The organism is Anaerococcus sp. Marseille-P9784 (assembly GCF_902500265.1).
Classification (GTDB): domain Bacteria; phylum Bacillota; class Clostridia; order Tissierellales; family Peptoniphilaceae; genus Anaerococcus.
The window spans coordinates 692058-795614 of record NZ_CABVOZ010000001.1 but is presented as its reverse complement, the minus strand read 5'-3'; the positions used below and the strand labels follow the sequence as shown (position 1 = coordinate 795614).

General features: G+C 32.9%; 97 protein-coding genes, 1 tRNA gene and 2 riboswitches (1 of these 100 cut by a window edge). Of the genes, 18 read left to right on the top strand and 80 right to left on the bottom strand.

Features of this window, described 5'->3' with window-relative positions:
- Nucleotides 1–256 precede the first annotated feature (256 nt).
- The 7 genes from manA to GAN53_RS03660 form a co-directional block, all read right to left on the bottom strand.
- Complete coding sequence (gene manA, locus GAN53_RS03690; RefSeq protein ID WP_151409637.1) at nucleotides 257–1195, bottom strand: mannose-6-phosphate isomerase, class I; 939 nt, start codon at nucleotides 1193–1195, stop codon at nucleotides 257–259.
- 8 nt (nucleotides 1196–1203) lie between these two features.
- The gene (locus tag GAN53_RS03685) at nucleotides 1204–2070 is read right to left on the bottom strand and encodes a D-alanyl-D-alanine carboxypeptidase family protein (RefSeq protein ID WP_151409636.1); all 867 of its coding nucleotides are present in this window, start codon (nucleotides 2068–2070) and stop codon (nucleotides 1204–1206) included.
- Nucleotides 2071–2073: 3 nt separating this feature from the next.
- The gene (locus GAN53_RS03680; RefSeq protein WP_151409635.1) at nucleotides 2074–2469 is read right to left on the bottom strand and encodes an HIRAN domain-containing protein; all 396 of its coding nucleotides are present in this window, start codon (nucleotides 2467–2469) and stop codon (nucleotides 2074–2076) included.
- Nucleotides 2462–3268 (bottom strand): hypothetical protein, encoded by an 807-nt coding sequence (locus GAN53_RS03675; RefSeq protein WP_151409634.1) that lies wholly within the window; start codon nucleotides 3266–3268, stop codon nucleotides 2462–2464. The genes GAN53_RS03680 and GAN53_RS03675 overlap by 8 nt, the downstream gene beginning before the upstream one ends.
- A gap of 96 nt (nucleotides 3269–3364) precedes the next feature.
- A complete protein-coding gene (locus GAN53_RS03670; protein ID WP_151409633.1) occupies nucleotides 3365–4891 on the bottom strand; it encodes a hypothetical protein in 1527 nt (508 codons plus the stop codon).
- A gap of 217 nt (nucleotides 4892–5108) precedes the next feature.
- Nucleotides 5109–6470 carry a DNA repair protein RadA gene (gene radA / locus GAN53_RS03665; protein ID WP_151409632.1) on the bottom strand — a complete coding sequence of 454 codons (1362 nt, stop codon included), beginning with the start codon at nucleotides 6468–6470 and terminating at the stop codon, nucleotides 5109–5111.
- Nucleotides 6457–7755 carry a glutamate-cysteine ligase family protein gene (locus GAN53_RS03660; protein ID WP_151409631.1) on the bottom strand — a complete coding sequence of 433 codons (1299 nt, stop codon included), beginning with the start codon at nucleotides 7753–7755 and terminating at the stop codon, nucleotides 6457–6459. Before GAN53_RS03660 ends, radA begins: the two co-directional genes overlap by 14 nt.
- Nucleotides 7756–7875: 120 nt before the next feature.
- On the opposite strand from GAN53_RS03660, the gene GAN53_RS03655 reads away from it, so the two are divergent.
- Nucleotides 7876–8340: a methylated-DNA--[protein]-cysteine S-methyltransferase gene (locus GAN53_RS03655; RefSeq protein ID WP_151409630.1), complete on the top strand. Its 465-nt coding sequence runs from the start codon at nucleotides 7876–7878 to the stop codon at nucleotides 8338–8340.
- A gap of 46 nt (nucleotides 8341–8386) precedes the next feature.
- Here the strand turns inward: GAN53_RS03655 and GAN53_RS03650 are convergent, their stop codons facing one another.
- The 17 genes from GAN53_RS03650 to GAN53_RS03570 form a co-directional block, all read right to left on the bottom strand.
- Nucleotides 8387–9472: an ABC transporter ATP-binding protein gene (locus GAN53_RS03650; protein WP_099321316.1), complete on the bottom strand. Its 1086-nt coding sequence runs from the start codon at nucleotides 9470–9472 to the stop codon at nucleotides 8387–8389.
- 9 nt (nucleotides 9473–9481) lie between these two features.
- Nucleotides 9482–10381: a sugar ABC transporter permease gene (locus tag GAN53_RS03645; RefSeq protein WP_151409629.1), complete on the bottom strand. Its 900-nt coding sequence runs from the start codon at nucleotides 10379–10381 to the stop codon at nucleotides 9482–9484.
- Between the two features lies 1 nt (nucleotide 10382).
- Complete coding sequence (locus tag GAN53_RS03640; RefSeq protein WP_151409628.1) at nucleotides 10383–12398, bottom strand: ABC transporter permease subunit; 2016 nt, start codon at nucleotides 12396–12398, stop codon at nucleotides 10383–10385.
- Between the two features lie 6 nt (nucleotides 12399–12404).
- Complete coding sequence (locus GAN53_RS03635; RefSeq protein ID WP_151409627.1) at nucleotides 12405–12812, bottom strand: hypothetical protein; 408 nt, start codon at nucleotides 12810–12812, stop codon at nucleotides 12405–12407.
- Between the two features lie 42 nt (nucleotides 12813–12854).
- Nucleotides 12855–14210 carry a sugar ABC transporter substrate-binding protein gene (locus GAN53_RS03630; RefSeq protein ID WP_151409626.1) on the bottom strand — a complete coding sequence of 452 codons (1356 nt, stop codon included), beginning with the start codon at nucleotides 14208–14210 and terminating at the stop codon, nucleotides 12855–12857.
- Nucleotides 14211–14385: 175 nt separating this feature from the next.
- Nucleotides 14386–15852, bottom strand: coding sequence for an ATP-binding cassette domain-containing protein (locus tag GAN53_RS03625; protein WP_151409625.1), 1467 nt, complete (start codon nucleotides 15850–15852; stop codon nucleotides 14386–14388).
- 165 nt (nucleotides 15853–16017) lie between these two features.
- Nucleotides 16018–16950, bottom strand: coding sequence for an ABC transporter ATP-binding protein (locus tag GAN53_RS03620; protein ID WP_151409624.1), 933 nt, complete (start codon nucleotides 16948–16950; stop codon nucleotides 16018–16020).
- Complete coding sequence (locus tag GAN53_RS03615; RefSeq protein WP_151409623.1) at nucleotides 16943–17908, bottom strand: ABC transporter ATP-binding protein; 966 nt, start codon at nucleotides 17906–17908, stop codon at nucleotides 16943–16945. The genes GAN53_RS03620 and GAN53_RS03615 overlap by 8 nt, the downstream gene beginning before the upstream one ends.
- On the bottom strand, nucleotides 17905–18744 hold the full coding sequence (locus tag GAN53_RS03610; RefSeq protein ID WP_151409622.1) for an ABC transporter permease: 840 nt from the start codon (nucleotides 18742–18744) through the stop codon (nucleotides 17905–17907). The genes GAN53_RS03615 and GAN53_RS03610 overlap by 4 nt, the downstream gene beginning before the upstream one ends.
- 1 nt (nucleotide 18745) lies before the next feature.
- Nucleotides 18746–19669: an ABC transporter permease gene (locus tag GAN53_RS03605; RefSeq protein WP_151409621.1), complete on the bottom strand. Its 924-nt coding sequence runs from the start codon at nucleotides 19667–19669 to the stop codon at nucleotides 18746–18748.
- Nucleotides 19670–19745: 76 nt separating this feature from the next.
- A complete protein-coding gene (locus GAN53_RS03600) occupies nucleotides 19746–21476 on the bottom strand; it encodes an ABC transporter substrate-binding protein (protein WP_225791808.1) in 1731 nt (576 codons plus the stop codon).
- Between the two features lie 291 nt (nucleotides 21477–21767).
- Complete coding sequence (gene tnpA, locus GAN53_RS03595) at nucleotides 21768–22229, bottom strand: IS200/IS605 family transposase (protein ID WP_151409620.1); 462 nt, start codon at nucleotides 22227–22229, stop codon at nucleotides 21768–21770.
- Between the two features lie 208 nt (nucleotides 22230–22437).
- A complete protein-coding gene (locus GAN53_RS03590) occupies nucleotides 22438–24861 on the bottom strand; it encodes an ATP-dependent Clp protease ATP-binding subunit (protein ID WP_151409619.1) in 2424 nt (807 codons plus the stop codon).
- Entirely contained in the window at nucleotides 24861–25829 is a 969-nt protein-coding gene (locus GAN53_RS03585; RefSeq protein ID WP_225791807.1) for an ATP--guanido phosphotransferase, read from the bottom strand. The genes GAN53_RS03590 and GAN53_RS03585 overlap by 1 nt, the downstream gene beginning before the upstream one ends.
- Nucleotides 25826–26413 carry a UvrB/UvrC motif-containing protein gene (locus GAN53_RS03580; protein WP_151409618.1) on the bottom strand — a complete coding sequence of 196 codons (588 nt, stop codon included), beginning with the start codon at nucleotides 26411–26413 and terminating at the stop codon, nucleotides 25826–25828. The genes GAN53_RS03585 and GAN53_RS03580 overlap by 4 nt, the downstream gene beginning before the upstream one ends.
- 2 nt (nucleotides 26414–26415) lie before the next feature.
- A complete protein-coding gene (locus GAN53_RS03575; RefSeq protein WP_151409617.1) occupies nucleotides 26416–26877 on the bottom strand; it encodes a CtsR family transcriptional regulator in 462 nt (153 codons plus the stop codon).
- Between the two features lie 257 nt (nucleotides 26878–27134).
- Nucleotides 27135–28883, bottom strand: coding sequence for a C69 family dipeptidase (locus tag GAN53_RS03570; RefSeq protein ID WP_151409616.1), 1749 nt, complete (start codon nucleotides 28881–28883; stop codon nucleotides 27135–27137).
- Between the two features lie 217 nt (nucleotides 28884–29100).
- On the opposite strand from GAN53_RS03570, the gene GAN53_RS03565 reads away from it, so the two are divergent.
- Nucleotides 29101–30729 carry a carboxypeptidase regulatory-like domain-containing protein gene (locus tag GAN53_RS03565; RefSeq protein WP_151409615.1) on the top strand — a complete coding sequence of 543 codons (1629 nt, stop codon included), beginning with the start codon at nucleotides 29101–29103 and terminating at the stop codon, nucleotides 30727–30729.
- 179 nt (nucleotides 30730–30908) lie between these two features.
- Here the strand turns inward: GAN53_RS03565 and GAN53_RS03560 are convergent, their stop codons facing one another.
- From GAN53_RS03560 to ulaG, 13 genes are all read right to left on the bottom strand, one after another.
- Complete coding sequence (locus GAN53_RS03560; protein ID WP_151409614.1) at nucleotides 30909–32789, bottom strand: hypothetical protein; 1881 nt, start codon at nucleotides 32787–32789, stop codon at nucleotides 30909–30911.
- 183 nt (nucleotides 32790–32972) lie between these two features.
- Nucleotides 32973–34313 carry an acetyl-CoA hydrolase/transferase C-terminal domain-containing protein gene (locus tag GAN53_RS03555; RefSeq protein WP_151409613.1) on the bottom strand — a complete coding sequence of 447 codons (1341 nt, stop codon included), beginning with the start codon at nucleotides 34311–34313 and terminating at the stop codon, nucleotides 32973–32975.
- A 122-nt stretch (nucleotides 34314–34435) separates the two neighbouring features.
- Nucleotides 34436–34993, bottom strand: coding sequence for a chromate transporter (locus GAN53_RS03550; protein ID WP_151409612.1), 558 nt, complete (start codon nucleotides 34991–34993; stop codon nucleotides 34436–34438).
- Nucleotides 34983–35543, bottom strand: a complete 561-nt coding sequence (locus GAN53_RS03545) for a chromate transporter (protein WP_151409611.1) — start codon at nucleotides 35541–35543, stop codon at nucleotides 34983–34985. The genes GAN53_RS03550 and GAN53_RS03545 overlap by 11 nt, the downstream gene beginning before the upstream one ends.
- Nucleotides 35544–35623: 80 nt before the next feature.
- Nucleotides 35624–37609: a transketolase gene (gene tkt, locus GAN53_RS03540; protein WP_151409610.1), complete on the bottom strand. Its 1986-nt coding sequence runs from the start codon at nucleotides 37607–37609 to the stop codon at nucleotides 35624–35626.
- Between the two features lie 110 nt (nucleotides 37610–37719).
- Entirely contained in the window at nucleotides 37720–38373 is a 654-nt protein-coding gene (fsa, locus tag GAN53_RS03535) for a fructose-6-phosphate aldolase (protein WP_151409609.1), read from the bottom strand.
- Between the two features lie 24 nt (nucleotides 38374–38397).
- Nucleotides 38398–39033, bottom strand: coding sequence for a 3-keto-L-gulonate-6-phosphate decarboxylase UlaD (locus GAN53_RS03530; RefSeq protein WP_151409608.1), 636 nt, complete (start codon nucleotides 39031–39033; stop codon nucleotides 38398–38400).
- A gap of 11 nt (nucleotides 39034–39044) precedes the next feature.
- Nucleotides 39045–39875, bottom strand: coding sequence for an L-ribulose-5-phosphate 3-epimerase (locus tag GAN53_RS03525; protein ID WP_151409607.1), 831 nt, complete (start codon nucleotides 39873–39875; stop codon nucleotides 39045–39047).
- Nucleotides 39862–40554: an L-ribulose-5-phosphate 4-epimerase gene (locus GAN53_RS03520; RefSeq protein ID WP_151409606.1), complete on the bottom strand. Its 693-nt coding sequence runs from the start codon at nucleotides 40552–40554 to the stop codon at nucleotides 39862–39864. The genes GAN53_RS03525 and GAN53_RS03520 overlap by 14 nt, the downstream gene beginning before the upstream one ends.
- Nucleotides 40555–40563: 9 nt before the next feature.
- On the bottom strand, nucleotides 40564–40860 hold the full coding sequence (locus tag GAN53_RS03515; protein ID WP_151409605.1) for a PTS sugar transporter subunit IIB: 297 nt from the start codon (nucleotides 40858–40860) through the stop codon (nucleotides 40564–40566).
- A 9-nt stretch (nucleotides 40861–40869) separates the two neighbouring features.
- Nucleotides 40870–42333, bottom strand: coding sequence for a PTS ascorbate transporter subunit IIC (locus tag GAN53_RS03510; RefSeq protein ID WP_151409604.1), 1464 nt, complete (start codon nucleotides 42331–42333; stop codon nucleotides 40870–40872).
- A gap of 9 nt (nucleotides 42334–42342) precedes the next feature.
- Nucleotides 42343–42798 carry a PTS sugar transporter subunit IIA gene (locus GAN53_RS03505; protein ID WP_151409603.1) on the bottom strand — a complete coding sequence of 152 codons (456 nt, stop codon included), beginning with the start codon at nucleotides 42796–42798 and terminating at the stop codon, nucleotides 42343–42345.
- Between the two features lie 53 nt (nucleotides 42799–42851).
- On the bottom strand, nucleotides 42852–43916 hold the full coding sequence (gene ulaG / locus GAN53_RS03500) for an L-ascorbate 6-phosphate lactonase (RefSeq protein WP_151409602.1): 1065 nt from the start codon (nucleotides 43914–43916) through the stop codon (nucleotides 42852–42854).
- A gap of 203 nt (nucleotides 43917–44119) precedes the next feature.
- Here ulaG and GAN53_RS03495 point away from each other — a divergent pair, with 203 nt between their 5' ends.
- Nucleotides 44120–44875, top strand: a complete 756-nt coding sequence (locus GAN53_RS03495; protein ID WP_151409601.1) for a DeoR/GlpR family DNA-binding transcription regulator — start codon at nucleotides 44120–44122, stop codon at nucleotides 44873–44875.
- A gap of 144 nt (nucleotides 44876–45019) precedes the next feature.
- Here the strand turns inward: GAN53_RS03495 and GAN53_RS03490 are convergent, their stop codons facing one another.
- The 22 genes from GAN53_RS03490 to GAN53_RS03385 form a co-directional block, all read right to left on the bottom strand.
- Nucleotides 45020–45766 (bottom strand): glutamine amidotransferase, encoded by a 747-nt coding sequence (locus GAN53_RS03490; RefSeq protein ID WP_151409600.1) that lies wholly within the window; start codon nucleotides 45764–45766, stop codon nucleotides 45020–45022.
- A gap of 10 nt (nucleotides 45767–45776) precedes the next feature.
- Nucleotides 45777–47057 (bottom strand): M20 family metallopeptidase, encoded by a 1281-nt coding sequence (locus tag GAN53_RS03485; RefSeq protein WP_151409599.1) that lies wholly within the window; start codon nucleotides 47055–47057, stop codon nucleotides 45777–45779.
- Nucleotides 47050–47979, bottom strand: coding sequence for a nucleoside hydrolase (locus GAN53_RS03480; RefSeq protein ID WP_151409598.1), 930 nt, complete (start codon nucleotides 47977–47979; stop codon nucleotides 47050–47052). The genes GAN53_RS03485 and GAN53_RS03480 overlap by 8 nt, the downstream gene beginning before the upstream one ends.
- A gap of 12 nt (nucleotides 47980–47991) precedes the next feature.
- Nucleotides 47992–48936, bottom strand: coding sequence for an ABC transporter permease (locus tag GAN53_RS03475; RefSeq protein ID WP_151409597.1), 945 nt, complete (start codon nucleotides 48934–48936; stop codon nucleotides 47992–47994).
- A complete protein-coding gene (locus GAN53_RS03470) occupies nucleotides 48926–50050 on the bottom strand; it encodes an ABC transporter permease (protein ID WP_151409596.1) in 1125 nt (374 codons plus the stop codon). Before GAN53_RS03470 ends, GAN53_RS03475 begins: the two co-directional genes overlap by 11 nt.
- Nucleotides 50043–51590 (bottom strand): ABC transporter ATP-binding protein, encoded by a 1548-nt coding sequence (locus tag GAN53_RS03465; protein ID WP_151409595.1) that lies wholly within the window; start codon nucleotides 51588–51590, stop codon nucleotides 50043–50045. The genes GAN53_RS03470 and GAN53_RS03465 overlap by 8 nt, the downstream gene beginning before the upstream one ends.
- A gap of 26 nt (nucleotides 51591–51616) precedes the next feature.
- Nucleotides 51617–52771: a BMP family lipoprotein gene (locus GAN53_RS03460; protein WP_151409594.1), complete on the bottom strand. Its 1155-nt coding sequence runs from the start codon at nucleotides 52769–52771 to the stop codon at nucleotides 51617–51619.
- Nucleotides 52768–53664: a ribokinase gene (locus GAN53_RS03455; protein WP_225791812.1), complete on the bottom strand. Its 897-nt coding sequence runs from the start codon at nucleotides 53662–53664 to the stop codon at nucleotides 52768–52770. Before GAN53_RS03455 ends, GAN53_RS03460 begins: the two co-directional genes overlap by 4 nt.
- A 63-nt stretch (nucleotides 53665–53727) precedes the next feature.
- Nucleotides 53728–54714, bottom strand: a complete 987-nt coding sequence (locus GAN53_RS03450) for a LacI family DNA-binding transcriptional regulator (RefSeq protein WP_151409592.1) — start codon at nucleotides 54712–54714, stop codon at nucleotides 53728–53730.
- Between the two features lie 226 nt (nucleotides 54715–54940).
- Nucleotides 54941–56128 (bottom strand): M20 metallopeptidase family protein, encoded by a 1188-nt coding sequence (locus GAN53_RS03445; protein WP_151409591.1) that lies wholly within the window; start codon nucleotides 56126–56128, stop codon nucleotides 54941–54943.
- A gap of 152 nt (nucleotides 56129–56280) precedes the next feature.
- Entirely contained in the window at nucleotides 56281–57459 is a 1179-nt protein-coding gene (locus GAN53_RS03440) for a M20 metallopeptidase family protein (RefSeq protein WP_151409590.1), read from the bottom strand.
- A gap of 18 nt (nucleotides 57460–57477) precedes the next feature.
- Nucleotides 57478–58140, bottom strand: coding sequence for a hypothetical protein (locus GAN53_RS03435; protein ID WP_151409589.1), 663 nt, complete (start codon nucleotides 58138–58140; stop codon nucleotides 57478–57480).
- 10 nt (nucleotides 58141–58150) lie between these two features.
- Nucleotides 58151–58861, bottom strand: coding sequence for a DUF5058 family protein (locus GAN53_RS03430; RefSeq protein ID WP_151409588.1), 711 nt, complete (start codon nucleotides 58859–58861; stop codon nucleotides 58151–58153).
- A gap of 228 nt (nucleotides 58862–59089) precedes the next feature.
- Nucleotides 59090–60460, bottom strand: a complete 1371-nt coding sequence (locus GAN53_RS03425) for an alanine/glycine:cation symporter family protein (protein WP_151409587.1) — start codon at nucleotides 60458–60460, stop codon at nucleotides 59090–59092.
- Nucleotides 60461–60598: 138 nt separating this feature from the next.
- Nucleotides 60599–61738 carry a glycine/sarcosine/betaine reductase complex component C subunit alpha gene (gene grdD / locus GAN53_RS03420; protein WP_151409586.1) on the bottom strand — a complete coding sequence of 380 codons (1140 nt, stop codon included), beginning with the start codon at nucleotides 61736–61738 and terminating at the stop codon, nucleotides 60599–60601.
- Nucleotides 61739–61740: 2 nt separating this feature from the next.
- Entirely contained in the window at nucleotides 61741–63285 is a 1545-nt protein-coding gene (gene grdC / locus GAN53_RS03415) for a glycine/sarcosine/betaine reductase complex component C subunit beta (protein ID WP_151409585.1), read from the bottom strand.
- An 8-nt stretch (nucleotides 63286–63293) separates the two neighbouring features.
- Nucleotides 63294–64598, bottom strand: a complete 1305-nt coding sequence (gene grdB / locus GAN53_RS03410; RefSeq protein ID WP_151409584.1) for a glycine reductase complex selenoprotein B — start codon at nucleotides 64596–64598, stop codon at nucleotides 63294–63296.
- A 12-nt stretch (nucleotides 64599–64610) separates the two neighbouring features.
- Entirely contained in the window at nucleotides 64611–65084 is a 474-nt protein-coding gene (gene grdA / locus GAN53_RS03405) for a glycine/sarcosine/betaine reductase complex selenoprotein A (protein ID WP_099321409.1), read from the bottom strand.
- A gap of 45 nt (nucleotides 65085–65129) precedes the next feature.
- Nucleotides 65130–66416, bottom strand: a complete 1287-nt coding sequence (locus GAN53_RS03400) for a glycine/sarcosine/betaine reductase component B subunit (protein WP_099321410.1) — start codon at nucleotides 66414–66416, stop codon at nucleotides 65130–65132.
- Nucleotides 66417–66447: 31 nt separating this feature from the next.
- On the bottom strand, nucleotides 66448–66768 hold the full coding sequence (gene trxA, locus GAN53_RS03395; RefSeq protein WP_225791806.1) for a thioredoxin TrxA: 321 nt from the start codon (nucleotides 66766–66768) through the stop codon (nucleotides 66448–66450).
- A gap of 14 nt (nucleotides 66769–66782) precedes the next feature.
- A complete protein-coding gene (gene trxB / locus GAN53_RS03390; protein WP_099321411.1) occupies nucleotides 66783–67727 on the bottom strand; it encodes a thioredoxin-disulfide reductase in 945 nt (314 codons plus the stop codon).
- Nucleotides 67720–68103 (bottom strand): GrdX family protein, encoded by a 384-nt coding sequence (locus GAN53_RS03385; RefSeq protein WP_151409583.1) that lies wholly within the window; start codon nucleotides 68101–68103, stop codon nucleotides 67720–67722. The genes trxB and GAN53_RS03385 overlap by 8 nt, the downstream gene beginning before the upstream one ends.
- 65 nt (nucleotides 68104–68168) lie before the next feature.
- A riboswitch (glycine riboswitch) is annotated at nucleotides 68169–68272 on the bottom strand.
- A gap of 117 nt (nucleotides 68273–68389) precedes the next feature.
- On the opposite strand from GAN53_RS03385, the gene selA reads away from it, so the two are divergent.
- The gene (selA, locus tag GAN53_RS03380; protein ID WP_151409582.1) at nucleotides 68390–69745 is read left to right on the top strand and encodes an L-seryl-tRNA(Sec) selenium transferase; all 1356 of its coding nucleotides are present in this window, start codon (nucleotides 68390–68392) and stop codon (nucleotides 69743–69745) included.
- Nucleotides 69735–71597, top strand: a complete 1863-nt coding sequence (gene selB, locus GAN53_RS03375; RefSeq protein ID WP_151409581.1) for a selenocysteine-specific translation elongation factor — start codon at nucleotides 69735–69737, stop codon at nucleotides 71595–71597. Before selA ends, selB begins: the two co-directional genes overlap by 11 nt.
- A gap of 1 nt (nucleotide 71598) precedes the next feature.
- Here selB and GAN53_RS03370 read toward each other — a convergent pair.
- From GAN53_RS03370 to GAN53_RS03345, 6 genes are all read right to left on the bottom strand, one after another.
- Nucleotides 71599–71693, bottom strand: a tRNA-Sec gene (locus GAN53_RS03370).
- Between the two features lie 116 nt (nucleotides 71694–71809).
- The gene (locus tag GAN53_RS03365) at nucleotides 71810–72829 is read right to left on the bottom strand and encodes a M42 family metallopeptidase (protein WP_151409580.1); all 1020 of its coding nucleotides are present in this window, start codon (nucleotides 72827–72829) and stop codon (nucleotides 71810–71812) included.
- A 9-nt stretch (nucleotides 72830–72838) separates the two neighbouring features.
- Nucleotides 72839–73336 (bottom strand): LURP-one-related/scramblase family protein, encoded by a 498-nt coding sequence (locus tag GAN53_RS03360; RefSeq protein WP_151409579.1) that lies wholly within the window; start codon nucleotides 73334–73336, stop codon nucleotides 72839–72841.
- Nucleotides 73337–73345: 9 nt separating this feature from the next.
- On the bottom strand, nucleotides 73346–75079 hold the full coding sequence (locus tag GAN53_RS03355) for a DUF2207 family protein (RefSeq protein ID WP_151409578.1): 1734 nt from the start codon (nucleotides 75077–75079) through the stop codon (nucleotides 73346–73348).
- A gap of 19 nt (nucleotides 75080–75098) precedes the next feature.
- On the bottom strand, nucleotides 75099–76937 hold the full coding sequence (locus GAN53_RS03350) for a DUF2207 family protein (protein WP_151409577.1): 1839 nt from the start codon (nucleotides 76935–76937) through the stop codon (nucleotides 75099–75101).
- 21 nt (nucleotides 76938–76958) lie between these two features.
- Entirely contained in the window at nucleotides 76959–77510 is a 552-nt protein-coding gene (locus GAN53_RS03345; protein ID WP_099321415.1) for a LemA family protein, read from the bottom strand.
- A 280-nt stretch (nucleotides 77511–77790) separates the two neighbouring features.
- Between GAN53_RS03345 and GAN53_RS03340 the strand changes: the two genes are divergently transcribed.
- The 3 genes from GAN53_RS03340 to GAN53_RS03330 all read left to right on the top strand — a co-directional run bounded on the left by GAN53_RS03340 (nucleotide 77791) and on the right by GAN53_RS03330 (nucleotide 80800).
- Nucleotides 77791–79140: a TrkH family potassium uptake protein gene (locus tag GAN53_RS03340; RefSeq protein ID WP_151409576.1), complete on the top strand. Its 1350-nt coding sequence runs from the start codon at nucleotides 77791–77793 to the stop codon at nucleotides 79138–79140.
- 9 nt (nucleotides 79141–79149) lie between these two features.
- On the top strand, nucleotides 79150–79800 hold the full coding sequence (locus GAN53_RS03335) for a potassium channel family protein (RefSeq protein WP_151409575.1): 651 nt from the start codon (nucleotides 79150–79152) through the stop codon (nucleotides 79798–79800).
- A 301-nt stretch (nucleotides 79801–80101) separates the two neighbouring features.
- A complete protein-coding gene (locus GAN53_RS03330) occupies nucleotides 80102–80800 on the top strand; it encodes a zinc metallopeptidase (RefSeq protein WP_151409574.1) in 699 nt (232 codons plus the stop codon).
- 36 nt (nucleotides 80801–80836) lie between these two features.
- Here GAN53_RS03330 and GAN53_RS03325 read toward each other — a convergent pair whose 3' ends face one another.
- Both GAN53_RS03325 and GAN53_RS03320 read right to left on the bottom strand, forming a co-directional pair.
- On the bottom strand, nucleotides 80837–81280 hold the full coding sequence (locus tag GAN53_RS03325) for a DUF3021 family protein (RefSeq protein WP_151409573.1): 444 nt from the start codon (nucleotides 81278–81280) through the stop codon (nucleotides 80837–80839).
- A gap of 9 nt (nucleotides 81281–81289) precedes the next feature.
- Entirely contained in the window at nucleotides 81290–81730 is a 441-nt protein-coding gene (locus tag GAN53_RS03320) for a LytTR family DNA-binding domain-containing protein (protein ID WP_151409572.1), read from the bottom strand.
- Nucleotides 81731–81831: 101 nt separating this feature from the next.
- On the opposite strand from GAN53_RS03320, the gene hemZ reads away from it, so the two are divergent.
- The gene (hemZ, locus tag GAN53_RS03315) at nucleotides 81832–83130 is read left to right on the top strand and encodes a coproporphyrinogen dehydrogenase HemZ (RefSeq protein WP_151409571.1); all 1299 of its coding nucleotides are present in this window, start codon (nucleotides 81832–81834) and stop codon (nucleotides 83128–83130) included.
- A 29-nt stretch (nucleotides 83131–83159) separates the two neighbouring features.
- Here hemZ and GAN53_RS03310 read toward each other — a convergent pair whose 3' ends face one another.
- Together GAN53_RS03310 and GAN53_RS03305 are read right to left on the bottom strand one after the other, a co-directional pair.
- Nucleotides 83160–84386 carry a cation:proton antiporter gene (locus GAN53_RS03310; protein ID WP_151409570.1) on the bottom strand — a complete coding sequence of 409 codons (1227 nt, stop codon included), beginning with the start codon at nucleotides 84384–84386 and terminating at the stop codon, nucleotides 83160–83162.
- Between the two features lie 90 nt (nucleotides 84387–84476).
- Nucleotides 84477–84550: riboswitch (Fluoride riboswitch) on the bottom strand.
- Between the two features lie 81 nt (nucleotides 84551–84631).
- Nucleotides 84632–85501 (bottom strand): C39 family peptidase, encoded by an 870-nt coding sequence (locus GAN53_RS03305; RefSeq protein ID WP_151409569.1) that lies wholly within the window; start codon nucleotides 85499–85501, stop codon nucleotides 84632–84634.
- Between the two features lie 178 nt (nucleotides 85502–85679).
- Here GAN53_RS03305 and GAN53_RS03300 point away from each other — a divergent pair, with 178 nt between their 5' ends.
- Nucleotides 85680–86615, top strand: coding sequence for a glycosyltransferase family 2 protein (locus tag GAN53_RS03300; protein WP_151409568.1), 936 nt, complete (start codon nucleotides 85680–85682; stop codon nucleotides 86613–86615).
- A gap of 21 nt (nucleotides 86616–86636) precedes the next feature.
- Complete coding sequence (gene pepD, locus GAN53_RS03295; protein WP_151409567.1) at nucleotides 86637–88049, top strand: beta-Ala-His dipeptidase; 1413 nt, start codon at nucleotides 86637–86639, stop codon at nucleotides 88047–88049.
- Nucleotides 88050–88100: 51 nt separating this feature from the next.
- On the opposite strand, the gene GAN53_RS03290 is transcribed toward pepD, so the two are convergent.
- Nucleotides 88101–89615, bottom strand: a complete 1515-nt coding sequence (locus GAN53_RS03290; RefSeq protein ID WP_151409566.1) for a CAP domain-containing protein — start codon at nucleotides 89613–89615, stop codon at nucleotides 88101–88103.
- 245 nt (nucleotides 89616–89860) lie between these two features.
- On the opposite strand from GAN53_RS03290, the gene GAN53_RS03285 reads away from it, so the two are divergent.
- The 7 genes from GAN53_RS03285 (at nucleotide 89861) to GAN53_RS09715 (ending at nucleotide 95277) form a co-directional block, all read left to right on the top strand.
- Nucleotides 89861–90124 (top strand): HPr family phosphocarrier protein, encoded by a 264-nt coding sequence (locus tag GAN53_RS03285; RefSeq protein WP_151409565.1) that lies wholly within the window; start codon nucleotides 89861–89863, stop codon nucleotides 90122–90124.
- Between the two features lie 145 nt (nucleotides 90125–90269).
- On the top strand, nucleotides 90270–91001 hold the full coding sequence (sufC, locus tag GAN53_RS03280; protein WP_151409564.1) for a Fe-S cluster assembly ATPase SufC: 732 nt from the start codon (nucleotides 90270–90272) through the stop codon (nucleotides 90999–91001).
- A 3-nt stretch (nucleotides 91002–91004) separates the two neighbouring features.
- Nucleotides 91005–92417 (top strand): Fe-S cluster assembly protein SufB, encoded by a 1413-nt coding sequence (sufB, locus tag GAN53_RS03275; RefSeq protein ID WP_151409563.1) that lies wholly within the window; start codon nucleotides 91005–91007, stop codon nucleotides 92415–92417.
- Nucleotides 92417–93457, top strand: coding sequence for a SufB/SufD family protein (locus GAN53_RS03270; RefSeq protein WP_151409562.1), 1041 nt, complete (start codon nucleotides 92417–92419; stop codon nucleotides 93455–93457). The genes sufB and GAN53_RS03270 overlap by 1 nt, the downstream gene beginning before the upstream one ends.
- Before the next feature lies 1 nt (nucleotide 93458).
- Complete coding sequence (locus GAN53_RS03265; protein ID WP_151409561.1) at nucleotides 93459–94679, top strand: cysteine desulfurase; 1221 nt, start codon at nucleotides 93459–93461, stop codon at nucleotides 94677–94679.
- Nucleotides 94680–95099 carry a Fe-S cluster assembly sulfur transfer protein SufU gene (sufU, locus tag GAN53_RS03260; RefSeq protein ID WP_151409560.1) on the top strand — a complete coding sequence of 140 codons (420 nt, stop codon included), beginning with the start codon at nucleotides 94680–94682 and terminating at the stop codon, nucleotides 95097–95099.
- Between the two features lies 1 nt (nucleotide 95100).
- On the top strand, nucleotides 95101–95277 hold the full coding sequence (locus tag GAN53_RS09715) for a hypothetical protein (RefSeq protein ID WP_192574080.1): 177 nt from the start codon (nucleotides 95101–95103) through the stop codon (nucleotides 95275–95277).
- A gap of 44 nt (nucleotides 95278–95321) precedes the next feature.
- Here GAN53_RS09715 and GAN53_RS03255 read toward each other — a convergent pair whose 3' ends face one another.
- The 10 genes from GAN53_RS03255 to GAN53_RS03210 form a co-directional block, all read right to left on the bottom strand.
- Nucleotides 95322–96305 carry a tagatose 1,6-diphosphate aldolase gene (locus GAN53_RS03255; protein WP_151409559.1) on the bottom strand — a complete coding sequence of 328 codons (984 nt, stop codon included), beginning with the start codon at nucleotides 96303–96305 and terminating at the stop codon, nucleotides 95322–95324.
- Nucleotides 96305–97231, bottom strand: a complete 927-nt coding sequence (locus tag GAN53_RS03250) for a hexose kinase (RefSeq protein ID WP_151409558.1) — start codon at nucleotides 97229–97231, stop codon at nucleotides 96305–96307. Before GAN53_RS03250 ends, GAN53_RS03255 begins: the two co-directional genes overlap by 1 nt.
- A complete protein-coding gene (nagA, locus tag GAN53_RS03245; RefSeq protein ID WP_151409557.1) occupies nucleotides 97228–98355 on the bottom strand; it encodes an N-acetylglucosamine-6-phosphate deacetylase in 1128 nt (375 codons plus the stop codon). The genes GAN53_RS03250 and nagA overlap by 4 nt, the downstream gene beginning before the upstream one ends.
- Before the next feature lie 62 nt (nucleotides 98356–98417).
- Nucleotides 98418–99551, bottom strand: coding sequence for an SIS domain-containing protein (locus GAN53_RS03240; protein ID WP_151409556.1), 1134 nt, complete (start codon nucleotides 99549–99551; stop codon nucleotides 98418–98420).
- A 61-nt stretch (nucleotides 99552–99612) separates the two neighbouring features.
- Entirely contained in the window at nucleotides 99613–100107 is a 495-nt protein-coding gene (locus GAN53_RS03235) for a hypothetical protein (protein WP_151409555.1), read from the bottom strand.
- Between the two features lie 255 nt (nucleotides 100108–100362).
- Nucleotides 100363–100809 (bottom strand): PTS sugar transporter subunit IIA, encoded by a 447-nt coding sequence (locus GAN53_RS03230; protein WP_151409554.1) that lies wholly within the window; start codon nucleotides 100807–100809, stop codon nucleotides 100363–100365.
- A 13-nt stretch (nucleotides 100810–100822) separates the two neighbouring features.
- Complete coding sequence (locus GAN53_RS03225) at nucleotides 100823–102148, bottom strand: PTS ascorbate transporter subunit IIC (protein ID WP_151409553.1); 1326 nt, start codon at nucleotides 102146–102148, stop codon at nucleotides 100823–100825.
- Entirely contained in the window at nucleotides 102148–102420 is a 273-nt protein-coding gene (locus tag GAN53_RS03220; RefSeq protein WP_151409552.1) for a PTS sugar transporter subunit IIB, read from the bottom strand. The genes GAN53_RS03225 and GAN53_RS03220 overlap by 1 nt, the downstream gene beginning before the upstream one ends.
- Nucleotides 102421–102439: 19 nt before the next feature.
- Nucleotides 102440–103174: a sugar isomerase domain-containing protein gene (locus tag GAN53_RS03215; protein WP_151409551.1), complete on the bottom strand. Its 735-nt coding sequence runs from the start codon at nucleotides 103172–103174 to the stop codon at nucleotides 102440–102442.
- Between the two features lie 99 nt (nucleotides 103175–103273).
- A protein-coding gene (locus tag GAN53_RS03210) for a GntR family transcriptional regulator (RefSeq protein WP_151409550.1) crosses the window boundary here: on the bottom strand, nucleotides 103274–103557 show its 3' portion. It continues 439 nt past the right edge of the window; 284 of the gene's 723 nt are visible here — the last part of the coding sequence; its start codon lies off the right edge, out of view; the stop codon is at nucleotides 103274–103276.

The following is a 103557-nucleotide window of genomic DNA, read 5'->3' as shown; positions in this document are numbered from 1 at the left end:
AACAAGGGTAAGGGGGTTTGGGGGAAGGGACGTAGGGGTCTCCGTAACCCCTCGTCCCTACGCCCCAAGAACGGAGGCAATTTATTAATAAAGCGAAAACTTAAAAGATATTAAATCATTTAATAATTTACAATAAAAAAATATTTATATGTTTTTTCTTGATTTTTTTTACTCAATCTTATAGCCGCCCTCCAAAGGCGAAGTCTAAATTTTAAAATTTCAACAAAACATAAAATGTCTTATATTTTTTTAAATCCTAATTACAATTACTCTCAACAACTGTAATCTCTCCATCAAAATAGTAATCGTCAACCTCATTTGTTAATATAAAAAAGTCACCCTTTTTTATTGGGTAGGTTTCATCATCTACTATTAGCTTGCCTGAGCCTTCTATTACTGCTTCTAGGAGATAGGGATTTTCCCTTTTTAATTTTGTTTTGCTTTTGATTTGATATTTTCTTACTTGGAAAAATTCATTTGCTGTTAGTTCTGTTTTTTGATAAGTGTCAAATTTTTCTATTTCTTTTTTATTTTCTAGCTCATTTATTTTTATGGCTTCTTTGGATTTTTCAAGATGAAGCTCTCGCATTTTGCCATTTTTATCTATCCTATCATAATCATAAAGCCTGTAGGTAAGATCTGATGCTTGTTGAATTTCTAATATTAAACAGCCTTTTTTGATGGCATGAACTGTGCCTGCTGGAACGTAGAAAAAATCATCTTTTTTTACTTTTACTTCTTTTAACAGCTCATCCCATTTTTCTTCATCTATTAGTTTTATGGCTTGTTCTTTATTTTTGGCATTTATTCCGTAGATTATTGATGATTCATTTTCATTTAGGATATACCAACATTCGCTTTTGCCGAGAGAATTTTCAATTTTTTCTGCCATTTGATCATCTGGATGAACTTGGATTGACAAGTCGTCTTTGGCATCGATTATTTTTACCAAAAGAGGGAATTCTTTATCATTTGAATTTCCAAATAATTGCCCATGATTTTTGTATATATCTTTAAGATTTTCTCCCTTTAATTTACCATTTGTAACTATTGACGGATAGGATTCCATGGCTGAAATTGCCCAATATTCGCCTATATTTTCCCCTTCTATCTGATAAGCAAATTCACTTTTTAGTCTTTGTCCGCCCCAAATTTTTTCTAAGAATTTACCTTCTAAGATTAAAACTTTTTGCATATTAGCTCCTATAAATCTTCTAAAATACTTAGAGTATCTTTTATTTGTCCATCGCCAGTATTGTTGATATCTGTATATGGTGCACCCATTGTAACTACTATATATTCACAGCCATTTTTATATGCTAGACTTATCCAACAAAGTCCGGCTTTTTCTGTCGTTCCGGATTTGCCACCTATTATTTCAAAGCCATTTTGTTCGTAATTTTCAAGTTTTGTAAAGACTGTGCTTTGCATATAAACTCCCATTGGATGATCAGGGCTTTGACTAGATGTGAAATCTTTTTTGGTGAAAATCGCTCTAAAATCTCCATTTTTCAAAGCTTCTTTTAGAAGCATTGCCATATCTTTGGCTGATGAATAATGACCCGGCTCATCCATTCCATCTGCATTTTGAAAATGAGTGTTGGTTAGTCCTAATTCTTTGGCTTTATCGTTCATAAGGCCTGTAAATTGCAAAATTGAACCTGAGATATTTATGGCAAGACTATCGGCAGCTTCGCCTCCTGATGGCAACATTGCCCCGTAGAGCAAATCTCTGTAAGATACTTCTTCCCCACCATAAAAACCAGCCATTGAAGCATTTTCGTCGATAAGTCTTTGATAGCTTTGGGTATCGACAGTTGTTTTTGCGGAAATATCGGGGATTTTTTCAAGGCTTACAAGAACTGTCATCATTTTGGTAAGAGATGCCATAGGCAATTTTTCGTTTTCATTTACTGCCAAAACTTCCTTATCATCTGTTAGATTGTATACATAAATAGCCTTGGAGTTAAATTTAGCAATTTTTTTCATATTTTGCTGGTTTCTCCATATTACAAATAAAATTATTATTGCTAGTGGCAAAATTAAAATTGCCAGTGATCTTTTTTTCATATTTTATCCTTCTAAGTAAATTTTTATTCCTATTTGCCACCATCTGCCCTTTTTTTCCTTGTGATAAACTTTGCCAAAGAGATATTTGCCACTATCCATAAGTCTTGCAAAAATTTCGTTGTCAACTTGTGGAATGTAGCCGATTTTTTCTCCTGTTGTAAGGCAGATTTTTATAGCATTTTCGTCATATTCATTGTAAATTTCTCTAAAAAATTTTACCTTGGTATCTATTTCGATTTTTTCTTGGAGATTTTCCATATTTTCTATATAACTTGTCCCTGCAACGTAGGTATCAAAAAGAAAAATATCTTCTCCGTAGGGCTTGAATTCTTCGATTCCGCCACCCCTGTGAAAAATATCTATAAAATTTTCCTGGTCAATTTTTTCTATATCAGACATTTTTTGTAATTTCCTCTATTCTTTTTTCTAAGTATTCTATATTTTTTAAAAGAGCCTTGATTATATTTTTTATCGTTTCTTTTTGAATTTCTATTTCTTTTTCATCTTCCAAAAGATCTTTTTTGTCATAGGGAAATGAATCCTTGATTTTTTCTATAGATTCCTTTAATTTTTCAATACTTTCAGATATTCGCTGTATCTCTTGTTCTATTAATTTTTCATCTTTTAAATCCGTTTCTTCTTTGCCAATAATTAGATCGTGGTAAAGCCTTATTAGGTCAATTTGTCCATTTTTGTAAGCGTCAACGACCTTGTAGTATAAGTCTAAATCACTTGCACTAAGATCTTTGTTTAGGTCTGGGTGAAGTTTTTTTACAAGATCTCTATACTTACTTTTAAATTCTAGCATTTCTTCTGGATTCATAAGAGGTTTTTCTGATAAGTCTATGGCCCAGTCAAGGTCTTTTGCTTGTTGATTTAATTTTTCTTTAAATGATGAAAGTTTCTCATCCAAATATTTTTCTATTTCTAGGAGATATTCTTTTGTTATTTTTTCATTTCTGTTTATTTTTATATACAGTAAGTCTAATTTTCTTTTTAGCCTATCTTTTTTCATCGATAATTCGATAAATCTATATTCTAGAGCCCCAAATTCTAAAAGATAACGAACTTTTAGATTCTTACATTCTTGATAAAGCAAATGATCGTGTTCTAATATCAAAGCTTGTAATTTTTCTTTTAGTATTTTCAGCCTATCTGCGGAATTTTTTGCTTGTGGGAAAATAATTATATTAGTCATTTTTTAGCCTTTCTTATATTGAATTTACCACAAGAGCAAAGAAAAAGATAGGATAACCTATCTTTAACTTTTATAAAGAAATTTTACCAATAATTTTTAGCCTCTACCCATTAGATGTAAAATTTGTTCAAATAGAGTGTATGAATAGCCATACTGGTCATTGTCCCAGCCTAAAATATTATCTGCATCAATAATTCCTTCTGGTAGTTCCAAATTTCCGTCTTTTTGACTTATCATTGGAGAAAACTCAATTTTTTCATCCCTATATCTAAGTTTTATCTTAGAATTTGGGACAACTTCACTTGGATTTTGACAAATTAGAGTAGTCGATCTTTGTGAAACTCTATCTAAAAGATAATTCTCAACTTCACTCGTTTTACCATCTTCTGAAGTTTGCAATTCTTTAAGGCTTACTGTTGCCATTTTCCATTTTGGTACTATCAGATAATAATCTGTTCCAGTTAGGTCAATGCTCGCATCGCATGTTGTTTGCAAAATCAATCTAGGATCTGCATACTCATTATATACTGTTTGCCATTGGTATAGTTTTTTCAAAACAACTTCAAGCTCATCTTCTGCTTGGGCGTATCCCATAGGAATTATAAAGGCTTTTATCTTTTTATCATTTGGATCTAAGCCCATTGTTCTTGCCATTTTCACAAATTCATCTGCATATATGCTAGGATTTAGATCTTTTCCCTGAAGTTTTACGACATCTGTAAATTTGCCTTCACATGCATCAGTATAGAAATGATATAGGAACATTATATTTCCAAGTTCATCTACAAAAAATCTATTATCTCCTAGTTCTTTATCATCCCACAAATCATTTAAAGCAAGACCTTCCAACTTGGCGATATTATCAAAATACGCTGTTTCTGTTAGTCTTGAATCATATTGGTCGATAAGTTTTTGATATCTAGAATCAACACTTTTTTCCATCAAGCTTAGCTTATCGTCTTTTCCAATAGCAAAATTTTCCAAAAGTTCATCGTCATTTATTAATTTTCCATCAGCTAGAGAAAAATTATAAATTTTATGCTGGGTATTTCCTACATCCCAGGTATTAGTTATTTGCATATGTAGGCTTAGAATTTTGTCATCTTCATAAGCTTGAAATTCGCTGTAAATTCCTAAGAATTCGTTATCTTCTTCTCTATTTTCCAAGGAAGTTTTGTATTGTTCTTTTATGTATTGGACAATCTTATCTATATCCTCATTAGCTTTTTTAGCATCGGCAGAATCCAGCAAAATTTTTGGTACATGAATGCCATCTACTGGTTGTTGAGCGGATTTTTTATCTTTTTCTTCAATAAAATCATTCCAAACTTCCCTATCAACTACTAAGTTTGACATAGTTCCTGCTTTGCCACCACTTACGACTTTTAAGTCTTTTTTTACTCCAGACTCGTCTTCTTTTGGCAAATCATCCTTGCTTTCTTCTTTGTTCTCAGTTTTTTCTTCAGATTCATTATTTTCTTTGGAAGCTTCTTTTTTTAAATTTTCCTTTGCATTATTTTCTACTATTTTCTTATCTTCTTGATTTGTCTTATCTTCGCCCTTACAAGATATTAAAAATATCGGAAGCAGAAAAACCAATATTTTAAAAAATCTTTTGCCCATAATTTCCTCCTTTTTTATTTTGCTCGCTTAATTTTTTTGCTTAGAAAAATTTTTCTTCTTTATTATATTAAACCACCAACAATGATAAAAATAAACAACTTTCGAATTTTTATTTACATTTTTTCATAAAAACAGGCCTTGACGTGAACTTTTTAATCTATACCCAGATTAAATAGTTACATCAAGACCTATTTTTTTCTTTATTTTTATTTTTTGCTTATCCAAACAAAACTTCTAAGACTTCTCTTATATTTGCAAGTTCGATTACTTTTAAGCTTTTAAATTCGCTAATATCAAGGGAGTTTTTGGCTATAAAACATTTTTCATAACCTAATCTTTCTAATTCTTTTAATCTTTGGCGAATTTGCGGAACTTTTTTTAGCTCGCCTGTTAGACCCACTTCTGCTATGAAGACTGTTTTGTCGGATACGGATTTTTTTAAAAATGATGAGGCAATTGAAACCATGATGGCAAGATTTACTGACGGCTCTGAAAGTTTGAGGCCACCGGTGGTTTTTATTATAACATTGTAGTCAAATAAATTTAGACCTGATCGCTCTTGGAGAATTGAAATTAGAGTATTAAGCTCATCTTTTCTAAGGCTATCTCCTATTCTTTGGGGATATGGCAAGAAAGATTTGCTAACTAATGATTCAATTTCAACTTCTAATAATCTGGAAGCTTCTTTGGTTACTGCAATTGCAGAGCCTTCAACATCATTATCTCTTTGGCTTATGAAATATTGGCTGGGATTTGAAATTTCTAAAAGTCCGTCTTCAGTCATGGAAAATAAACCAATCTCTCCAGTTCTGCCAAATCTATTTTTGCTAGTGGTTAAAACTCTAAGGTCCTCGTCACTTTCTCCATCTAAGATTAAAACTGTATCTACCAAATGCTCAAGTGTTCTAAGTCCAGCCATTTCATTTGCCTTGGTCATGTGGCCAATCATAATAATCGCTCTTTTCTTTTTTGGATCTTTGGCGATTTCTACTGCTTTGTTGGCAACTTCTATGGTTTGGGTTGGGCTTCCTTGTTTGTTGTCAAATTCTCTAAGGCTAAAAGTTTGAATGGAATCCAAAAAAACTATGTCAGCATCGATTTTTTTGATTTCACTTATAGCTTGATCCATAGAATTTGTAGAAAGAATCCAAACATTTTCTGGCAATTTTGCCATAATCCTATCAGCTCTTGATTTTATTTGGCTTTCGCTTTCTTCTCCAGAAACATAAAGAACCTTTAATCCCATATCCGCATAGGATTTGGATAATTGAAGCAAAAGCGTGGATTTTCCAGCTCCAGGTCTTGCGGTAAGAATTGAAACGCTATCTCTGATAAGTCCATCGCCCATAACTCTGTCAAATTCTTTGTATGAAGATTTAATTCTAAGATCTTTATTAACCTCGATTGACTTTAATTTCTTGGCCTTATTTTCTTCAAAAATTATATTTTGATTTTTTTCTTCTTTTACGACAACTTCTACAAGGCTTCCCCATTTTTTGCAAGAAGGGCATTGACCTGCCCAAACTCCTTGGCTGTGGCCACAATTGGTGCACTGGTAAGCCTTTTTAATTTTCGCCATTATTATCCTTTACAAATTTATTTACAGAAAATTCATAAATTGCTCTTTGTGGACTTTCCTTATAAAGTTCTTCGTATAAATCTCTTGGAGTTTTTTGCTCTTCTAGCAAATCTTTAAGTGGATCTATATATTTTCTATCTTCTTTGATTTTGCCTATAATTTCAAGCATCCACTCATAAATTTTCTTATCTTCATACATGGCTTGGATGCCCCTAAGAACTGTGATTTTTTTCAAATCTTGTGCTTTTTGGTAAGTAAAGCCAGCCAAAAGATTGTAAGCGTAATCCAAAACTTCCTTATCATAGAAAATATTTTTTATTAAACTTACCGCTGCAAAGTTGTATGGGAAAGGCAAATTATCAGGCATTCTAATTTCGATATATTTTTTAACTCTTACATCAGGAAATACAATTGATAGGGCATGAAAAACCATCTCATCGCTCATATCCTGATCAAAAATTTCCTCAAAAGTTTTTTCATTGGTTGCAATGTCCTTGCCATCTTTTTTTATAAAAATGGATGGTGTTGCAAGAATTTTTTTGGCGTATTTTTCATAAGATAAGTCATTATCAAAAGAAAACGGATAAATTCCCGTCCTATCCTTATCGCAATTTTCCCAAATAGTCTGGCGAATATTGTGATTTTCGTAAACTTCTCCCTCAAAAATATAAGCATTGTCAAAAATACTATAGAAAAATGGAGTAAGAGCGTTAGCAAGGAAATATTTTTTCCTAAAATCATCTTCATCAGAATAATCTATGGCAACTTGCAAACTTGCAGAACCTTTCATCATATTGTGGGCCATAGGGCCTGCGTATTTTTCAAAATATTCATACATAAATTTGTATCTATCTTTTGGAATTCTTGGGATATCAGCGATTTTATCCTTAACTTGATAGCCAACTTCAACTAGCAATTGTCCCTTTTTATCAAAAATCGGGATAATTTCTGCCATGGTTTTTTTGTAAGTTTCAAATAATTTATCAATAGAATTTTGAGAATCCAAGGAAATTTCAAATTGAGCTGCAGGTTCAATGGAAATAGAAGCTCCATCTTTATGAAGTCCCATGATATATTCACCCTCATAAATTCCCTCATAGCCTAGGTCTTTTAGCTCTTCTAAAGATTGGCGTATACCATTTTCTCCCTCATATCTAACAGTTTCAAGAGAATTTTTATCAACAACAAAGTGTTCAACTTCAAAACCCACTTTGAAATCTTTTTCATCTTTTTCGCCAGATTTTATAAAATCGACAATTTTTTCTACCTTATCTTCGTAGGTCATAATTACCTCCGTAATTTTATATTTATATATATTATACGATAATTTTAAAAATATCTTAGAAAAGAATAAAGTTTATAAGATCTTTGACTTTAGAGAAAATAAACTTATAATTAGCCTATCATGAATAAAAAATTTGCATTTTATACTAGTAAAATTGGAATTATTAAAATTACTTATAATAAGTTTTTGGAAAAAATCGAATTAACTGATAGAATTTCTGAGATTAATGAAAGATCATCTTTATCAGACCAAGTCTTTAGGGACTTAGAAAAATATTTGAAGGGAGAGTTAAAAAGTTTTAAAGCTTTTGATATAGATAAGTTAGAAGGGACTGATTTTCAAAAAATTGTTTGGAAAGAACTTTGTAACATTCCTTATGGAAAGACTAAAACTTATAAGGATATTGCTTATGCCATTAATAGACCAAGGGCCATTCGTCCTGTAGCTACTGCCATTGGCAAAAATCCTCTTATGATTCTTATCCCTTGTCATAGGGTAATTGGCAGTGATGGCAAGCTTTGCGGCTATGCTTATGGGCTTTCTGTCAAAAAATTTCTCATCGATCTTGAGAAAAATAATATATAAGAAAAAACCACTTAAAAGTGGCTTTTCTTATATTAATTTTAGGTTTTTAGTTTATTCTTTCTGTACTTTCACCGTCAAAGAAATGAAGAGCTTCTGGATCTAGGGTGAAATCGTGAGTTTCACCTATTTTGTAATCGTAATATCCAGGTTGGCTTATTACAATATCTACTCCATCTTTTAATTTAGCATAGAGCAATTGTTCTTTGCCTAGCATTTCTATTACATCTATTGTTGCTGTTACAGCGTTGTAATCGCGTTTTTCTGCTATAAATCTTTCGCTTCTTATTCCAAGATAAACTTTTTTGCCTTCATAATTTTTGATTATTTGGCTATCTTTATCGCTTGGTCTAACTTTCATTTCGCCTGAATTGCTTACAAATAGTCCATTTTCAATCTTTCCTTCTATGATGTTCATAGTTGGTGAGCCAATAAATCCTGCTACAAAGAGATTGTTTGGTCTTTGATAAAATTCTGTTGGTGGTCCTACTTGTTGAACAATACCCTTATCTAAAAGAACTATTTTAGTTGCCATGGTCATAGCTTCTGTCTGATCGTGGGTTACATAAATACTTGTTGTATCTAGTTGATTGTGTATTCTTACAATCTCCACTCTCATTGATTCTCTTAGTTTGGCATCAAGGTTACTTAATGGCTCATCCATCAAAAATACTGACGGATTACGAACAATAGCACGACCTAAAGCAACTCTTTGTCTTTGACCACCTGAAATATCTGAAGGTCTGTTGTAAAGATAATCTTCAAGTTGCAAAACTTTTGCAGCACTTTTTACTCTTTGATCGATTATTTCCTTGCTTTCATTTTTCATATTTAAGGAAAAAGCCATATTTTCATAGCAAGTCATATGTGGATATAGGGCATAGGATTGAAATACCATAGCTATATCCCTGTCCTTTGGCTCTACTTTGTTCATTATCTTATCGCCAAAGTACAAAGTTCCCTCTGTTATAGAGTTTAAACCTGCAATCATTCTTATTAGTGTTGATTTTCCACATCCTGATGGTCCTAGTATTACACAAAAATCTTTACTAGCTATATCAAGATTAATATTTCTTATGGTGAAATTTTCGCGGCCTTCGTATTTTTTGCCGACATTATCTAATCTTACTCTCATATTATTCTCCTATCCCTTAACTGCTCCACTTGATAACCCTGATACTAGCTCATCTTGTAGTGCTAAAAACAATAGCATAACTGGTATCGCAGATAAGAATCCTCCTGCTGCAAAGGCTGGTTGATTCATTGTTCTCATATCATTTATCAAGGTAAATAATCCTGTTGCCAAAGTATAATCATTTGGATTTGTCAAAAGTATTTTTGGCATCATGTAGTCCAAAAACGGCCCTATAAAACATTGAAGAGCAATTATTGCAAGCATAGGACGAGCAAGTGGCATAATTATTAATCTATAAACTTGGAAATTGCTACAACCATCAATTCTTGCTGCCTCATCAAGTTCTGGTGAGATTGAATCTAGGTAACCTTTTAGGATAAAGGTGTTAGTTGCAATCGCTCCACCAGCATAAATTAATATTAGCATGGCAGATCTAGAAAATACTGGAATAATTCCAGAAACTATGGAATGAATTGCATAGTAAGCTGTGATTCCTGCAAATGCTGGGATAATTTGAACAAGCATTATTGTCATAAGGCTTGCTTTTTTGCCCTTAAATCTAAATCTTGAGTATGCATAACCTGTAAAAGATACAAATATTAAGGTTAGCAAGGTTGTAATTGTTGCAATCTTTAGGGTGTTTAGGACCCATCTTACAAAGTGTGTTTTTTCAAATAAATATTTGAAATTGTCCAAACCAAATATAAAGTCACTATTTAGCGAAATATATTGGCCTTGATTTGAGTTAAATGAGCTTATAGTCATTATCAATAGTGGAACCAGTATTACTGCTGCCCAGATTATCAATAGTACATAGATAAGTCCTAGGGCAATTTTGCCAGCTGTTGATAAAGGAGTTAGGTCTGATAAATATAAACTATTATCTTTATTTTTCTTTTTCTTTGTCATATTAATACTCCTTAAAAGCAGATGATTTTCTATAGCCTAAGTAAGAAATTATTATTAGGATTATAGAAATAAATATGGTTATAGCTGCTCCTATTGCTTGATACTGACTTTCCATTGTTAGCTTGTAAATATAAGATATCAAAATATCTGATGAACCAGCTAAGTTACCGTAAACTTTCGGATTGAATGGCCCACCTTGGTTATACAAGTAAATTATTGAGAAGTTGTTGAAGTTAAAGGTGTATTGGTTGATTAACATCGGAGCTATTTGGAAAAGCACAAGAGGTATTGTTATCTTAAATGTTTGCTTTAAACCATTTGCTCCATCAATACTTGCAGCCTCATACAAATCTTTTGGAATAGCTTGCAAAACTCCAGTTGTCAAAAGGAATATATATGAATGTCCCAGCCAGCCTTGGATTAAAATTAAGGCAAGTCTAGTTTGGAAAGCGTCATTTTTTATATCAAGACTGGTATTAAAAATACTGCCGAGGGTTTCTGAAAATACTCCGCCACGACTAGTCATGATTGAAAAGAACATTATTGTTATAAATGCAGGAACTGCCCATGGCAATAGATATACAGTTCTAAAGAATTTCTTAGCTTTAATTCTCTCGTTATTTACAAGAAGAGCAAAGATAAAGCCTAGAACAATTGCAAGAGTTGATGCACCTATTGTCCAAATCAATGTCCATCCAAATATTTTCCAGAAAGCTTGGCCTGCAATTCCTTGGCCCTTAGCTATAGTGATATAGTTTTCAAGCCCTATCCAATGGAATTTGTTTTGATTTTTTGGATTCATATCTGTAAAAGATATCAAAATTGCTGTAAATATTGGCACCAAAACTATAAATATAATAACTAATAAAGCTGGTGTAGTTATTAAATATGGGAAACCATCTGTACGCAAAATATTGACAGATTCAAACCAGTTATTAGGTCTAACGCCTAAACTTTCAGCTTTTTCAACTTTTCTAACATCCAAGAAACTTACTATTAGAATAAATAGGGCAATTAGCAAAAATACTATCGCCAAAATACCTTCGATCATAAAAAGTATTGATCTATCAAGTCTTCCACCATTTGCTGCAAGACTTATAAGCCCACTTATTCCCTCGCCTTGATAGTTTCCAAAACCAAGGGCATAAGGAATAGCTATTAGGTAGATAAACAAAGATCCTAGGAAAAATACCAAGGCTTTTTGCCATTGACCGTTTAAAAGTTGTCCCAAACCTGGTAAAGGCAATGAAACGATGGATCTCCAAGGACTGGTTTTTTCAGTTTCTACTGGATTTCTACGTCTAGCTTCTGCAAGATCTGAGGCAAGGATTTTCCTTTGCTCTTTTACATCTTGTTTAACTTTGTATTTTAAACTTTTTATTTCTTCTTCTAAAGAATTTTTTGGATTTAAAAATTCAATGGCTTTATTCGAATCTTCAAATCTTTTTTTGTACTTTTCTTTTTCGCTTTTGTAAGCCTTAGCAGAAATTAGGTTTTTCTCAAAAGATTCTTTCAAATTAGCAAGACTTTTTTGATATTCTTCTTCTAAGAGCTTTTTCTCTTTTGCAATTTTTTCATTTGCATCATTAAGCTCTTTTTCGCTTAATAAGCTAATTTTGTTAGACTTATCGGTTAATTTGTTTTTTAAATCCAAATCATGTTCAATTATTTGAGGTATCTGATTTAGGTAAATTTCTGCTTGTTTAGCTTTTAGGCTTGCATCATAAGTAAGATATGAATTTTCTTCATAAAATTCCACCATAGCCTTTGATATATAAAGCTTTTTATTCAAGTCCTTAAATTCACTTGAGTTTTCAGTACTAGTTTCTAAAGAATCTGCTTCTTTTTTTGCTTTATCAAGTAATTCTTTTTCTTTTTTCTGATATTCGTTAAGTTTTATGATGTATGGGTGGCTATTTCTATCAGGATTTTTGCCATCAATTATGTCTTTGATGTATTCATTTTTCCTAGGATAGGTTTTGCCACGATCATCAACTAGGTCTTTTTGATATTTCATAAGCTCCTAGGTCCTTTCTTTACTTACTATAAAATAAAATAGGATTAGATGTAAGATAATGACTAAGTAATAAAAAATCGATTTTATCCTAAATTGCAAGATAATATTTGCTAAAGATAAAACCGTTGCAAATCCAAAAAACATCTTGTAAATATTGTTTATTCCATATTTTTTTATAGTAAAAAATGTGTATAGTGAAATGATTATGGGATTTAGGACACCCAAAAACATATTCATTATGATTAAATTTAAATAGTCATCGTAGCTTATATCTGATACGTTTTTTCTAAATTCATTGAAATTATTATAATCCTTGGCTAAAATTATCGCCTCTAGCGAGATAAAAAATATTATCAAAGCCGATACTATTAGGATTTTCATCAGGAATTTTTCATCTTTTTTAAACTTATTCATTGTAATTAAAAAGGCCAATTGCTTGGCCCTTTTTTACTTATTTTAGTTAAAGTTTGCCATCATAGAATCAAATGATGCTTTTAGTTCATTATAAGCTTCTTCTTCATTCTTAGGTTCTGTTGAGTTCCAAGAAAGAATTGCATTTTTATAAGTATCCCAAACATCTCCCCATTCTTGGAATAGAGGTCTTGCAGGTGAGTTTTGGTAAGATTCTATTGTTGCTGCTATTACTGCTTTGTCAGAATCAGATAAATCAGATTGTGCATAAGTATCTGCATTTACATTTTCCAAAATTTTACCTGTTGCTTTAAATAAATCTACAGCATATTCAGGATTTACTATTTCTTTTATCATTGCATTTGCTAAAGCAACTTTGTTTTCATCTTCTTCAATTCTTGCATTGATTGCAAGTCCCCAACCACCTTGCCAGTGAGCTAAAGGTTTGCCTGCAAGTGTTAAGTTACCGATTGGTTTGATAGCCAAATTGCCTTCGCCTGCTTGTTTAGAAATTGTTGCAACATCCCATGCACCACCTATACGAGCAACTCCACCTTTGCCAGTGGTAAATGTACCATCTATATAAGCCCAACCAGCATCTGCATCAAATAATGGTGTTTTTGCTTCGTGATGTTTCTTCCAATAATCATATAGACCTTTGATTGTTGCTTGTTTTTCTGGCTCTAAATCTTTCCATTCTTTGGTCATATCAGAAAATAGTGAGCCGTCATCAGCTTTGCCTAATAATTCTATATTTGAAGAGTTTGTAGCTGCTACACCATACCAAGCATCAAATAATGGGAATAATACTGTACTTTCGTCAGCTACATCGTTTATTTCTATTGGTTTTTCAATATCTACATTTTTCTCTTTAGCATTTGCTGTATTAACATATGTTATTAGTGATTCGATATTGTATGGGAAAGCAAAATATTCATCATCTATTTTGAAGTTTCCGCCAATTCCCTTATCAAAGTCATCCCAACCACCGATTTCTTTTTGTAGAGTTTGTGAATCGATAGCTCCTAAAATATCGTTTTTGTGCAAACCATAAAGTCTATCTGCTGGAATTGCAAATAAATCAGCAACGTCTTCGTTTGAAGCATCTGTTTGATCTATGATATCTAGATGATCGAAAGAAGCAATGGTTTTTAATTCAATTTCTGCATCTGGGTATTTATCTTTAACTCTTTTAGCGGCTTCTTCATAATGTGGTAGCCAAGCTTCTTCTACTTGAACTGAAATTTTGCCACTAACGTCTGTTGGTTCTGCAGTTTCGCTAGTTTCTGTTTCTGGTTTTTGATCCTTATCGGTATCTTTGTTTGCGTCTTTGCCACCGCCACAAGCTCCTAATATGAAAGCTAATGACAATGCCATAAGACCTCTAAATGTTTTATTCATTGAATCCTCCTATATATTAACGTAATGAAAACGTTTATTATAGTTCTATTATAATTAATTATTGTTTTAAAGTCAACGAAATATTTCAATAAGTTAACTTTATAAAAATATTTAAAAAATAAAACTAAATCTAGCAAGTAAATTGCTAGTTTTTTTAAACATCTATAAGAAATATTTATATTTTTATTAAATTAATATCATTTTCTTCTAAAAAGATACTGTCATGGCTTATGACTATGACAATTTTTTCATCTGATAGGAGATTTTTTATCAAATTAATGACATCAGATTTTACCGAAAAATCTAAAAAGTTAGTTGGTTCGTCAAAAATATATACTGATTTTTTTGTAAGGATTGCATTTTCTAATTGGCAAAGTTTCTTTTGCCCTGAGGAATTATTGGCTTTTTCTTTTAAAAATCCATACTCACTTATTATTGGATCTGCTGGTATATAAACCATGTCCTCATACAAAATATTTAAGTTTTTGTCTACAATTTTTCCATTAATCGTAATTTCCCCATCATATCTACTAGTTAAATTTAGTATAGCTTCGACTAGTGTCGTTTTCCCTATACCATTATCTCCAACTATTAGGTTGATTTTATTTTTCTCAAATCTAAATGTTTTTGCCTCATGAAGTTTTTGGCCATCTTTGCCAAGACTTACATAATTTTTTATTTCTATATCATTAACTTTTTCATGAAGAAATTCCACTTTTGAAAGATTTAAAAATTCATCATAGCTTTCCATGGCAGGCTTACCGGAAACATATTCTCGTCTTATATTGAAAAGATCTAGCATAGGATCCCAAAGATTGCTTATATATATTGAAACTGCAGCATAAGAACCGGCTGTCATCTGACCTTTAATTATCAAAATTACAGATATGATTGTACTTAAAGTTATGGCAAAGTTTAAAGTTCCATAGACAAAAATATTATAAATTACACTTTCATACTTTATTTTCTTGATCAAGTTATCCTTAAAAGTCTTATAAAAAGTTTTTATATCTGGAAGTTGTCTTTTTTCTAGAAATCTTTCTTCTTTGGACAAATTTTTTTGGCTTATGATGAAACCTTTGATAGTTTTCATATCGTCAAGATGATCTGAGGAAAATTCTGCAATTTTTTCTTCGCTTTTGTAGGAAACAAAGGCTGAAATTGGGATTATTATCAAAAAAGCCAACAAAAGATAGGGCGAAATAAAATAAACTATTATACAAGTTCCTATGAATTTTATGGTGTTTAAAATAATTCTTAGGGTGTTTTTGTAAATAAAAGGTTGAACAATTTCAAAATTTTGTCCCAATTCCTGAGCAATTCTACCATCATCTATATTGTATTTTTTGCTATCGTAAAATTTTACAGCTTGGTTGATCTTTGAAAATTGATTGATATAAGCTTTCATATCGTTTTTGCCAAACAGATAATCTTCTAAAACATAAAAAATATGTATAAAAACATCTAGAAAAACTATGCAAATAATGTATTTTGTAGTAGCTTCGAGGTCTTTTCTAATAGCAGAATCAATAGCCGATGCGATAAGCATGGGACTAAGAAGCATAGACAAGATAACAATAACTCTAACGACAAAAAGCTTAATAAATTCTTTTTTGTCAGTATATTTAAAAAATCTAAGCATAAGGTCTCCTTTAATAAAATACAGCGATCAGCTATTTTAACTAATCATTAACAAACAACTCATTTATTGTAACACATACTTTATAATTTGACAAATTATTATTGTTTTTCCCCAATAAAAAAACCACCCCTAAGGATGGTTTGAAATTTTAATTGTGCAATTTTTCTATTTGCTATTGTGGCAATACCATATATGTTCATTTTCAGTTGAAACTTTCGGAAATTCTTTTGCGCAAATTTCGCTTGCAAGCTCACATCTATTATAAAATGGACAGCCTTTCTCCTTGTATTCTATTTCCATCAAATCATCTGAAATTTCATTTTCTTCTTCAATTTGAATTTTAGGGACTGATTCTAATAAAAATTTGCTGTAAGGGTGCTTAGGATTGTTGAATATGTCATCTTTTGATCCAATTTCACAAACTTTGCCTTTTAGCATTACGCAAACCCTATCGGCTATATAATTTACCACAGAAAGGTCGTGGGAAATAAATATTAAGGATAAGTTTAGGTCTTTTTTTAGATTTTTTAGTAAATTTAAAATTCCCGCTTGAACAGATACATCCAAAGAAGATACCGGCTCATCGCAAATTAAAACTTTTGGTGTTATTGCCAAAGCTCTTGCTATTCCTACTCTTTGCCTTTGACCACCTGACATTTCCTTTGATTTTCTATCTAGAAAATTAATATCTAAATCGATTAGTTTCATAACTTCTAGGATTCTTTTTTCTTTTTCCTCTTTTGAAAGGCCAGCTTTAAGATATTTTAGGGGTTCATTTATGATATTTTTTACGCTCATTGAAGGGTCTAGGGAAAGATAAGGATCTTGAAATACCATTTGGATATTTTCCCTAAGTTTTTTAAGTTCACTATCTTTAGAATAATCTAAATTTTCTCCGTCTAGATAAATATCTCCCTTATCAAATTTTTCAAGTCCTATTATTGCTCGTCCAAGAGTTGATTTCCCACAACCTGACTCGCCAACTAGACCTAGTATTTCGTTTTCTTTAACCTTTAGAGAAAAATCATCCAAAGCTTTTGTGTTGGTATTTTTGTAAGTTAATGATACATTTTCAATTTTTATAATATCTTTATTCATATTTTAAACACCTTATTTTTCCACTTTCTTTAGCATATAAACATGGTTTTTCTTTATCGCATTTTGCAAATTTTTCTTGGCACCTATCTTTGTATTTGCATAAGCTTGGATAGTCTTCTGCTAGAGGAACTGAGCCTTTGATTGCTTGAAGATCTTTTTTGCCAATTTCTGGTATAGCCTTTATCAAATCTTTTGTGTATGGGTGGTAGGGATTTTTAAATATTTCTTTTTTAAGATTTTCTTCCACAATTTGCCCACAGTACATGACGTTTATTCTATTGGCTAGTTGGGATAAAACTGCCAAGTCATGAGAGATAAATATAACTGATGTGCCTGTTGTTTCCTGCAATCTTTTTATTAAATTCAAAACCCTTGCCTGAACTGTTACATCTAAAGCTGTGGTCGGCTCATCAGCTATTAGTAATTTGGGTTGATTGATAATCGCCATTGCTATTACAACTCTTTGGCAAAGACCTCCTGATAATTGGTGAGGATATTGATTGTATCTTTTTTCTGCATCATTGATGCCGACAGATACCATGGTTTCAATAACTCTTTCTTTTATCTCTTTGCTATTTAGATTAGAATGAAGTTTCAAACTTTCGCCAATTTGCTTGCCTACTTTTTTTAGTGGATGTAAGGCTGAAACAGGCTCTTGAAAAATCATATTTATCTGTGATCCTCTTATGGCTTTTAGTTTTTTTGTGGTATCTATTTCTTTGCCATCAAATTTTATACTTCCAGATAGAATTTCAATTTTTCCTGGCAATATTCCCAAAATCGCCTTGCAAAGCATACTTTTACCGCAGCCTGATTCTCCAGCAATGCCTACAATTTCATTTTCTCTTACGTTTAGAGATAGGTCATCTATTATTTTTATATCCTTATTTTTTAATTTTTTGCCAACGCTAAGGTTTTTGATTTCCAAGATCACTTTATTTTCATTATTTGAAATCATTTTAGCTCCTTTCTATCTAAACCAAAATAATCGCTTAATTCATCGCCTAAGAAATTAAAACTTAGTGATAAAATCAAGATAAATATTCCTGGTGCTATGGATAGCCAAGGTGCGTCAAATAAATAAGTTCTACCTCTTGAAACCATCAAACCTAAGCTTGTAAAAGGTGCTTGAGCTCCAAAACCCAAAAAGCTAATTCCTGCTTCGCCAAGGATTGATTGAGGAATGCCCATGGTGTACAAAACTAAAATTGTATGCTTGATATTTGGTAAAATATGCCTAAAAATTAAGCCAAATTTATTTATTCCTGAAGCTTTGGCAGCATCAATATAGGTTAGGCTCATAATTTGTTTAGTTTGTGCTCTAATAATTCTTGCATCTGAGGCCCAGCCAAAGATAGTTAGAGCCAAAACCATAGACAAAATCCCAGATCCCAAGTTATATACTATAGCCATTGCCAAGATCATAAAAGGATAAGATAAGCCAATATCGACAATTCTCATCAAGATATTATCGATGAATTTATTTGAAACTCCAGAAATCATTCCTACGATTAATCCTAAAATAATATTTATTGTTGACGGAACAAAGCCAATAAAAAGTGACATCCTCAAACCGTAGATTATCCTAGAAAAAACATCTCTACCCAATTCGTCAGTTCCTAGCAAATGAGTTCTTGAAGGAGCTGCCAAAATATCAGCGTAGGTTGTTTCTTCTACTGTATATGGAGCAATAATCGGTGCAAACAAGGCTAATAAAATATAAATTACTATAATTGCTAGTGAAATTATTAATAACGGTCTATTTTTAATGTAATTAATAAAGTTTTTTTTCATATCATTCCACTCTTATCCTTGGATCTATCAACGAATATATAATATCAGAAATAAAATTGCCCAAAATTATTACAGAAGTTGCCAGTAAAATCGTTCCTTGGAGCAAAGGCAAATCTCTGTTGGAAAGTGCTGAAATAGACAAGGTTCCAAGACCTGGAATACCAAAAATTGTTTCTGTAATCATAGCTCCTCCTAATAGGGAAGAAAATTGTAGGATCATTATTGTTATTACTGGAAGCATGGAAGATTTCATGGCGTGTTTTATGACAACCGCTGATTTTGATAAGCCTTTTACTCTTGCCGTATCTATGTAGGATTCGTTATTTAAGGCGTTGGTAATATTGGTCTTTAAAACTCTAGTAATTTCTCCTGCATAGCTAAAACCAAGGACTAAAGCAGGCAAAATAATTTCCTTGTAAGTTCCAAAGCCTGAAATTGGTAGTAATTTTAATTTGTAGGCAAAAACATATTGCAAAAAAATCGCCATCCAAAAAGTCGGCATAGAAATTCCCAAAATTGCATTAAACATCAAAAATCTATCGATAAATTTTCCATTATATATTGATGCCAAAATTCCAAAGCCAATACCCAAAGTCCATGATACAAGCATAGCTGCACTTGCAAGTTTTATGGTGTTTGGAAAAGCATTTTTGATAATTTCAGTAACTGGTCTATTCATAATTAACGAATTGCCCAAATCTCCTCTGATTAAATTATTCATATAATCAAGAAATCTTTCCAAAACTGGTTTATCCAAGCCAAGTTCTCTTGCTACTCTTTGGTAAACTTCGGCGTTGGTTTTCTCTCCCATTAGAGCAGTGGCAGCATTTCCCGGAATTATATTCATAAGTATAAAGGTAATAAAAATTACCCCGAAAAAAATTATTAGAGATTGCAGTAATCTTTTTAAAATGAATTTTTTCATATTTTCTCCATTTGTAATTACAAAATAATACCCCTAATTCAAGTGAATTTTGGGGTATTATTAGTAAATTTCAAAATTATTTGTCAGCCATTTCTATTCCGTAAGTTGCACCAGCAACCCAACCTTGCCAGCTTAATTGTAATTTGTTTACTCTTTTGCTTGTGATGAAATAATTTACTTTTGATGCGATTGGTAAATAATCACAGTCTTCTTGAACTATTTCTTCGTCTAATTCGTTTAAAGCTTTGATTCTTTCATCCATATCAACTATAGATCTTGCTTTGTTGATTCTATCAGATAGGTCTTTGTTTGTTACGTTGTAACCGTTTATTCCACTATCTTCCATAGTAAATTGTGAATAGAAATCATCTGGATCTGCTACATCTGCTGTTACAGGACCTATGCACATAGCAAAGCCTTCACCTTTTTCTACAGTATCCCAGAAGCTTGTCATATCCATATTTTTAATTTCAGCTTCGATTCCAATTTCTTTTAGCATTGATTGTAGCATTTCATTCATTGGATGTGTATAATCTGATTCTCCATTTTGTAGGATTACAAATTTTGCACTGTGATCAAAATTAGCTTCTTCTAATAATTTTTTAGCTTCTTCAACATCTGTTTTTATTTCTGGTAATTTATCGTTGTAACCAGGCATTCCTGGAGGAACTACACCATTTAATAAAATTCCCTTATTATCATAGAAAGTTTTGTTAAATACTTCTCTGTTGATAGCTTTGGTGATTGCTTGACGAACTTCTTTTTTAGACATGTTAGGATCTTTTTGGTTGTAAACTATATAATCCATACTTGGTGCAAGGAATTTGATGATGTGACCTTCATAATCTTTGTTATTTTCATAAGATTCAAGGCTTGACTTATCTAATTTCATAAAGTCAATTTCGCCATTTTCAAACATCATTCTTTCTGTTGATTTGTCGATATTCATTAGATATCTAACGCCATCAATTTTTGCTGGACCTTTGAAATAGTCGTCATTTCTTACTAAATTAACTTCCTTATCTTGTGTCCAGTCCTTAAATTTCATGTAGCCAGTACCAACAGTGTATTCTGGGTCAAAACCAAATTTGTCTTTACCTTCTTCAACAGCTTTTCTGTTAAAAATTGATGCTGGAGCTCCACTTAGACCTGCTAAGAATGGGCCTGATGGTTCTTCAAGTGTAAATTCTACAGTATAATCATCTATAACTTTTACACCTTCAACTTTGTCAGCTTTGCCAGCTAATTTGTCTTTTGCACCTTTGATTTTTTCAAAAACTGCACTATTAACTGTTGCCTCAGCTGGATCCATCATTTTTTCTACAGTAAATAATACATCATCTGCCTTTAATTCTTCACCATTGTGGAATTTTACACCTTTTTTTAGGTGGAAAGTATAAACTGTTCCATCTTCAGAAATTTCCCATTTTTCAGCTAGACTTGGTACGATTTCTGGTGTTCCATCTTCACCAACGACAGTTTCTACTAGTCTATCGTAAATTTGGATAGGAATAAAATAATCTGCGTTTGTTTTTTGGATGTCTAAAGTTTTTGGATTTTGAAATAATGTAAGGGTAAATATTTTTTCATTATCTTCTTTAGAATCATCTTTTGTTTCTTCTTTAGCCTTCTCATCTTCACTTGTTTGTTGATCTTCTTTTGCTTGATCAGATGAGTCTTTAGCTTCTGTTGTTTCTTCGCTTTGTTTAGCAGGCTCGTTTTCTTTTGTAGCTTCTTTGTTATTGCCACAAGCTGTTAAAAGTAAACTTGCTACTAACATAAATGATAAAATCTTATGTTTCACCATTCTCCTCCTTGTATTACGTTATTATTATTTGACTACTAATTGTCAAATTACTTTGTGTATTATACCACAATTTTATATAAATTGACAAAAGATTATTTATCTCTAAAATTTATACAAATTTATGTATCTTTATGTGAATGTGATTTTCCAAAATCAAAACTACCAGCTAAGCTGGTAGTTTGCACAGCGCCTATAAGGCGCGAATACCGGCGCGCCCCTATTGGGGCTTCGAGTATTTCATCACATGCACCACTATCCCAACTGCTGCTGAAGCAGTTTTTTTATTTGTTTTTATTTGACTTCCTCTCCCGTAAACGGGTCGTAGTATTCCTTTATACTTATTTGGTCAGTGTAATAGTCTTCTTTTAATTGATTTTGTATATATTCTTTTATTTTCTTTTCATTTCTTCCCACTGTATCTACATAATATCCTCTACACCAAAAGTGTCTGTTTCCATATTTATATTTTAAGTTTGCATGTCTATCGTATATTATCAGCGAACTTTTTCCTTTTAAATATCCCATTATTTCTGATACACTATATTTCGGTGGTATTTCTACCAGCATATGGACATGATCTGGACATAGCTCTGCTTCTATTATATTTATTCCTTTTCTTGAACATAATTCTCGAAGTATGTTTCCTATATCTTTTCTTAGTTGTCTATATATTAATTGTCTTCTGTATTTTGGTGCAAAGACTATATGATATTTGCATCTCCAGCTTGTATGTGATAAAGTATTTTTATCCATGAGTGCCTCCTTACTTAATTGTGCATGTGACTATCACAATTATACTTTAAGGGGGCTTTCTTGGCGCTTGAAGCTAAAGCTAAATCCCTCCACCTGCATAGCAGGTGGTTTTTTGTTTCGCTCTCTTTCGTTCGCTCAACTCACTAAAGTGAAACAAAAAGAAAAACCACCCCTTAGGGGTGGTTTTTACTTATCTTGCTAGATTATCCTATATTTGCTTAACTAATTCTTTTTCTTCGTTTTTTGTATTTTCAAATACCAATTTGTTTCTTTTGACTGATAATTTTATTTTGCTATTTCTATCTAGTTTTCCATCTAGAATATCTTCTGCAAGTCTATCTTCTACCATTTTTGTGATGTGGCGTTCTAATGGTCTTGCTCCGTATTCTTCGTTAAAGCCATCTTTTGCCAATAGTTCTACGCTCTTTTTGTCATAGTCTATGTCTATATCTATGGCTTCTAATCTTTTTTTGGTTTTTTCAAGCATTAGTCTTGTTATTTCCACTATGTCTTTTTTGCTTAGTGGGTTAAACATTATTACTTCATCTAATCTATTTAGAAATTCTGGTGCAAAGACTTCTTTGACAGCTTTTTCTATGATTTCTTTGCTTCTTTCTTTTGATTTTTCTTCGGTATTTCCTGTTTCAAATCCTATGGTCGCTTTTTCATTTAGGCTTGATACTCCAACATTGCTTGTCATTATTATTATGGTGTTTTTAAAGTCCACCGTTCTACCTTGACCATCGGTTAATCTTCCATCATCTAGGATTTGCAATAGTATATTAAAGATATCTGGATGAGCTTTTTCTATTTCGTCAAATAATATTACTGAATATGGGTGATTTCTAACTTTTTCTGTTAGTTGTCCCCCCTCTTCATAACCAACGTATCCTGGAGGTGATCCTACAAGACGGCTTACGGCAAATTTTTCCATGTATTCACTCATGTCCATGCGTATCAAGTGATCACTAGAGCCAAATAAGTTTTCTGCTAGAGTTTTTGCCAAGTAGGTTTTACCTACTCCTGTTGGCCCTACAAAGATAAAGGATCCTATTGGTTTTGATGGATCTTTTAGGCCTACTCTTGCTCTTTTTATAGCGTGAGCCACGGATTTTATCGCCTGATCTTGGCCAATTACAGTTCCTACTAGGTCTTTGTCAAGATTTGCGTATTTTTCTTTTTCATCTTCAGTTAATTTACTTACTGGAACTTTTGACCAGCTTGCTACTATGCTTGCTATGTCATCGTAGCCAATAAATTGATTTGGTTTTTCTTTGCTTTTCTTTTCCTTACAAGCTTCCATGTCAAATTTGGCTTGATTTATCACATCTCTAAGCTCTGCGGCCTTTTCAAAGTCCTGATCTTTTACTGCTTGTTCTTTTTCCTTGATTAATTCCTCTAATTTTTCTTGAGGCTTTTTATCATTTCCTTCTTCTTGGTAGGATTTTATCCTAACCTTGCTCATGGCCTCATCTATTACATCTATGGCCTTATCTGGCAAATATCTATCGTTGATATATCTATCGGTTAGCTCAACTGCAGCATTTATGGCTTCCTCTGTAATTTCAACTTGATGGTGGCTTTCGTATTTGTCTTTTATGCCGTAGATTATTTTTCTTGAGTCCAAAAGGGTCGGTTCTTCTATTAGGATTGGCTGCATACGGCGAGTTAGGGCGGAATCTTTTTCTATATATTTTCTATATTCCGCTGTTGTAGTTGCCCCAATTATTTGTATGTCACCCTTGGCAAGAATTGGCTTTAGGATATTTGCTGCATCCATTGAACCTTCTCCAGCTCCAGCGCCTAAGACCATGTGAAATTCATCTATAAATAAAATCACATCGTCACGATCTTTAATTTCATTAAAGAATTTTTTAAGTCTTTCTTCAAAATCTCCACGATATTTGGTTCCAGCAATTATGCTTGGCAAGTCCAAAGAGAGGATTTGTTTATCGCTTATGATTTTTGGTACATTTCCTTGGACAATATTTTGGGCAAGGCCTTCAGAAATTGCAGTTTTGCCAACTCCAGGCTCGCCAATTAGGATAGGATTATTTTTTCTCCTACGCATTAGAATTTGTATGAGCCTTTCTATTTCCTTATCTCTGCCAATTACTGGGTCTATTTTTCCAGCTTTTGCTTCTTCATTTAGATTTCTTGCGTATTGCAAGACATTTTCTGATAAATTTTCACTTTTGTTAGTTTTATTATTTTCTGTCTTTAATAATTCCAAAAGATTTCTTCTTACCACGTCTTTTTCAAGACCAGATAAGAGAAACATCACATTTGTGATGGAATCTTCATCATCAAGGATTGCAAATAACACATCTTCTTCGCCAGCTGCTAGCGTTCCTCTTTGCCCTGCAATTATTCTTGCTTGTTCAAAAATTTTTCTAACTTTGCCACTTAATTCTGTAGCAGGTCTACTAGCTTCCCCTATTCCTACATTATTTATTATAACTTGCCTAAAAAGTTCGTAGTTAGCTCCGGATTTCTCCAAAGCCCTACTGGCAAGAGAATTTGTTTTCATCAAGGCTAAGAGCAAATGTTCACTACCGATATAATCGTGATTTAAACTGTAGCTTTCACGTCTAGCCTCTTGGGTTAATTTGTTTAATCTGTTAGCTTCCATTATCTCTCCTTCATATATGAGTTTAGAAAACAAGCTCTTTTGGGGTCATTTTTGCCCTCATATTTCTTATTTACAAGCTTATCAATTAAATAATCAATTTCGTCATTGGATAAATCTGTATCACAGTCTAAATTATTGTATTTTTTAAGTTTGTAAAGCTCATTGGCAATAATTTTGTTATTAGATAATTTCCCACTTCTTAGATTATTTAATGACAAGGCTATTTCTTCTTTTACTTCTTCATCGTCAATATTATTTAAAATTTTATAATCTCTTCTAAATCTTCTCTCATTTCTTACAAGCGTATCGACATTTTCTGACATTGATCTTATGAAAGAATCCATATCATCTCTGTAATTTCCAAAGTTTTTGATCAGATAAAGGCAATCTACAAATTCATCATAGTCCAAAGGCAAAAATCTTGTCCCAATCATACCATGACTTGCCAAAGCTTGTTTGAAACCAACATATGTTTCATCCCTATCTACAAGACCAAACAAAAACATCTTTAGTCTTATCTCAACTCCCGAACCAGCATTTCTGGCATCGCTTGTTAGATAACCATATTCTGGAGAAAAAGAAAAGTTTATTTTATCATCCAAAAAACTTTCGATTTCCTTGGCTTTTTTGTAAGATTTTTTAAAATCCATGCCAAAATTTCTAATGTTGATTGAAATATGATCCCTATCGTTGATTATTATCAGATAATCATCTTTGATAATTGCAGCCATTTTAAGGTTTTTTTCATACCAATCTTCTGATAAAATCAAATCGCTAACTAATTTGTCAAGGACTTCTTCATCAAGATCTGATAAAAGAATAAGTTCATCTTTATAAATTTCTCTTAAAATGTCAATTGTTTTTTGGCTATCTTCAAAACTCATGGTCGTTGGATAGTCAAAGTCTTGGATATTTCTTCTTATGGATAAGTTTGAATTTAGAATTATATCTTTAGCATAATCTATCAATTTTGCACCTTCATATTCAAATCATCTATACGCTCTTTAAGAATCTGTGCTTGCTCGTAATCCTCAGTTTCAACAGATTGGTTGAGTTTTTCTTGCAAGGATTTTATCTGTAGAGCAACTTCCTTAAATTCTCTTTCAGCCTTTGGGAAATCTCCCCTGTAAGTATCAAAATTGTTAAAAGATTTTAGAATTTTTTCTGTTAGCTTATGGTTAAGTTTGTAGCATTGATTGCAACCAAATTTGCCAACTTTTATATTTGACTCAGGATTCCCGCACGATGGGCAAGTTTTCTGATTAATACTTTTTAGATAGTCAAAAGTTTTGTTATTCAAATTAAATTTAAAGTCATAGTAACTATCGATCATATTATCCAAAGACGGTATAAAATTCTCAATCAAATCTCCCAAATCTAATTTGTCAAAATCGATTTTATTAACTACTTGATTAGACTTGCCAGCATTGGTCATATCCATATTTGTATATTTTTTTAAGCAATCTTCGCATAGATAAAAATCGTGGACATAACCATTAACAATAGCTCTAACGCTTATATTTGCATCTTTTCCACATTTTTCACACTTCATAATTAACTCCTTGCTAAAATACTTAAAATCATATTTTTTATGATATCTGATCTAACAAAATTTCTCATATCACTTGTTATTTTTGCCAAGGCCTTATCGCTAGTTGCATATTTTGCCAGCAAAAATTCATCCTCGTTTAAGTATTCTCTATTATATAAGTCCTTAAACAAACTATCAGCGTTTGCTTCAGTCATTTGTTCGTTTAAATTTTTTACCAAATAGGATAAATAATTATCCTCCTCAACTATAGTAATGATTTTAATAAAGCCGTTACCGCCCCTCTTACTTTCAATTAGATAACCATTGTGAGGGGTAAACCTTGTTGAAAGCACATAATTTATTTGACTTGGAGCACAATCAAACTTTATAGCCAAATCATTTCGTCCAATTTCAAGCATTCCATCAGTTGATTGGTTAAGCATTGCCTTTAAAAATTCTTCTATATCTGATGTTAGACCCGCCATAAAATCACCATCTTTCTAAATTGTCTTTTTATTTTACATTTATAATAGGAAAGGTCAAGAAAAAACTTTGACCTTCTGACTATCTCTGACCATTTGTTATTAAAAAATAGAATCCATGATTCTTAGGATTATTTTACTATTTACCAATTATTTTTCAACAATTGCCATAAATATAGCAAATTTGGGCAAAAAAACTGACCCTTCATAAAATTGAATTTCAATTTATGGGGTCAGATTTTTATCAACTATTTATTTTCTTATTTTCTTTTTTTGAAAACTACTAAAGCTGAGCTTGCGCCTACTAATGTTAGGGCAACATTTGCTAGATCGTAAACACCTGTTTTAGGATTCTTGTTTTCTGCTACTTTGTTAGCAGCTTTTGGTTGATCTACATTAGCTTTTTTGGTTTTTTCAATTTCTTTTTCGATTTCTTTGTTGATTTGTTCTTCATCGAATTTGTATTCTGGTAGCATTGCTGCTAATTTGTCAGAAACTTTGAATGCTTTTGTATGATCGCCTTTTTCTATATAAGCTTTTACTTCATCTCTGAATATTGACATGATTTTATAAACTTGGTCAGCTAATTTCATTGAGATTCCTGTTGCCTTATCGCGTGCAAGTTCTGGATTTTCTTCAAAATATTTTAGCATATCTTTATCTACTGATTTTTGTTGGTCAATTATTGATTGTTGAACTTTTTCAATGTAAGCTTGCATACCAGAATCAAGGTCTAGTTTGTAGTTATTCATTCCTAAAGTATTTAGTTCGTTAAATAAGCCGTTAAAGCTGTCATCGCCAACTTCAGACACTTCTGGCTTATATTTTTCATGAACATCTTTTATCATAGCTGAGTAATAAGGAACAAATACTGTGTAAGATGCATCTGCAATTCCTAACCATTGTAGAGTTGCTAATTCTTTTGGCATATCTTTGCGGAGTTCTAGAACGTGAACTTCCATTTGGTTTTTGTTGCCAATTGGATAGATTTTTTCATCTTTGGTTGAATCGTATTGTGTACCAATTCCTCTTTGTTTTAAGATATTTAAAACTTCAAGAGTTGTAAGTTTTCTATTAGCTTCTCTAAACATTGAAACATTACCAGAATCGTTAGTAATATCTTCTACTTTCAAGCCTTTTGTGTATTCTGGGTTGATATAATTTAGACCTTGCCAATATCTACTAGCTGAACCTTTGCTAACTTCTCTCGCGTAAGTTCTTGTTATATCAATATTGCCATTTTCATCTCTTTTTATAAATCCATATTCTTCTGGAAGAGAAACTAAGCCTTTTGATGCGATGACATTTTCCTTATCGTTGATATCAACGCCTCTCATTTGGAACATATTTGGTTGAACAACTACCTTATCCTTTGGCATTTTTACTGCTACATATTGATGACCTGATAAGATATCCATATGCCAAACTTCATTTTGATCGCCTATCATAAGTGAGTTATTCTCGCCTGCGCCATATTTATCAAGGATTTTTGCAACAAATTCGATACCTTCTCTAGCAGTTTTTGCATTTCCAAGAGTCAAACTTTCAAGAGAAACTTCTGTCAAACCACCATCTTTAAGTGGATCAACAAGTTTTGCATAATCATTATAATAAGTAGAAACAGTTGCAGTCATACCAACACCGTGCTCGTTAACTCCAACTTCGCCATAAGCTTGACCGACAACGTTTCCATCTTGGTCAACTGGTTGATCTGTAAATTCCTTAGAATCTCTTACATAAGTATATCTGTAAGTCTTATCTGGCATTTCTGTAGAAAAACCATCAGCATCTGTGTAAGTTGTACCTTCTTTATATTCCTTTTGTTCAGAGATACCTAAAATTTTTGTAGAATCATCAGATAAATCCTCACTTCTTCCATAATAAGTACTTCCATTTTCAGATTGTTCTTCACCAACATAAAGACCTGTACAAGCAAGAGATGTTGATGTAGCTGAGAAAACTAGCATAGTAGCAAGAGCTGCACTAAGAATTTTTTTACCTTTTTTCATCTTTCCTCCGAAATAATAAATATTGATATCAACGAAATGATTTCGTTTTCATATCCACTAATACAAGTATATCATCTAGGGTGTTTTTGTCAACATAAAAAAAGAATATAAAAATCAAAGAAATCACACCTATGAAAAAATTGTTGAAAAAATCCGCAAAAAGACTATAGTATAAGTAAATAAGTATATTATTTTACTTATAGAAAAGGAGGCAAAAATGAAAACTAAAAAATTACTAGCTGTAGCACTAGCAGCTGGAATGCTAATTGGGGGGGGTACTAAAGCCCTAGATTTAGCTATTCCTACAGCTTATGCAACAGAAGAAAAATCTCTTGAACAACTAGAAACTGACCTTGAAGCTGCTAAAAAAGAACAAGAAGATCTTCAAAACAAAAAAACTGCTTCAGAAAGTAAATTAAAAGATATTAAAAGACAATTAAGAAGCAAAAGAATATCAAATGAAGAACGTGAAAAACTTAAAAAACAAGAGGAAGAAGAAACCGATAACATAGCTAAATACACTGAAGGCTTAAAGAAAGTTGAAAATCAAATTACCGAACTAGAAAAAAAGATCGAAGAAGCAAAAAGAGCTCCAGTACAAGAATTTACAATCGAAGTAACTACTACAAAACCAGATGGAAGTGTTGCACAATCTACTGTAACAGGTAAAGATGTAAATGAAGCTAAACAAAATGTAACAAATGCAGCAGAAAAAATCGACGGTTATAAGATAAATATTAAATTTAGTGCTGATAATAAAACAGCAACAGTAACTTATGAAAAAGAAGACGAACAAGTAAATACTTGGGATGTTAATGTAAGTTTACAAATTAATTCATTAACAGGTAAACCATGGCAAGATGTTCCAGGAGCTACAATAACTTTAACCAATAATGACACTGGTGCAGTTGTACACACCTATACAACAACCACTGATAATGATGGTTATGCCCACGCTAATGTTCCTGAAGGAAATTACACCCTAACAGTAACAAACCTACCAACAGGTGGAGTATTAGCTGGCAAGACCTACAGATGGCAGGGCCCAAGTAGTGTATCAAAAAAGATAAAAGGTCCTACCTCACAACCATTCTGGTTAGAAGAGCTATTTACTCTAGTATCTAGATATGTAGATACTGAAGGAAATGTAATCGCTCCAGAAGAAACAGCTCAATTCAATAGAACTCAACTATATCGTGGTGAAGCTAATCCAAACCCAAAAGATATTGAAGGTTACAAGTATAAAGAATTTACAAGTGAGGGTGGTCCATCACAAGGAAGAGGCACTTTCACCTATGTTTATGAAGCCTTAATATATACTCGTTTTGTAGATCCATCAGGCAATGATATTGCTCCAAAAGAATATGGCATAAAAGAATTTAAAATCATAAAAGGATACAAATGGATAAAAACAGAAAAAGATGAAAAGGGCAATGTTACCCACATCTATTTACCTGAATATCCAGATGATGACTCAACTACTACAACAACAGAAGAAACTAACAAAGATAATGAAACAAAACCAGAAGACACAAAACCTGAAGATAAACCAGAAGATGGCAAAGATAATTCTGACGAAAATAAGGCTAAAGATTTAATAGATAAATTAAATAAAAATACAGCTGAAATTGAAAAAATTCTAAAGGAAAACGAAGCTAACCAAGACAAAGAACCTGACAAAAAGCCAGATGAAAAACCAGACAAAAAACCTGAAAAGAAACCAGAAAAAGATAACAAGGGCAAAAAATCAAACCCAAAAACTGGTGTAGCAGGAATTTCACTAGTAGCAGGATCTCTAGCACTAGCAAGTGCAGCTTTAGTAGCTACAAAAAAGAAAAATAAATAATAGATACTAAAACAAAAGCATAAGGAAAAACCTTATGCTTTTTTATTGGAGAAAAATGAAAGAGAAGCTAAAAGTAAGCAAAGCCCATCCCCCTTGGCATCCTGAGCGAACGAAGTGAGTCGAAGGATCTCTTATTTTATTTCACATAAAAAGGAGCAGGTTTTTCTGCTCCCATTTTGTTATTTTACAATATATCCTAAGTTATTTAACATATCATTTCTTAATTCTAAGTTTGATAGATAATAATCTATTGTTGGATATTTCTTTTTTGCTTGGTCAACTGTTGATTTTGCTTCAATTTTCTTTAGTGGATCTAGGGTTACTGTTACAACTTTTTCTAAATCCTTGTAGGCTTGTTTTGAAAAGTCATCTAAAAGCATCTTAAAATGTGGACTTACATAAGCTTCTTTTTTGCTTTCTTCTACTTCTTTGCTAGCCTTATCAAGCTTTTCAATTTCCTTTAGTAGGCTTTTTACAACTTCAAGTTCTTTTTCATCAGCAAGAGCTTTTGCAACTTCTTCTCTTAGTTTTACTTGTCTAATTACTTCAGAAATTTCTTCATTTTTCTCATTTATTTGAGCAATTAGGCTTTGAGCTTTCTTTTCGTCAGAATTTTCTGCTTTTTTAGCTTCTTCTATAGAAATTTTCTTAGTTTCTTCTAGGTGTTTTGCGGCTTTTTTGAGTAATTTTTGGTATTCTTCTTTGCCTAAGATTGGCTCAAGTATTGAGTCGATTTGCTTGTTGTAGCCTATTATTTTATCTGCAAGATCATTAGCTTTTTTGTCATCTTCGCTAACCATGATGGTTTTTGGTTCTTCTTCTTTTTTCTCAGGATCTTTTATCAATTGTTCAAATCCTGATTCATTGTCTTTTAGAAGTTTTATTATTTCATCATTTGTTAGTTCTATTTGATCGATTAATTCTTTTGCTTTTTCTTCAGAAGCGTCAGTTTTTAATGATTTTTCTATTTCAGCAGAATTTTCTTCTAATTTGTCTGTTAATTCTTTGTTTTTTTCTTCTGATGACTTTTCGTCTTTTTTGTCTTCTTTCTTATCTTCTTTATCTTCTTTAGGATTTTCTTTCTCAGCTTCATTTGCTAGTAAAATGTCGGTGATTTCTTTACTATTTTCCTCTAAGATTTTTATAGCATCAATAGCTTTTTCTTCGTCACTGGTATTTTCTTTCTTGTCTTCTTTTTTATCTTCTTCTTTTTTTACAAGAACACTAGCATCGTTTATCTTAAATTCTCCAAAATCTTCTAGTGTCTTTGTATTAAATGAGATTTTTACAAGGCTATTAGGCGCAATTTCCAAATCTTTGATGTTTCCAAAGTCCAAAGCCTTGCTATCAGTTAGTTTGTATCCTTCACTTGTCAATGTAAAATATTCTAAGTTTAATTTTTGATTTTCAAATGATTGGTTTTCTGAAATGTTAAAGGTATAGTCGCTTATGGTTTTTTCTTCTGTTTGATTTAATAAATAATCAGTCCAGGATATTGTCTTATCTTGGTTTATTTTGCCAGCTAAAACGTGAGCTAATTCTTCAGCTGTTTTTTCAACTAGCTTATCAGCTTCGATTTGTCCACCTATACGTTTTGTTAGTATTTCATTGTTTTTTGAAATCAATCCTAGGTCAAAGAATAATTTATCAGCCTTTTCTTTTTTGATGTCAGCTGATAATTTTAGGCTTGTTTTTTCACCAGCTTCTAATTTGATTTCCAAGGCTTTGCCAAGATCGGTTGCTAGTTCATTTGCTTTTATATCAGAATTTTCTAGCTTCAAATTTTCAATGTTAGAATTTTCTGGTAAATAAAGAAAAGCGCTTAATTCTTGACTTCGGTTATTTTTATTTGTGATATCGATATCATAAACAATTTGACTTTTATCTTCTGATAAAGACATCTTGCTTTGAATTTCTAATGGATTTTCGTGTTTTTCTTCTGTGACAATTTCTGTTGCTTTTGGGTTTTCATCTATATTAGTTGCATGAGCTATCATTGGGCTTGCTAATGATAAAGCTAATATTAGGGCTGTATATTTTGTTTTAGATCTAGCTTTCATAATTGTATAACTCCTCCATATTAAGTTTATTTTATCAAAAAAAACAGAAAAATTCAACGTTTTATATATATTTGTTAACTTATATAAAGTTCTTTTGATAAAGTTAGTTTTTGACATTTATTTTAGCTAAAATTTTTCAAAATAAAAAAGCGATGGCAAAAATTACCATCAGCTTTTAGATTATTATTTGTTAGAATTTCTCCAAATTCCTAATTTGTCAGCTTCTTTGATTAATTCATCACGATTGTCTGGATGAGCAAGTTCTACTAGAGCTTCTGCTGCTTGCCAGGTTGATAGGCCTTTGAAATTTCTAATTCCTTGTTCTGTTGCTATATAATGAGTGTTGCTTCTTACTGCTGTTGCTTGTGTGCCTGGTAAAAATGTTGGAACGATGTTTGAAATTCTAACACCGTCTTTGTTTACTCTAGAAGATTTTAGGGCAACTATTGAACGTCCTCCCTTTGATCTATAAGCTCCAAGTATGAAATCTAGTGCTCCGCCTGCTCCAGAAATGTGTCTTGTCCCAACTGTTTCTGATGAAATTTGTCCCCAAAGGTCAACTTGCATAGCAGTATTTATGGAAACAAAATTGTCCAAAGATGCGATTACATCGATATCGTTGGCATAATTTACAGGAACTGCCATTAGTTCTTCGTTGCCGTCAATATAATCGTAAAGTTCTTGGCTACCTGCTGCAAAGGCATAAGTTTGACGGCCTGTGTCGTGGTTTTTCTTCATACCGGTGATTTTCCCTGCTTTTGCCATATCTACAAAAGAATCAACATACATCTCAGTATGAACTCCTAGATCTTTTAGGTCAGATTTGGCAATTTCAGAACCAATTGCATTTGGAAGACCACCAATGCCTATTTGCAAGCAGTCGCCATCTCTTAATAGTCCAACAACATGGCTTGCAACTTGTAATTCATTTTCACCAAATTTCGCCTTGCCAAGGGTTAGCATTTCATAATTTGCCTCGTAAATATAGTCTACATCTTTGATATTTACATAGTTTAGATAGCCGCCTAAAGCTACTGGTACATTTTCATTTACTTCAAGAATTATTTTATCGGCATTGTTAAAGGTTGCCCATGTGTGGCTTGCTGATAAACCAAAGTTAAAATTGCCGTGTTTATCCATTGGTGCAACTTGAATTACTGCTATATTTATCTTATCTTCAAGATCGTAAATATATCTAGGAAGTTCGCTATATTTAATTGGAATGAAATATGCTCCGTATTTGTTGTTATTTATTAAATTTCTTTCAGTTCCAGATGAGTGCCAAGAATGATAGATAATATGTTCCCCTGTTGTGTCTGCTTTGCCTATTTCAAGCTCATAAGGAACTACTCCGCCTTTTACTTTTACATCGGAAAGTTCATTTACTCTTTTTGCCAAAGCTTGGTCAAAAGCTTTTGGAGTAAGTGCGCACCAGCCTATATCTACCCAATCTCCATCTTTTACCATGGCTGCGGCTTTGTCTGCTGTTATTAGTTTTTCTTGGTAAAGTTTTTTGTAATCCATTAAATAACCTCTCTATCAAATCGTTTTCTTTGTTTTTTGACCTAGCAAAAAATTGCTAACTGATATGAATTATCATACTATATCTATAATACCCAATATTTAGGATTCATTTACAATTTATTTTAGTAAAATAAAAAATTAGTGACCAAATATAAAAGTCCACAGAAAAGCATTATTTTTATCGGATCGATTTTACTTTTAAACATAGTAAATAAGGAAATGATGAAAATTGCTAGCATGATCCAATCCATATTTGCTAAAGATATGGCCTTGACATCAAAAAAAGCAGTTTGTAAAATCGAAATTCCAGCTATTAAAATCATTGAAACAATGGCAGGTCTTAGAAAGTTAAGAATATTTGTCATAGCATCAAGGTCTTTGTATTTGTTGTAAAAATAGGAAATTCCACCAACTATTATTGAAGATGGCAAAACGCAACCAAAAGTTGCTGCAAGTGCTCCAGGAAAGCCTGCAATTCTCGTTCCTACAAAAGTTGCAGAATTTATTGCAATCGGTCCTGGGGTCATTTGGCTTATGGTTATTAGATCGTTAAATTCACTAAGACTTAGCCAATGATGTAAGTTTACAACTTCTTCTTGGATTAGTGGAAGAGCTGCATATCCTCCACCAAAGGAAAATAATCCGATTTTTAAAAAGCTTATAAATAAATTAATTAGCATGACTTCCTCCAAAAATTGTGTAAATTCCGCCAATTACAATTAGTCCAAGGATTATGTACGTCACATTAACTTTTAGGAAAAATCCCAAGATAAAACTTGTAAGCATTATAATTACAACCACTGGTTTTCTATCTTTGAGCAAATCTTTTGCCATATCGATTACAACTTTGATTATCAAAGCTCCAACACCAGCTTGCATACCCTTTAAAAAAAGTCCTATAAATTTATTTGTAATAAAAGCTTGGTAGGCTATGGAGATTAAACTTATAATTACTAAAGGTGGGATAATCGTTCCCAAAATTGCAAGAAGCATTCCCATTAGTCCAAAAGTTTTATAGCCAATAACGACAGCAGCATTTACAGCAACAGGTCCTGGCGCAGATTGAGCAATTGCAGTCATATCTAGCATTTCATCTTTGCTAATCCAATTTAATCTATCTACAAATGTATCTTTCATCAAGGATAAAATTACATAACCACCACCAAAGGTAAAGGCTGACAAATAGAGGGTGGATTTGAATAATTGCCATAAATTTTTATTTTTTTCCATAAAACCTCTTTTCTTTTTTTCACCTATAAATAAATATACCCTTAAAGCACTTGACTTTAAGGGTAGGGTTTTTTTTATTTTTATTTTAGAAAATCTCTGATACGGCTTGCGATTTTTTCTTTGGTAAAACCAAATGCTTCCATAACTTCTTCGCCTTTTCCTGATGCTCCAAAGCTATCTATGCCTATATTTAGTCCATCTAAGCCTGTCCATTCTGCCCAGCCAAAGGTGGATGCCATTTCAAGTGAAACTTTTTTGATATTTCTTGGTAAAACTTGATCTTTGTAAGCTTTATCTTGATTTCTAAATAATTCCATTGATGGCATTGAAACTACTCTTATCTTTATGCCTTCTTTTGCTAAAATTTCTTTGGCATCAAGAGCAAGTTCAACTTCGCTACCTGTTGCAATTATTATTAATTCTGGATTTTCGCAATCGCTAATTACATAAGCGCCTTTTTCGATTCCAGTTAGATTTTCTGTTTCTTTTAGATTTCTAACGTTTTGACGAGTTAGAGCCATTACTACTGGTTTATCCTTGCTTTCTAGAGCTATTTTCCAAGCAAGTCTTGTTTCGTTGGCATCTGCTGGTCTTAGCATTAGAGTATTTGGAATTGCTCTTATCATTGCAAGTTGGTCGATTGGCTCGTGAGTTGGTCCATCTTCTCCAACAGCTATTGAATCGTGAGTCATAACATAAGTTAGTGGCAATTTTGACAAAGCTGAAAGTCTAATTGCAGCTTTCAAATAATCTGTAAAGACAAAGAATGTTGAAACATGATGGAAGCTTCCACCGTGGGCCATTATTCCATTGCCAATTGCTGCCATGGCAAATTCACGAACTCCGTAGTAGATATTTCTGCCTTCTGGTGTCTTATCTGTAAAGGCTTCGGTGTCTTTGATATTTGTTTTATTTGATGAGAACAAATCTGCAGAACCGCCCCAGAAATTTGGAGTAATTTTTGCCAAATCTTGGATAATTTCGCCATTTGATGCACGAGTTGCAAGAGCCTTATCTTCATGAGAATATTTTTTCACTTGGTCCATAAAGTTTTCTGGCAATTCTCTATTGATGCCAGCCATTAGATTTTTGTAATCTTCGGCATATTTTTCCTTATAAGATTTTAAAAGTTCATCCCATTTTTCGTTAGCTTCTTTGCCCTTTGCCAAAATTCCATCCGCAAAAGTTTGATAAACATCTTCTGGGATTTGAAAATCATCCTCGCTCCAACCATAAACTTCCTTAGCTTTGATGAAATCTTCTTGGCCGATAGGAGCTCCGTGAACCTTGTTAGTTCCTTGATTTGCTGAACCAAAACCAATGATAGTTTTGATTTCTATTATTGTAGGGCCATTGGTATTTTCTTTTGCTTTGCTGATAGCTTGGAAAATTTCACTAAGGTTGCTACCATCTTCTACTAGTAGGTAGTTCCAATTAAGAGCTTCGGCACGTTTTTTCATATCTTCAGAAAAAGTTGTTGAAGTTTTGCCATCAAGACAAATATCATTTGAATCGTATAGGACAATTAGCTTTGATAAATTCAAATGTCCAGCAAGACTCATAGCCTCATAGGAAATACCTTCCATAAGATCGCCATCGCCACAAAGTGCGTAGGTGTAGTGGTCGATTATTTCTAAATCTTCTTTGTTATACAAAGCTGCCATGTGTTTTTCAGAAATTGCAAGTCCAACTGCTTGGGCAATTCCTTGACCTAAAGGTCCTGTTGTAACTTCAACTCCGTCTATATGACCTCTTTCTGGATGGCCTGCTGTTTTGGCATTTAGTTGTCTAAAATCTTTTAGATCATCAAGGCTTACATCATAGCCAGATAGGTGGAGCAAAGCATAAAGCATAGCAGAACCATGGCCTGCTGATAATACAAATCTATCACGATCAAAGAAAGAAGAATTTTTTGGATTTGCCTTTAAGATTTTATTCCACAAAACATAAGCCATTGGTGCTGCTCCCATTGGAAGTCCTGGGTGGCCGCTGTTGGCTTTTTCAATTTGAGCTATAGAAAGCGCACGAATAGCAGAAACTGCTCTATCATCATTTTTATTAAACATTTTTCCCTCATTTCTTTTTATCAATTTTTACAAAATAACTTACTTATATTATACTACGAAATGTTACAAAAATAGAGCAAGTGATGAGCACTTGCCCTAAAATTTCTTAATTATTTATTTTTTGCCTGGAAAGCATCCCAATCTCTTATGAAGGCTTCAATTCCTGCTGTTGTTAGTGGATGTGTCCATAGTTTTTCAAATAGTGTTCCTGGTATTGTTGCTATATGAGCACCAGCAAGAGCTGCTTCTTCTACATGGCCTATATTTCTGATGCTTGCTGCAATTATTTCTGATTGGAAACCGTAAATGTCGATTACATCTCTTAGTTCTCCTATTAGTCTTGCACCATTTTCTCCCATATCATCGATTCTACCTAAAAATGGTGAGATATAGGTTGCGCCAGCTTTCATTGCCATTAGGCCTTGAGATACTGAAAATATCAATGTACAGTTAGTTTTTATTCCTTCAGCGCTTAGGGTATGGATGGCTTTTAGTCCATCTTCAGTCATTGGAATTTTCACAACGATATTATCTGCCCATTTTGCTAATTCTCTTGCTTGTTTTACCATACCTTCGTAGTCATAGCTTGTTACTTCTGCTGAAATAGGGCCATCTACAAAACTTGCTATTTCTTTTACTACTTCTTCGAAATTACGACCTTCTTTGTTGATTAGTGAAGGATTGGTTGTAACTCCATCGCAAAGACCTAGATCGTTTATTCTTTTTATTTCATCTACATTGGCTGTGTCTAAGAAAAATTTCATTTTATCTCCTAAAATCTTTAAATACTAAAATATCTCGTTAATTTTGTTTTTGAAGTCTTCAGCTGCTTTTTTTGGATTTTCCGCTTCTGCAATTCCTCTGCCTGCTATGAAACAAGCAACATCAATGCCTTTGAAAAGTTGTAGGGTATCTACATTTAATCCACCAGTTACTGAAACTTCAAATCCCATATCTACAAGTTTTTTGATTTTTGTTAGATCTTTTTCTCCCCAAGTTTCGCCACTTAAAAGAGCATCTCTTGATTGGTGGTAGACAACTTGATTTATGCCAATTTCCTTCCAAGCTTTGGCTTGGTCAAATGTCCAATCTCCGTAAAGTTCAACTTGAAGCTCGTCGATTTCTTTGTTGGCAGCTTGCATGGTAGGAATTGTCGCACAGCAAATTACTGTCATCCAGTTTGCTCCAGCGTCTTTGCAATTTTTTGCAACAGTTTTGCCTGCATCGGCACATTTGGTGTCTGCAAGTATGGTTTTTTCTGGATATAAAGCTCTTATTGCTCTAACAGGTTCCATACCATCTTGTAAGCATAAAACTGTTCCTACTTCTATTATGTCAACTACATCGCCAACTTCTCTTACAGTTTCTAAGGCTTTGCTTAGAGATTGGCTATCTAAAGCTATTTGTAGCTTTGGTTTACTCATTACTCTTCTCCTTATTTTAATTTGTTAACTAAAAATTCATAAGAATCTTTTATTATTTCTTTGTAATTTTCTTCTCCATGATCCCAAAATTCACCTGTATATATGGAAACTTTTTGATTTTTCAACTCTTTTATTGATCTTTCATATTCTGTATGACCACCTGAGCCAAATCTCATATCTCTATATATTCCTGGATTTGTTTCTTTTAGGTGGGCTGCAAATATGTGACCAGCGCCCTTTTTCAAATCTTCTATAACATCTGTGCCGTATTTTACAGCTGCATTTTTAAGATTTCCTATATCTGGATAAATTCCCAAATATGGACTGTTAATAATATCGACATAGTGCATAGCCTTTTCTACAGTATCCATAAATTCTGTTTCCATGGTTTCAAAAGCGAGTATCACGCCATATTTGCTGGCTATGTCTACTGCCTTGGATAGATTTTCCAAGAAATATTTTTTGCTATCGGCAGTGCTTTCTTCGTAATAAACATCATAACCTGCAAGTTGAATGATTCTAATACCGTTGTTATCAGAAAATTCTATGGCTTTTTTCATAATATCCATGGATTTATCTCTGATTTCTTTTTTGCTTGACCCAAAAGGATATTTTCTATGGCCTGATAAGCACATGGTTCTAATTCTCATATCACAAGCTACTTGAGATTTTTTTAGAATGTCACTTGTGCCATCATAAAGCCTATTTAGTTTTTCATCGCTTTCGTCTATGCTTATTTCTAGCTGATCAAAGCCAATTTCTTTTGCAAGTTTTAGTTTTTGATCTAAAGACAAAGAATTTGGCAAAGCTTTTTCATAGATTCCTAGATTAATTTTGTCCATAATAAGCGTTAGCTCCGTGTTTTCTTAGGTAATGTTTGTCTAATAATTCATCGCTCATGGCTTCATTTTTGCCAATTGAAATTAAGTGCCAATTCATAAAGGCAACTTCTTCTAAAACTACAGAGTGGAAAACTGAATCTGCTGCATCTTCGCCAAAGACAAAAGGACCATGATTTGCTACCAAAACTGCCGGTACATCTTTTGGAGAAATTTTTCTATCTTCAAAACACTTTATTATTACTAGTCCAGTGTTTTTTTCATAATCATTGGCAATTTCTTCTTTAGTCATATCAGCTGTTACTGGAATTGACCCATAAAAATAATCTCCATGAGTTGTTCCCATAGCTTTTATGTCCATTTTAGCCTGAGCCATTATTGTTGCCCATCTAGAGTGTGTGTGGGTTATGCCGCCAATTTCCGGGTATTTTTTGTAAATTTCTAAATGTGTTGCAGTATCGCTTGATGGTTTTAGATCTCCCTCAACAACGTTTCCGTCAAGGTCGACTACCACCATATCGCTTTCATTCATCGTTTCATAATCCACGCCTGATGGTTTTATGACTACATATTTTCTATCTGGGGAAATTTCAGAAACATTTCCCCAGGTAAATTTTACTAGATCATATTTTGGCAATAATAAGTTTGCTTCATAAACTTTTTGTTTGATATCTTCTAACATAAAGCCTACTTATCTTTCTAAAAGATTATTTTCTTTGATTTTTTCCATGGCTTCATCTTTAGAAAGAATGTTTTTCATGCCTATGATTGTAACGCCTTTTTCTTTCAAATTGTCAAAATCTTTCATGAAATTTACTGCACAGAATATTACATCAGCACTTCTTCCTGTAGATTTGCCTTCTGATAGTGAGCAGTGAGAGATGTCAAGTTTGCCCTTATAATCCAATTCATTAAAAGCTTGCTTAATCTTATTCATCATCATCAAACTTGTTCCAGCTCCATTTGCACATGCTACTATTACTTTCATTTCGCCCTCCTATTTATTTGCGATTGTTTCTTTGTACTTTTCATAATCTTCAGTGATCATGAAGTAACCTTCTTTGTTCTTTTTATATTGTAGTTGAGGAATTACGATTAATAAGATTGCTACTAATGCAACACCAACATATTGAATATTCTTAATTATTACTGTAAATGCTGGCCATACTGTTGCCCAGTCAAACATTCCTAGGTATCCACCGTATTGAGCAAGTCCAGAATATGTTGCTATAAATGCTGAACCAAATACTTGGATTAGACCTGATAAGAATGGCATTAACATTGCAGCCTTATATCCACCTCTATTATTAGCATATACCCCAATTACAGCGTTATCAAAGAATAATGGAACGAATCCTGCAATTATTAGTGTTGGGGATTTTAGTAAGAATAGAGTACCTATTGCTAAAAATTGTCCTAAAGCACCAAATAAAAATCCGATTGTTACTGCATTTGCTGCACCAAAACCAAATACTGCTGCACAGTCGATTCCTGGAAGCGCACCTGGTAAAAGTTTTCTTTGGATACCATCAAATGATGATGTTAATTCGCCAACGAATGTTCTAACTCCTAGTTGTAAGATAGCTAAGTTTACTGCAAAGCTAAATGAAGATTGTAGGATGTAGAAGAAGAAGTTATCGTCCATTTTTAAAGCTTCGTGAGCTACTAGATATTCTTTGCCTAAAACTGATTGGATAATTCCAAAGAATAAGGTCATAAGAATTGCTGTAGCTACCATATTTTCGTTAAAGATTGATAAAAATCCTGGAAGTTCTATATCATCGATATCTTTACTTTGATCTTTTTTCTTAGCAAATAATTTATCACTTAAGAAGCAAGCAAGTCTTATACCAAACATTTGTTGGTGAGCTATACAGAAACCTGCACCATCTGTAAGTTTTTGTGTATCTTCAACTGTTAAGTTACTACCTACTGCCCAATAAAGACCTAGTAAAATAGCCATTATTACAAGAATAGGTGTTTGACCTAAATCTGGAAAACAGAAAATTAATAGCCAAAAAGCTGTTGCAGCTTGTTGCATTTGAACGTGACCTGTTGTAAATACAGCTCTCATCTTTGTAATATTTTTTGCTCTAACTAAAATAATGTTAACTATAAAGGCAATAAGCAATAGAACCATTACTTGTGAAAATGATCTACCAAGATGCTCCATTCCTTCAGTTACTGCGTTTTGACCAAAATATGGGTCAATTACTGTTGCAGAAATATTAAATTTATCTTTAAGTCCAGTAAGTATTGGTCTAAATGTAGAAACAAGCCCACCAGAACCAACTGCCAAAATCATATAGCCTACAGTTGCTTTTATAAAGCCTGCCAAGGCTTCGTACCATTTCTTACCATCTAGCAAATAGCCAATTAGTACCAAAAAACCTATAAAAAATGCTGGTTTTGTAAGTATATTTTTTACAAATCCGTTTAAAATTGCTAATAATATATTCATAAATATCCCCTAAATATTATATTTTTTTGAAATTTTTCTTAAATCTTCTTCGTTTTTAGCTTCGCATAAAGCTTCAACAATTTCTTCATCGCACAATATATCAGATAAAGCCGCAATATTTTCCAAATGTTTTTTGTTATCTTCACTAGCTACAGTAAAAAATATTTTCGCATCCTTATCCCTATCATCTTCGTCAAAAACTACTGGTTTTTCAACCCTCATGAAAGCTACAGCAGTTTCATTTACGCCTTGAGCACATTCTTGACAATGAGGCATAGCCACTTGTGGTATCAAAACAATGTATGGACCGTATTTTTCGCAAGTTTCGATAATTTGTTTTGGATATGTTTCATCAACAATGTTTTTTTCTATTAATTTCTTGCAAGATTTATTAATAGCTTCTTGCCAAGTGTCTATTTGATCATAAAAATCAAACAAACCTCTTTCTAGTATTTCGTTAATCATATTTCACCTTTTATGTATCTTAAACTGCCAACAAAAATAGCAGTTTATATTTTTTATAATATTGATTTGAATGGTACATTTCTTGGATTTTCAAATGCGTCTTCAAATCCTGGTCTGTACCTGTACTCTAATTCATCCTTCATTGTTGGCCATACATATTTGCCACCAACATCCCAAATATATGGGTGGAATTTATATTTTGATCTATCTTTTCTATATTGCCATAGATATTTGATCTCTTTTGGATCAGCTTTGAAGTTTGTCCAAACATCATGGTGAATTGGAATTACAACCTCACAACCTACAGATTCAGCCATTCTTAGTATATCAATAGAAGTCATCTTATCTTGATTACCTACTGGGTTATCTCCATAAGAACCAAAAGCAATGTCGATATCATATTTCTTGCCAACTTCTGCAAAACCTATTGAGAAGTGAGAATCTCCTGTGTGATATACAGTTCCTGCCGGCATTTTGATTAGATAATTTACAGCCTTTTCGTCCATATTTGTCGGGCAAACCCCCTCAATATCTTCACCAACTTCTGTTGTAACTAAGCAAGTTCTATCAAAAGAATCAAGAGCAACAATGGTTGTATCTTTTATCTTTATCTCATCACCTGGTTTTACAACTATACATCTATCTTCTGGTACACCGTATGATAACCATTTTTTAACAGATTCCTTTGGTCCTATAAAAGGTACATCATCAGAACAATTCTTCAAAACTGCTGCTGCAAAGAAAGGATCGATATGATCATTGTGGTAGTGAGTTGACAAAACAGCATCAACTTTTGTAACAGCAAATGGGTCAAAAACTATTGGATTAGCTCTTAAATTTGGTTGAAGAGCCTTGCCACCAGTCATATTTCTCATTTGATGGTAAGGAGCCATCTCCTTAACTTTTTTGGTTCTTTTTCCATTACCAAACCACAAATCAATTGCAATGTTTGTATCATTTTCTGTCTTAAACCAAATGCCAGTGCAGCCAATCCACCACATAGCAAAGGTGCCTTTTTCTACTACTTCTTCGTCAATTTCCTCATTAAGCCATGTTCCCCACTCAGGAAAGGCGCCTAAGATCCATTTTTCTCTAGTAATTTCATCAATTTGGCTCATAATACCTCCATAAATTAATTTAATTCTTTACCTAGTTATATCATATAACAAAATTAATGAACGGTCAAGCATTTATTTTGTATTTTTATCGATATTATATGATTGATTTGATTGATTTAGGCAGTATAATGTAAATGATAACGATTTATTATTCTTTATGCCGACAAACGTTCATAAAAATAATGAGATTATAAGAGGTTAATATGAAAACAAAAAAATCCATCGTAGATAAAAGAAGAGAAGAAGTATTAAATTACATAAGTAGTGAAAATACAGTTACAAGCAAAGAGCTTATTGAAAAATTTAAGGTTTCAGAAATAACCATAAGAAGGGACTTAGATTTTCTCCAATCTCTCGGGAAAATCCAAAGATTTCACGGAGGAGCAAGGATAAATAAATGCCAAGATTCGGCAAATTTATTACTAGAAAACAAAAAAGAAAAAATCGCCAAAAAATGTGCAGATTTCATAAACAACGATGATGATATTTTTATAAATTCATCATCAACTGCCCTAAAAGTTCTAAAATTCATAAAAAATAAGAGAGTAAATATTATAACAAATAATGCCAAAGCTTCTTCTATTAAAATCGATCCTTTAGTTAATGTTATCTTGACAGGAGGCAGAGTATCCTACCCAAAAAATGCAATGACCGGAACTTTTGCCCTAAACAATCTTAAAAGTGTCGCATCGAACCTTTCTATAATCGGTATTTCAGGAATCACAGAAGAAGGTGAACTTACAACAAGCGTACTAGATGAAGTGGAAATAAACCAATATATGCTAAATGAATCCACAGAAAAAAACATACTAGTTTGCGACAGCTCAAAATTTAGCCAATCCGCAAACTTTAAAATAGGCACAATCCAAAACATAGACATAATAATAACCGATAACGAAATATCAAGATCAAAAGTCGAATCTCTTGAGAAATTGGGGATTAAGGTGATTTTGGTGTGAGATTATATTTTTTTGTACTCACTTTCTAGAGCTTTTAATAATCAAAAAATAGCTATACTTGCATTTACGCAATATAGCTATTTTCTATACTCAGAAAATTTATTTATGAATACACATTGATTTTTCCTATTTTAATATTTTTAATTATTTTGTCAAATAATCAGCTATGTTTACAAATAATTTGTTATAGGATTTCCAGTTTACAAATTCTGGTGGTGCCCAGTGTGGTGCTGAGTCTGATGTAAATACTGCTGATTTTCCTTTGCCGTAGCTTCCTACTGCTATAAATGGATCTTCATTAACTGTTGCCAAAAGTTTTCCATCTTCTTTTAGGATAGTTTTGTTGTAGCCTAAAACATGTGGCCATTCTTTTTCAACGCCTTCAAAAATTTCATGGTCTTTTACTACTTTTGGATAAATTCCTTCTGGTGTTTCGATTCTGTCATCTGTGCTTAGGATTTTTACTGGCAATACATCTTGTACTGCTGTATCTTGCCATTTTCCTGCTGCATTTATTCCTGAAAATGTCATATATCCACCGATCATTAATAAAGCTCCGCCGTCTAGGACGTATTCTTTTATAAGATTACATCTGTTGGCAGTTTTTTCGCTTTTTGAGAAAACTCTGTTTGGTAGTAATAAGGAATTAGCTCCTATGTCTGATAAGATTATCAAGTCGTATTTTTTAAGTCCTTCTAAGTCGTATGGGAATTCTTCCATAGCTATATGTGCTGGCATATGTTCATATTCATAGTCCTCGCTTTGTTCAAAAGCTCCTCTTATAAATTCTTCACCAGTTTCATATTCGCTTGTTACAAATGAATCAAATCCTTTTACGTGAATTGTTGTTTTTGTCCAAGATTCTCCTACTAGTAATACTTTTTTTGTCATTTTTTCTCCTTTATTTACAATAATCTAAGATTAGATTTGCATATATAAGTATGGCATTTAGATATTCTTCTACTGGTACACATTCATTGATGGCGTGAGCCATTTTTAGACTGCCTGGGCCAAATTGAATGGTTGGCATTTTTGCGATGCTTCTCCACAATCTTGAGTCGCATCCTGCTGGTGAGCCAACAGCTTTTACTTCTTTGTCCATTGCTAGTTTAAATGAATTTTTAAAGCTATTTACTAAGCCGTGATCAAGATCCATTTCAAAGCCATTTCCTGCTTGGTAAATGGTAACTTTTGGAGGATTCTTTTCTAGAAATGGATCTGATTTGGCTACTCTATTTATGGTGTCCATAAATTCTTCTTCTATTTGCTTTTTAGACATCAGATTTGGCAAATAGTGAACGCAAGTTTCGAAATAACATTCATCTGGCACTGTTGAGCCTGCTGTTCCACCTTTTATTACTCCAATGTTTAGGTTTGGTGGTGGTAGTAGAGGATGTTTATATTTTAATAACCATTTGTGTTCTAATTCATTTAAGGCATTTATTGTTTTTATGGCCTTTTCTATTGCATTTACTCCTTTAGTTTTCATTCCTGAATGGCAAGCTATTCCAGAAAATTCAACTCTAAAGAAGACAAAACCCATGTGTGCAAGGATTAATTCTTGATCTGTTCCTTCGCAAACTACAACTCCATCAGCTCTTTGCCCGCTGGCTATGGCTTGCATTGAGCCATTGCCGCCGCCTTCTTCATCGCAAACTGATGTTATTATAACTTCTCCTGGCAAGTCAATTTCAGCATCTTTTAATAATTTTACAGCCATTATTGCTGCCATTAGACCACCTTTCATATCTGCTGTGCCACGACCGTAAAGTATACCATCTTTTATTACTGGTTCAAAAGGTGGATTATCCCATAAAGTCTCATCTCCAGGTGGCATTACGTCTATATGACCATTAAACATTAGGCTTTTTTTGCTTGGATCAGCCTTAAAGCTTGCATATACGTTAAATCTATCGTCGTAGTTATGGCCTAGGTTACCTTCTCCATGGTCTTTGTAAAATTGTTGGATAACTTCTTCTTTCATAGGATCGACTTTAACGTCTGCTCCTAATTTTTCAAAAAGTTTGATTAGGTATTCTTGACCTTCTTTTTCTAATCCACCATCAATGCCATGGCCTAGATCTCTTGTGTCTATGGCTATAAGATCTTTTAGATAGCCTATATATTCTTGCTTATTCTTTTCTAAAGTTTCTTTAAGTTTTGTATTTACTTGATTAGTCATTATAACTTTTTATTCCTTTTTCTATAATGTCCCAATATTTTTTGACATCGACATCGATTGCTACATTGGAATTTTTTTCTAAGCCTAGGTAATCAAAATAGTCGCAGTTAGTTCTTCCGTAGGAATCGGTACTTCTAATATCGATTCTTGTGTTCATTTTTTTAAGGGTTACTACAGAAGGATCAATTAAATATGCAACTGTTAGTGGGTCATGAAGAGGACCACCATCCCAGCCAAAAACTTCTTTTTGAGATTTGTTGAAGAATTTCATCAAGTTTACAAACATTTCAGCTGCTTTGTTTGAAATTTTATCCATTCTTTCTACAACTTCTGGTAAAACTTGAACTTTTCTAGTTACATCAAGGCCCATCATTGTAATTGGCAAGCCTGCTGTAAAGCAAACATATGCCGCTTCAGCATCTGCAATTATATTAAATTCTGCTGCAGGACTTACATTTCCAAAAGTGTAAGCTCCACCCATTAATACTATTTCTTCAATATTTTCTTTTATTTTTGGCTCAAGTCTTAATGCCATAGCTAGATTTGTCATAGGACCACAAGTTACTACAGTTATTTTTTCTTTTGAATTTAATATGGTATCGATTATGAAATTAACTGCGTGGTCTTCTTGTAATTTTATTTTGATTTCTCCAAAATCGTGACCATCAAGTCCAGTTTTGCCGTGGATGTCATCTGCTATCATTTGCTTTCTAACCATAGGACCTGGGCAACCTTTAAAAACTGGTATATCTAAGCCAAGCCATTGGACAACTTTTAGGGCATTATTGGCAGTTTTTTCTAACGTTTGATTTCCTGCAACAACTGTTACTCCCAACAAATTTATCTCTGGGTTAGATCCTGCTAATAGTATTGCTATGGCATCGTCATGGCCTGGATCGCAATCTAGAATAATATTTCTCAAAATTTTCTCCTTTTAAACTTCTCTTTTGACTAAAGATGATTCTTTTCTCTTGTCAGTTTTAATTTTTGCATAAACTGAAATTGTCAATACTAAAATTGTAACTATATATGGAAGCATTAATACAAATTGTGCTGGCAATCCATAAGATTGTAATCTTGCTCCAATTGAATCAGCAAATCCAAATAGCAAACATCCCAAAGATGTATAAATTGGATTAGCTCCGCCAAAGAACATGGCTGCAATTCCCATGAATCCCCTGTTATTGGTCATATTATTTACAAATTGTGCACTATATCCTAAGGATAAGTGAGCTCCTGCTAAACCGCCAACTAAGCCAGCTATTAGCAGTGACTCATATTTTTTTCTGGTTGTATTTATTCCAGCAGTTTTTGCCGCTTCTGGGAAAGCACCAACAGCACGAAGATGTAAACCATATGGGGTTTTATAAATTACAAAGTACAAAAGTATTATAGTTGGCAACAAGAGCCATTCTGTAATTGTTAGGTTGTTAAATATTGAACCAATAATCGGAATCTTTGAAAAAAATCCAATGCTTATTCTTGGTATAGCCTTTATATAAGGGCTTGAAAATGAACCATTTACTCCAAAAAGCACTTGCAAAAGTAATCTTGTTAAGGCTAGGGCAAATAAGTTTACTCCCATTCCTATTGCAGTAATATCAGCATTAAATTTGATATGCCCAATGCCAATTAAGCCAGATATAAGGCAACCAGCAATCATAGCGGCCAAAACTCCAATGACCCAACTTCCTGTTATATAACTAAATGTTACAGCAGTAAAGGATCCTATAAGCATAATCCCCTCTGTTCCAACGTTTAATATATTCGCTTGCTGAGTTATTGCAGCGCACAATGCCGCATAGATAATTGGGGTTGATGCTCTAAAGGTAGAGTTTATAAGTGACATATTAAATATTGTAGATAAATCAACGTTCATTTGTTACCTCATTTCTCTTTGTTCCTTTAGTGCTTTCTTCTGCTTCTAATTTTTCCATAGTTTCTTCGAATTCTGCTTTACTTTCGGCATCTTCTTTTTTAAGTTTTCTTTTTTCAATAAATTGCAAAATTACATCCATTGTTGCAATAATGATAAACATTGATGTTATTGTATCTACCAAAGCTTTTGGTAATCTTGTAGCATTTTGCATACCAACTGCCCCTGCTTTTAGCAAAGCTAGGAAAAATGATGTAAGTGGAGTTAAAGCGATATTTGATCTTACTATAAGAGATGCAAGCATACCGTCATTACCAAGTCCTGTCGCAAAACCATCTAAATAATAACCATGGACACCTAAAACTTGGATACAACCTGCAACACCTGCAATCATTCCAGATAAAACCATTACTCTTACGAAAGTTTTCTTTGAGCTTTTTCCAACATAATCCATATTTCTTGGGTTTAATCCCGCAGCTCTTACATTTTCTCCAAGACGAGTTTTATACATAACTATTGATGTCACAACAACTATTAATAACGCTATAAAAAATCCCACATTTGCTGAAGATGGTCTAAGGAATTTTGCAAGTGTTACCCAAACTGGATCAGTCTGTGGATTTGCATTTCCTGAGCTTAAAGGTCCACTTACTAGATAGGAACCTATATATACTGCCACTGAATTCATAAGTATCGTTACACAAATTTCTGAGATGTTGTATTTTACTTTCAAAATTCCAGGAATATAAGCCCATAAACCAGCAACTATAATAGCTCCCAAAAAACAAGCTATGTATAAAAGTGGTACTGGTAAAAATCCCCAATTTGCACCAATATATGCTGCTGCCATTCCGCCAAGGATAACTTCACCTTCTATACCTACGTTAAAAGCTCCAGCTTGTGCTGCAATTGCAAAAGCAAGTGAGGTTAATAAAAGCGGAGTCCACAAAGCTATTGTGTTTCCAAAGCCATATGTAGAACCAACTGCTCCTTTGATTAGGGCGCTAAAGGCTTGTAAAGGATTCTCACCAATAAGTAAGATTAATATTGTTCCTAAGGCAATAGAAATTAAAAAACTTATCAAAAAGTTTATTAAATCTTTTTTCAAATTATTCATTGCTAATCTCCTTTACTTCATCTTTTTTTCCCTCTGATGCTCCCATCATCAACAAACCAATGTTGTTTTCATTAGCTTCTGAGGCAGGCATTTGACCTGTAATCTTTCCTTCGTGTATTACAATTATGGTATCAGATAAGGATAAAATCTCTTCTAATTCTGCAGAAACTAGCAAGACGCCAACTCCCTCTTGTTTGGCATTTTCGATTGTTTTTCTAATCAATTCAATAGCGCCTATGTCAACTCCTCTTGTAGGTTGAGATGCTATTAGCAAATTGTTGTTTAAGGATATTTCTCGTGCTACTACTACTTTTTGCGCGTTTCCTCCTGAAAGTGAAGATGTCAAAGCTTCTGGATTATTTGGTCTGATATCAAATTTTTCTATTAAATCATTTGAATATTTTTCTATTTTTTCCTCATCCAAAAAACCTTTTTCTTTTACAGGAACGCCTTCTTTTAGTACAGACGTTAGGTTATAAGAGATTGATAAAGCTCTATTTAAACCTGTGGTGTTTCTATCTTCTGGTATGTGAGAAAGTCCTGCATTTCTAATTTCTTTTGGAGTTTTGTTTGTAACATCAACTCCATTTATCAAAACTTGGCCTTTTTCTACTTTTCTAAGGCCTGTTATTGCTTCTATTAATTCGGATTGTCCGTTACCATCAATGCCCGCTATGCCCACTATTTCGCCTTCACGAACTGATAAGGACATACCTCTGATTTTGGATGTTTCTTTTTGGCTTGGAACCCATATGTCATTTACTTCAAGGATTGTTTTTCCAATTTTAGTATCTTTTTTTGCTATATTAAGAAAAACTTCCCTACCAATCATCATTTTTGCAAGTTCCAATTCATTGGTATCGGCTTTATTTACAGTTCCTTCATACATTCCTTGACGCATTACTGTTATTCTATCGGATATACTCATTACCTCATTAAGTTTGTGGCTTATGAATACTAGAGACTTTCCACTTGCTCTTAATTCTTCTAATATTTCAAAAAGTTTCTCAGTTTCTTGAGGAGTTAAAACTGCAGTAGGCTCATCTAGTATAATTATGTCTGCTCCTCTAATTAGAGTTTTAATAATCTCTACTCTTTGAGCTTCTCCAACTGATATTTGCCCAACTTTTTTGTTAAGTTGTACATCCATATTATATTTATTGATGTATTCTTCAATTTCTTCTCTGGCTTTTTTGTAGTCGATCTTAAATCCAGCTCTTGGTTCAAATCCTAAGATTATATTTTCCATTACTGTTAGGTTGTCTACAAGCATAAATTCTTGGTGAACCATACCGATGCCATGAGCTATGGCATCGGATGGACTTAGTTTATCAATTTGTTCACCATTTATTTTTATCTGACCAGAAGTGATAGGATACATTCCATAAAGTAATTTCATCATAGTTGATTTGCCAGCTCCATTTTCTCCAATTAGAGAATGAATTTCGCCTTTAATCAGGTTAAAATTTCCATCATTGACAGCTTTGACTTTGCCAAAGTGTTTTTTGATGTGATTCATTTCTATTACATAATTACTCATAGCACCTTCCGATTCTTTTCTTATCTTTATTGTTCTTTACCAAAACCTTTATAATTGTCTACTTTTATTTCTCCATCGATTATTTTTTTAGCTAATTCGTCAACTTTATCAACAATTTCTTGTGGGAATTTGTCCCCTAGATGTTCTTTCATAACTGAGAAGTCTGTTAAAGAAACGCCGTTTTCAGCTAAAGATAGATATTTTGTTGAACCACCTTGGAAATTACCTTCTACTGCTGATTGAATTGTTAAATATACTGCGCTATCAACTCTTTTTACCATAGATGTTAAAACTGAGCCTGGTTGATCGTTATCTTGATCAAGGTCTACACCGATTGCGTATTTACCAGCTTCTTTAGCTGCTTCCAATATTCCAGGGCCTGTTCCTGATGCAACGTTCATTACAATATCTGCACCTTGGTCAAATTGAGCTAGTGTTAATTCTTTTCCTTTTAGTGGATCTGTCCAGCTACCTGCAAATGATTGAAGGATTTTGATATCTGGATTTATATATTTTGCACCTTGTTCATAGCCAGTATAGAAATCGTGAAGTACTGGAATGTCCATTCCACCTACCCAACCTATTATTGCTTTATCATTTACACCTTCAATTTCTGTATGTTGGGTAAATAAAGCTGCTGCTGCACCTGCTAAGAATGATCCTTCATTTTGAGCAAATGAAATTGATTGAACATTTGGTAAATCAACTGTTGTATCTATTACAGCAAACATTTTATCTGGATAATTTGGACCATGTTCTTGTATGAAGTCAGCTATATTTGATGAAGCACCTATTATTAGATCATAATCATCTTCACAAGCTGAAATTAAGTTTGCTTCCCATTCTTGAGCTGTTAATCCTTCAAGAGAAGTTACTTCTACTCCAAAATCATCAGTTGCTTTTTTAGCACCGATATTTGCTGAGTCGTTGTAGGATTTATCCCCTAATAATCCTGTATAAACTATTGCAACCTTTAATGGTTTGTCAGATTTTTTGCCTGTTTCCTCTTTAGTTTCTTCTTTGTTCTCGTCCTTGTTTTCAACTTCTTTGTTTTCTTCGTTTTGAGTTTCTTCTTGTTTTACTTCTTCTTTAGTTTCCTTTGCTTGATTTGCTGGAGTTGCACATGCTGATAACGATAATGTTAAAAGTAATGCTCCTGCTAGTTGTAATAATTTTTTCATTTCTCCCCCTTAAAATTTAACTCTTCTATTTCTTTCATAAATGGAATTGAGTTAGATGCTCCATTTTTCGCACAAGCCAATGATGCAGCTAAGCTTGCAATATTTAGACTTTCTTTTATAGTTCTTCCCTCTGATTGACAAGCTATATAGTATCCGCAGAAGGTATCTCCTGCTCCTGTAGTGTCGACTACTTTTGTTTTGCATGCATCGTATTTTATCAAAGTTTCCTTATGACAATAGTAACCGCCTTTTCCACCAAGGGTTAGGACTACTTCCATTTCTGGGTAAATTTTCTTAAAATATTCTAAAATTTCCAATTTACCATCTTTTTCTGATAGGCACTTGCCTTCATGTTCATTCAAAATAATACAATTAATCTTATTTAGGTCGACTTTATAGATATCTTCATTAATAGGTGATGGATTAAAAAATATCTTTAGTCCCATTTGATAGGACTTATCTACAATGTAATCAACGTTGTTAATTTCATTTTGTAAAAGTATATAATCCCCTTTATTAAAACCTTTTAATACCTGATCTATGTACTCTTCCTCAATCTTTTTATTAGCACCCCCTTCTACAATAATTGAATTTTGACCTAAGCTATCAATTTGTATGATAGCATGTCCACTATCTCCTTTAACTTTTGTAATCAAATGATCAAGTTCATTTTCTCCCAAATAATTTATTAATATATTTCCATCATTATCACCAACGCAACCAGCAAGTTTTACATTTGCTCCTGCTCTTTTTAAAGCTATTGCTTGATTTAAGCCCTTACCTCCTATAAAACTTTCAAATTTTCTACAAGAAATCGTTTCTCCTTCGCTTACCATATGGTCGACTGAATATGTTCTATCGATATTTAGCGAACCAAAATCTAATACCTTTATTGTTTCTTTTATAACTTCTCACCTCACTTTCTATTAAAACGTTTTACTTAGTACTAAAATTTTTTATCTAGTGCTTTCTCTTATTACTAATTTGGGATCGACAAAAACATTTTTGCTTGCTAAAGGCTCATTTTTTATCAATTTATCTATCATATTTACTGCTTCTTTGGCTAATTGACCGAGGTTTTGATCAACTGAGCTAAGTTTTGTGCTTAGTAAATTATTTGTGTATAGGTTATCATAGCCTACTATGGATATATCTTCAGGAATTTTGACTTTCTTTTGATTTAGATATTCCATAAGTCCGTAAGCACTCATGTCGTTAAAGCAAAATATAGCATCGACATCCTTATCTAAAAAATATTCCCCAGCCTTTAATCCGCCTTCAAAGGTAAAATTTGCATGGAAAATATTTTCTGATTTTATATGAATACCTTGATCGTTTGCACAATCAATGGCTCCAGATAATCTTCTACTTGATACAGCTGAATCTCTTGGCCCTAAGGCAAGACCTATTTTTTTTAATCCCCTATTTATTAGGTGTTCAACTGCCAAATATCCGCCTTTTTTGTTATCACCAGTAACAATATTAGTGTCTTTATTGTCATAATCAAATTCATCTAGGAATACGATTTTATTATTATTTAATATTTTTTTGCTGAATTGTTTAACTCTTCTATCTATGACAAAAGTCGCCTCTACAAAATTATTTTCTATCAAATTTTGAAAAGATTCTTCAGTTAGATCTTCATTATTTGAGTTGAAAATATACAAAAAATATTCTTTAAGTCTGATATATTTAGAAAGTTCTTTTGCCAATAAACCAAAAAAAGGATTTGATATATCTGGTATTATTAGCATAATTACGTTTGTTTTGCCACTAACCAAGCTTCTTGCAATGTTATTTGGCTTGTAATTTAATTCTTTTGCTGCTTCTATGACTTTCGTGCGTGTCTTACTTGATATCTTGTGTTCCGTATTATTTAAGACCATAGATACTGTTGTAATAGAAACGTTTGCTAAGTGAGCAACATCTTTTATTGTACTCATCTTTACCTCATTAAAACGTTTTATTGATTATTAGTATAATACTTTATAAGAACGTTGTCAATACGTTTTCTTGATTTTTTTAGTATTTTTTCTTCATAAATAATAAACTATCCCAAGATTAGTAGGGATAGTTGTGAATTTTAGAAAATATTTTATAGCTTAATTAAGTTTTGTGAGCATTTGTTTTTGTGGACTTTTGGCAAAGTATAAGCAAAATTCTTAGTTTTTATTTTTGATTTTTCCCAATTTCATCCATGACATATTGAACCATAACTGCAGGAACTTGGTAGAAATATTCCTCGTCCATGGCAAATTTGGGGCTATGATGGGCAAAAATCTTGCCGTCAATTTTTTTGGGGTTCATTAGAAAGAAAAATGATCCTGGTTTTTTTTCTAGATATACGGAAAAATCTTCTCCGCTCATCAAAGGCTTTTTTAGTTCATAAACCTTTTCTGGAAACAACTTTTTGGCTGATGCCATCAGTTTTTCGGTAACTTTTGGGTTATTTATTACTGAAGGATGCTTGCGGATATAATTAAATTCAATCCTTGCTCTTAAAGTTTGCCCAATTCCTCCAATTATTTTTCTAAGACTTTTTTCCACTATATCTCTAGTTTCTGGTCTAAGTGTTCTGGTTGTTCCTTCTAGCTGAGCTGTTTCTGGAATGATGTTAAAGGCTTTTCCTGAATTTATCAGACCAAAGGAAATTACGACTGGCTCAAGAGGTGAAATTTCTCTTGCTACTTTTTCTTGTACGTTTGTTACTATATATGAAGCGATTACTATTGGGTCTATTGAGTTTTCTGGTTGTGAACCGTGAGCTCCTCTACCTTCAATGTCAATTGTAAATTTGTCCATTGTTGCCATTGTTGGGCCGCCAGAAAATATTAAAGCTCCTTGAGGGTAGGAAGAAAATTCTGCAAGATTTCCATCATGGCAGCCTAAAACTTCGTCAACTTTGCTAAATTCTTCTGAGTCGGCAATTTCAATTGATCCTGTTCCTAATTCTTCGGCGCCTTGGAAGATTAGCATTATTTTGCCGTCAATTTCATCTTTGTGTTCTGCTAACACTTTTGCTGCTGCTAATAGTTGTGCAGTGTGAGCATCGTGTCCACAAGCATGCATTCTTCCTTCAACCTTTGATGCAAATTCAAGGCCTGTTTCTTCGTTAACTGGCAAAGCATCCATATCGCCTCTTAGAGCTATAACTTTGCCTGTACTTTCTGGGTTGATGTAGCCAATTACAGCGCCTTTGAAGTTTCTGTGATTTTCAATGCCAAATTCGTCCAACTTTTCTGATACAAATTTGCAAGTATTTTCTAGATCAAATCCTAATTCTGGATTTTCATGAAGATGTCTTCTCCATTTAATCAAATCGTCATTAACTTTTTTAATTTCACTTAATACATCCATATATGATCCTAATTTTTATTTTAGTTAAAATTTTTTTAATAAGATTCGCTTATTTGAAATCTTTACTATATTTACTTTACTTTAAATATTTTATTTATCTTAAGTTTAGACAAAGAAAAACTACCAGCATTGCTGGTAGTCTTAGTTCTTATTTATTTTCCAAGTTCGTCCATTACATATTGAACCATAACTGCAGGAACTTCATGCATGAATTCTTCACACATTGCAAATCTTGGGTTATGATGTGCATATAATTTACCATCTATTTCTAGAGGATTATATAGGAAGAAGAATGATCCTGGTTTCTTTTCTAGGTAGAATGCAAAGTCTTCTCCACCCATTATAGGTTTTTTCAATTCTATAACCTTCTCTGGGAATAATTTTTTAGCTGATGTCATCATTTTTTCTGTGATCTCAGCATTATTGATTACTGGAGGTGGTAGGCGGAAGAATTCATAGCTTATTTCTGCTCTAAATGTCTTGCCTATTCCTTCTGCAATTTCTCCAAGTCTTCTAGCTACAAGATCTCTTATTTCAGGAGTAAGTGTTCTTGTTGTACCTTCTAGGTGAGCTGTTTCTGGAATTATATTAAATGCTTTTCCTGCATTGATTACGCCAAAAGATACTACAACTGGCTCTAGAGGTGAAATTTCTCTTGCTACTATTTCTTGTACGCTTGTTATTATATATGAAGCGATTACTATTGGGTCTATTGAGTTTTCTGGTTGTGAACCGTGAGCTCCTTTACCTTTAATATCAATTGTAAATTTGTCCATTGTTGCCATTGTTGGGCCTTTTGAAAATACTAAGGCACCTTTTGGAACGTCATCGCCTGCTAGTAAGTTTCCATCATGGCAACCTAAAACTTCATCCACTTTGCTAAATTCTTCTGAGTCTGCAATTTCAATTGATCCTGTTCCAAGCTCTTCTGCTGGTTGGAAGATTAGCATTATTTTGCCGTCAATTTCATCTTTGTGTTCTGCTAACACTTTTGCTGCTGCTAATAGTTGTGCAGTGTGAGCATCGTGTCCACAAGCATGCATTCTTCCTTCAACCTTTGATGCAAATTCAAGGCCTGTTTCTTCGTTAACTGGCAAAGCATCCATATCGCCTCTTAGAGCTATAACTTTGCCTGTACTTTCTGGGTTGATGTAGCCAATTACAGCGCCTTTGAAATTTCTGTGATTTTCAATGCCAAATTCGTCTAATTTTTCTGATACGAATTTGCAAGTATTTTCTAGATCAAATCCTAATTCTGGATTTTCATGAAGATGTCTTCTCCATTTAATCAAATCGTCATTAACTTTTTTAATTTCACTTAAAACATCCATTATATATCTCCTTTTTTATTATTTTTTTCCATCAATTATGAAACCAAATGCAACTGTTGAGAATACCATAGCTGGAACTAATACGTATGCTGGTAATGTGAAGAATTTCATTAATATAAATCCAACTATAAATGCAAATACACCGTATTTTGGATTTTTGATTGCGTTCATTCCAAACATTGCTCCAAATATTGCTGGAGATACATAGTTAAATGCTTCTATAACTATTGGTGGGAATAATCCCATAATCCAAGCACCAGCAAAGGCACATAAGGTTGTAAAGGCTAAGTTTGTAACTACTGATCCACAGATACCAAGTGTTGATACTAATTCAGCTTTTTTAGTACCAGGTGTTGTACCCAAAGATTGTTGAGCTATAGCAGATGCTGGAACTCTTACGTTACCGATGTTTCCTGATAAGCATCCTATATATGTACCTGCAAGTCCAAAAACTGGGAAATAAGAAATTGGTTCTATAACTGCATAAATTAAGAATATTGAAGCTATAAGTCCCCAACCCTTTAAAATATCTTCTGTTGGTGGTTTAGCATCAAATACAAACCACATTACTAAAGCTGGAATAAAGCATAATAGTATAGAAAGAAGATTTATTAATCTACCATATTTAATAATAGGTTTAGTAAATTCCATTTCATATTGTTTGTTTAAATTTTCGTCCATGACTATCTCCTTATTTCACAATAATAGCGGCAATCATTCCTATAATCATAGCAAGACCTAAGTTAAATTCGTTAAGTTTAGGATGTTTTTTGCCGATTTCAGTAAGAACACCCATTGATAATGCTGATGCTACTACTGCTGCGATATTTGCGTGATTATCTGGTGCTAGACCTTTGATAAATTCGTTAACTGCAAAGTATCCGAAAGCACCGCACATAGCTGTAACTGAAAGAATACCTAGTTTTTTGGTATCTCCACCAGTAACCTTGTGGCTGATTATATCTAATTTATCTGTAAATAAACCAGAAGTAAATAACCAAGCTCCACCATTTAGGGCCATAACCCAAGTAGCGTTAGCATAGTTAATTAAGGTATAATTGTCTGCTCCTAAGGTAACATCTTGTGCTTTTGCAGCCATATTTGCAGCTGCAAGTTCTGTTGGTGCTGCACCTATGATTGAAAGTCTTTGCCAAGAAACTGGCGCCCCTATTGCTGCCATCAAACCAAGCATTACAATAAATACACCAAGAGATGGACCGATTGCTGCAGTAGCTCCTACCTTGAAAGCTCTTTTTGCTTCCTTTTCGTCTAAGCCTACTAATGGTCCTGCTTCTTTAGCTTTTTTTGTAAAAATAAAAGCTTCAGAAAGTACGGCTACGACTACTGGCACAACAGACAGCCACATAGGCCAACTGTTGGCTACGTCCAAAAAGTTTTTCATTTTTTCCTCCCCGAATAATTTTTTTCTAAATATCAAACGTTCAACTTTCAAAGGAAAACGATTGACACATTTATAGTATAAACTATTTAGCTAGGTAAGTCAATAAAGAGTATGAATAATATATTTTCCATTTAAAAGTTTACCATCTAATTTATAAAAAATTAAAACATTTTACCTGTCAAAATAAATAAAAAATTAGCTGGAGAATTTATCTCCAGCTAAAAATTATTAATTATGAGCATGCTCTGATGCTTTTCCTTTTAGGAAATTGTGTTCATAATCATTTAGTAAGTCTTTTACATCATTTCTTAGGATGAATAGGGCGATAACGTTTGGTATAACCATCAAAGAGTTAAATAAGTCTGATAATGACCAAACCAAATCAATCTTTTGGAAAGAACCTACTACTATAAATGCAATTACAATGATTCTATAAGGAGTAAGACCTTTTTTACCAAATAAGAATTTGATATTTGTTTCACCAAAGTAATACCAACCTATAATTGTTGTAAATGCAAAGAATGTTAGGGCAACTGCTAGTAGAACAAGTCCTAGTCTACCAAAGCCAATTTCAAAAGCTTTTTGTGTTAGTAATGCTCCTGTTAGTCCTGAATCCATTGAATCTGTAACAAGTACTATAAGTGCTGTTGCAGAACAAATTACTATTGTATCTATAAATACACCAACCATAGCTGTTAGACCTTGTTGTGCTGGGTGGTCAACATTTGCTGTAGCGTGAGCGTGTGGAGTAGAACCCATACCAGCTTCGTTAGAGAATAGTCCACGAGCTACACCGTATTTTATAGCTTGTCTTATACCAAAACCAAGGGCACCACCTGCAGCAGCTTCTGGTGTGAAAGCAGCTTGGAAAATAAGTTTAAAAGAAGGGCCTATATGTTCTCTAAACTTAACTAAAGTTAGAATAGCAAAAATTATATAAATTACTGCCATAAAAGGAACTACTAATTGTGCAAAGTTTGCAATTCTGTCGATACCACCGATAAATACTAAGGCAGCAAATATTGCTATAATTACACCTATTACAACAAGAGGAATTTTTGGAAATGCTGCATTTACAGCACCTGCGATTGAGTTAGATTGAGTCATATTTCCAAAAAATCCTAGAGCAATGATAATCATAATTGCAAAGAATTTAGATAAAAATCCTGCTAATCCCTTATTTTTTAATCCATTTGTGATGTAGTAAGCAGGTCCACCAACCCAGTTACCATCTTCGTCTTTTACTCTATATTTTTGAGCAAGTACAGCCTCAGCAAATATAGTACCCATGCCAAATAAGGACATGATCCACATCCAAAAGATTGCACCTGGACCACCAGATACCATTGCTGTTGCAACACCTGCTACGTTTCCTGTACCAACTTGAGCAGCTATAGCTACAGCCAAGGCTTGGAAGGATGAAATACCATCGTCAGATTTTTTAAACATACCACCAAAGGTTTGTTTAAAAGCAGCGCCAAATTTTCTAAATTGAACTCCTCTATTTAAGAATAAGAAGAGTATACCACTTGCTACTAGAGCAAAGGTTAGAAGGTAATCTACGATTACAGAGTTTAATTTACCTATAATTTCTAACATAAGTTTTCCTTTCGTAATGATTTTTATAAGATTAATAAACCGAATTTTCTTGTGAAAACTTTATCAATTGTGGTCGAAAAAATTAGTCTCTATTGATTAATAAAAAAATTTGGGAAGGGGAATGAATCCCCTCCAAATTTATTCAATAAAGTTAGCTTCTTGTAAGATTTTTCTTACTTTTTCAAGTTTATCTTCGCTTACCATTACAACAGGTCCAGTACAACCCATTGCAGATTCAGCGTAGATTCCATTTTTGTGAACTACTTTTATGGCATCTTCTATCTCAAGGATATCAATTCCACCTATTGAAGCATTTACTATTTCCTTATCTGGAACTTTTACTTCTTCAGTATCTGCCGCACTTTGCTTTGGTTCTAATGAAGCAAGTATTTCTTTTAGTCCTGCTTTGTTAGCAGCCTTAAATACTTCTTTTGATACTTCATTAATATTGCCTTTAGCAGATGCAATAGCATATCTGATTGCAGATTCTATAACTGGAGTACCACTTGCACGTGATACGATATATACAGGTGTATAGAATCCTTCGCCAATTGATGGACCATATCCTGATCCTGTAGTTTCGTAGAAACCACCTGATGTATAGGATGAGAAAACTTTTTGGATTACATTGCCTGTAAGAGAATCACAAACTACTATGTCAGAGCTTGCTGCTAGTAGGTCGTTTCCACGGAATACTACTCCGCCATCACCTCTTTTACTTTCGGCAAAAGTAAGTTCAAAACCATTATTTTTCAATTCTTTAAGTTTCTTTTCTACAACTCTTGCAGAGTCTACATTTAGGATTCCTATAGTAGGATTTTTGATACCATTAGCTTTGGCAGCAATTATTCCGTCAACTGCATTTAAAACCATAGCTTTTTCTCTGTTGGTATCATTAGTTCCTGTAGTATTTGCTATATAAACATATTTACCATTAGCAGGAGAAACTACTCTTCCCACGGTTGAAACACCGATTGGGAATGGGTAGTGCATAGTTACTGCAGCATCGATTTTGCCTTCTTTAAATAAGCCTTCGATTACTTCAGCGTTTCCTGCATCGTCACTTGCTTCATAATATTCGAATTCGTCTGTGTATTTTTCTCCGACAATAATTATATTTGCTTCATGTTTTAGATTTTCTATAGCATGATTGATATTGTCAGCACCTAATTCGCTTAAGAAGTTTGTTACTGCTATGGTAGGTTTGTTTAAGCTTTCACCACTTTCAAGTAAACTTGCTATTTCATCTAGTGATTTTGCTAAACTTAATTTATCCATAGTTAAGCTTCCTTTGTTAAGTCTTCAGAAATTTTTCTTAAAGCTTCAGCTAAGAAGTTTCTTATTTCTTGGCTATCGCTAGATCCTGTTTCAGATGTAGCTTCGCCTGTTTCTCCACTATTTTTTTGGATTAAGATAGAAACACCATCAAATAGGTTGGTCATTCTTCCAAGGAATAATGAACCTTTACCTATAAGCATAGCACGTTCTATTTTGCCAGTTTTTATGTCATCGATCATTTGACCAATGTATGGAGCAGCTGATGGGATGTGTCCTTGTGTTGGAGCCCAACCAACCATTCCTTTTTCTTTGATAAAGTTTAGAAGTTCTTTTCTTTCAAGTTCACCATTTTTTACTGCAAGAGCAGCTATCATTTTGTAGTTAGCTTCTGGTACATTACCTGCACCTGCTGGAACTGTGATATCTGGGTTTTGCATTTCTGGTGAGAATTTATCAACGTCTGTAATTTTTAGACCGTTATCTGCTAGTGGTTTAGCTACTAGACTTGTGATAACAGCTTGAGGACTTGATCCAGTATTAACTGTGTGACGACCTACTATGTCAGTTCTAATTTCTGGAGAAACTCCATCATTTTCTGAGATTAAAACTGCGAAGCCACCAAGAACGTCTTCAAAAATTGGTAAATCTTTTTTAACATGGTCACGAGCATTCATACCAAGTTTTGGTATACATCCACCAGCTACAACCAATACGTTTTTGTAAACGCCAGCTTTTACTAGAGCAGATGCTTCGATTATACTATGAACTGGTGCTGCACAGAATCCTCTTGTATCAGAACCTGTAGCGTTACCTAGTTGTAAAACTTCGGCTATAGATTTAGCAAAGTTTCCACCACCTCTTTGGTTAACATCGCCACAAGCTTCTTCTGAACATTCTACTACATAATCGATAGAATCTTTGTCGATTCCTTCTCTTATAACTTCAAGTCCTGAGATTGCTCCTGTAGCTTTAACCGCAAGATTTTCAAGCATATATTCTGCTGAAAGGTTTTGGTCAGATTCATGAGCTGCTCTTACATAACCAACTAATTTGCTATCCATATATAATGGCTCAGCATGTTTACTATCTATTAATTCTTGAGCATGAGCTAAATCTGATCCTTTTACTTTGTGGAATTCATTTTCTAATTCTGGGAATCTTTTCTTGAAATCTTCAAAGTTTTCATTTACAAATTCTTCTGATAAATAAACAAGATCAAATTCATCAACAAGTCTTAAAAGAATGAATAGTTCTTTTTCGTTGATTATAAATCCATGTTTACCTTCAACTTTACCATCTTTATATTCTATATCAGAGAAAGGTAATTTTTTATCAACCAAAGCTTCTGGGCTTTCATTGCCGATATAGATTTGGTTTGGTAGGTAATTTACAACTTCTTCATAGCTTCTAACATGAGACTCGAAATTTTTTAGAAAATCGCCATCAGGATTGTTTAAATGTTCAACGACAAATGTGCTTCCAGCCGTCCTCATAAGGTTTGGAGCATATGCCAAGGTGAATCCTGCTTTTTTAAATACTGGATACATTGTTCCTCCTAATTTTCAAAAACTGTTTGTTCTGAAATTTCAGTTTCCAAAGCTCTCAATGCTTTTTCAACTAATTGGTAACGTAAATCATATTCATCCTGATCACTAAGTTCTGGGTTACCTAGTGGATAAGGAATAGCTACTGTAGGTACGATTCTGTTTGCTCCGATTGTTAGTGAAATTGGAGTGATTGTACACATGTGAACTACAGGGAATCCTGCAGCTTCTATAGCTTTAACCATTGTTGCACCGCAACGTGTACAGGTACCTCATGTACTTGTAAGTATAACTGCATCAACTTTATCTTCTTTTAGATATTCTGCTATTTCTTCGCCGAATTTCTTAGCAGATGCTATAGCGGTACCATTACCTACTGTTGAATACCAATAATCGTGAAGGGAACCGATTTTTCCTTCTTTTACCATGTTTTTAACAACGTCTAGTGGAACAACTCTGTTTGGATTTGTATTTGCGTAAGTTGGGTCATAACCACCGTGTGCTGTTTCTGCATTTTCGCTTGTGAATTTTTCAAATCCTGAAAGATCATATCTTCCGTATTTAGAAGCTGATGATGATTCAATGTGATCTGGGTTTCCTTTTGGTACAATACCACCACTTGTTACAAGGGCGATTTTGATCTTAGAAACATCTTTTACAGCTGGTTGTGGATCTACTCTATCGAATGTAGGCATTGGATATTCTGTTTCATATTCTTCGCCTGCGATCTTTTTAAGTAGCATTTTAACAGCTCTTTGAGATCCATTTTCTTCTGCAAAATAATTCTTTCTTACACCTTGAGCCATGTATCCGTCAGCTTTTGGTGATACTTCTTCATTGTTTGCTAGTTTGTTAGCAAGGGAAGCTACTGATTTAATAGCCTTTCTCATGCCTGCAGCACTATCTTTGGTTTCTACAATATATACATATTTTTTGTACATATCAGCACCTGGGTTTTCAACATACATAGCTGTAATAGCTGGTATATCTAATTCTTCTTTTACAGCTGTTGTAATAGAACCTGCTGCTACACCATAACGACCAGCGTTAAATGCAGGTCCTGCTATAAAGAAGTCAGGATTTTGTTCTTTGATAAAACCTAAGATTGTTTCTTTTGCACTAGCTTCGTTTTCATTGTAATATGAGTCACCACAAACAACAGTTGCTACAACTTCAAAGTTTTCGCCTAGTTGTTTTTGTAGTTGCTCACTAACTGGAGGAAGAGATTCTGCCAAAAATGGTGCTATGTCAGCTTTTTCTTCTCCACCAATACCAGCATAGAACTGGTTGATATAATGAACTAATCTAATAGCCATATGCACTCCTTATTAATCGAGGAATTCCTCTCTTATGTCATTCATTTCTTCTGCTATTTCGTCAACATCAAGAACCATCTCCATCATTCCGATTTCTGCATCGTAAACATCTGGATCGATTAATTCTTTGATTTCATTTTCTACAACGTGATAGGTTAATAGTTTTAATTCAACTCCTGCAAGTGGTCCTGCAAATGTTGGATCGCCACCCATAACTGTTTCTGCGGTCAGACCTGCCGCTTCGGCTTCTGCTGCACCTAGGATAACCACGATATTTTCTCTGCCATATTCAGCTTCGAAATCTTTAACTCTCTTTTGGTTTTCTAGATCCATTGCGCCGGCGCTTGTTCAGACAAAACATTCTGTTGCAGAAAATATTACGTCTGTGTTATCAACTGTCTCAACACATGTTTTGATTGCTTCTCCTGGGATTCCATCACGGTCGCCTAGGATAATAATCTTTTTATTTTCTAGTAAGTTAGACATTATTACTCCTTTTTTCTTTTCTAAATTTCAGACCTTTTGATTTAGTTATAAAGTCTTTGCAGATAAATAACCAAATCCAGTTTCGTTTGTAGCTCCTGTTATAGCTTGAAGTTCAACTTCTAGTGTGCCATCTTCTCTAAGAGCATGGTCATTACCACCAGCGATTATATGAACTTTGTCAAGATCGCCTATAACTTTATCCATCTTTGGAAGAATTACTACTTCGTTTGCGTTTCCACCTGTAACTGTTGCTGTTGCTAGTGGGTCAGCATCTGCAAGTGATTGGCTTGCTCCATCTTGACCTGCATATTCATCTGTGATTAATACTGTCTTGATGTCTTTTTTCTCAAGTTTAACACAGTTCATAATTAGATCGGCATCTGGGTTACCAAATCCTTCTTGGCTTACTATAGCAGCGTCAGCTCCTAAGAATTGTGCCAATTTACTTGCCATATCTGATGATCTTTTCTTATCCATCAAGAATACATTTTCGTTGGTAATTACACAACCCATGAAGTTAAGTGTTTTGCCATCTTCTTCATAAAGTCTTTTAATTACTTCGTTGTTTAAATGTACGTATGTTGGGTTTTTGTCACATGCAGATACGCAGTTACCAGATACTATTGCTCCATCCATTACTTCTGTTGGATAGATAAATGTTGGGATGATTTTCTTAGCATCTACACCGTATACATAAGTATCGTGTAATAAGCCTTGTGTTTGAAGCATGTATACATAAACTACATTTGGAAGTCCATTGTTTAATTGATGGATTTCTTTGATTGTTTTTGTTTCGTATACTTTTGTTTCATCACATTCGATATCTGTTGCAAGTTTACCGATGAATTCTGTAATACGTAGACCAACCAAACGAACAGATTCTTCGTGTTGTTTTTGGTTAGCGCCTTCTTTTTTGGTTGCTATTACAACTAAGTTGTTTAATTTAGAAAATGGTGTATATTTTGCACCTTCTCCACTCATATCGATAATTCCTTCTTGGAAACCAACGATTGAGCCTGTTGTAACTACAGCCATATTTTTAAGGCATTTTGTAAAACCAGATCCTACTTGGTCAACTTCATTTAAGATGCCAGGGAAGATCTTTCCACCTTCAATTTTAACTCTTGGTTCGTTAACATCCTTTACTGGGATGATTCTTGTAGATTCTCCTGGTTTTGCAATATCAAAGTCAAGAGATTCTAGGTGAGTTTCGGATAATTTTGCAGCTTCTATCATTTCTTCTTTGTTAACATAAAGAATATGATCTTTTATCTCAGATTTTTCAGCAAATTGAATATCTTTGATAAAGATTTCGCCTAATTCAAGACGCATAAAGCCTCCTTATTAAATTTTATTGATTGAATTATAAATTCTCTTCAACAATTTTTCTTATATTTTCTTCTGTACATTCATCCTCATGAAGTTCAGCAATTTTTTCACCATTGTTGTAAACTATCATTGTAGGAAGTCCAAGTACACCTTGTTTGATTGCTACACGTCTAGCTTTTGTAATGTTTAAATCACAGAATTTCATTTTACCTTCGTATTCTTCTGCAAGGCTATCTACAAATGGTTTTAAAGCCATGCATGGAACACATGATTCTGACCAGAAATCTACAAATACTTTTCCTTCATATTCATTTACTTCAGGTTCAAATGTTTTTTTGTCTAATGAAATCATCATAATATAAACTCTCCTTAATAATCTAAATCTTTTAGTTCTTTTTCAGCTGTTACTGCAGCAATTGCTCCATCTGATGCAGCCGTTATTACTTGTCTTAACACTGTGTTTCTAATATCGCCTATAGCATAAACGCCTTTGATGTTTGTTCTCATCTTTTCATCTGTAATGATATATCCAGATTCGTCAAGATCTAATTGACCTTCAACTAATTCGTTTGCCGGGTTGTAACCTACAAATACGAAAACTCCAAGAATTCCATCATCTTCATCAGCATCGTAAACCCATTCTTCACCAGTTTCATTGTTTACTAGTAAAAGTTGATCTACAACCTCATGGCCTCTGATTTCCTTAATTGATGTGTGATACATAACTTCTAGCTTATCATTTGCCTTAGCACGTTCTTCAACTACAGCATCGCATCTTAATTTTTCACGTCTGCAAAGAACTGTTACTTTTCTAGCAAATTTTGTTAGATACATAGCTTCTTCTACAGCGGAGTTACGAGCACCAACTACAAAAACTTCTAAATCTGTGAAGAAGTCTCCATCACATGTCGCACAGTAAGAAACACCCTTTGTGGTATATTCTTTTTCTCCTGGAACATTAAGTTTTCTTGGGTTAGCACCTGTTGCAATGATTACAGCTTTAGCTTCGATAGTTTCACCATTTGCAAGTTCAATTTTTTTAACGTCACCTTCTAATTGAACTTTTACGACATTTGCTTTTTTGATAGGAACGTTAAATCTTTCAACTTGTTGTTTCATCCTATCAGTAAGAGCTTTACCACTTTCAGGTTCTCCAGCTTTTCCACCTGGATAATTTTCGATTTCATCTGAAATGGCGATTTGTCCACCAACTGCATCTTTTTCGATTATTAGTGTGTTTAGACGTGAACGACCAGCGTATAAGCCTGCGGATAGTCCGCCAGGACCAGCACCAATAATAACTAAATCATACATTCTTATATCCTCCTTCCATGTTTTCCTTTATTATTTGAAAGTCTATATATGCGTAATCCTTAATAACCTCATCAGTAGCATCCCTCATTTTTGTTTTTTTAAGAATGTCTTCAATTTTGTTAATTGATGTTTCAATCAGATTTAGAGATTCATTATCTAAATGCTCTGATTTTTCGATTATTATTGTCCTATAGAACAATTCGTGGGGTCTAAAATTACCATAAAGAGGGTGAGTTAAGAGTTTATAGTTTTGGTGAACATAATTTCTACCAATTCTTAAAATCTCAAGTGGCTCAACATCTTTGTAGATAAATTCAACCTTTGGATAATTTTCTTTCATATAGTCAATAAACATAGGATTATTCGTTATTAACACATTGCCTCCAAATAAAAAAGCGACACGAAAATTAGTCATGTTTTCTGTCGCAACCTTCAGAATCTCATCAGCCATGGGTCCTTTTACCTGAGAAATTCATAACTATGTGACTACAATAGTTACTTGTACCTTCGGTTTTTGACTTAACAAAATCTAACCATAACTTCATCTGATTATGACATTATTTTATCACAAGTTAAGCAAAAAATCAACTCATACATCGTTTTCCATGTTTTTTTTCATATAAAGTGCAATATAATGTATAATATGAGTAATGGAGGACTTTATGAAAAACTTATACAAAAAATTACCTCAAATGAATGAGATTCTAAATAAATTTTCTGATAACTCGCAAATGTTAAAAGATATTGCAAACGCCGTTTTGGATGAATTTAGAGAAAAAATTAAAAACAATGAAGATTTTGAAAGTTCAGATATTTTTTCTGAGATAGAAAATAGATACAAAAATTACAGCCCTTACACTCTTTATAATGTTATAAATGCAACGGGTGTAATCCTACATACCAACCTTGGTAGGGCAGTTTTGTCTGAAAATTCTATAGATAGAGTTAAAAAAATCGCCACAAGCTATTCAAATTTGGAATATGATGTAGAAAAGGGCAAACGTGGGTCAAGATACACTCATCTTGTTAATATCGCCAAAAAACTTACTGGCGCTGAAGATGCCCTTATAGTAAATAACAATGCCGCTGCTGTGTTTTTGGTTTTAAATACTTTTTGTAAGGGCAAAAACGCAGTGATCTCCCGTGGAGAACTTGTTGAAATTGGCGGATCTTTTAGGATTAATGAAATAATGAATGAAAGTGGCGCTCAGATTGTGGAAGTCGGGGCGACAAATAGAACTCATCTTTACGATTATCAAAGAGCTATAGATGAAAATGAAGAAATTTCTGCAATAGTAAAAGTTCATAAGTCAAATTTCCAGGTAGTAGGATATGAGGAAAGCGTTGACACCAAGGATCTTCACGATCTTATAGGCGATAGAGATATTTTGTTATACGAAGATTTAGGTTCAGGTTCTCTAATAGACTTAACTTCTTATGGATTTTCTTATGAAAAAACCGTTCAAGATTGCCTAAAAGATGGGATAGATTTGGTAAGTTTTTCTTGTGATAAATTAATAGGCGGATCTCAAGCAGGAATTATTGTCGGCAAGAAAAAATATATAGATAAAATGAAGAAAAATCAGCTTTTAAGAGCTTTTAGGGTTGATAAATTAACTCTTGCTTCAGTTGAGGCAACCTTGTATGAATATCTTGATTTTAACAAGTTAAAAAAAGAAAATCCTACAATTAGAATGATTTTGGAAGATAGCGATTCCGTCAAAGAAAGATGCGAGAAACTTTTTAATAAGCTTACAAAAATTACAGGCTTTGACGGAAAAATAGTAGAATCTGACGGCAAAATTGGTGGTGGATCTTATCCTTTGGATGTCAAAAAAACTTACTCAATTCAAATAAATTATGAGGATGCCACAAAGCTTGAAAGCTTTCTAAGATTATCCAAAAATCACATTATTTCAACAGTTTATAACGGTTTTGTTCACCTAAATGCTTTGACAATTTTCGAAAATCAGATGGATGCAATTTATGAAACTTTAAAGGAATTTTATGAAAAGTAATTATATAATTGGAACTGCAGGTCACATAGACCATGGCAAAACGACCCTAATTAAAGCCTTAACTGGCAAAGAAACCGACAAGTTGAAGGAAGAAAAAGAAAGAGGAATTTCAATAAATCTTGGCTTTACTTATATGGATTTAAAATCTGGCGATAGGGCTGGGATAATTGACGTTCCAGGTCATGAAAATTTTATCAAAAATATGATGGCTGGAGTTGTTGGAATTGACATAATCCTTTTGGTGGTGGCAGCTGATGATGGAGTTATGCCTCAAACTATAGAACACGCTCAAATCCTCCACTATATGGGAGTTGACAATGCAATTATTGTCATCACCAAGAAAAATTTGGTTGACGAAGATGACCTTGAGCTAGTAAAAGAAGATATAAAAATTTCTTTTGAAGATACTCTTTTAGAAGATGCGCCAATTATTGCAGTTGATTCTGTAAGTGGAGAAAATATCGACAAGTTAAAAGATTTGATAGAAGAAAAAATTTATGCCAGCGAAAAAAAAGAAGACGACAAGTCCATGAGAATGAACATCGACAGATCTTTTACCTTAAAAGGAATTGGCAGCATAATTACAGGAACCCTAACCGAGGGAGAAATCTATAAGGATAGGGAATATATGGTTTATCCAAAAGAAGCCATTGTCAAAGTAAGATCCATAGAAAATCACGATAAGCCTATAGATATAGCTCACAAGGGACAAAGAATCGCTCTAAATCTTACAAATATTTCCTCAAATGAAATTCAAAGAGGAGATATAATAGCCGAGAAAAATTCTCTAATAAAAGTAAAAAATGTCCAAACGCTTTTAAATCTATCAAAATTTGAAGATGTAGAATTAAGACATTGGTCAAGAGTTAGATTTTTCCATGGCACAAAGGAAATTTTGGCCCGTGCAGTTCCTTTAGACAGAAAAGAAATAAAAAGCAGAGATACCGCCTTGTGCGAATTTAGGCTCGAAGAAGAAATTTACGTCAAAAGAGGAGATAAATTTGTAATAAGATCCTATTCGCCTTTGATGACAATCGGTGGGGGCGAGATAATCGATACCAACGAAGAAAATCACACCATTAATTCCACATCCTATGTTTCATATCTAAAAAATAAGGAAAATTATTCAGAAATCGACGAAATTTTGGATTACTTGCAAGAATTCAGGAATTTTGACCAAATTTTTTCACACATGGGAATAGAAGATAAAAACCTAAGAGAATATCTGGAAAAAATCGAAGAAAATAACGAAATCGACAAAATTGGCGATATGTATATATCAAGAAGATCTTTGAACTCTTGGGCTGATGACCTAGAAAACTTCTTAAAGACTTACCACGAAAATCACCCACTAGAGGAAGGAATCCCAAGGGAAGAATTAAGGCAAAAAGTAAAAATTAATCTCGATAGCAAAAATTTTGAAATAATGCTAAAAAATAAAGTCATAACCAAAAAAATAATGCTCCAAAAAGGTCTTGTAAAAAATAAATCCTTTGCCATAAGCCTTGACCAAGATCAGAAAAAAATCGATGAAATTATGAAAAAAATCAAAGACAACGAGCCAAAAATCTTAAAAGAAGCCGATATTATCGACAAAAAAGAAGATAGGGATATTTTATCATATTTGTGCAAAAAAGATCTAAGCAAGATCTACGATTTTTATCTTAGAAAAGAATATCTTGATAAATTAATTGAAATGGCAAAAACTTTTATGGAAAAAAACGGCAAGATGCAAGTTTCCGAATTTAGAGATTTATCAGAATTAAGTAGAAAGCAAGCTGTAGCTGTTTTAGAATATATGGATAAGAAAAATATAAGTAAACGAATTGATGATTACAGAGTTTTAATATAAGTGGCGAGAGCGTGTAGGAATCGAACCTACCTAAGAAGTACACTTCTCACGACGGTTTTGAAGACCGCAGAGCACACCAGAAACTCATCCGCTCCCATAACATAAACATTATAGCATAAAGATTTGAAAATGCAAAAAATCCAGCGAAAATAATTAAAATAAGCTGCTAACTTTTGACTATTACCGAAAGAAAGCAGCTTTTACTTTGCAAATTATTTGCTTATATAAGATTTTAAAAGTTTGTAAAGGCCATTTAATCCATTTACATGAGTTCTTTCATAACCGTGGCTTGCTGCAACTCCGCTTCCTACAAGAGCATGACGGAAGTCATTGGCACTTGCTACTGCAGCTGAAGCATCTGAGCCATAAAGTGGGTAAATATCTATAGCATAATCTATATCATTTGCCTTTGCTTCTTCGATTAATTCGTTGGTTAGATCGTAATTGTATGGGCCAGATGAATCTTTAGCACAGATTGAAACCTTGGTTTCATCGGTCTTTAAATCGTCATATACAACTCCCATATCAACTGCAATCATGTCGGTAATTCCTTGTGGATGTCCACTTGCAGCGCCATGGCCTACTTCTTCATAGATTGTAAAAGCTAAATACAAAGGACGGTTGATGTTAATATTATTTTCCTTGATATCTTTTGCAAGAGCCATCAAAACTCCAGCGCTTGCTTTATCATCTAGGTGGCGAGATTTTACAAAACCGTTGTCAACTCTAAATCTAGGGTCGTAAGCTATGAAATCTCCAGCAGAAATTCCAAGTTTTTCTGTTTCTTCTGCTGAGTTTGTAATTTCATCAATTACAACTTCCATATTTTTGTCATCACGAGTAATTTCTTTTGGGTCTGTCGAACCGTGAACTGCTGGTTCGTTGATTCTAAATACGCCTGTATATTCTTTGCCAGAACGAGTTATGATTGTCACATTTTCTTGTTCACCATAAGCTAGTGGATAACCACCTAAAGCCGTAACTCTTAGTCTTCCATTTGCTTTTATTGATCTTACCATTAGTCCAAGTGTATCAACGTGAGCTGATAGCAAAAGTCCGTTTTCCGTACCTTCTTTGATTGGAACGATCACATTTCCCTTGTGGTTTTGATAAGGCTTGTAACCCATTTTTTCAAATTCTTCCATCAAATATTTTTCAGCTCTTTTTGTATAGCCTGTTGGTGATGGTGTTTCGCATAAATCTTTGATATATTTTAATATTTGTTCAGTCATTTTACCTCCTTAATTGCTCGTAGCTTTTTCTAAATCAACCATGTTGTTTAGACAAAGTACAAGACTTATTAGCTCTTGGTCATAATTCTCATCATAAATAGTAAGTTCGTAATTATCGGCAAAGCTAAAAAATTTTTTGTAAACTTCGCCAACTAAAGCTCCCTCTTTATTTATAACTTGGAAATTCAAATGCCAAATATCGCCATCCAAATATAGATTATCCCCATTGGACATAAAAATATCTACTCTGTGTCTAAAAAATTCAAATTTTTTTTGGACAGTCATATTAGTGCCTTTGGAAAAAACAACCTGATAGCGTGGAAGCAAGGTGAAAATTTCCCTAGTAATGGAAAATAAATTTTTACCATTGCCATCAGAAACGTTGGAATTATAACCCACAAGCGTGAAATTTTGGTCTAGATAATAAACTTCTCTACCATTTTCATCTACAATTGGATAATGGTCGGTTATTTTGAAAAATTTTTCTTTAAAATATAATTTTTTCATAAAGCTCCTTTAGCGGCTGCCACCGCCACCGCCTCCACCGAAGCCACCTCCACCTCCACCAAAGGAAGTTGATCCACCAGAACCTGCATCGATAAAACTTGTAAGGTCTGCATAAGATTCTGCTATATGGCTTGAGTAAGAGTGGATATTATTTATCATGTAGTAGTTATATATACTATAATTTTCATATTCCGGATAAATTTCTGTGAAATTCTTATAAACTTCCTTGCTTATGCCATAAATTGCTGCATAAATCATAAAGCTATCCCAAAGTTTAACCTCGTTTACATCCCTTTCCTTAATTAGAGAGTAATCGGCTAAATAATTTTTAAATTTGATGAAATTTTCATATAAATTTATGCCGGAATCGGTGATTGTAATCTTGTTTTTGTAAGTTTTTTCTTTGATAAACGAAGATTTTATTTCTTTTCTTTCATTTGTTAAGTAGGAATTTTCCTCTAATCTTTCCAGTGAATTTTCTTCAAAAAGCTTAAAATATTTCTCAATCTCATCTTCGTTTGAGTCCATATAATCTTCAATATGGCTATTTTTAATTTTCTCATCATCTGATAAATCTTCGCTAGCTTGTAAAATTTCAAAAAAGCCACTTTCAACTTCACTCATATTTGAAGGCTTCTTATTTATAGTAATGTAAGAATCCTCATCTTTGCTATCCACATCAGCGTTTTTATTAAAATCAATAGCTCCATCATAAATCCATTTGAGCAAAAACGCATTTAAATAATTTCCCAAATTGTCCTCAGAAGGATAAGCTTTATCTACCAAAAGATAGGTATCTTCAATTGGTCCCTTGTATGGAATTTCTCTAAAGTATTGTTCTTTTAATTCCTTTGGCTTTTTTAGAGCTTTTTTGTTAAGAATTTGATACTCATCGTAAGAATTTTTAACTCCATAGGTAAAAATCGCTCCTGCAATGATAATTATTAGAATAACAATACCGGCGAAAACCACTTCCATGATATCGGATTTGTCATTTTGATCTACAGTTCCTTCTGATTTTTCATAATCGGAACCAACTATGGCTTTTTTGGCGTAATACTTAAAATCCTTATCTTCAACATAGGAGGAATTAAAAGTCCCCTTAGGAAATTTAAGCATTACATGGCCGTAATTTACCTCATCCGTACTTTTGGCAAGGATTTCTCCATCTACATTGTGGATATCTCCAATAAAACCAAAGCCCCGCATTTTTACTTCTTTATCAAAAGGCTGATAGCCCTTGATTTTTATAGAAATTTTTTCTGGTTTTGGATCGAAATTTTCTCCTATAAAACGAAAATGAACCATGTCGCAATCATTAAGTGAAACCACCAAAGGATTTATGGTGTAAGTTAGGGTGTAGGTGTTTTCACCATAATTTGTAATTCCCCAACACAATTCATAGCCATCATCTTTTTCTAAGACTCCGTAGTGGTTGGATTTTTCATCAAAAGATGCATCCACATTCCAAGGAGAAATTTCTGAAAAATCTTTGCCATTGGCATTTAGCTTAAAATCTTCGATTTTTATTCCCCTTAAATCAGGAATTGACTTATATTTTTCCGTCGCATCCCTATCGTCATCATAAACTTGCCAAACTTCCTTTACATGACCTAGACCATTTTTATCTATTGAAATTTCCATATCAATAGACTCAAAGTCATCTGCCAGAACAGTTTGTGGAATTGCTATGAAAAATATTAGCAAAAGTATTTTTAATAGATTTTTAAAATTTTTCTTCATTCTTATTTCCTTTTCTCCTTTAACGGCTTCCTCCACCAGATCCGCCAGAGCCTCCGCCAAATGAGCCTCCTCCACCGGAAAATGATGAAAATCCACCGTGTGAGGAATTTTCAAAATTATTAGCTGCATTGTTAAAACTTTGGCTTACGAAATGTGAATAAGAGTTGATATTTGCTATCATATAATAGTCAAAGTAAGACATCTTCTCATATTCTGGATAAATTTCTGTGAAATTTTTGTAAACTTCCTTGCTTATGCCATAAATTGCCGCATAAATCATAAAGCTATCCCAAAGTTTAACCTCGTTTATATCTCTTTCCTTAATTAGAGAATAATCGGCCAAATAGTTTTTAAATTTGATGAAATTTTCATAAAGTTCTATGCCTTTTTCCTCAATTTTTACATTGTTATTGTAAGAATCATTTGAAAAGGCAAATTTCTTTTTAGTTTTTTCATTTGACAAATATTGACCTTGGCAAAGCTTGTCCAAAGAGTTTTTTGATAATTTTCTACTTAAAACTTCAGGAATCCTCTGGTGATCTCTTACATATTCTTCGATTTCTTTTTGGGTGATTTTTCCATCGTCAGTGTAAGTTTCACATTCTTGTAAAATATCATAAAAACTACTTTCCACAAGGCTCATATCCTCTGGTTTTTGGATTAGTTTTATATAGGAAACTGTGTGAGTCATAAAAAGTATTTTCTCATCTTCTTCGGCAAATTCTACAACTCCCTGATAAACCCATTTTAGCAAGAAAGCATTCATATAATTTTCAAAACTATTGGACTTATAGGCGTAAAGATTAATTAAATATGTATCTTCAATCGGCCCTTGGTAAGGAATTTCCCTAAAATATTCTTCTTTAAATTCTTTAGGATTTTTCAAAACTTCTTTGTTTATTGGTCGAAAGCTATCACTTTCATTTTTATTTTTTATAAATATTCCTACAGTTAAAGCAGAAAAAAGGATTGGTAAAATGGAAAAAAATCCTCCAAAATCCCAAAAAGAGGGACCTTGATCAAAATAGTCGTAAGCGTTAAAATCTTCGTCGTAATCCTCTTCTTCGTAATAATCGCTTGTATCTTGGTCATAATCGGGTATTTCCCCATCAGAAGAATTATCGTAAGAATTATTCTCAAAATCTGAATTTGCTATGGCCATTTCTTTGTAAAAATCAAAATCTTGGTCGATTTTTAGGCTCGTAGCAAAAGTTCCTTTCGGCATTCTAAGCATAACAAGCCCGTAATTTACATCTCCAGTGCTTTTAGCGATGATTTTTCCATCTTTATTTTCTATATTTCCCTTAAAACCAAAAGCCCACAAAGAAGTTTCATCGGCAAAAGGCTTATAGGAATTTATTGTCATGGAAATGGAATCTGGCAAAGGCTCTAAGTTTTCTTTGATAAAGCGATAATAAACCATATCGTAATCATTAAGTCCAACAACTATTGGGTCGATGGTGTATGTTAAGGTGTAGGTATTTTCGCCAAATTCTGTAATCCCCCAACAGAGTTCTACTCCATTTTCCTTTTGGATCATTCCATAATGGTTTTTCTTTTCATCAAAGGATAAATCCAAATTCCAAGGATAAATTTCAGTAAAATCTTCTCCGTTTCTAGAAACTTTGAAGTCTCTAATTTTTATACCATTTAAGTCGGAAATCACCTTGTATTTTTCTGTTGCATCAAAAGAATCTTCATTAGTCTTCCAAACTTCTGTCACATGAGCAACGCCATTTTCATCTATATCGGCGCTAATATCTATGGAATAAATCTCATCTGCAAAGCTAGTTCTTGCAAAAATTAAAATTATAACAAGAACTAGGCTTAATAAAAATTTGTGATTTTTATTTTTCATAATTGCTCCTAAAAAAAGAGTCTAAGAATTAAATCTTGGCACCTCGTTGGAATTTTCGTCGTTTTTAAAATATCCCTTATCAGAAAAGCCAAAACTTCCTGCAAAAAGGTTTTGTGGGAAAGATTTTATATATCTGTTAAAGCTTGTAACTGTGTCGTTATAGATCATTCTTGAGTGACGAACATTATCTTCGTATTTGTCGATGGAATCCATGGTTTTTTTGTAAATTTCAGATGCTTTAAGCTCTGGATAATTTTCTGCTACTGCATAAAAACTATTCATAGCAGATCTAAATTCATTTTCTTCCTCATTTACATCAGAAGCTGTGGATTTTCTGTCGATATTTGTTCTATTTTTTGTTATTTTATCTAAAGTTTCGCTTTCGTATTTGGCGTAATCTTTGGTTGCATCAATCAAATTATTAAGAGCATCCCATCTTGACTGAAGTTGGGCTGCTATTTGGCTCATAGCATTTTCTATCATTTCATTTTTTCTAACAAGATTGTTATAAATTGATATGGCAAAAATTGCAAGAACAGCAAGAATTGCAATTACAATAATACTAGGGTTCATATTCTTCTCCTTTAAATTTTTATAATTTGTCTTTCATAATAATTATATCCTTTTTAAGCAAAGTTAAACATATCAATTGTAAAATTCAAGATAGATAAAATCAAATTATATTTTTAGGATTTTTCCCTAATAAAATTTTGCTTATTTGCAATCATTGTTTATAATAAATCTAAAATCGGTATCATGAAATTGACAAGCAATAAAAGGGGTGTAAAATAGATTCGCAAAGCTTATATAAACTCTTGTTTTGCCAAGCTTTCGTTTGATTAAGGAGATATTTATGCAAAGTAATTTTGTAAAAAAAACTTATGCCAAAGCCACAGAAAATCCTGCTTTCATTTTATCTATTGGATTTTTTATATTAATTATTCTTGGTGGAATAATTTTATCCACACCATATGTTACAAGAAATGGCAAGGCAACTGATATGATAGATGCTTTTTTTGTAGCAGCAAGTGCTTCTTGTGTTACAGGACTTAGCCCAGTTAATACAGCTTATCATTGGAATAGCCTAGGGCATGTTGTAATTATTATTTTAATTCAAATTGGTGGTCTTGGAATAATGAGTTTAGCAACCCTTATCCCCCTATTACTTAGAAAAAAAATCGGTCTAAAAAGTAGGCAAATTTTAAAGGAACAATTTAATATCGATAGTCTTGCTGGTATGATCAATCTTTTTAAATACGTACTCTTATTTACTGTTTTAACAGAAATTGTTGGAGCGCTCTTGCTTAGTATAAGATTCATCCCTCAATATGGTTTTGGCAAAGGAATGTGGTTTTCCATATTTCACTCAATTTCTGCCTTTTGCAATGCGGGCTTTGATATTTTGGGAGATTCAATTTATCCTCTAAGATCTGACGCATTAGTAAATATAACTTTAATGCTTTTGGTAATAATTGGTGGCCTTGGTTTTATGGTGACAAGCGAAATTTTTTATAGGAAAAACTTTCAAAAACTTTCAACTCATTCCAAACTTGTCATACTAATCACTATTGTTCTAATCCTAGTTGGAGCTGTAGGTTTCTTTTTGCTAGAATCTATCGGAGGCGGAGTTTTAAAGGGAGAAGGCACTAAGGCATCAATAATTGAATCGTTTTTCCAATCAGTCGTTGCAAGAACTGCTGGATTTTATTCTGTTAATCTAAGTAAGATTAAAGAATCCACAGCACTTTTATTAATTTGCTTAATGTTTATTGGTGGATCTCCTGGATCTACCGCTGGAGGAATAAAGACAACCACCTTTGGAGTTTTGATAATTGCAACAATTTCAGTTATAAAAAAAGAAAAAGAACCGATAATTTTTAAAAGATCCATATCCGATCAAAGTATAAAAAAGGCTCTTTCCATATTTTTGATATCACTTTTCATAGTTATTTTGGTTAGTTTTGTGATATCAGTAACTGATGGTTTTAAATTTATAGATATACTTTATGAAACAGTATCAGCTCTTGCAACAGTTGGAGCATCAAGAGGAATAACTGAAAGTTTATCAAATATAGGAAAAATATTGATAGGCCTTTGTATGTATCTAGGTAGAATTGGTCCAATGACTATGGCCCTTGCCTTTGGGTTAAAGGCTGAAGATAAAATGATAAAATATCCAGAAGCAATGATAAGTTTAGGTTAGGAGAAGATTATGGATAAAAATGTAATTGTATTAGGAATAGGAAGATTTGGCGAAGCAACAGCTACCAAACTTTATGAAAAAGGAATTTATGTAACAGCTGTTGACAATAATTACAAAAAAATAGAAAAAATTGCCAATAATGTTTCAAGTGCTATCCAAGCTGATATAACAGAAGAAGTAGCAATGAAATCTTTGGGAATAAGTAACTACGATATAGCAATAATTGCCACAGGAACAGACTTAGAAGCCTCAATCCAAGCTACACTAATCTGTAAGGATAGTGGAGTAAAAGAAGTAATAGCAAAGGCTATAAGCAAATCTCACGCAAGAATTCTTACAAAAATAGGAGCTGATAAAATAGTTTTCCCAGAATTAGATACCGGAGAGAGATTGGCAAAAATGATTTCTGGCAAAAATATTTTGGATTTAAATCAATTTTCCACTGATTATTCTCTTTGTGAAGTCAAGGCAAAAAAAGAATGGATAGGAAAAACACTAATTGAATTGGATTTTAGAAATAAATATAAGGTCAATGTGATAGCTTTTAAAAGATATCAAGATATGATTTTGGATTTTGACCCAGATTTACCTATCGAAAAGGAGGATTCTTTGATTGTAATTGGTTCTAATGAAAACGCTGATAAGTTAGCTGAGCTTTAAAAATATTGGAAAAACCAGAACTTATAAACTTTCTTTAAATTTATAAAATTTTTTGAAGAAAATGTTTGCACATAAATATATATTGTGCTATACTATAGTTAGCTATTACATAGCTAGGTTTTTCATTATTAATTCCTTATAGTTTTCCCTCAAGAAAACTAGGACTAACTTATTCTTTTCTAAATGAAAGAGGGCCAAGAGGCTCTTTTTCTTTGCTTATTTTTAATGGTCTATTAATTTATAATAGCTATAGATTAACAGAATTTGGGGTATAATTCTTTTAAATAGAAAAGGAGGTCTTATGCCATTTTTATATTACCGCTATGATAGCACATATATACTTGTTATTATTGGTTTTATTTTAACCATGATCGCTCAAGCAAATGTCAATAAGGCTTTTGCAAAATATTCAAAAATAGGAACAAAAAAACAAATTACAGGCAAGGAAGTTTGTGATTATATTATAAATACTTATGGTTTTAGGGATATAAAAATTAAGCAAATTGATCATTCTCTTGGTGATTATTTTAATCCGATTACCAAGGAAGTTGCCCTATCACCTGAATCCATGAAAGAAACTTCAATTGCTTCAGTTGCAGTTGCAGCCCACGAATTTGGCCATGTTATTCAATATAAGAAAGGATATTTTCCTCTAAAAATAAAATCTTATTTGGTTCCTGCTGTAAATTTAGGTTCAAAATTAAGTTTCCCGATTTTATTTTTAGGAATGATTTTATCTAAGCAGAATTTATTAAATTTTGGCATACTTTTATTTGCTTTGACTTTGGTTTTTCAAATCGTAACCTTGCCGGTAGAATTTAACGCCAGCAAAAGAGCCCTTATGGTTTTGGAAGAATCTGGAATGCTTGTTGGAGAAGAAAATCAATATGCCAAAAATATGTTAAAGGCTGCAGCCTATACTTATCTTGCAGCAACTCTTACAACAGCCCTACAATTTCTAAGATTAGTCTTATTATTTGGCAATAGAAATAGAGATTAAGAAAATATCGGCACTAGGTAACTAATGCCGATATTTTTATAATCTTTTATTTAATTCTTCTATGTCTTTTTTGGCTTTTTTGAAAGATACGATCCAGTATATGAAGTATATAAGGGAAAATACAAATAAATTTATTATAATATTTACCTTATATTTGCTTGAAAAAAGTTTTAAGTAATTTAGAAAAATTACGACCCCTGTAATAGAAATTACATAGGCGAGGATAGTTTTTAACCTTAATGAAAGAGTAGTTACTTCGTAAATTTTATTGGCAAAATACACCAGACTAATTAAAATAATTAGGGCAATGGTAAGTTTAAACATGGCTTGCGATGAATTTTGACCTCTTAAAAATTCCTGGGTGAAAATATTAAAATCTCCACCATTTATAAAGGCTATTATTACTGAAATAAAATAAATTATTCCAAGATTTTGAAAAACGGTTTTAAAATAATTTGTTAGCTTGTTTGTATTATTCATTTTTTCCTCCTAAATTCCCAATATTTCCTTTACTTTTTTTAAAGTTCTTTTTGAAACATAACAAACATCTCCATTTACCATCTGACAGCTTATGGTTCCTATGTAGGATAAGTCAAAATTTTTTGTCTTTTTTAGATTTATTATTTCGCTATTTGATATGCGAACAAATTTTTTGGGATCAAGCCTTTGTTCAACCTGATACAAAGCTAATCTTAGCAAATAAGTTTTATCTTGTGAAACTGCATAAACTTTCTTATCATTTGCATAGACTCTTATAATATTTTCTGGATCTATAAATTCTAATCTTCCATCGAAAAAACCCGTCAAAATATTTGGCTTACCATTTTCTAAGCTTTCCTTTAAAGATAAGATCTCCTTATTCATTTCTCTTGCGTATATTACAATTTTTTCTTCATCCAAAGTCTTATCAATATTTATCTCAACTTTCAAATCATCTCCCCCTTTAATTATTATTTTAGTAAATATATTTTTATATTCAACAGATTTCCGATAAGTGGTAGCTTCGGGGAGATAAGCGGTATAATTAAGCCATGAAAATTTATCTAAAAAGCCCAAATAAAAGAAAAATCGTATATGATATCCTAAATATTTTTTATGAAAGTGACGAAATTTTATTTGCTGATTCAGGCGATTTATCCATATATGATAAAAAAATTTCATTTTTGGGAAAATCCTACGAATATGAAAATAATTACCAACTAAAAGCAATTTTATATAAGATTTTAGCTAAGGAAAATTCCTATACTTCCCCTTGGGGAATGCTTACAGGATCCAAGCCCTCAAAGCTTTTGCAAAAATATAATACGGATGAAATTAAGGAAAAATATTTCCTTGCTGATGAAAAAATAAATTTGCTTGCTGAAATTAAAAACCAGCAAGAAAAATTATCCTTTAAGTCAAATGATTTTAATTTGTACATAAATATTCCTTTTTGTCCAAGTCGCTGCCAATATTGCTCCTATCCTACGCTTATTGGAACAAATCATGACAAAAGCTCTTATGTGGATTTGCTTCTTAGAGAAATTAGAGAAATCAATTTGCCAGAAAATCTCGATACAATTTACATAGGCGGAGGAACGCCTTCTTATTTGAAAATTTCCGATATCAAAAGGCTTTTAGAACTTATTAACGAAAAATTTACCTACCAGGAATTTACCTTTGAAGCAGGCAGAGAAGATACTCTTGATTTTGAAAAATTGAAACTTTTAAGAGAAAATGGTGTCGATAGAATTTCCCTAAATCCGCAAACTTTTAACGAAAATATTATAAAAGCAACTGGCAGAGCCTATGACTTAGAGCATTTTCTAGAAATTTATAATTATGCCAAAAAACTCGGTTTCATTATAAATATGGATTTTATAGTGGGCCTTGTGGGAGAAGATGCTAATTCTTTTAGGGAAAATTTTGAAATTTTAAAAAAATTATTGCCAGATAATATAACTTTTCACGCTCTTGCTAGGAAAGTTGGCAGCAAATATATGGAAAATAATAAAAGAGGCTCCATCAAAGAAGCCCTAAAAATAAGCGATGATATAGGAAAATTTGTCAAAGAAAATTCCTATAAGCCTTATTATTTGTATAGGCAAAAAAATATCATTTCAAATTTGGAAAATGTCGGCTACCAAAGAGAAAATACCGCTCAAAGATACAATATTATAATAAATGAGGAATTGGAAAATATTATAGGTCTTGGAATGAACGCCAACTCAAAGCTTATCAATAACGAAAAATACAGAAACGCCAGAAATATGAAAGATTATGAAGCTTTGCTGGATGAAGAAATTTCTGATAAAAATAAAATGATAGAGAATTACAAAAAATGGATTTAGCTTAAAATTTAAGCAAATCCATTTTTTAATTAATTAATTGCCATTTGACTTTCAGATGTTTTTTCCAAAGTCAATAATTTTTTATAGGTCGTATCCATTCCAATTGCACCAAGAGGAGCAGTTATCAAAATTGCAAGAACTGCAATTGACAATACGATTTGCCCGCAAGCTAAGCCCATGGACAAAGGCACAGATCCTATGGCAGCTTGAACTGTTGCCTTTGGCAAATAAGCAATTACGCAAAATAAACGTTCTTTAGCATTCAAATTCGTCTTAACTAGGCAAAGCAAAACGCCGATTGACCTAAAGAAAAGTCCTATAAAAATCATGGCAATAGCAGCTATTCCTGCAGTCATGGTGTAGCGTATATCTACGGCAGCTCCAACCAAAACAAAAAGCAAAACCTCTGCACCTATCCAAAGTTTACCAAATTTTTCTGACAATCTTTTTGATACAAAACTTACACTTCTTATCTTCAAAACGCAAGCCATGCTCACAACTGCAAGTAGGCCTGATATAGGAAGGAAATCTTTTGCGTAAGTTTCTATAGCCATTAACAAAAATGATATCGCCAAAACTATTATAACTTTTCTGCTATTTCTTATATAAGCTCTCCTTTTGTAGGCTCCTTCAAAATATTCTGATAAGACAAAACCTGTCAAAGCTCCAAGGCCTATGCCCAAAACGATTGAAAGTGGGATATTAACAAAATCCATAATTTTAATTTCTCCACCTTGCGCCATGGAAAGGAAAGTTTGAAATAAAACTATTACAAAAATATCATCGCATGAAGCTCCAGCAAGGATCATTTGAGGGATGCTTTTGTCTTTTCCGTAATTATTGTCGATAAGACTTACCATTCTTGGAACTACAACTGCTGGTGAAACTGCTCCCAAGACAGCTCCCATAACCAAAGCGTCAATTCTTGTAATATTTAATAGCTTTGGGGCAAAAATTGCAAAGGCAAAAATCTCAAAACTTGCCGGCAAAAAAGACATCAAAATTGCAGGGCGACCTACTTTTTTTAAATCAGAAAGATCAAGAGAAAGACCGGCCTTGATAAGGATAATTATTAGAGCCATTTTTCGCAAATCTGAAGAAATGGAAAGAATCGATGGATCAAGCAAATCCAAAACAAAAGGCCCTAAAACAATTCCTGTGATAAGCATGCCGATAATTCCCGGCAATTTTAATTTTTGGCAAATGCTAGCTGTAGCAAGGCCTACTAGAAAAATAAAAGCAAGTGACGTTAACATAAATCCTCCAAAATTTTAAAATATTTATCATAGAAAAAAGTCGACAATTTCCACCAAGCAGAAATTATCGACTATATATAAAACTCCTGCAGATAAACAGAAGTCATCAGCTTTTTAAAGCGCTTTGGACAAAGTCGTGGGAGAACCTCATTCCCGAATATTTATACAAATTATTTATACACTTAAAAAGATAAATGTCAATTTTTTTGCCTTAGACTTTGAAAAAATAATTTTTATCTAAAAATCTAATTTATTAACCAAACATGAGCTATCTGATCACTAATTTCATCATAAGACCAAGCTTTTTCGCTTTTTTTAAGGCTGTTAGGATCGTTAACTATAAATTTGCCATCCTGGTAAGAATCTATGACTATAATATGGCCAAAAAGAGTAAATATTCCCCTATTAACTGACACAAGTAAGGGGCCGGAATTTAGGGCGTTTATCATAGAATCTTTGTCAATTGAAATATCGCTTATTTGGTAACCGTATTTGTTAGCTTCATCTGTGAAAAATTTCCATGAAATTCCATCATTTGTCATGTAATTTCTAGCGTCATTTGAAATTTTTTCTGGATTAATTGTAATGTCATTATTTAATCTTGAAAGAATCATTGCCATGGATGTTGGTCCACATCCTGCAAGGCCTATGACAGAATTTCCAAGATCTTTGTAGGCCCATCTATTATCCCACTGAAGAAAATAAGGAGTTTTTCTAGAAAAATCATGGGAGCTTCCATCAAAATAAGAAAAATCTGTGATGCCATTTTTGTAATTATAAACAAATTCTATGGCATCGGAATCATTTCCAGCTAAATATAGCAAAGTATCGTTAAGCGATTCGGAATTTTCGTAAAGCCATCTTGCCTTGTCATTGCCCTTATAAGCTTCTTTTTTTATGTTTTTTAGCAAGATATTTTTATCATCAGTTTTGTAATCTTTGTTGGCAAAATTAAAAGAAAACAACCTTTCAACTTTGTCAATAAAATCTCCCTCATAATAAGCCGTTTCATTGTATCTGGTTTTTAAAAAGTTTACAAGAACAAAAATAAAAAATAATCCTAGTAAAAATTTAAAAAATCTAAATCTTTTTCTTCTTTTTCTCTTCCTTGTCATAAATTTACCTCTTAGTAATGTTCTGTAATATATAATACATCAAAGTTTTAAATATTGCAATAGCAAATTATTAAATTAGAAAAATAAATATTTAAAACTATTTATTTGAAGTTTAATAATATTTAATCTAAGTAAATTTATGGTAAAATACTAATAAATAACTTATAAGGATAATTTAATGGCAAAAATTGATGTAATAATCCCACTATATAACGGTGAAGATTTTATTTTGGACACTATAAAATCTGTAGAAAATAACACTTTTAAAGATTTTAATATCATCGTTGTTGACGATGGCTCAAATGATAATTCTTCAAAAATTGTTAGGAGTTTAGCAAAAAATCACAATAATATTTTTTATTATTACAAAGAAAATGCTGGAGTTTCTTCTGCAAGAAATTACGGTATTGAAAAATCTGATAGTAAGTATCTTTGTTTTCTGGATGCTGATGATCTTTATAATCCTCTGTTTTTGGAAAAGCTGTATGAGAAAATCAGTTTAAAAGATGCAGATCTTTGCCTTTGTGGATATAATCAATTGATTGATGAGAAAATCTACCCTAAAAAAACTAGATTTATAAAAAATGATTTTTTGACCAATTATTTAATAACAAAGAATAAATTTCATATTTCATGCTTTATGATAAAGAGAGATATAATTCTAGCAAATAAAATTAAATTCTATGAGCAGACATCCTATGGTGAAGATATAGAATTTCTTTGTAAAGTAATAAAACATTCTAAAAATATAGAGTTAGTTAAAGAGTATCTAACTTACTATAGGCTAGATCCAGAAAGGGATAGTCTTTCAAGCTTTAGTTTAAAAAAAATTGAAGAAGATGTCGCATACTCCTATAGGCTTTTTTATGATGAAAGATTAAATCTAAACTACAGAGAAAAAAAGGCTCTGATTAATCATAAACTTGTAGGAAGCATTGTAAATAAACTCTTAAATGCTATTGAGATGGGCTATGATTTGGATATCATAAGAGATATATACAAAGCTTACGAGCCAATTATCGCTGATAGGACTAATATATTTACTCTTAGAAGTCTGAAACTCTACCTAAATATAGTGAAATTACAGAAAAAATTAGGGTATGATAAAATATAGGTAAATATAAAGGAGATTTTAATGGAAATTAATGAATTAAAGCCTAAAGATGTTTGGAAATTTTTTGAAGAAATTAGTCAAATTCCAAGATGTTCAGGCGATGAAAAAGCTATTTCAGATTATTTGCTAGATTTTGCCAAAAAAAGAAATCTAGAAGCTCGCCAAGATGAAGCCTTAAATATTGTTATGAGAAAAAATGCAAGCCCAGGCTTAGAAGATAAGGATGTTATCGCCCTTCAAGCTCACATGGATATGGTTTGCGTAAAAGAAGATGATAGCGATCACGACTTTTCAAAAGATCCTATAAAACTAATAGTTGATGGAGATTTCGTGACAGCTGACAAGACAACTCTTGGAGCAGATGATGGAATGGGAGTTGCTTATATTTTAGCTGTTTTTGATGATGACAATCTAAAACATGGTCCACTTGAAGCAATAATTACAACAGGTGAAGAAACTTCAATGGTCGGAGCAAACGCTCTTGATACTTCTGATATCAAAGCAAAATATTTGTTAAATATCGACAGCGAAGAAGATGGAATACTTACTGTTGGCTGTGCTGGTGGTTTAGACTTGGAAATTACTTGGCCAAATGAATTTGAAGAAAAAGAAGATCAAGTCCTAAAACTTGAAATTTCTGGCCTTTCTGGCGGCCATTCTGGAATGGAAATCGATAAGGCAAGACTAAACGCTATTAAAGCCTTGGGCAGATTATTAGTAGATATTAAGGATTTACAAATTTGCGATTTTTCTGCCGGAGTAAAGAGAAATGCCATAGCAGCAAATGCTTGGGCAATATTTACAACAAGCGATAAAGAAAATTCAATAGAAGAAATAAATAAAAGAATTAGTCAAATTTTAAATGAATACAAAGATACCGATCCTAACGCTAAAATCAGCCTAAAAGAAAGCTCTTGGGATAAGGAAGTTTTAAGCAAAGACCTTTCAAAAAATATTATAAACGCCCTCTTTACAATGCCAGATGGTTTAGTAAAAAAACACCAAGGCGAGATAATCACTTCATCAAATCTTGGAATTTTAAATCACGATGAAAACGGAACTCTAGTAAGCCTTATGGCAAGATCTCAAATTGATTCTGCCAAGGAAAATCTTTCTAAAATCGCCATAAAAATTGTAGAACAATTTGCTGGCAAAGCAACAATCAAAAGCTCTTATACCGGCTGGCAAAAAGAAGAAACCAAATTAGAAAAAGTTTTAAATGAAATTTGGAAAGAAGAAAATGGCTCTGATATGGAAATTGCGACAACTCACGGTGGTCTTGAGTGCGGATTATTTAAAGGAACTCTAAAAGATGTAGAGATGATTTCCTTTGGTCCAGAAATTCACGGAGCTCACAGCCCTGCCGAAGAAGTGGATATCAAGTCAGTTGAGAAAAATTACAAGCTTTTAGTGAAGGCTTTAGAAAGAATATAAAAAATAAATCAGCCTGGTTTACCCTTAACCAAGCTGATTTTTTAATTATTTTTAATTGTGAGAATATTCTAGGGATATGAAATTTATAGTATAATTTATTGGATAATCAGCCCCATTAAGCTTGACACCTGAAACATTTATTTCATATTGGCTTCCAGCTTCTCCCGAATAGCCAAGTCCCCAAGATAGGCTGTTTAGATAACCGTAGTTTTTGTAAGAAGTGTAAATATTTTTGCCAGTTTGATAAGCTAAAGTTCTACCAGTCTTTAGGTCTGTCACAGTGATAGTAACATTACTTATATCATAAGCTTCCCCAAAACTTATAGAAAATGGCGTTGTTGAGCTAAAAAATTCACTAACTCCTACATTTGATGGATAAGCGACAAGTTCTGTTGATGTTTTTGGCCAACCTTCTTCTATTACATAGGTAGAGGCAAATCCTCTGTAAGCTCCATAGCCGAAATATTGGGCAAAAGGATTTAGAATCCATCTTCTATGCCCTACTTCGTTTTCATTTTTAGAATCTCCATCTTTTATGAAATTGCTAATTTGGTCAATAATAGAGCTAGAAAATCCACCGTATTGCATATGAAGATTGCTTTTAGAAGTTCCTATAGATCCGTCTCTAAAAATCGGATTGCTTTTATCAAGTGAATTTGGCAAAGCTGGATTGTGGCTGATATTTCCATTTAGATAATTTACAAATGAAGAAGCTTGAGCATAGTAAGATTTTTCCCTATCAGCTTCTACTTCTCTTAGGCCTTGAGCATATCTTATGGTATTTGTGACATGATTTGCATCAAGCAAGGCCTCATCACTTGGCAATCCAGGATTTCCATCATTTATTGATGGCTTTACAGATAGGTAGGTATCCAAATTTGAATCAGCAAGATTTAAGCCTGCAAATTCTCTTTGAGGATTTGCATTTGACTGATAATCTCTCCAATAATTTAAAATTTCTATTTCACTAGGAGAGCTAAAATAAAGACCTGTTGACTTTCTGTCCATATCTTTGATTTTGTATTTTTTGTTAAGCTCAACTTGATTTATCAAATCTTCGCTTTCTTCTAATAAAATTTCTGCACTTTCAACAAGATTAATTAGCTTATTTCTAACATTTCTTATAGTCTGTGGAGTGTTATTTAAAAGCATATAGCAAGATGCTACCCTAACTCTATTTTGAAAGTAAGACTCCTTTAAATCTGCTAAATTATCGCTTTCTTCACCTTCTTCTTTTAATGTAGCAAGAAGACTTTTTGCAGCAATTAAATTCTCGTTAGAGCTTGCAACTTGGTTTTTTAATGTGCCGGCAATATTTTTGATAGTTTCTTTAGAATTTTCTAGCAAAAATTCTGCTGCGGATTTGGAAATTGATGCATTTAAAATGGATTCTTCCAAACTTTTTATTTCTTTTTCGTTGTTTTTCTTGCCCTCAGCTATTATTTCTGGCTCATTTCTTAAATTGACATAAGCGTTTATATCTTGTGCAAAAGATGTTGGAGCAGAAAATAGACCGATTAAAGATAAAGTTAAAATTAATTTCTTAAATATTTTATTTTTTTCCATAAAATTCCTCCAATATAAATAATTATAATATATATTGATTACGTTTGCAAAAATATAGTAAAATATTTTTTTGATTTATCATAATTTCAAAATAAATAAAATTACCTAGTTACCTAATTTTAGGCTTTTATCATGTTTTTTGCCAACAATAGATTATAAATTAGTAAAATCGTCTGGAAAATGTTTGCATTTTTTCAAAACTGTCGTAATATATTTTTATAGAATGTTTAAGGAAAGGAGCTACTATGTACGAGAAAAAAGTCACGCTTACAAATGAGATTGGCTTGCACGCTAGACCTGCATCAATTTTCATAAGAGCCGCTGTTCAATTTCCATGTGATATTATAGTTGAAAAAGACGGAAGAAGTTATAATGCAAAGTCTATCATGTCAATTCTTAGCATGAGTGCTTCTAACGGCGAGGAGCTTACCATTAGAGCTAGTGGTGACAATGAAGAAGATGCTGTAAAAACCTTGGTTGATGTTATAGAAAATAAAATTAATATCTAATAATTTTATACATATATTAACGAGCTTAAGCTCGTTTTTTTTATTTTTAAAAAAGGGTAAAATGAGATAGATACAATGATTGATAATTCCTAGTAAAGTAGTATACTTTATTTGAATTTGATTAACAATAAAAAAAGAGGTAGATATGTCTGAATTATTAAAAATTGAAAATCTTCATGTATCCGTTGGGGATAATGAGATTTTAAAAGGAATAGATTTAAAGATTAACAAGGGAGAAGTTCACGTTGTAATGGGAGCAAACGGCTCTGGAAAATCAACGCTTATGAACTCAATAATGGCTAATCCAATTTATAAAATCACTGAAGGGAAAATTTATTTCCAAGGTGAAGATATAACAAATGAATCTTGCGACAAACGTGCTAGACGTGGAATTTTTATGTCCTTCCAACATCCAGATGAAATTCCTGGAGTAAAACTTGCTGATTTTTTGAGAATTTCAGAAGAACAAATCACCGGCAAAAAACCACAAATAATTTCTTTTTCCAAAAAATTAGAAAAGGAAATGAAAGCTCTTGATCTTGCAGAAGAATATGCAGAAAGATATGTAAATGTTGGTTTTTCTGGTGGAGAAAGAAAAAAATCTGAAATTCTTCAACTAAAAATGCTAAATCCAAAACTTGCCATGCTCGATGAAACCGACTCTGGACTTGATGTCGATGCTGTAAGGATAGTAAGTAAGGGTATTAAGGATTATTTATCCGAAGATAATGCTGTAATAATTATAACTCACCATAGAGAATTACTAGAAAACATCAAAGCTGATTATGTTCATGTTATAAAAGATGGCAAAATTGCTCACGAAGGCGATGATAGTCTTATGGATGAGATTGAAAAACGCGGATATGAATGGGTGTAGATCATGCCAAGTAATAATATTGAGGAAAAATTAAGGGAATTAGATCGTGGTTTTTACGATTTTATAGATGAATTTACCTACGATAAAATAACCGAAAAAGGAATAAATGCAGATATAGTAAATGAAATATCTCGCGAAAAAAATGAACCAGAATGGATGAGACTTAGACGTCTAAAATCTCTAGAAATTTTTAATAAATTAGAAAATCCAAATTGGGGACCAGATTTATCAGAGCTTAAGATGGATGACATAACAGCTTATGTCAAACCAAAAACTGACAAAAAATCAAATTGGGATGCTCTACCAAAAGAAATCAAAGAAACTTTTGATAGACTCGGAATTCCAAAGGCTGAGCAAAAATCTTTAGCAGGAGTTGGTGCCCAATATGATAGCGAGGAAGTTTATTTTTCAATCCAAAAGCACTTGGCAGACCAAGGCGTAATTTTCATGGACTTTGGAACAGCCCTAAAAGAACACGAGGATTTGGTCAAGGAATATTTCCAAAAGGCAATTCCTCCAACCTTGCACAAGTACGCTGCTCTACATGGGGCAGTTTGGTCTGGTGGCTCATTAATTTATGTACCAGAAGGAATTAAGGTAGATATTCCTTTGCAATCATATTACAGATTAAATGCGCCAGGAGCTGGACAATTTGAACATACGATGATAATTGCAGAAGACAATGCAAAAGTTCATTTCATAGAAGGTTGCTCTGCACCAAGATATAACGTTGTAAACTTACACGCAGGATCTGTAGAAATTTTTGTCGGCAAAAACGCCGAAGTTAGATTTTCAACCATAGAAAACTGGTCAAGAAATATGTACAACCTAAATACTAAACGTGCCATAGTTGATGAAGGCGGAAAAGTCATTTGGGTATCAGGTTCTTTTGGATCTAAAGTTTCTATGCTTTATCCTACAAGTATCCTTGCAGGAGAAGGAGCAAGCGCTGAATATACTGGAATTACCTTTGCATCAGATGGCCAATATATAGATAATGGTTGCTCAATGATACATTTAGCTAAAAATACTTATTCGACAGCTCTTACCAAGTCTATCACAGCAGGATCTGGCAAATCAATGACAAGATCTTTTGTGCAAATGAAAAAAAATTCTTCTGGCTCTCGCTCAACTGTAGATTGTGAAAACTTAATGCTTTCGGCAAATGCACAATCTGATACAATACCAGTTCTTGACATTAGAAATGACGATGTGGATTGTGGTCACGAGGCAAAAATCGGTTCAATCGACCAATCACAAATTTTCTATTTAATGAGTCGTGGAATTACAGAAGAAGAAGCAAAATCCATGATAGTTAGAGGTTTTGCAGAGCCTATAAGCAGAGAATTGCCACTTGAATATGCAGTAGAGATGAACCACCTAATTGATATGGAATTAGAAGGAGCAAATGGCTGATGAGTAAACTAAATGAAATGAGAATGTATGCTTGGAACCACACTGGCCTAAACTGGGTAGATGGCGAACATTCTATAAAAGAAAAAAAAGAATACTTAAAAAAATCTGACGAAAATTCCATAGAAGAACTTGAAAATGCCTTCAAAAACTTAGAATACGGCCTAGGCAGAGAAATAAACAAAGAGAATAAAGATTTTAGAAATTACTCTCTTTATAGAAATCTTAGCGGAATAAATAAAACTGAAACAATCGATCTTATTATGGATCAAGAAAATCCTACTTTGCTTTGCGGAGTAGATATAAATCTTAAAGAAAATTCTTCTGCAAGCTTTTTAATAAATGCTTTTGGCAGTGGAGAAAATTTATATATAAATTCACAAATTAGAGTAAATTTAAAGAAATCTTCCAAGGCTAAGATAGTTATTGTCACAAATTTGCCAGAAAAATCAAAAAATCTCCTATCCTTTACTTCAATTATCGGAGAAGATGCATTTTTGGATATTAGCTATATAGAATTAGGCAATGATTATTCGCTTGTAAATATCAAAAACATCTTAAAAGGCGACAGGGCAAAATTAGTCGAAGAAGGAATTTATTTTAAAGAAAAAGATCAATTTTTGGATATTTTGGCAGAAAATGACCATTATGGCAACAAAACCGACTCAGCAACCCTCTTTAATGGAGCCTTAAAAGATAGGGCTAGCAAAAATTGGAAAGGCGTAGTTGATCTTAAAAATGGTTGTCATAAAGCCGATGGCAAAATCGCCGATTATTCTATGATGTTTTCAGATCAAGTGAAAAACAAAACCGCCCCAATCCTACTTTGTAGAGAAAAAGAAGTAGCAGGAAATCACGCTGCAAGTGTTGGTAGACTTAACAAAGAAATGCTATTTTATATTATGAGTCGTGGTTTTGATAAGAAAAAAGCAGAATCAATGATGCTTGAGGCGACATTTGCAAAAACCTTAGACAAAATCGAAGATCAAAAGTTAAAAGATGAATTAAGGAAAAAAGTTCATCAAATGAATACAAGGGATTAATATGGATATAGAAAAAATAAGAGCAGATTTTCCTTACTTAGATAGCAAAAAAGTGGGAAAAGATGTAATTTATCTTGATACTGCAGCTACAAGCCAAAAACCAAAAGAAGTAATAGATGCAGTAGACAATTATTATAAATACCAAAATGCAAATCCTCACAGAGGTGCTCATTATCTATCCTTTGTGGCAACTACTGCCTATGAAAATTCTAGGGATAAGATAAAAGAATATATAGGGGCAAAAAATCGCGAGGAAGTAATTTTTACCAGAAATGCAACCGAAGCTTTAAATCTAATCGCCTATTCCTATGCCTTGGAAAATCTAAAAGCAAATGATGAGATTTTGATAACAATCCTAGAACATCATGCAAATTTAGTTCCTTGGCAAATTGTAGCAAAAAAAACTGGTGCAAAATTAGTTTATGCCTATCTTAACGAGGATTATTCCCTAAATTATGAAGATTTAAAAAATAAAATTAACGAAAAAACTAAAATTGTTTCCTTCACAGGAGCAAGCAATGTGACAGGCGAGATTATAGATATCAAAAAAATTGTAAATTGGGCTCATGAAGCTGGTGCAATAGCAATTGTCGATGGATCGCAACTTACTCCTCACCTAAAAATTGACCTAAGTGACTTAGACTGTGATTTTTATGTTTTTTCTGGCCATAAACTTCTTTCTCCTATGGGAATTGGAGTTTTGTACGGCAAAAAAGCCTTGCTTGAGAAAATGAATCCATTTTTAACCGGTGGAGATATGATCGAATACGTCTACGAGCAAGAAAGCTCTTTTGCTTCTTTACCTTACAAATTTGAAGCTGGTACGCAAAATGTAGGTGGAGCAATAGGCCTTGCAAAAGCCATAGAATATATGGAAAAAATCGGCCTTGATGAGATTTATAAATACGAATCCGACCTAACTCGCCATGCCTATAATTTTATAAAAGATTATCCGCATATAAAAATTTTCTACCCAGAAAATTCCAAAACTGGAGCTGTCCTATCTTTTACCTACGATGATATACATCCTCACGACATAGCTTCAATTTTGGATAATAGTGGTATTGCAGTAAGATCTGGTCACCACTGCGCTATGCCTTTGCACAAATATTTGGGCATAAGCGCAAGCGCCAGAGCAAGCTTTGCTTTTTACAACACAAAAGAAGAGGCGGAAATTTTTGCCAAAGAGCTATTAAATGTTAGAAAGGTAATGGGACTATAAATGAATATGGAAGAAATTTATTCTAGGATAATCCTAGATCATTCAAGAAATCAAGCCAACAAACACGAATTGGAAGATGCTGATATCAAAGAACCAGGCCACAATCCATCTTGTGGAGATGAAATAGTTCTTGAATTAAAAACAGACGGAGATAAAATAGTCGATGCAGCCTTTACTGGTGATGGTTGTGCCATAAGCCAAGCTGCAACAAGCGTTATGTGCGATATGATAATAGGCAAAACAAAAGAAGAAGCCAAAGAACTTGCAGATATCTACATTAGAATGATAAAAAGAGAAGAAATCACAGATGAAGAATTAGAAAAACTGGGAGATGCTGCAGCCTTTATCAATATCCAAAATATGCCACAAAGAGTCAAATGCGCCTTATTAAGCTGGAAAACCCTAGATCAAGTAATATAAAATGAAAAAATTAGAAAATTTAGAATTTTTAACTAGTCTAATAACAGCAGGACTCCTCTACCTTTTGACCTATTTGCAATATAGCAAAGGCAAAAGCTACTGGTATATAATCCTAATAAGCGCCATACTAATGACTGCTAATTCTTATGTAAAATATAAAAAGATAAAAAATATTTAAAAAATCAAAACTACTGGCCAAACTGGTAGTTTTGATTTTTTTTATTAACATTCAATTTTTTCAAATACTGAGCTTGCTGTTTGTTTTAGCACTTCATTTAGACTTCTTATATTTTCTTTGCCTGTACTTTGTAGCCAATTTTGAGCATCTTTTTCGCTTTTTCCAAATTCTTCTACTGCCCCTGACCATGTTGCTCTACCACATAGAACTCCGTTAAATGTTGAGCCTGCTTTTTTGGCAAATTTTAGGGTTTCTTGGAATAATTCTGCGCTTACTCCTCCGCTTAGGAAGATAAAAGGAATCCTTGTTGCCTCTGATTGGTCTTTGAAGAATTTTAGTGCTTCTTTTTTGCTAAATAAAACTTCATTTTCAGCAAAGCCTTCAACATAATTCATATTTACTGGCGCTTCTACTTTTAGGACATCGACCTTGTATCTTTGATCGTCAAAAACTTTCATTGATTCTATTACTTTTTTTGGACGAATTTTTGAGTATTCTAGGCCTTTGGCATCAGCTATATCCTTATCATAGTTAATTATTTCTAGAAAATACGGAAGTCCTAGTGCTTCTGCTTCATAGCCTACTCTTTCCACCCAAGCTTTTTTGATGTCATTTATTCTTTCGCTTTCATCGCAATCGTAATATAGCAAGACTTTTATGGCATTTGCTCCCATTTCCTTTAATCTTAGGCCTGATACTGCCTCTATTAACTTTGGAAGTCTGCCTTCTTCATATTCATCATAGCCAGTTTTTTCATAGCTCATTATAAGACCTGCGTTTTTATCCTTAGCTGTAATGCCTTTTTTGCCATAAATTGGATCTAATAATATTGCTGATGAATATTTTGTTAGTTCTTTTGATACTAATTCTTTAAATTTTCCAATGCCATCGATGTTGTTAAGGTCAGGGTTTGCTTTTGCCATCATTTTTTCCATAGAACCTCTTTGGTCTATGGCAAGAGCCGCTATGGCACCATCTTCGTTTACTAATTGTTTTAAGTTTTGGTATTTTTCTTTGGATATTTTCATTAAATCTCCTCTACTTTTATTTGCTGGTAATATTTGTCAAAATCTTTAATGTTGATGTGGGCAATTTCTTTGTTTAATACATTTAGGAGACCACAATTCATACTCGTCTTTATTATATCAATATCGTTTTTGCCACAACTTATGGCATAGATTGCTCCTGCAAGCGATGAATCTCCACTTCCCACTGGATTTACTGCTTGAACTTTTGGAACACTTGCCTTGTAAATTTTCTTATCAATTTTAACAATTGCTCCATCCTTGCCCAAAGATACTATAATGTATTTTATATCTTTAAAAGGTTTTTCTAATAAAATCCCAGCTAAATTTTCTTTTCTTATTTCAATTTTTAGGACATCTGCTATTTCTTTTTCATTTGGTTTGATTAAATCAGGTTTTATATCTGAATTTATTATTGCTTCTAAAATTTTGCCTGAAGTATCCACAGAAACGAATTTATTATTTTCCTTAGCATAAGCTATTATTTTTTCATAAAAACTAGGGTCAAGTCCCTTTGGCAAGGAACCAGATATATTTATAAATTTACAATCTTTGCTAATTTGATCGAGATTTTTTATAAATTCTTCTTCTTCTTTTTTGCTAATACTTGGTCCTTTTTCAAGGATTTCAGTCTGATTTTTATCGTGCAATATTGCTATACAATTTCTTGTATCTTCTTTTATTTTGACAAATCTCGAATTTTGACCTTTGCTTTGCAGAGTATTTTCTATATATGCTCCCAAAACTCCACCGACAAAACCTGAATGAACGACTTCTTCTCCAAGTTCTTTTAGGACATAACCTACATGAATGCCCTTACCACCAGCATCTTTTACTACTTTGTCAGTCCTATTGACATCGTCAATTTTAAAATCATCTATTTGGTAAGAAATATCGACCGATGGATTGGCTGTAATAGTCAAAATCATCCAAAAACTCTCTTTCCATCAAGAAATGTTGCTTTTAGTCCTAAATTTTCATCTAAAACTATAAAATCTGCTTCATAGCCTACTTTTAATTTTCCGCAAACATCATCTATGCCCACAGATTTGGCAGGAACTAAACTTGCCATTTGAATAGCCTCAAATAAATCGGCCACATCCCAATCTATGAGGTTTTTTACTGCATCTTTTAGTTTTAAAATCGAACCTGCTAGCGATCCGCCTTCTTTTAATCTTGCAGTTCCATCTTTTACGATGACATCAAATTCGCCAAGCTTATAATCTCCCTCAGCCATTCCACCGGCGGACATACAATCTGTTATCAAAGCTACATGATCAGGACCTTTGACATTAATTAATATATTTGCAGCTGCTGGATTTACATGGTGACCATCGCAAATTAATTCGCTTATGGCATCTGTATTCATGGCAGCTCCAACCATTCCCGGATTTCTGTGGTGAAGTCCACTCATGCCATTGAAGGTGTGAACAAAAATATTTGCCCCTTCTTCTACTGCCTTACAGGCATCTTTGTAGCTTGCATCGGAATGACCTAGAGCAACTGCAATTCCCATGGCGTTTGCTTGATGGATAAAGTCAATTGCCCCATCTCTTTCTGGAGCTATGGCGATTTTTTTTACAAGTCCCTTTGATAATTCATTCCATTTTTTAAGTTTTTCTATATCAGGATCTGACATATATTTTTCGTTTTGAGCGCCCTTGTATTTTTCTGTGAAAAATGGTCCCTCAAGGAAAATTCCACGAACTTTTGCCCCTTCAACATCCTTATATTCTTCACCTACTACCCTACAAGCCTCATTTAATTTTTCTGTTGAGTCAGTAAGAGTTGTCGGCAAAAAGCTTGTAACTCCGCATTCCAAAAGACCTTTAGATATAATATTTAAAGCACCTTTTTTTGCATTCATTATATCTTCTCCACGGTAGCCGTGGATATGAGTATCTACAAGACCTGGAGCTATTATTTCTCCCAAATCTTCAAATTCTTCTGGAGGATTTTTTGAAAATGATTTGATTTTTCCATGGCAAACTTCCATATAAAAATTTTCCAAAACTTGATCTTCAAGAACTATATATTTTGCTTTATAAAACATTTTTTCTCCTTGATTTTTTTAAACTTTTATTTGAAATAAAAATTTTCCTAAGCTTAAATTATTTATTTTTCGTATTCGTGGATGCTAACTCCCTTTACAACCCTATTTACAGTTCCGCTTTTTGATGGATTGTCAGGAGTGTTTCCTACTCTAAGGCTTGTAATCAAGCTTATTAACTGAGCAATTACAATATATGGTAATGCAAGGTAGATATCTTCATTTATTTGGTTTTTATAAATTAATTTTTCAAAATCTCCAGCGATTTCTTTATTTGCAATAGCGATTATTCTTTGTGCAATTTTATCAGCATAAGTTTCATCTAAAATATCAAGATCATATTGGCTTGTGTAAGGATTTGATGAAACAAAGGAAACTACAAGGGTTTTATCATTTACAAAAGACTTTGGACCATGTCTAAAGCCCATTGAAGATTCGTATAAACTAGCTACATTACCTGCTGTAAGTTCCAAAATTTTAAGCCTTGCTTCATTGGTTAGCTTATATAATGGACCGCTTCCTAGATAAATAATTCTTTCAAAGTCAAAATCTACGAGCTTTTCTATATTTTCTTTATCAGCTATAATAGCTTGGCAAGTTTTTGCAATACTTTCCACAAGTTCTTTTTTATCATCTCTTTTATCAAAAATCAAAAGGCCTGTCAAAAGCATGGAAGTAAAAGAACTTGTCATGGCAAAGCCCTTGTCATTTGTTCCTTCTGGTTCGATAAAAACAAAAGATTTTTCGTCATCTTTTAGATTCAAAGCTAATTTTCCATCTGGGGCGCATGTTATTGCCATATTATAAAAATCATCAACAATTTGCTCGCCTAATTTTACTGCTGCCAAAGATTCTGGAGAATTTCCACTTCTAGCAAAAGAAACCAACAAGGTCTTTTGATTTTTTGCAAAGTGCAAATATGGGCAAGACACCAAATCAGTAGTTGCAATTGATGAAAAGTTGTAAATTCCAAGGCTTTTTAGATATTCATTTAAGATATTTCCTACATATTCACTTGTACCTGCACCTGTAAAAATTATTTTTACATCAGATCCAACTTTTGCCAAAAACTCTTCTATCTTTTCTTTTCTTTGCTCATAAAGCCTATATACTTCACGCCATTTTTCTGCTTGCTGAAAAATTTCATAGTAGGTGTTGTAAGCATCATTTTTCTCAATATAATCTAAATCTAAATACATATTTCCTCCTTTTAAATTTAATAAAATTAAAAACTCGCCTTAGAACTAAGACGAGCTTTAACTAATTTTCATTGACAATTTTTCTAATGTGCTCTTCAAAAGGCTCTCCGTCCATGGTAACTTCGTTAGTTCCTCCAAAAATATCGACCATAATTTTGAAGAAATTTATAAGAATTGTATCGCCTTTAGCATAATATTCATCAACATGACCAGGGATAAAAATTAGGGTTTTTTCGCTATCCATATCATCTAAGTTCAAATGCTTAACAGGACTTACCATCATATCTACAACTCCCAAGTCTTCCATCATCCACATATTGTTATTCCAAAACTTCTTTGCTTGCTTGGAAACATCGTTAAGACGCTCTCTATTAGAAATTGCTGATAAAACTTTTCTTACATCTTCTTCGTTGAAATTTTCATCATAAATCATTTTTAACTCTGGACGATTTGCAATTCCTCTAATAAAATCTTCGCCGACTTTTTCGCCTTCAGATGTAGCTTGCCAAAAATATAGCATTGTTTCTATTAGTTCATTATTAATTTTTACAGACATTATTCTTCCTCCGTTTATAACAAATTCTACTATAATTTTAACGCAAACAAGCCTTTTCTTCAAGAATAAGCAATTTTTTTACAAAGTGGTTTAATAAAAATCTGTATTCTGATTAAAGATTTTCATATTTGATTAAAAATGTTAATCATTAAGAATATTTTTTAAAATTTAATAAATGATTGCCTGCTTAGCTTTGAATAATAAAACAAATAACTATTAAGAATATATTATAACGTAAGTAAAACAAGGTATTATTCAACTTTTATAATCGAAACTATTAATTATATTAGCTATATTGTCTGTATCTGAAGAATTTATTATCTGTTCTTTAATTGAATTATCTGAAAGAAGAATTGATAAATCTTTTAGTAATTCAATATGTGAATTGTTAGACTCAGGTGCCAATGCAAAAACCAAATAAACAGGATCGTTTACACCTGCGCAGAAATTAATACCTTCCTTAAAAACAGTTAAGGCAACTCCTTGTTTTAATACTCCATCTTCTGGTCTTGCGTGAAACAAGGCTATTCCTGGTGCAAAAACAATATATGGTCCAAATTCTTCTACATAATCAATAATTTTTTTAAGGTAAGTCTCTGTAACATATTGATTTTTTAATAGTAAATTCCCTACTATGTTCCCCGCCTCTCTCCAATTATGGGTGTCATTGTCAATACAAATCAATTCTTTGTTTATCATCATATTTGTTTCCAAACTAATTTGTCCTCTTTCTTTCTATAAGACTAAGAGCTAAGTAGCATGCTAATAATACAGGTATGCCTATAATTGGATTTTTTAATAATAACATTATTATCATTATATCAATGCAGTCATGTCCTACTCCACTAACTCCTGCAGCTGAAAAATCAAAAGTTTTAAAAACTAAAGCTGATAATAATATTAAAAATAAACCATATAAGAATCCAGATATTATAGCACCTCTTTTACCTCCGTTAGCATTTCCTAATATTCCAGCAACTCCACCAGTAAAGAATGCACCAATTATTGATACTAATGGAGTCACATTGAAAATGAAAGATGATAGAAACATTCCTACTATCATTCCTACAACAGCAGAAATAAATCCAAATATTAATGAATTTGGTGCAAGGGCAAATAATACAGGTACATCTAAAGCTGGTCTAGCTCCCGGAACTACTTTATCAGCTATACCTTTAAAAGCAGGTACTATTTCACCTAAGAACAATCTTACACCTTGTAATAAAACTAGAACACCTGCAGTAAATCCAAGTGATTTTAGTATTCCAAAAACTATATAATTTTGACCATTAGAAAGTTCACTAACTCTTTCAGGTCCCGCTGCTATTACTACAATAAGATAAAAAAATAGCATTACAATTTCTACAGATACAGATGTATCAGAAAAAAACTGAAGTTGTTTTGGAAGTTTTATATCTTCTGCAGAATCCTCTTTATTTCCTAAATGTCCGCCTATAAATGATGATGCTCCTGTACCTATGTTAGTTAAATGACCTATTGAAAAAGAATCATTGCCAGTTAAATTATTTACAGATTTTTGAATTATAGATGGAATCATTGTTAATATTAACCCTTGTAAAATAGATCCAAGTATTATTATTGTTAGTTCGTTATAACCTTGTATATATAGGCAATAGGCTATAGCTACAGATGATATCCACATCATGTGACCAGTCAAAAATATATTTTTCAAAGGAGTTATCCTTGCTAATAAAATATTAACTAGAAAGCCAACTCCCAAAATTATGGAACTGGTTGAGGCAACTATTGGGATATTTGCTTGAAGTGAACCTACGACAGCTTCTGAAGAAGTTGCAAATCCCTGAAGATTAAATACTTCTCCAAAAAGTTCGACAAAAGGTAAAATTTCTTGAACTATTAAACCTGCTCCTGTAGATATAATTAACATTCCAAGTGCAGTTTTTATTGTTCCCTCGAAAATTTCACCAAAATTTTTCCCTTGTAATAATAATCCTATTAGAGCAACCATTGCCAAAATAATTGGCGGTGTCTGAATAATATTTAACAAAAAATTAGTCATTATTTTCCTCCATCTAAGTATTCAGATAACTTCCTTTGAATTTCTTTATCATCAAGAATATTATTTACTAAAATAACGTTTTCTAAATCTTCAAATTTTTCCTTAAACTGATTTGTCGTTACAATGATATCTGGGTTTTTAGATCTTACTGTACCAGCATCCCAGTGCTCAACTTTGGCATCTATTCCCAGATTATCGACAGCCTTTTGGATAGTCATTTTTAATATTAAACTAGATCCAACTCCTAATCCACAAACTGCTACAATATTCATTTTTTACTCCTTGAATTATTTATAAGCAACTTATAATGTCTTTGTAATCTAAAATGTATTGACTATTTTTTTCATCTCCACCATCAACGTTAGAACTGGTATAAATAGGTGGAATACATCCGTCTTTTACGCAATTTTCAATAGTCTGTGCTATTATGCTTTCAATAACATACATTCCTAAAACCGTTGATGTTCCACAAAATTTTGTATCAAGTTCATCCATACTTAAAATAGCATCCCCTGGTTCACACTTAATGTCAACTACCACATCAGCAAAATCTTTTAAAAGTTTACCAGAAGAATGTCGAGATTTTGTTGATTCTGAAAATTTGATTGAAGTTAAAGCTATTACCTTCATGCCTATTTTTTTGGCCTTAATAGCCATATCAATGCTTGAAGCATTCCTACCAGAAATTGAGGTAATAATCATAGTATCTTTTCTATCTGTATTAACTAAATCAACATAAGTATCTACAAAACCTTCAATTCTTTCCTGCAAAGTGCTTAATTTTGCTTTTGGAAAGAGTGCGTAATGAGGTATCAATAGAGGGTTTACTTGTACTAATCCTCCCGCTCTATAAAACGCTTCCATGGAAAACATCTGTGAATGACCACAGCCGAAAATATGAATTAATCTTCCATTTTTTATACTTGAAGCACATATTTTTGATGCTTCTATTATTCTATCTCCCTCCATTTCAAATTGTTTTTCTAATTGTTTTAGAATGCTCTCATAATACTCTTCATATTTCATAACAGCCTTTCTGGTAATGATGTCATTACCAGTTATAATACAACCTCCTTATTTTGTTTTAAATATTATATCACTATTATTTGGTTTTGTAAATTTTTTTCAATTTAATTCTATGCTGTAAGAAAATTTATCACCTCTTGATATAGCTTTGGAATAAATTATAGAAGAACTTTCTATTACCACTCTTTCAATCAATATACTAGGTGCACCAATAGGATAATTCAATAAAGTGGATTCTTCTTCGTTTGTTGCAACTGCACGGAATTTTTCGGTTGCATGTAAAAAGACAGAATTGAAATTTTCAATTAGAAATGAATATAGGCTCTGTTTACTCAAATCATATAAATCTAGATCCTTGTATCTAAAATAAGGAATATAACTTT

Bases quoted from the DNA above. Each gene is read 5' to 3' on its own strand.
- manA (WP_151409637.1), bottom strand. From the start codon at position 1,195: ATGCAAAAAGTTTTAATCTTAGAAGGTAAATTCTTAGAAAAAATTTGG.
- GAN53_RS03685 (WP_151409636.1), bottom strand. From the start codon at position 2,070: ATGAAAAAAAGATCACTGGCAATTTTAATTTTGCCACTAGCAATAATA.
- GAN53_RS03680 (WP_151409635.1), bottom strand. From the start codon at position 2,469: ATGTCTGATATAGAAAAAATTGACCAGGAAAATTTTATAGATATTTTT.
- GAN53_RS03675 (WP_151409634.1), bottom strand. From the start codon at position 3,268: ATGACTAATATAATTATTTTCCCACAAGCAAAAAATTCCGCAGATAGG.
- GAN53_RS03670 (WP_151409633.1), bottom strand. From the start codon at position 4,891: ATGGGCAAAAGATTTTTTAAAATATTGGTTTTTCTGCTTCCGATATTT.
- radA (WP_151409632.1), bottom strand. From the start codon at position 6,470: ATGGCGAAAATTAAAAAGGCTTACCAGTGCACCAATTGTGGCCACAGC.
- GAN53_RS03660 (WP_151409631.1), bottom strand. From the start codon at position 7,755: ATGACCTACGAAGATAAGGTAGAAAAAATTGTCGATTTTATAAAATCT.
- GAN53_RS03655 (WP_151409630.1), top strand. From the start codon at position 7,876: ATGAATAAAAAATTTGCATTTTATACTAGTAAAATTGGAATTATTAAA.
- GAN53_RS03650 (WP_099321316.1), bottom strand. From the start codon at position 9,472: ATGAGAGTAAGATTAGATAATGTCGGCAAAAAATACGAAGGCCGCGAA.
- GAN53_RS03645 (WP_151409629.1), bottom strand. From the start codon at position 10,381: ATGACAAAGAAAAAGAAAAATAAAGATAATAGTTTATATTTATCAGAC.
- GAN53_RS03640 (WP_151409628.1), bottom strand. From the start codon at position 12,398: ATGAAATATCAAAAAGACCTAGTTGATGATCGTGGCAAAACCTATCCT.
- GAN53_RS03635 (WP_151409627.1), bottom strand. From the start codon at position 12,812: ATGAATAAGTTTAAAAAAGATGAAAAATTCCTGATGAAAATCCTAATA.
- GAN53_RS03630 (WP_151409626.1), bottom strand. From the start codon at position 14,210: ATGAATAAAACATTTAGAGGTCTTATGGCATTGTCATTAGCTTTCATA.
- GAN53_RS03625 (WP_151409625.1), bottom strand. From the start codon at position 15,852: ATGCTTAGATTTTTTAAATATACTGACAAAAAAGAATTTATTAAGCTT.
- GAN53_RS03620 (WP_151409624.1), bottom strand. From the start codon at position 16,950: ATGAATAAAGATATTATAAAAATTGAAAATGTATCATTAACTTACAAA.
- GAN53_RS03615 (WP_151409623.1), bottom strand. From the start codon at position 17,908: ATGATTTCAAATAATGAAAATAAAGTGATCTTGGAAATCAAAAACCTT.
- GAN53_RS03610 (WP_151409622.1), bottom strand. From the start codon at position 18,744: ATGAAAAAAAACTTTATTAATTACATTAAAAATAGACCGTTATTAATA.
- GAN53_RS03605 (WP_151409621.1), bottom strand. From the start codon at position 19,669: ATGAAAAAATTCATTTTAAAAAGATTACTGCAATCTCTAATAATTTTT.
- GAN53_RS03600 (WP_225791808.1), bottom strand. From the start codon at position 21,476: ATGGTGAAACATAAGATTTTATCATTTATGTTAGTAGCAAGTTTACTT.
- tnpA (WP_151409620.1), bottom strand. From the start codon at position 22,229: ATGGATAAAAATACTTTATCACATACAAGCTGGAGATGCAAATATCAT.
- GAN53_RS03590 (WP_151409619.1), bottom strand. From the start codon at position 24,861: ATGGAAGCTAACAGATTAAACAAATTAACCCAAGAGGCTAGACGTGAA.
- GAN53_RS03580 (WP_151409618.1), bottom strand. From the start codon at position 26,413: ATGAAGTGTGAAAAATGTGGAAAAGATGCAAATATAAGCGTTAGAGCT.
- GAN53_RS03575 (WP_151409617.1), bottom strand. From the start codon at position 26,877: ATGGCGGGTCTAACATCAGATATAGAAGAATTTTTAAAGGCAATGCTT.
- GAN53_RS03570 (WP_151409616.1), bottom strand. From the start codon at position 28,883: ATGAAAAAAGGTAAAAAAATTCTTAGTGCAGCTCTTGCTACTATGCTA.
- GAN53_RS03565 (WP_151409615.1), top strand. From the start codon at position 29,101: ATGAAAACTAAAAAATTACTAGCTGTAGCACTAGCAGCTGGAATGCTA.
- GAN53_RS03560 (WP_151409614.1), bottom strand. From the start codon at position 32,789: ATGAAAGCTAGATCTAAAACAAAATATACAGCCCTAATATTAGCTTTA.
- GAN53_RS03555 (WP_151409613.1), bottom strand. From the start codon at position 34,313: ATGGATTACAAAAAACTTTACCAAGAAAAACTAATAACAGCAGACAAA.
- GAN53_RS03550 (WP_151409612.1), bottom strand. From the start codon at position 34,993: ATGCTAATTAATTTATTTATAAGCTTTTTAAAAATCGGATTATTTTCC.
- GAN53_RS03545 (WP_151409611.1), bottom strand. From the start codon at position 35,543: ATGGAAAAAAATAAAAATTTATGGCAATTATTCAAATCCACCCTCTAT.
- tkt (WP_151409610.1), bottom strand. From the start codon at position 37,609: ATGTTTAATAAAAATGATGATAGAGCAGTTTCTGCTATTCGTGCGCTT.
- fsa (WP_151409609.1), bottom strand. From the start codon at position 38,373: ATGAAATTTTTCTTAGACACAGCCAATGTAGATGAAATAAAAAGAATA.
- GAN53_RS03530 (WP_151409608.1), bottom strand. From the start codon at position 39,033: ATGAGTAAACCAAAGCTACAAATAGCTTTAGATAGCCAATCTCTAAGC.
- GAN53_RS03525 (WP_151409607.1), bottom strand. From the start codon at position 39,875: ATGGACAAAATTAATCTAGGAATCTATGAAAAAGCTTTGCCAAATTCT.
- GAN53_RS03520 (WP_151409606.1), bottom strand. From the start codon at position 40,554: ATGTTAGAAGATATCAAACAAAAAGTTTATGAAGCAAACTTATTATTG.
- GAN53_RS03515 (WP_151409605.1), bottom strand. From the start codon at position 40,860: ATGAAAGTAATAGTAGCATGTGCAAATGGAGCTGGAACAAGTTTGATG.
- GAN53_RS03510 (WP_151409604.1), bottom strand. From the start codon at position 42,333: ATGAATATATTATTAGCAATTTTAAACGGATTTGTAAAAAATATACTT.
- GAN53_RS03505 (WP_151409603.1), bottom strand. From the start codon at position 42,798: ATGATTAACGAAATACTAGAAAGAGGTTTGTTTGATTTTTATGATCAA.
- ulaG (WP_151409602.1), bottom strand. From the start codon at position 43,916: ATGAGCCAAATTGATGAAATTACTAGAGAAAAATGGATCTTAGGCGCC.
- GAN53_RS03495 (WP_151409601.1), top strand. From the start codon at position 44,120: ATGAAAACAAAAAAATCCATCGTAGATAAAAGAAGAGAAGAAGTATTA.
- GAN53_RS03490 (WP_151409600.1), bottom strand. From the start codon at position 45,766: ATGACAAAAAAAGTATTACTAGTAGGAGAATCTTGGACAAAAACAACA.
- GAN53_RS03485 (WP_151409599.1), bottom strand. From the start codon at position 47,057: ATGACTAATCAAGTAAATACAAAACTTAAAGAAACTTTAGAAAAGAAT.
- GAN53_RS03475 (WP_151409597.1), bottom strand. From the start codon at position 48,936: ATGAACGTTGATTTATCTACAATATTTAATATGTCACTTATAAACTCT.
- GAN53_RS03470 (WP_151409596.1), bottom strand. From the start codon at position 50,050: ATGAATAATTTGAAAAAAGATTTAATAAACTTTTTGATAAGTTTTTTA.
- GAN53_RS03465 (WP_151409595.1), bottom strand. From the start codon at position 51,590: ATGAGTAATTATGTAATAGAAATGAATCACATCAAAAAACACTTTGGC.
- GAN53_RS03460 (WP_151409594.1), bottom strand. From the start codon at position 52,771: ATGAAAAAATTATTACAACTAGCAGGAGCATTACTTTTAACATTATCG.
- GAN53_RS03450 (WP_151409592.1), bottom strand. From the start codon at position 54,714: ATGAGTACAATAAAAGATGTTGCTCACTTAGCAAACGTTTCTATTACA.
- GAN53_RS03445 (WP_151409591.1), bottom strand. From the start codon at position 56,128: ATGGATGTATTAAGTGAAATTAAAAAAGTTAATGACGATTTGATTAAA.
- GAN53_RS03440 (WP_151409590.1), bottom strand. From the start codon at position 57,459: ATGGATGTTTTAAGTGAAATTAAAAAAGTTAATGACGATTTGATTAAA.
- GAN53_RS03435 (WP_151409589.1), bottom strand. From the start codon at position 58,140: ATGGACGAAAATTTAAACAAACAATATGAAATGGAATTTACTAAACCT.
- GAN53_RS03430 (WP_151409588.1), bottom strand. From the start codon at position 58,861: ATGAAAAACTTTTTGGACGTAGCCAACAGTTGGCCTATGTGGCTGTCT.
- GAN53_RS03425 (WP_151409587.1), bottom strand. From the start codon at position 60,460: ATGTTAGAAATTATAGGTAAATTAAACTCTGTAATCGTAGATTACCTT.
- grdD (WP_151409586.1), bottom strand. From the start codon at position 61,738: ATGGATAAATTAAGTTTAGCAAAATCACTAGATGAAATAGCAAGTTTA.
- grdC (WP_151409585.1), bottom strand. From the start codon at position 63,285: ATGTATCCAGTATTTAAAAAAGCAGGATTCACCTTGGCATATGCTCCA.
- GAN53_RS03400 (WP_099321410.1), bottom strand. From the start codon at position 66,416: ATGCGTCTTGAATTAGGCGAAATCTTTATCAAAGATATTCAATTTGCT.
- trxA (WP_225791806.1), bottom strand. From the start codon at position 66,768: ATGATGATTTCATTAGACAAAAAAACATTTGAACCTGAAGTAAATGAA.
- trxB (WP_099321411.1), bottom strand. From the start codon at position 67,727: ATGTATGATTTAGTTATTATTGGTGCTGGTCCTGGCGGACTATCCGCA.
- selA (WP_151409582.1), top strand. From the start codon at position 68,390: ATGAAAAACTTATACAAAAAATTACCTCAAATGAATGAGATTCTAAAT.
- selB (WP_151409581.1), top strand. From the start codon at position 69,735: ATGAAAAGTAATTATATAATTGGAACTGCAGGTCACATAGACCATGGC.
- GAN53_RS03365 (WP_151409580.1), bottom strand. From the start codon at position 72,829: ATGACTGAACAAATATTAAAATATATCAAAGATTTATGCGAAACACCA.
- GAN53_RS03360 (WP_151409579.1), bottom strand. From the start codon at position 73,336: ATGAAAAAATTATATTTTAAAGAAAAATTTTTCAAAATAACCGACCAT.
- GAN53_RS03355 (WP_151409578.1), bottom strand. From the start codon at position 75,079: ATGAAGAAAAATTTTAAAAATCTATTAAAAATACTTTTGCTAATATTT.
- GAN53_RS03350 (WP_151409577.1), bottom strand. From the start codon at position 76,937: ATGAAAAATAAAAATCACAAATTTTTATTAAGCCTAGTTCTTGTTATA.
- GAN53_RS03345 (WP_099321415.1), bottom strand. From the start codon at position 77,510: ATGAACCCTAGTATTATTGTAATTGCAATTCTTGCTGTTCTTGCAATT.
- GAN53_RS03340 (WP_151409576.1), top strand. From the start codon at position 77,791: ATGCAAAGTAATTTTGTAAAAAAAACTTATGCCAAAGCCACAGAAAAT.
- GAN53_RS03335 (WP_151409575.1), top strand. From the start codon at position 79,150: ATGGATAAAAATGTAATTGTATTAGGAATAGGAAGATTTGGCGAAGCA.
- GAN53_RS03330 (WP_151409574.1), top strand. From the start codon at position 80,102: ATGCCATTTTTATATTACCGCTATGATAGCACATATATACTTGTTATT.
- GAN53_RS03325 (WP_151409573.1), bottom strand. From the start codon at position 81,280: ATGAATAATACAAACAAGCTAACAAATTATTTTAAAACCGTTTTTCAA.
- hemZ (WP_151409571.1), top strand. From the start codon at position 81,832: ATGAAAATTTATCTAAAAAGCCCAAATAAAAGAAAAATCGTATATGAT.
- GAN53_RS03310 (WP_151409570.1), bottom strand. From the start codon at position 84,386: ATGTTAACGTCACTTGCTTTTATTTTTCTAGTAGGCCTTGCTACAGCT.
- GAN53_RS03305 (WP_151409569.1), bottom strand. From the start codon at position 85,501: ATGACAAGGAAGAGAAAAAGAAGAAAAAGATTTAGATTTTTTAAATTT.
- GAN53_RS03300 (WP_151409568.1), top strand. From the start codon at position 85,680: ATGGCAAAAATTGATGTAATAATCCCACTATATAACGGTGAAGATTTT.
- pepD (WP_151409567.1), top strand. From the start codon at position 86,637: ATGGAAATTAATGAATTAAAGCCTAAAGATGTTTGGAAATTTTTTGAA.
- GAN53_RS03290 (WP_151409566.1), bottom strand. From the start codon at position 89,615: ATGGAAAAAAATAAAATATTTAAGAAATTAATTTTAACTTTATCTTTA.
- GAN53_RS03285 (WP_151409565.1), top strand. From the start codon at position 89,861: ATGTACGAGAAAAAAGTCACGCTTACAAATGAGATTGGCTTGCACGCT.
- sufC (WP_151409564.1), top strand. From the start codon at position 90,270: ATGTCTGAATTATTAAAAATTGAAAATCTTCATGTATCCGTTGGGGAT.
- sufB (WP_151409563.1), top strand. From the start codon at position 91,005: ATGCCAAGTAATAATATTGAGGAAAAATTAAGGGAATTAGATCGTGGT.
- GAN53_RS03270 (WP_151409562.1), top strand. From the start codon at position 92,417: ATGAGTAAACTAAATGAAATGAGAATGTATGCTTGGAACCACACTGGC.
- GAN53_RS03265 (WP_151409561.1), top strand. From the start codon at position 93,459: ATGGATATAGAAAAAATAAGAGCAGATTTTCCTTACTTAGATAGCAAA.
- sufU (WP_151409560.1), top strand. From the start codon at position 94,680: ATGAATATGGAAGAAATTTATTCTAGGATAATCCTAGATCATTCAAGA.
- GAN53_RS09715 (WP_192574080.1), top strand. From the start codon at position 95,101: ATGAAAAAATTAGAAAATTTAGAATTTTTAACTAGTCTAATAACAGCA.
- GAN53_RS03255 (WP_151409559.1), bottom strand. From the start codon at position 96,305: ATGAAAATATCCAAAGAAAAATACCAAAACTTAAAACAATTAGTAAAC.
- GAN53_RS03250 (WP_151409558.1), bottom strand. From the start codon at position 97,231: ATGATTTTGACTATTACAGCCAATCCATCGGTCGATATTTCTTACCAA.
- nagA (WP_151409557.1), bottom strand. From the start codon at position 98,355: ATGTTTTATAAAGCAAAATATATAGTTCTTGAAGATCAAGTTTTGGAA.
- GAN53_RS03240 (WP_151409556.1), bottom strand. From the start codon at position 99,551: ATGTATTTAGATTTAGATTATATTGAGAAAAATGATGCTTACAACACC.
- GAN53_RS03235 (WP_151409555.1), bottom strand. From the start codon at position 100,107: ATGTCTGTAAAAATTAATAATGAACTAATAGAAACAATGCTATATTTT.
- GAN53_RS03230 (WP_151409554.1), bottom strand. From the start codon at position 100,809: ATGATGATAAACAAAGAATTGATTTGTATTGACAATGACACCCATAAT.
- GAN53_RS03225 (WP_151409553.1), bottom strand. From the start codon at position 102,148: ATGACTAATTTTTTGTTAAATATTATTCAGACACCGCCAATTATTTTG.
- GAN53_RS03220 (WP_151409552.1), bottom strand. From the start codon at position 102,420: ATGAATATTGTAGCAGTTTGTGGATTAGGAGTTGGATCTAGTTTAATA.
- GAN53_RS03215 (WP_151409551.1), bottom strand. From the start codon at position 103,174: ATGAAATATGAAGAGTATTATGAGAGCATTCTAAAACAATTAGAAAAA.